The 114,430-nt window shown below is 66.4% G+C and carries 104 protein-coding genes, 2 tRNA genes and 1 pseudogene (1 of these 107 cut by a window edge); 63 read left to right on the top strand and 44 right to left on the bottom strand.

Annotation, left to right across the window (positions count from 1 at the left end):
- Both ACZYZE_RS00535 and ACZYZE_RS00530 read right to left on the bottom strand, forming a co-directional pair.
- On the bottom strand, positions 1–506 hold the 5' portion of the coding sequence (locus ACZYZE_RS00535; RefSeq protein ID WP_459318467.1) for an aminodeoxychorismate/anthranilate synthase component II. It extends 136 nt beyond the left edge of the window; 506 of the gene's 642 nt are visible here — the first part of the coding sequence; its start codon is at positions 504–506; the stop codon falls past the left edge of the window.
- A 170-nt stretch (positions 507–676) separates the two neighbouring features.
- Complete coding sequence (locus ACZYZE_RS00530; RefSeq protein WP_463905642.1) at positions 677–826, bottom strand: hypothetical protein; 150 nt, start codon at positions 824–826, stop codon at positions 677–679.
- A 186-nt stretch (positions 827–1,012) separates the two neighbouring features.
- Here ACZYZE_RS00530 and ACZYZE_RS00525 point away from each other — a divergent pair, with 186 nt between their 5' ends.
- Entirely contained in the window at positions 1,013–1,267 is a 255-nt protein-coding gene (locus tag ACZYZE_RS00525) for a cell division protein CrgA (protein ID WP_459318469.1), read from the top strand.
- A 122-nt stretch (positions 1,268–1,389) separates the two neighbouring features.
- The gene (locus tag ACZYZE_RS00520) at positions 1,390–1,995 is read left to right on the top strand and encodes a DNA-3-methyladenine glycosylase I (protein WP_463905640.1); all 606 of its coding nucleotides are present in this window, start codon (positions 1,390–1,392) and stop codon (positions 1,993–1,995) included.
- 1,077 nt (positions 1,996–3,072) lie between these two features.
- Here ACZYZE_RS00520 and ACZYZE_RS00515 read toward each other — a convergent pair.
- Complete coding sequence (locus ACZYZE_RS00515; protein WP_459318471.1) at positions 3,073–3,954, bottom strand: rhomboid family intramembrane serine protease; 882 nt, start codon at positions 3,952–3,954, stop codon at positions 3,073–3,075.
- A 9-nt stretch (positions 3,955–3,963) separates the two neighbouring features.
- Positions 3,964–4,509 carry a peptidylprolyl isomerase gene (locus tag ACZYZE_RS00510; RefSeq protein ID WP_459318472.1) on the bottom strand — a complete coding sequence of 182 codons (546 nt, stop codon included), beginning with the start codon at positions 4,507–4,509 and terminating at the stop codon, positions 3,964–3,966.
- Between the two features lie 155 nt (positions 4,510–4,664).
- On the opposite strand from ACZYZE_RS00510, the gene ACZYZE_RS00505 reads away from it, so the two are divergent.
- Positions 4,665–5,654, top strand: coding sequence for a hypothetical protein (locus ACZYZE_RS00505; RefSeq protein ID WP_459318473.1), 990 nt, complete (start codon positions 4,665–4,667; stop codon positions 5,652–5,654).
- A 222-nt stretch (positions 5,655–5,876) separates the two neighbouring features.
- Positions 5,877–6,752 carry a glycosyltransferase family 2 protein gene (locus ACZYZE_RS00500; RefSeq protein WP_463905638.1) on the top strand — a complete coding sequence of 292 codons (876 nt, stop codon included), beginning with the start codon at positions 5,877–5,879 and terminating at the stop codon, positions 6,750–6,752.
- Between the two features lie 2 nt (positions 6,753–6,754).
- Here the strand turns inward: ACZYZE_RS00500 and ACZYZE_RS00495 are convergent, their stop codons facing one another.
- The gene (locus ACZYZE_RS00495; RefSeq protein WP_459318475.1) at positions 6,755–7,669 is read right to left on the bottom strand and encodes a DMT family transporter; all 915 of its coding nucleotides are present in this window, start codon (positions 7,667–7,669) and stop codon (positions 6,755–6,757) included.
- A 115-nt stretch (positions 7,670–7,784) separates the two neighbouring features.
- Between ACZYZE_RS00495 and ACZYZE_RS00490 the strand changes: the two genes are divergently transcribed.
- Entirely contained in the window at positions 7,785–8,153 is a 369-nt protein-coding gene (locus ACZYZE_RS00490) for a cupin domain-containing protein (RefSeq protein ID WP_463905636.1), read from the top strand.
- A gap of 79 nt (positions 8,154–8,232) precedes the next feature.
- On the opposite strand, the gene ACZYZE_RS00485 is transcribed toward ACZYZE_RS00490, so the two are convergent.
- The 11 genes from ACZYZE_RS00485 to dnaA form a co-directional block, all read right to left on the bottom strand.
- Positions 8,233–8,308 (bottom strand) — tRNA-Ala (locus ACZYZE_RS00485).
- A 71-nt stretch (positions 8,309–8,379) separates the two neighbouring features.
- A complete protein-coding gene (locus ACZYZE_RS00480; protein ID WP_459318517.1) occupies positions 8,380–8,532 on the bottom strand; it encodes a DLW-39 family protein in 153 nt (50 codons plus the stop codon).
- 34 nt (positions 8,533–8,566) lie between these two features.
- Positions 8,567–8,640: transfer RNA gene (locus ACZYZE_RS00475), tRNA-Ile, on the bottom strand.
- A gap of 98 nt (positions 8,641–8,738) precedes the next feature.
- The gene (locus ACZYZE_RS00470; protein ID WP_459318477.1) at positions 8,739–9,353 is read right to left on the bottom strand and encodes a DUF3566 domain-containing protein; all 615 of its coding nucleotides are present in this window, start codon (positions 9,351–9,353) and stop codon (positions 8,739–8,741) included.
- Positions 9,350–12,061: a DNA gyrase subunit A gene (gyrA, locus tag ACZYZE_RS00465; RefSeq protein ID WP_459318478.1), complete on the bottom strand. Its 2,712-nt coding sequence runs from the start codon at positions 12,059–12,061 to the stop codon at positions 9,350–9,352. Before gyrA ends, ACZYZE_RS00470 begins: the two co-directional genes overlap by 4 nt.
- 60 nt (positions 12,062–12,121) lie before the next feature.
- A complete protein-coding gene (gene gyrB / locus ACZYZE_RS00460) occupies positions 12,122–14,212 on the bottom strand; it encodes a DNA topoisomerase (ATP-hydrolyzing) subunit B (protein WP_459318479.1) in 2,091 nt (696 codons plus the stop codon).
- A gap of 411 nt (positions 14,213–14,623) precedes the next feature.
- Entirely contained in the window at positions 14,624–15,187 is a 564-nt protein-coding gene (locus ACZYZE_RS00455; RefSeq protein ID WP_463905634.1) for a DciA family protein, read from the bottom strand.
- Positions 15,184–16,392: a DNA replication/repair protein RecF gene (recF, locus tag ACZYZE_RS00450; RefSeq protein ID WP_463905632.1), complete on the bottom strand. Its 1,209-nt coding sequence runs from the start codon at positions 16,390–16,392 to the stop codon at positions 15,184–15,186. Before recF ends, ACZYZE_RS00455 begins: the two co-directional genes overlap by 4 nt.
- Positions 16,393–16,418: 26 nt before the next feature.
- A complete protein-coding gene (gnd, locus tag ACZYZE_RS00445; protein ID WP_463905631.1) occupies positions 16,419–17,303 on the bottom strand; it encodes a phosphogluconate dehydrogenase (NAD(+)-dependent, decarboxylating) in 885 nt (294 codons plus the stop codon).
- Between the two features lie 102 nt (positions 17,304–17,405).
- Positions 17,406–18,530: a DNA polymerase III subunit beta gene (gene dnaN, locus ACZYZE_RS00440; RefSeq protein ID WP_459318483.1), complete on the bottom strand. Its 1,125-nt coding sequence runs from the start codon at positions 18,528–18,530 to the stop codon at positions 17,406–17,408.
- A 543-nt stretch (positions 18,531–19,073) separates the two neighbouring features.
- Entirely contained in the window at positions 19,074–20,495 is a 1,422-nt protein-coding gene (gene dnaA, locus ACZYZE_RS00435; protein ID WP_459318484.1) for a chromosomal replication initiator protein DnaA, read from the bottom strand.
- A 465-nt stretch (positions 20,496–20,960) separates the two neighbouring features.
- On the opposite strand from dnaA, the gene rpmH reads away from it, so the two are divergent.
- The 8 genes from rpmH to ACZYZE_RS00395 all read left to right on the top strand — a co-directional run bounded on the left by rpmH (position 20,961) and on the right by ACZYZE_RS00395 (position 26,678).
- Positions 20,961–21,098 (top strand): 50S ribosomal protein L34, encoded by a 138-nt coding sequence (gene rpmH / locus ACZYZE_RS00430; RefSeq protein ID WP_062008104.1) that lies wholly within the window; start codon positions 20,961–20,963, stop codon positions 21,096–21,098.
- 41 nt (positions 21,099–21,139) lie between these two features.
- Positions 21,140–21,550, top strand: coding sequence for a ribonuclease P protein component (gene rnpA / locus ACZYZE_RS00425; RefSeq protein ID WP_459318485.1), 411 nt, complete (start codon positions 21,140–21,142; stop codon positions 21,548–21,550).
- Positions 21,543–21,950, top strand: coding sequence for a membrane protein insertion efficiency factor YidD (gene yidD / locus ACZYZE_RS00420; RefSeq protein WP_459318486.1), 408 nt, complete (start codon positions 21,543–21,545; stop codon positions 21,948–21,950). The genes rnpA and yidD overlap by 8 nt, the downstream gene beginning before the upstream one ends.
- Positions 21,951–21,966: 16 nt before the next feature.
- A complete protein-coding gene (gene yidC, locus ACZYZE_RS00415; protein WP_459318487.1) occupies positions 21,967–22,947 on the top strand; it encodes a membrane protein insertase YidC in 981 nt (326 codons plus the stop codon).
- Positions 22,947–23,543, top strand: coding sequence for a Jag family protein (locus tag ACZYZE_RS00410; RefSeq protein ID WP_459318488.1), 597 nt, complete (start codon positions 22,947–22,949; stop codon positions 23,541–23,543). The genes yidC and ACZYZE_RS00410 overlap by 1 nt, the downstream gene beginning before the upstream one ends.
- A 17-nt stretch (positions 23,544–23,560) precedes the next feature.
- A complete protein-coding gene (gene rsmG, locus ACZYZE_RS00405; protein ID WP_463905629.1) occupies positions 23,561–24,211 on the top strand; it encodes a 16S rRNA (guanine(527)-N(7))-methyltransferase RsmG in 651 nt (216 codons plus the stop codon).
- 86 nt (positions 24,212–24,297) lie between these two features.
- Positions 24,298–25,365, top strand: coding sequence for a ParA family protein (locus ACZYZE_RS00400; protein ID WP_459318490.1), 1,068 nt, complete (start codon positions 24,298–24,300; stop codon positions 25,363–25,365).
- A 68-nt stretch (positions 25,366–25,433) separates the two neighbouring features.
- Positions 25,434–26,678 carry a ParB/RepB/Spo0J family partition protein gene (locus tag ACZYZE_RS00395; RefSeq protein ID WP_463905627.1) on the top strand — a complete coding sequence of 415 codons (1,245 nt, stop codon included), beginning with the start codon at positions 25,434–25,436 and terminating at the stop codon, positions 26,676–26,678.
- Between the two features lie 5,001 nt (positions 26,679–31,679).
- Here the strand turns inward: ACZYZE_RS00395 and trxA are convergent.
- From trxA to ACZYZE_RS00370, 5 genes are all read right to left on the bottom strand, one after another.
- Complete coding sequence (gene trxA, locus ACZYZE_RS00390) at positions 31,680–32,006, bottom strand: thioredoxin (RefSeq protein WP_459318492.1); 327 nt, start codon at positions 32,004–32,006, stop codon at positions 31,680–31,682.
- A gap of 36 nt (positions 32,007–32,042) precedes the next feature.
- Entirely contained in the window at positions 32,043–32,999 is a 957-nt protein-coding gene (gene trxB, locus ACZYZE_RS00385; protein ID WP_463905626.1) for a thioredoxin-disulfide reductase, read from the bottom strand.
- A gap of 177 nt (positions 33,000–33,176) precedes the next feature.
- Entirely contained in the window at positions 33,177–34,784 is a 1,608-nt protein-coding gene (locus ACZYZE_RS00380) for an ABC transporter substrate-binding protein (RefSeq protein WP_459318494.1), read from the bottom strand.
- A gap of 172 nt (positions 34,785–34,956) precedes the next feature.
- Complete coding sequence (murJ, locus tag ACZYZE_RS00375) at positions 34,957–37,002, bottom strand: murein biosynthesis integral membrane protein MurJ (protein ID WP_459318495.1); 2,046 nt, start codon at positions 37,000–37,002, stop codon at positions 34,957–34,959.
- A gap of 71 nt (positions 37,003–37,073) precedes the next feature.
- Positions 37,074–37,574: an NUDIX hydrolase gene (locus ACZYZE_RS00370; RefSeq protein WP_459318518.1), complete on the bottom strand. Its 501-nt coding sequence runs from the start codon at positions 37,572–37,574 to the stop codon at positions 37,074–37,076.
- Between the two features lie 219 nt (positions 37,575–37,793).
- On the opposite strand from ACZYZE_RS00370, the gene ACZYZE_RS00365 reads away from it, so the two are divergent.
- The 5 genes from ACZYZE_RS00365 to ACZYZE_RS00345 all read left to right on the top strand — a co-directional run bounded on the left by ACZYZE_RS00365 (position 37,794) and on the right by ACZYZE_RS00345 (position 43,748).
- Positions 37,794–39,260 (top strand): CCA tRNA nucleotidyltransferase, encoded by a 1,467-nt coding sequence (locus tag ACZYZE_RS00365; protein WP_463905624.1) that lies wholly within the window; start codon positions 37,794–37,796, stop codon positions 39,258–39,260.
- Complete coding sequence (locus tag ACZYZE_RS00360; RefSeq protein ID WP_463905622.1) at positions 39,261–39,845, top strand: histidine phosphatase family protein; 585 nt, start codon at positions 39,261–39,263, stop codon at positions 39,843–39,845.
- A gap of 710 nt (positions 39,846–40,555) precedes the next feature.
- On the top strand, positions 40,556–40,696 hold the full coding sequence (locus ACZYZE_RS00355) for a hypothetical protein (RefSeq protein WP_459318498.1): 141 nt from the start codon (positions 40,556–40,558) through the stop codon (positions 40,694–40,696).
- A 150-nt stretch (positions 40,697–40,846) separates the two neighbouring features.
- A complete protein-coding gene (locus tag ACZYZE_RS00350) occupies positions 40,847–42,316 on the top strand; it encodes a glycosyltransferase family 87 protein (RefSeq protein ID WP_463905619.1) in 1,470 nt (489 codons plus the stop codon).
- Positions 42,309–43,748: a phytoene desaturase family protein gene (locus ACZYZE_RS00345; RefSeq protein WP_459318500.1), complete on the top strand. Its 1,440-nt coding sequence runs from the start codon at positions 42,309–42,311 to the stop codon at positions 43,746–43,748. Before ACZYZE_RS00350 ends, ACZYZE_RS00345 begins: the two co-directional genes overlap by 8 nt.
- 13 nt (positions 43,749–43,761) lie before the next feature.
- On the opposite strand, the gene ACZYZE_RS00340 is transcribed toward ACZYZE_RS00345, so the two are convergent.
- Together ACZYZE_RS00340 and ACZYZE_RS00335 are read right to left on the bottom strand one after the other, a co-directional pair.
- Positions 43,762–44,463, bottom strand: coding sequence for an ABC transporter ATP-binding protein (locus tag ACZYZE_RS00340; protein WP_463905616.1), 702 nt, complete (start codon positions 44,461–44,463; stop codon positions 43,762–43,764).
- Positions 44,464–44,507: 44 nt separating this feature from the next.
- Positions 44,508–45,617 (bottom strand): ABC transporter permease, encoded by a 1,110-nt coding sequence (locus tag ACZYZE_RS00335; RefSeq protein WP_463905614.1) that lies wholly within the window; start codon positions 45,615–45,617, stop codon positions 44,508–44,510.
- A gap of 187 nt (positions 45,618–45,804) precedes the next feature.
- Here ACZYZE_RS00335 and ACZYZE_RS00330 point away from each other — a divergent pair, with 187 nt between their 5' ends.
- From ACZYZE_RS00330 to ACZYZE_RS00320, 3 genes are all read left to right on the top strand, one after another.
- On the top strand, positions 45,805–47,142 hold the full coding sequence (locus ACZYZE_RS00330; RefSeq protein WP_463905611.1) for a sensor histidine kinase: 1,338 nt from the start codon (positions 45,805–45,807) through the stop codon (positions 47,140–47,142).
- Positions 47,139–47,795, top strand: a complete 657-nt coding sequence (locus ACZYZE_RS00325) for a response regulator (RefSeq protein WP_459318504.1) — start codon at positions 47,139–47,141, stop codon at positions 47,793–47,795. Before ACZYZE_RS00330 ends, ACZYZE_RS00325 begins: the two co-directional genes overlap by 4 nt.
- Before the next feature lie 120 nt (positions 47,796–47,915).
- On the top strand, positions 47,916–49,907 hold the full coding sequence (locus ACZYZE_RS00320; RefSeq protein ID WP_463905608.1) for a penicillin-binding transpeptidase domain-containing protein: 1,992 nt from the start codon (positions 47,916–47,918) through the stop codon (positions 49,905–49,907).
- Positions 49,908–49,979: 72 nt separating this feature from the next.
- Here ACZYZE_RS00320 and ACZYZE_RS00315 read toward each other — a convergent pair whose 3' ends face one another.
- Positions 49,980–51,353 carry an aspartate aminotransferase family protein gene (locus ACZYZE_RS00315; RefSeq protein WP_459318506.1) on the bottom strand — a complete coding sequence of 458 codons (1,374 nt, stop codon included), beginning with the start codon at positions 51,351–51,353 and terminating at the stop codon, positions 49,980–49,982.
- 27 nt (positions 51,354–51,380) lie between these two features.
- Entirely contained in the window at positions 51,381–52,868 is a 1,488-nt protein-coding gene (locus tag ACZYZE_RS00310; protein WP_459318507.1) for a CoA-acylating methylmalonate-semialdehyde dehydrogenase, read from the bottom strand.
- A 111-nt stretch (positions 52,869–52,979) separates the two neighbouring features.
- Between ACZYZE_RS00310 and ACZYZE_RS00305 the strand changes: the two genes are divergently transcribed.
- From ACZYZE_RS00305 to ACZYZE_RS00280, 6 genes are all read left to right on the top strand, one after another.
- A complete protein-coding gene (locus tag ACZYZE_RS00305; protein WP_459318508.1) occupies positions 52,980–54,638 on the top strand; it encodes a PucR family transcriptional regulator in 1,659 nt (552 codons plus the stop codon).
- 46 nt (positions 54,639–54,684) lie between these two features.
- On the top strand, positions 54,685–55,602 hold the full coding sequence (locus ACZYZE_RS00300; RefSeq protein ID WP_463905605.1) for a LysR substrate-binding domain-containing protein: 918 nt from the start codon (positions 54,685–54,687) through the stop codon (positions 55,600–55,602).
- A gap of 380 nt (positions 55,603–55,982) precedes the next feature.
- Entirely contained in the window at positions 55,983–57,353 is a 1,371-nt protein-coding gene (locus ACZYZE_RS00295) for an MFS transporter (protein WP_459318510.1), read from the top strand.
- A gap of 47 nt (positions 57,354–57,400) precedes the next feature.
- The gene (locus tag ACZYZE_RS00290; protein WP_463905603.1) at positions 57,401–58,666 is read left to right on the top strand and encodes a M20 family metallo-hydrolase; all 1,266 of its coding nucleotides are present in this window, start codon (positions 57,401–57,403) and stop codon (positions 58,664–58,666) included.
- Positions 58,663–60,102, top strand: coding sequence for an amidase (locus tag ACZYZE_RS00285; protein ID WP_463905601.1), 1,440 nt, complete (start codon positions 58,663–58,665; stop codon positions 60,100–60,102). The genes ACZYZE_RS00290 and ACZYZE_RS00285 overlap by 4 nt, the downstream gene beginning before the upstream one ends.
- A gap of 61 nt (positions 60,103–60,163) precedes the next feature.
- A complete protein-coding gene (locus ACZYZE_RS00280; protein ID WP_463905599.1) occupies positions 60,164–61,846 on the top strand; it encodes an ABC-F family ATP-binding cassette domain-containing protein in 1,683 nt (560 codons plus the stop codon).
- An 86-nt stretch (positions 61,847–61,932) separates the two neighbouring features.
- On the opposite strand, the gene ACZYZE_RS00275 is transcribed toward ACZYZE_RS00280, so the two are convergent.
- Complete coding sequence (locus ACZYZE_RS00275; RefSeq protein ID WP_459319778.1) at positions 61,933–62,625, bottom strand: GntR family transcriptional regulator; 693 nt, start codon at positions 62,623–62,625, stop codon at positions 61,933–61,935.
- Between the two features lie 144 nt (positions 62,626–62,769).
- On the opposite strand from ACZYZE_RS00275, the gene ACZYZE_RS00270 reads away from it, so the two are divergent.
- The 4 genes from ACZYZE_RS00270 to ACZYZE_RS00255 all read left to right on the top strand — a co-directional run bounded on the left by ACZYZE_RS00270 (position 62,770) and on the right by ACZYZE_RS00255 (position 69,391).
- Positions 62,770–64,476, top strand: coding sequence for an L-lactate permease (locus ACZYZE_RS00270; RefSeq protein ID WP_463905596.1), 1,707 nt, complete (start codon positions 62,770–62,772; stop codon positions 64,474–64,476).
- The gene (locus tag ACZYZE_RS00265) at positions 64,476–67,301 is read left to right on the top strand and encodes an FAD-binding and (Fe-S)-binding domain-containing protein (RefSeq protein WP_463905594.1); all 2,826 of its coding nucleotides are present in this window, start codon (positions 64,476–64,478) and stop codon (positions 67,299–67,301) included. The genes ACZYZE_RS00270 and ACZYZE_RS00265 overlap by 1 nt, the downstream gene beginning before the upstream one ends.
- A 132-nt stretch (positions 67,302–67,433) precedes the next feature.
- Positions 67,434–68,207 (top strand): DeoR/GlpR family DNA-binding transcription regulator, encoded by a 774-nt coding sequence (locus ACZYZE_RS00260; RefSeq protein WP_459319781.1) that lies wholly within the window; start codon positions 67,434–67,436, stop codon positions 68,205–68,207.
- The gene (locus ACZYZE_RS00255; protein WP_463905592.1) at positions 68,204–69,391 is read left to right on the top strand and encodes an MFS transporter; all 1,188 of its coding nucleotides are present in this window, start codon (positions 68,204–68,206) and stop codon (positions 69,389–69,391) included. The genes ACZYZE_RS00260 and ACZYZE_RS00255 overlap by 4 nt, the downstream gene beginning before the upstream one ends.
- Here ACZYZE_RS00255 and ACZYZE_RS00250 read toward each other — a convergent pair.
- Complete coding sequence (locus ACZYZE_RS00250) at positions 69,324–70,040, bottom strand: phosphatase PAP2 family protein (RefSeq protein ID WP_463905590.1); 717 nt, start codon at positions 70,038–70,040, stop codon at positions 69,324–69,326. The two genes, ACZYZE_RS00255 and ACZYZE_RS00250, sit on opposite strands and share 68 nt — an antisense overlap.
- Before the next feature lie 81 nt (positions 70,041–70,121).
- Here ACZYZE_RS00250 and ACZYZE_RS00245 point away from each other — a divergent pair, with 81 nt between their 5' ends.
- The 8 genes from ACZYZE_RS00245 to ACZYZE_RS00210 all read left to right on the top strand — a co-directional run bounded on the left by ACZYZE_RS00245 (position 70,122) and on the right by ACZYZE_RS00210 (position 79,833).
- Complete coding sequence (locus ACZYZE_RS00245) at positions 70,122–71,672, top strand: bifunctional phosphatase PAP2/diacylglycerol kinase family protein (RefSeq protein ID WP_463905588.1); 1,551 nt, start codon at positions 70,122–70,124, stop codon at positions 71,670–71,672.
- Between the two features lie 76 nt (positions 71,673–71,748).
- Complete coding sequence (locus ACZYZE_RS00240) at positions 71,749–72,693, top strand: ABC transporter ATP-binding protein (protein WP_463905587.1); 945 nt, start codon at positions 71,749–71,751, stop codon at positions 72,691–72,693.
- A 3-nt stretch (positions 72,694–72,696) separates the two neighbouring features.
- On the top strand, positions 72,697–73,593 hold the full coding sequence (locus ACZYZE_RS00235) for an ABC transporter permease (RefSeq protein ID WP_459319786.1): 897 nt from the start codon (positions 72,697–72,699) through the stop codon (positions 73,591–73,593).
- A gap of 31 nt (positions 73,594–73,624) precedes the next feature.
- Complete coding sequence (locus ACZYZE_RS00230) at positions 73,625–74,959, top strand: sensor histidine kinase (RefSeq protein ID WP_463905584.1); 1,335 nt, start codon at positions 73,625–73,627, stop codon at positions 74,957–74,959.
- Entirely contained in the window at positions 74,956–75,681 is a 726-nt protein-coding gene (locus ACZYZE_RS00225; RefSeq protein WP_459319788.1) for a response regulator, read from the top strand. The genes ACZYZE_RS00230 and ACZYZE_RS00225 overlap by 4 nt, the downstream gene beginning before the upstream one ends.
- 222 nt (positions 75,682–75,903) lie before the next feature.
- Positions 75,904–77,343 (top strand): amino acid permease, encoded by a 1,440-nt coding sequence (locus tag ACZYZE_RS00220; RefSeq protein ID WP_463905582.1) that lies wholly within the window; start codon positions 75,904–75,906, stop codon positions 77,341–77,343.
- 251 nt (positions 77,344–77,594) lie between these two features.
- Entirely contained in the window at positions 77,595–78,500 is a 906-nt protein-coding gene (locus ACZYZE_RS00215) for an intradiol ring-cleavage dioxygenase (protein WP_463905580.1), read from the top strand.
- A gap of 22 nt (positions 78,501–78,522) precedes the next feature.
- Positions 78,523–79,833, top strand: coding sequence for a M18 family aminopeptidase (locus ACZYZE_RS00210; RefSeq protein WP_459319791.1), 1,311 nt, complete (start codon positions 78,523–78,525; stop codon positions 79,831–79,833).
- A 28-nt stretch (positions 79,834–79,861) separates the two neighbouring features.
- Here ACZYZE_RS00210 and ACZYZE_RS00205 read toward each other — a convergent pair whose 3' ends face one another.
- Positions 79,862–80,545 carry a DUF1345 domain-containing protein gene (locus ACZYZE_RS00205; protein WP_459319792.1) on the bottom strand — a complete coding sequence of 228 codons (684 nt, stop codon included), beginning with the start codon at positions 80,543–80,545 and terminating at the stop codon, positions 79,862–79,864.
- A 264-nt stretch (positions 80,546–80,809) separates the two neighbouring features.
- On the opposite strand from ACZYZE_RS00205, the gene rpsF reads away from it, so the two are divergent.
- The 4 genes from rpsF to rplI all read left to right on the top strand — a co-directional run bounded on the left by rpsF (position 80,810) and on the right by rplI (position 82,615).
- On the top strand, positions 80,810–81,115 hold the full coding sequence (rpsF, locus tag ACZYZE_RS00200; protein WP_069950073.1) for a 30S ribosomal protein S6: 306 nt from the start codon (positions 80,810–80,812) through the stop codon (positions 81,113–81,115).
- Positions 81,116–81,173: 58 nt separating this feature from the next.
- Positions 81,174–81,779 (top strand): single-stranded DNA-binding protein, encoded by a 606-nt coding sequence (locus ACZYZE_RS00195; protein WP_459319793.1) that lies wholly within the window; start codon positions 81,174–81,176, stop codon positions 81,777–81,779.
- 126 nt (positions 81,780–81,905) lie between these two features.
- A complete protein-coding gene (gene rpsR / locus ACZYZE_RS00190) occupies positions 81,906–82,145 on the top strand; it encodes a 30S ribosomal protein S18 (RefSeq protein ID WP_003800144.1) in 240 nt (79 codons plus the stop codon).
- A gap of 17 nt (positions 82,146–82,162) precedes the next feature.
- The gene (rplI, locus tag ACZYZE_RS00185) at positions 82,163–82,615 is read left to right on the top strand and encodes a 50S ribosomal protein L9 (RefSeq protein ID WP_459319794.1); all 453 of its coding nucleotides are present in this window, start codon (positions 82,163–82,165) and stop codon (positions 82,613–82,615) included.
- Between the two features lie 170 nt (positions 82,616–82,785).
- Here rplI and ACZYZE_RS00180 read toward each other — a convergent pair whose 3' ends face one another.
- The gene (locus ACZYZE_RS00180) at positions 82,786–83,220 is read right to left on the bottom strand and encodes a DUF1801 domain-containing protein (RefSeq protein ID WP_463905576.1); all 435 of its coding nucleotides are present in this window, start codon (positions 83,218–83,220) and stop codon (positions 82,786–82,788) included.
- Between the two features lie 151 nt (positions 83,221–83,371).
- Here ACZYZE_RS00180 and ACZYZE_RS00175 point away from each other — a divergent pair, with 151 nt between their 5' ends.
- Entirely contained in the window at positions 83,372–83,998 is a 627-nt protein-coding gene (locus ACZYZE_RS00175; protein ID WP_459319796.1) for an FMN reductase, read from the top strand.
- 173 nt (positions 83,999–84,171) lie between these two features.
- On the opposite strand, the gene ACZYZE_RS00170 is transcribed toward ACZYZE_RS00175, so the two are convergent.
- Both ACZYZE_RS00170 and ACZYZE_RS00165 read right to left on the bottom strand, forming a co-directional pair.
- On the bottom strand, positions 84,172–84,744 hold the full coding sequence (locus tag ACZYZE_RS00170) for a hypothetical protein (RefSeq protein ID WP_459319797.1): 573 nt from the start codon (positions 84,742–84,744) through the stop codon (positions 84,172–84,174).
- A 4-nt stretch (positions 84,745–84,748) separates the two neighbouring features.
- The gene (locus ACZYZE_RS00165) at positions 84,749–85,216 is read right to left on the bottom strand and encodes a hypothetical protein (protein ID WP_459319798.1); all 468 of its coding nucleotides are present in this window, start codon (positions 85,214–85,216) and stop codon (positions 84,749–84,751) included.
- A gap of 667 nt (positions 85,217–85,883) precedes the next feature.
- Here ACZYZE_RS00165 and dnaB point away from each other — a divergent pair.
- Positions 85,884–87,266, top strand: a complete 1,383-nt coding sequence (gene dnaB, locus ACZYZE_RS00160) for a replicative DNA helicase (protein ID WP_459319799.1) — start codon at positions 85,884–85,886, stop codon at positions 87,264–87,266.
- Positions 87,267–87,287: 21 nt separating this feature from the next.
- Here the strand turns inward: dnaB and ACZYZE_RS00155 are convergent, their stop codons facing one another.
- Both ACZYZE_RS00155 and ACZYZE_RS00150 read right to left on the bottom strand, forming a co-directional pair.
- Positions 87,288–88,262 (bottom strand): acyl-CoA thioesterase, encoded by a 975-nt coding sequence (locus tag ACZYZE_RS00155; protein WP_459319800.1) that lies wholly within the window; start codon positions 88,260–88,262, stop codon positions 87,288–87,290.
- Between the two features lie 162 nt (positions 88,263–88,424).
- Positions 88,425–88,859, bottom strand: coding sequence for a DoxX family protein (locus ACZYZE_RS00150; protein ID WP_459319801.1), 435 nt, complete (start codon positions 88,857–88,859; stop codon positions 88,425–88,427).
- A gap of 148 nt (positions 88,860–89,007) precedes the next feature.
- Here ACZYZE_RS00150 and ACZYZE_RS00145 point away from each other — a divergent pair, with 148 nt between their 5' ends.
- The 3 genes from ACZYZE_RS00145 (at position 89,008) to ACZYZE_RS00135 (ending at position 91,483) form a co-directional block, all read left to right on the top strand.
- Positions 89,008–90,363, top strand: coding sequence for an MATE family efflux transporter (locus ACZYZE_RS00145; RefSeq protein ID WP_459319802.1), 1,356 nt, complete (start codon positions 89,008–89,010; stop codon positions 90,361–90,363).
- Between the two features lie 72 nt (positions 90,364–90,435).
- A complete protein-coding gene (locus ACZYZE_RS00140; RefSeq protein ID WP_463905571.1) occupies positions 90,436–91,029 on the top strand; it encodes a hypothetical protein in 594 nt (197 codons plus the stop codon).
- Between the two features lie 85 nt (positions 91,030–91,114).
- Positions 91,115–91,483, top strand: coding sequence for a hypothetical protein (locus tag ACZYZE_RS00135; RefSeq protein WP_459319804.1), 369 nt, complete (start codon positions 91,115–91,117; stop codon positions 91,481–91,483).
- A gap of 60 nt (positions 91,484–91,543) precedes the next feature.
- Here the strand turns inward: ACZYZE_RS00135 and ACZYZE_RS00130 are convergent, their stop codons facing one another.
- A complete protein-coding gene (locus ACZYZE_RS00130; RefSeq protein ID WP_463905569.1) occupies positions 91,544–91,957 on the bottom strand; it encodes a hypothetical protein in 414 nt (137 codons plus the stop codon).
- A 288-nt stretch (positions 91,958–92,245) separates the two neighbouring features.
- Entirely contained in the window at positions 92,246–92,788 is a 543-nt protein-coding gene (locus tag ACZYZE_RS00125) for a CGNR zinc finger domain-containing protein (RefSeq protein ID WP_459319806.1), read from the bottom strand.
- Between the two features lie 177 nt (positions 92,789–92,965).
- Between ACZYZE_RS00125 and ACZYZE_RS00120 the strand changes: the two genes are divergently transcribed.
- A complete protein-coding gene (locus ACZYZE_RS00120; protein WP_463906149.1) occupies positions 92,966–93,931 on the top strand; it encodes an EamA family transporter in 966 nt (321 codons plus the stop codon).
- A gap of 77 nt (positions 93,932–94,008) precedes the next feature.
- Here ACZYZE_RS00120 and ACZYZE_RS00115 read toward each other — a convergent pair whose 3' ends face one another.
- The 7 genes and pseudogenes from ACZYZE_RS00115 to ACZYZE_RS00085 form a co-directional block, all read right to left on the bottom strand.
- Positions 94,009–94,272, bottom strand: a complete 264-nt coding sequence (locus tag ACZYZE_RS00115) for a hypothetical protein (RefSeq protein ID WP_459319714.1) — start codon at positions 94,270–94,272, stop codon at positions 94,009–94,011.
- Positions 94,273–94,501: 229 nt separating this feature from the next.
- Positions 94,502–96,829 (bottom strand): heavy metal translocating P-type ATPase, encoded by a 2,328-nt coding sequence (locus ACZYZE_RS00110; RefSeq protein ID WP_463905566.1) that lies wholly within the window; start codon positions 96,827–96,829, stop codon positions 94,502–94,504.
- Positions 96,830–96,881: 52 nt separating this feature from the next.
- Positions 96,882–97,112, bottom strand: coding sequence for a heavy-metal-associated domain-containing protein (locus ACZYZE_RS00105; RefSeq protein ID WP_459319818.1), 231 nt, complete (start codon positions 97,110–97,112; stop codon positions 96,882–96,884).
- Positions 97,113–97,179: 67 nt separating this feature from the next.
- On the bottom strand, positions 97,180–97,524 hold the full coding sequence (locus ACZYZE_RS00100; protein ID WP_459319808.1) for a metal-sensitive transcriptional regulator: 345 nt from the start codon (positions 97,522–97,524) through the stop codon (positions 97,180–97,182).
- Between the two features lie 307 nt (positions 97,525–97,831).
- On the bottom strand, positions 97,832–98,344 hold the full coding sequence (locus ACZYZE_RS00095) for a universal stress protein (protein WP_459319809.1): 513 nt from the start codon (positions 98,342–98,344) through the stop codon (positions 97,832–97,834).
- 61 nt (positions 98,345–98,405) lie between these two features.
- Positions 98,406–98,881 (bottom strand): annotated as a pseudogene (locus ACZYZE_RS00090) (arsenate-mycothiol transferase ArsC).
- Entirely contained in the window at positions 98,878–100,236 is a 1,359-nt protein-coding gene (locus ACZYZE_RS00085; protein WP_459319810.1) for an FAD-dependent oxidoreductase, read from the bottom strand. Before ACZYZE_RS00085 ends, ACZYZE_RS00090 begins: the two are co-directional and overlap by 4 nt.
- 92 nt (positions 100,237–100,328) lie before the next feature.
- Between ACZYZE_RS00085 and ACZYZE_RS00080 the strand changes: the two genes are divergently transcribed.
- From ACZYZE_RS00080 to ACZYZE_RS00065, 4 genes are all read left to right on the top strand, one after another.
- Positions 100,329–100,679, top strand: coding sequence for an ArsR/SmtB family transcription factor (locus ACZYZE_RS00080; protein WP_463905564.1), 351 nt, complete (start codon positions 100,329–100,331; stop codon positions 100,677–100,679).
- Positions 100,680–100,764: 85 nt separating this feature from the next.
- Entirely contained in the window at positions 100,765–100,965 is a 201-nt protein-coding gene (locus ACZYZE_RS00075) for a hypothetical protein (RefSeq protein WP_459319819.1), read from the top strand.
- A 73-nt stretch (positions 100,966–101,038) separates the two neighbouring features.
- The gene (locus ACZYZE_RS00070; RefSeq protein WP_459319812.1) at positions 101,039–102,190 is read left to right on the top strand and encodes a WD40/YVTN/BNR-like repeat-containing protein; all 1,152 of its coding nucleotides are present in this window, start codon (positions 101,039–101,041) and stop codon (positions 102,188–102,190) included.
- A gap of 8 nt (positions 102,191–102,198) precedes the next feature.
- Positions 102,199–102,486: a MoaD/ThiS family protein gene (locus ACZYZE_RS00065; protein WP_463905563.1), complete on the top strand. Its 288-nt coding sequence runs from the start codon at positions 102,199–102,201 to the stop codon at positions 102,484–102,486.
- A 5-nt stretch (positions 102,487–102,491) separates the two neighbouring features.
- Here the strand turns inward: ACZYZE_RS00065 and ACZYZE_RS00060 are convergent, their stop codons facing one another.
- Complete coding sequence (locus ACZYZE_RS00060) at positions 102,492–102,728, bottom strand: hypothetical protein (protein ID WP_459319820.1); 237 nt, start codon at positions 102,726–102,728, stop codon at positions 102,492–102,494.
- A 311-nt stretch (positions 102,729–103,039) separates the two neighbouring features.
- Here ACZYZE_RS00060 and ACZYZE_RS00055 point away from each other — a divergent pair, with 311 nt between their 5' ends.
- The gene (locus tag ACZYZE_RS00055) at positions 103,040–104,116 is read left to right on the top strand and encodes an ATP-dependent DNA ligase (protein ID WP_463905561.1); all 1,077 of its coding nucleotides are present in this window, start codon (positions 103,040–103,042) and stop codon (positions 104,114–104,116) included.
- Between the two features lie 156 nt (positions 104,117–104,272).
- Here the strand turns inward: ACZYZE_RS00055 and ACZYZE_RS00050 are convergent, their stop codons facing one another.
- On the bottom strand, positions 104,273–105,592 hold the full coding sequence (locus ACZYZE_RS00050) for an MFS transporter (protein WP_463905559.1): 1,320 nt from the start codon (positions 105,590–105,592) through the stop codon (positions 104,273–104,275).
- A gap of 352 nt (positions 105,593–105,944) precedes the next feature.
- On the opposite strand from ACZYZE_RS00050, the gene ACZYZE_RS00045 reads away from it, so the two are divergent.
- The 9 genes from ACZYZE_RS00045 to ACZYZE_RS00005 all read left to right on the top strand — a co-directional run.
- A complete protein-coding gene (locus ACZYZE_RS00045; RefSeq protein ID WP_459319956.1) occupies positions 105,945–106,685 on the top strand; it encodes an IclR family transcriptional regulator in 741 nt (246 codons plus the stop codon).
- Positions 106,686–106,824: 139 nt separating this feature from the next.
- A complete protein-coding gene (locus ACZYZE_RS00040) occupies positions 106,825–107,706 on the top strand; it encodes a shikimate dehydrogenase (RefSeq protein ID WP_463905556.1) in 882 nt (293 codons plus the stop codon).
- Positions 107,706–109,670, top strand: a complete 1,965-nt coding sequence (locus tag ACZYZE_RS00035; RefSeq protein WP_463905554.1) for a bifunctional sugar phosphate isomerase/epimerase/4-hydroxyphenylpyruvate dioxygenase family protein — start codon at positions 107,706–107,708, stop codon at positions 109,668–109,670. Before ACZYZE_RS00040 ends, ACZYZE_RS00035 begins: the two co-directional genes overlap by 1 nt.
- Before the next feature lie 53 nt (positions 109,671–109,723).
- Positions 109,724–110,632, top strand: coding sequence for a protocatechuate 3,4-dioxygenase subunit beta (gene pcaH / locus ACZYZE_RS00030; RefSeq protein ID WP_459319926.1), 909 nt, complete (start codon positions 109,724–109,726; stop codon positions 110,630–110,632).
- Positions 110,625–111,206 (top strand): protocatechuate 3,4-dioxygenase subunit alpha, encoded by a 582-nt coding sequence (gene pcaG, locus ACZYZE_RS00025; RefSeq protein ID WP_459319927.1) that lies wholly within the window; start codon positions 110,625–110,627, stop codon positions 111,204–111,206. The genes pcaH and pcaG overlap by 8 nt, the downstream gene beginning before the upstream one ends.
- Positions 111,203–112,756 (top strand): lyase family protein, encoded by a 1,554-nt coding sequence (locus ACZYZE_RS00020; protein WP_463905552.1) that lies wholly within the window; start codon positions 111,203–111,205, stop codon positions 112,754–112,756. Before pcaG ends, ACZYZE_RS00020 begins: the two co-directional genes overlap by 4 nt.
- Positions 112,749–113,567 (top strand): alpha/beta fold hydrolase, encoded by an 819-nt coding sequence (locus ACZYZE_RS00015; protein WP_459319929.1) that lies wholly within the window; start codon positions 112,749–112,751, stop codon positions 113,565–113,567. The genes ACZYZE_RS00020 and ACZYZE_RS00015 overlap by 8 nt, the downstream gene beginning before the upstream one ends.
- Positions 113,564–114,034 carry a 4-carboxymuconolactone decarboxylase gene (gene pcaC, locus ACZYZE_RS00010; RefSeq protein WP_459319930.1) on the top strand — a complete coding sequence of 157 codons (471 nt, stop codon included), beginning with the start codon at positions 113,564–113,566 and terminating at the stop codon, positions 114,032–114,034. Before ACZYZE_RS00015 ends, pcaC begins: the two co-directional genes overlap by 4 nt.
- On the top strand, positions 114,031–114,430 hold a 400-nt coding region (locus ACZYZE_RS00005), incomplete at its 3' end, for a thiolase family protein (RefSeq protein ID WP_463905550.1). The genes pcaC and ACZYZE_RS00005, both read left to right, overlap by 4 nt.

Raw genomic sequence — 114,430 nt, 5'->3', positions numbered from 1 at the left:
AGCGGTGCGGTGCGGTGTTGCAGCCCCATAACGACGCCGGTCCCGGTCTCGGCGGTGATCTCCAGGACCTCCGGAATGCTCTCCCGGACGGCCGCCAGGGAGTGGTAGCGGGTCGCCGTAAGGGGGGAGGGTAGGCCTGCGAAGACGCCGGTCCCGCGGTGTTCCACAAGCGAGGTCTTGCCGTGCATAAGCTCCGGGGCATGGGTGACGGTACCGCCGTAGGCCTCGGCCAGTGCCTGGTGCCCCAGGCACACGCCGAGCATCGGCTTGTCGTGGCTGCCGCACCACTTGATCAGTTCGATGCAAACCCCGGCCCCGGCGGGGTTTCCCGGGCCTGGCGAGATGAGAACGCCGTCGCGCGCCTCCGCCAGTTCCATCGCCTCGGCGAGGGTGACGTCATCGTTCCGGACGACGGTAGTCTCCGCGCCGAGCTCCTGGAGGTACCCCACCAGGGTGTACACGAAGCTGTCATAGTTGTCGACGACCAGAATCTTGGTTGTGCTCATGGGTGCCTTGCCGAACCAATCGTTGAATCAGTGAACTGGGTGAATTGTGCCATCCAGGGAAAAAGGAACTGAACCATCAATACCAGCACCCCGGCAGCCAGCACCAGCGCGGTGACGACGTGAAGCCACAAGGGCCTCGGAAGACGGCGGAACATCCACGCGTAAACGGCTTAGCCCGCCCCGAGGGCGCACCCCAGCTGCCACGCGATGAACAGCAGGAGGACCACGCCTGCGGTGATGAGCAGTTCAGCCAGGACACGGACGGCGCGGGAGAAAATGCCGGTGCCGCGGGCGGACCCGGCGGCGGATCTCTCCGGCAATTGCAGCACTCCGGCTTCTCTTCCTGGACGGTCGCGGCGGACACGGGCATGACCCGAACTACAGCTAGAATTGGCTGCGAGTAAGCATTCACCCTTGACCAAGAGCGTGTTGACCGCCGGCGTGTTACCTCCTTGCAGGATATCAAGCCGGGGTGCCGCTCCTGTTCCAGCCGTCTAGGAGGACCCGTGCCCGAGTCAAAGCCGCGTAAGAGGACTGCCCGCGCCACGCCGCAGACTTCGGCCGCGCAGGCCAACAAGCCCAACGCGGTCTGGTTCAAGCCGGTCATGTTCGGCCTGATGATCATTGGCCTGCTCTGGATCATCACCTTCTACATCAGCGAGGGTGTCTATCCGGTGCAGGCCTGGGGTGCAGGCAACATCATGGCTGGCTTCGGCATCGCCATCGTCGGCTTCCTGATGACCACCCGCTGGCGTTCCTGAACTGACCGCCGGCCAGTCCGGCGCCGCCGTCTCCCGGCCTGAGGATGCCCCCGTCCCCGTTGCAGCCTGAAAATGTGGCTGCCGCCGCAGAGCCCGTGTGGCAAATACTGGTGAGGAAGAGCATGGCTCCGGGCATCAACGGCACCGTGATCGGCGAGGACGGCCTGGCGCGTCCCGTGTGGGCGTCGGTCGACCCGATGCTGCGCGAGTACTACGACACAGAGTGGGGTCTTCCGGTCCGCGATGAACAGGGCCTGTATGAACGCATCAGCCTCGAGGCCTTCCAGGCAGGGCTGTCCTGGGCCACCATTCTCCGAAAAAGGCCGGCCTTCCGGACCGCGTTCCACGACTTCCACCCTGAGACGGTTGCGGCTTTCACCGAGGCCGACGTTGAACGCCTGCTGCTGGACGCCGGGATTGTCCGGAACCGGCTGAAGATCCGGGCGGCCATCACCAACGCCCAGGCAACGATTGCCCTGAGGAACGACGGCGGCCTGGTGGACTTCGTCTGGGCGTTCCAACCGGAAACCACACCCGAGCCGACAGCCCACGACCAGATCCCCACGACCTCGGCGGAATCCATTGCGCTGTCCAAGGCCCTCCGCACGCGGGGCTTCGCCTTCGTCGGACCCACCACCATGTACGCCCTGATGGAAGCCATCGGGATCGTCGACACCCATCTGCTCGACAGCCATCGGCGCGGCAGCTCCGGGGTCTGGACGCGCTGACCACCCTCGTTGTGGCTGTCCGGTGGCTGTGCACAACCCGGCACAAGTTATCCACAGCTGTTGAAAAGTCCGGCGGGGCCGGCAGCCCGGGAGGCCGCAGACCAGCACGCTGGGGCCGTCCCCAGACTAATCCCACGGCGAGGCCAGAGTGCCGTGTGAGTTATTAACACTGTGGATTGTCTGTGGACAAGCTACCCGGCCGGCCAGCGGAGCTGCGTCCGCCGGCCGGCGTCGATTTTTTCGGGCGGGCACCGGTGAAGGCCGGGACACCCGAGAGTTATCCACTTAACAACACAGCTGTACCCACAAGTTATCCACAGTTGGGGATAACGCCCCGCCCGGGGCGGTTCCTGACCCGTTCAGAGGCCCGGGGCAGGCAATGTGGGGCGGGATGGTTTGATCATCAAGTTATTAACACTGTGAATAACCCTGTTGAAATCAGATCACGACGAGGACAGGCCTGGACGGTACGGCCAGTCATTGCAACGATCTCCCCGCCACGGCTCGCGGTGGGCCATCCAGAGCGAGCACCGGACCAGGAGTTGTCCACTTAACCACAGGCCGCCCAGCCGGAGTTATCCACAATTGTGGACAGAGTCGGCAGTGTCGGTCGGAAATCGCCAGTTGTGGCCGTCAGATCCGGGAAGCCCAGATGAACTACACCCATGTAAGTTACCAACAGTGTGGATAACCCCTGTGGACAACTTTCGCGGTGTGTGCGGGCCCGCCAACCTGGGCCGGATTTGCAGTCATTCAGTGGATCCACGGCGCGAAACGGTCCACGACCCGGGGTGGCCAGGCGCAGCACGAACGACGGGACCCGCATGGGAACACGGCCGGAACGCTGCCGCCAGGCGGGCGGAGGGGCGGCCGGAGGGCACGCCACAGGCAGCCGGAACGCAGCAGGGAAGGCACGCGGCGCACGGCAGCCGGAACGTGGCCGGAGGGCAATGCGGCAGGCGACATGAGGGGTGAGGTCACGCGGGAGCTTGTGAAAAGCCCGCACACAGGACGCGTTGGGGCGGCTCAGGCAAGGCCCCGCGGCCTGTTTTAGCGGCGGGGCGTGCAAGGGCTGGCCTAGGCGATGGACATCCGGACCACGGTGGCGGCGATCAGCAGGGCGAAGACGAGCACGAGGCCGCCGGCCTGGAGCAGGCCCTGACGTTTGCCGCGGGGCGTATAGGCGATGACGGCAGCGCAGAGGGCTCCCGTGACCAGGCCACCCAGATGGGCCTGCCAGGCGATTTGGGGGACCATAAAACCGACCACGCCGTTGATGGCAATCAGGACCCACAACTGCCGTGTGTCACCGCCGCGGTGGCGCTGGACCACGAGCATGGCCCCGAAGAGGCCAAAGATGGCACCCGATGCTCCGACGACTCCGGTCAACGGCTGGCCGGGGATGTAGGCGGGCGTCAGCAGGAGGAAGCCTACCGACCCGCCAAGGGCGGAGAGCAGGTACACGGCCAGGAACCGGATGCGGCCCAGCAAGGGCTCCAGGGCCTGGCCGAAGATCCACAGCGTGTACATGTTCAGGACAATGTGCAGGATGAAGCCCTGGGAATGGAGGAAGGCAGAGGTCACCATGCGCCACGGCTCGAACACGCCGTACTCAGGAGTGGCATACACGGTGGCGAAGGCGAGGTTCCCGTAGATCACGTCGCCGGGCATCAGCCACTGGAGCGCGTAGAGCACGGCACACACCGCGATGATGCCGAAGGTGACCACGGGCCTGCCGGTGGCCACGGCCCCGCCGTAGACGGTCTTGACATCCGGCGTCGTACGTTTTGTTTCGTTGACACAGTCAACGCACTGGAATCCGACGGCGGCCGCCCGCTGGCAGTCGGGGCACGCAGGGCGCCCGCACCGCTGGCAGCGCACATAGGCGGGCCGGTCCGGGTGCCGGGGGCACACCGGGATTTGCGCGGACGGCTCTGCCGCCGGAATTCCGTAGCTCATGGGCTGGGCTTAGAGCTTTTCTATGTCAATGCTGTTGATGGTGACGTCCTCGACGGGACGGTCGCCCGTGCCGGTGCGGACGCCCTCGATGGCGTCGACGACCTTCTTGGAGTCCTCATCGGCAACCTCGCCAAAGATGCTGTGCTTGCCCTGCAGCCAGCCGGTGGGAATGGTGGTGATGAAGAACTGGGATCCGTTGGTGCCGCGGCCCATCTGGACGCCGGCGTTCGCCATGGCCAGCTTGTAGGGCTCGTTGAAGGTGAGCTCCGGATGGATCTCGTCGTCGAACTTGTAGCCGGGTCCGCCGACGCCGCGGCCCAGCGGATCGCCGGCCTGGACCATGAAGTCCTTGATGATGCGGTGGAAGATGGTGCCGTTGTACAGCGGTGTGCCCGTCTTGTCCTCGCCCGTTTCCGGGTGCGTCCAGGCCTTCTCTCCGGTGGCCAGTCCGACGAAGTTTTCGACGGTCTTGGGGGCGTGGTTACCGAAGAGGTTGACGACGATGTCGCCCTGGCTCGTGTGGATGGTTGCTTTTGCAGTTGCGATGGCAGTCATAGGCCCTATTCTTCCATGACGGGCCAATACACACAGGGGCGGACGGCCAGTTCCGCGCTGGGTGAAATCGGCCCCAAATCGGGCTGAAGAATAGCCGGTGAGGTCTGGGACACGTAGGCTAACTGCAGAACCGTCACATTAATCGGGAGGTAGTTGTGAAGAAAACGGACCGTATTGCCCGTGAGCTGGAGCAGTCAGTCAGCACTGGAGTAGAGAACGCCAAGGACTGGGCAGCCCCGAGGGTTGAAGCAGCAGTCAATTGGGCTGTTCCGCGTCTGCAGCATGGCCTGGATAGCGCTTCTCCCAAGATCCAGGAAGGCCTCAAGTCGGCGGCCCACAATCTGGCCGACGGCGTTGCCACGGTCACCCCCCGGATCCAGGACGGCCTGGCCCAGCTGGCGCCGAAGATCAACGACGCCGTCGACTCCGCCGCCCCGAGGCTCCACGAGGCCCTGGACAAGGCGACGCCGGTGATCGCCAACGCCCGCGACCGCGTCGTCGTCGAATACCTGCCCAGGCTCTCGGACCAGATCGGCCAGGCCTCCGACGCCGTGCACCGCACCCTGGAAGGCGCGCCGGCCCATGTGGATGCCGTGGCGCAGAAGCTCGTTGACTCAGGCGTCGTGCACAACATCCAGGAGCAGGCGCAGAACGCCGGCCAGCAGCTCAAGGTCGTAGCCAACAAGGCAAGCAAGGCCGTCGGCGGCGAGATCGCCAAACCGCAGAAGCCAAAGCACCGCGGACTGCTGATTTTCGGTGTCATCGCCGCTGCGGCTGCCGCCGGAGTTGCCGCCTGGAAGGCTTCCAAACCGATCGAGGACCCCTGGAAGACGCCGGCGCCGGTAACGCCCGCACCGGTCCCGGCCACCACTGTCAAAGAGGTCAAGGATTCCATCAGGGAAACCGCCGGCCAGGCAGGCACCGCGGCTGTAGCCGCGGCGGACAAGGCCTCCGACGTCACCGCTGATACCGCGGATTCTGTGTCCGACGCTGTCCACGATGCCGCAGACAAGGCCAAGCATGCCGCAGACGACGCCGTCGAGGATGCCAAGGCGGTCTCGGCCAAGGTTGCCACCGATGCGAAGACCGCCGTGCGGAACATTGCCGCCAGCCTCAACCACGACGCGGACAAGAACGGCAAGTAGCTGAGATTTCAGGCCGCCTTCGGGCCGCCGATGGGGGAGGGATTGCGCCGCCGGCGCGATCCCTCCCTTTCTTGTCGTGCCCTTTTCTTGTTGTGCCCTTTTTTGTCGTTCCCTTTTTTTGTCGTGCCCGCCCGATTCTTGTGGGATCCTTCCGAGGATCTTTCCCGGCTGAATGGCCGGGCTCCGGCGGTTGATTGTGGGGCAGGTGCTAAATTGAAGGGGATGTCACCCGAGAGATCCCCTGAGGATGCCCTACACCCTGCTGTGTTGCCGCCGGCCGTATCCATTGTCATCCCGGCGTACAACGAGGAAAGTGTCATCCGGCAGTGCCTGATCGCCGCCGTGTACCAGTCCGTTCCGGCGCACGAGATCATTGTGGTGGACAACATGTCCAAGGACCGCACCGCCGGGATCGTGCGGCAGATGCAGTTGGAATACCCGGAGAGTCCCATCATCCTGCTCAGCCAGGACAAGGACCAGGGCCTCATCCCCACCCGCAACTTCGGCCTCGACCGCGCCACCGGCGAGATCCTCGGCCGGATCGACGCTGATTCCGTGCTGGAGCCGGACTGGGTAGAACAGGTACAGAAGGCCTTCGCCGATGAGTCGGTCCACGCCGCAACCGGCCCGGTGGTCTACTACGACATGCCTATGCGCCGCTTTGGGCTCAAGGCCGACGACAAGATGCGGCAGCTGATGCTCAAGCTCGCCAAGCACCAGTATCATTTTCTCTTCGGGTCAAATATGGCCCTGCGCCGCTCAGCCTGGGAGATCATCCGCGGCGAGACGTGCCGGGATGAGAAGGATGAGATGCATGAGGACATTGATCTCTCCCTGCATCTGGCCGACCACGAGCTTCGGATCCAGTATTGGCCCCAGATGGTTTCCGGTATGTCCGCCAGGCGCCTCGAGGATTCGCCCCGCGACTACCGCTACTACGTGACGCGCTTCGACCGCACGTACAAGGCGCACAACGTCAAGAAAATGGCGCTAAAGGCCCCGATGGTCGTGTTCTTCTCCGTATACTTCCCGGCGAAGCTGCTGCGCGCCATCCACACGGTGAACACGGCCCAGCCCTCCCGACGCGGCGGCCAGTAGGCCTAGTCGGTTCCCAGCTCCGCGAGCCGGGCAGTATTGCGCTTCACCGATGGTGAACTGCGCTGCCCCATCACGACGACGGCGAGCCCCACCATGATCATCCCCAGCCCGGCGTAGGTTCCGGCCGGAAGCGTCTCGGACAGGAACGCGGCGGCCAGCAGTGCCGCGCCCGGAATCTCAAGCAGGATGATCATGGACACCAGCAGCGGACTCATCGTGGCGAGCAGGTGGTTAAAGGCTGTGTGGCCGATCAGCTGTGCGCAGACAGTGATGGCCAGGATACCAAGCCAGCCGGGGGCGTCGAACCCGGCCAGCGGCTGCTGGGAAAACAGCGCCAGCACCCCGACGACGGCGGCGCACATGCCGTAGCAGAGCGTCGTGTACACACCTGTGCTCATGGTCTGCCGGGCCTTCCCTCCCGCCAGTGTGTAGATTCCTGCCAGGGCCCCTCCTGCGACGGCGAGGAGGTCGCCCAGGAGCGCCCCGGGCGAGGTCCCCAAGTCGAACCCGGTGATGGCCCCAACGCCGCCGAAAGCGATGCCCAGGCCGGCCAGGACCGGCCAGCGGTGCTTGACGCCCCGGAACAGCTGGAAGATGGCGATCCAGCCGGACTGCAGGCAGACGAGGGCGGTGGCCGCGGCGACGGAAGTCAACTGCAGGGACGTGATGAAACAGGCGAAGTGCAGCGCCAGGGCGACGGCGGCAGCCAGGGACCAGCGGAACTCCCTGCCGGTGACGCGGCCGAACTTCCGCGGGTTGCGGACCAGCACCGGCGCGGCCATAACGGCCGATCCGATTGCGTTGCGCCAGAAGGCGATGGCAAGGGCGCTGACCGAGGTGGCGCCCAGGGTGGCGGCAATGAGGGGGCCGGAGGATGCCACGCCGAGCACTCCCAGGGCTGCTAGCAAGAAGTTCACGGTCCAACAGTAGTGGGACGGGAACGTGGCGGCGGACACCGCATACATCCTTGACCGTGGCAGGCGGGGGTGCCAGTCTTAAATCCGGTCTCACCCATCCACAAAGGAGATCATGATGGCGCCAATTGTCCGCAAAAGTCTGGATAAGCCGGAGGAAACCCGACCGGTCAAAGACGGGATGGGCCAGGTGGAGCTCGTCAATCTCGACGCTGGCGCTGTGGCACGTGCCACCTTCCTGCCAGGGTGGAAGTGGTCCCAGCATGTGAAGCCGATCGCGCAGACGGACAGCTGCATGGTTGCCCACAAGGGCTATACCGTCTCAGGCCGTCTCAAGGTTGTTATGGACGACGGGGAAGAGAGCGAATTCGGTCCTGGCGACTTCGGCGTCATCCCGCCGGGCCACGACGCGTGGGTCGTAGGGGACGAGCCCTACGTCTTCATCGATTGGCAGGGCATGGACGACTACGCCAGGCCCAAGGAATGAGGCCGGCCTGCTCAGCTTCCCCGGGTTGCTGGCATACAAAAAGCCCCGGACCGCGTTTCCGCGGTCCGGGGCTTTCCTATGGTGGAGGCACGGGGACTCGAACCCCGAACCCCCTGCTTGCAAAGCAGGTGCGCTACCAATTGCGCCATGCCCCCATAAGAAGCAACCCGACAATCATACCCTAGTTCGATGAGCTGCTTTCCAGCTCCCGTTCCGGGATTCCGGCTCAGTCAACCGTATCGGTCGACCTGCTCCAGACTGCCTTCCGGGCTTCGGATTCCTGTACTTTCCGGTAGAGCAGGATGCCTGCGATCGTAGCTGCAACAACCAGCAACTTCTTCACACGCACCCCCTTCTGGTTCGGGCGGACCTGAACCATCACTAATTCCCTACCTGAACCTGTACTGGTTCCGTGGGCGTACCAGGACTTGAACCTGGGACCTCTTCGTTATCAGCGAAGCGCTCTAACCGCCTGAGCTATACGCCCCGATGCCTCATCGGGCCGAGATACGACTTTACAGCACATCCCGGCCCGATCTCAAATCGAGGCATTTCCCCGCAGAAAATCGGGGAAAAGTGCGGGTTTTAGTCGTCCGTGAGCGTAACGCCGATGCCGCCGACGAGCGTGGCGGAGATGTTGTACAGCACGGCTGAGAGCATGGACAGGGCCGTCAGCAGGACAACGTTGATCACGGCGATGATGGTGGCAAAGGAGGCCACTTGTCCCAGCGAGGCGACCTTCTTCAGTTCGAAGCCGCCGCCTTCGGAACCCGCCAGGGTGCCCAGCAGGCTATCCACCTGGTCGAAGATGCCGGTCAGGTCCAGGACCGTCCAGAGCACGATTGCGGCGACGACGGTCACGATGCCCAGGGCAACGGAGAGCAGGAACGCCATCTTCAGCACGGACCAGGGGTCCACCTTGCTTACCAGCAGCCGCGCGCGGCGCACCTTGGCCTTGGGAGCCGGTTTGATGAGGCCTGTTGTGCTCTGTCCCGGACGCTGCCCGGGTGCCGCGGGACGGCCCTGGGCGGGGCGCTGCCCGGGTGCCGGCGGCCGCTGTCCCGGGTCGGCGGCTGCGCCGGACACGCCGGGGCGCTGCTGCGGCCGCGACGGCGCACTCACCCGCGGTGCGGATGCGGGCTGGCGCATTCCGCCGGGAACGCCGCTGTTCGGCTTGGGATATGAGTCGGAATTACTCACTCGTTACCTCCGGTGTTGTCTTCGTCCAGCTCGGCATTCCCCGATGACTCATCTGACGCCGGGGCCGGTGCTGATTCTGCCGCTGCGGACCCCTCGTGTGATCCGCTATCTTCAGCCAACGTTACGTCATCCGGCGCCGATGGCTGACTTTCGGCATCGCCGTCGTCGCCCGCTTCGTCCGTTTCGAGGCCGCGTTCGATGTTGCGCGCCACCTCAATAATGCGGTCGTTCTTGTCCGGCTTGGCAAAGATAACGCCCATGGTGTCGCGGCCCTTGGCGGGCACTCCGGCAACCGATGAACGCACAACCTTGCCGCCCTCCATGACCACCAGGACCTCGTCCTCTTCCTGGACTATCAAGGCACCGACGAGGTGTCCGCGTTCCTCCTGGTACTTGCCAACCTTGATTCCGAGCCCGCCGCGGCCCTGGAGGCGGTATTCCTCCACGGCGGTCCGCTTGGCGTAGCCACCCTCGGTGACGACGAAGACGAATGAACCGTCCTTCACGACGTCGGCCGCCAGCAGTTCGTCGTCCTCGCGGAACTTCATCCCGGTGACGCCCGAGGTTGCCCGGCCCATCGGCCGAAGGGCCTCATCCGTGGCGGTGAAGCGGATGGACTGGCCCATCCGTGACACCAGCATCAAGTCATCGGTTTCCGAGACCAGCTGGGCCGAGACGAGCTCGTCGCCGTCGCGCAGGTTGATCGCGATGACGCCGGCGGAACGGTTGGTGTCGTAGTCCTCCAGCCGGGTCTTCTTGACCAGGCCGCGCTTGGTCGCGAGCACGAGGTACGGCGAGTGCTGGTAATCGCGCAGGTCCAGCACCTGGGCAATGTGCTCATCGGGCTGGAATGCCAGCAGGTTGGCCACGTGCTGGCCCTTGGCATCACGGCCCGCTTCGGCGAGTTCGTACGCCTTCGCCCGGTAGACGCGGCCCAGATTCGTGAAGAACAGGAGCCAGTGGTGCGTCGTTGTGACGAAGAAATGCTCGACGACGTCGTCACCGCGCAACTGCGCGCCCTTGATGCCCTTGCCGCCGCGCTGCTGCGAACGGTAGTTGTCGCTGCGGGTGCGCTTGACGTAGCCGCCGCGCGTGATGGTGACGACCATTTCCTCTTCGGGGATCAGGTCCTCCATCGACATGTCACCGTCGAAGCCCAGCAGCACCTTGGTGCGGCGGTCGTCGCCGTGCTTGGCCACGATCTCGGCCAGCTCGGTGCTGATGATCTCGCGCTGGCGCTCCTCGGAGGCCAGGATCGAGTTGTACTCGGCGATCAGGGCCTCGAGTTCGGAGTGGCGGTCCTGGATCTTCTGGCGTTCCAGTGCCGCAAGCCGGCGAAGCTGCATGTCCAGGATGGCGCGGGCCTGGAGTTCATCGATGTCAAGGAGCTGCATCAGTCCGTCGCGGGCGGCCTCGGTGGTGTTGGAAGCCCGGATCAGGGCGATGACCTCATCCAGGGCGTCGAGGGCCTTGAGCAGGGCACGCAGGATGTGTGCTTCCTCCTCGGCCTTGCGCAGGCGGTAGCGCGTCCGGCGTGCAATGACATCCATCTGGTGGGTGACCCAGTGGCGGATGAAGGCATCCAGGCTCAGCGTCCGGGGCACCCCGTCGACGATCGCCAGCATGTTGGCGGCGAAGTTGTCCTGCAGCTGGGTGTGCTTGTAAAGGTTGTTCAGCACCACCTTGGCCACCGCGTCGCGCTTGAGCACAATCACGAGCCGCTGGCCGGTACGGCCCGAGGTTTCGTCGCGGAGGTCAGCGATCCCGGAGATTTTGCCGTCCTTGACCAGCTCGGCGATCTTGATCGCCAGGTTGTCGGGGTTCGCCTGATAGGGCAGCTCGGTGACCACGAGGCAGGTACGGCCCTGGAGTTCCTCGACGTTGACGACGGCCCGCATGGTGATGGAGCCGCGGCCCGTCCGGTAGGCATCTTCAATGCCCTTGTGGCCCAGGATGGTAGCGCCGGTCGGGAAGTCGGGGCCCTTGATGCGAACAATCAGCTCTTCGAGCAACTGCTCACGGCTGGCCGTGGGGTTCGCCAGGTACCACTGCACACCGTCGGCCACTTCGCGGAGGTTGTGCGGCGGGATGTTGGTTGCCATACCGACGGCGATACCCGAGGAACCGTTGACCAACAGGTTGGGGAACCGCGCCGGCAGGATGGTGGGTTCCTGGTTCTTGCCGTCATAGTTGTCCTGGAAATCGACGGTTTCCTCGTCGATGTCGCGGACCATTTCCATGGCAAGGTGGGCCATCTTGGTTTCGGTGTACCGCGGTGCTGCTGCGCCGTCGTTGCCGGGTGAGCCGAAGTTGCCCTGACCCAGCGCCAGCGGGTAGCGCATGGTCCAGTCCTGGATCAGGCGGACCAGCGCATCGTAGATGGCCGTGTCACCGTGGGGGTGGTACTGGCCCATGACCTCACCCACCACGCGGGCGCACTTATTGAAGGAGCGCTCCGGGCGGTAACCGCCGTCGAACATCGCGTACAGCACCCGACGGTGGACGGGCTTGAGGCCGTCGCGGACGTCCGGAAGGGCCCGACCCACGATCACGGCCATGGCGTAGTCCAGATAGGAGCGCTGCATTTCCGTCTGCAGGTCCACCTGTTCGACGCGGTCGGTCAGCACATCGGTGTCAAGAACTGTGCCTTCGAGCACGGCTTCGGGACCGGCGGATTGGGCCGGAACCTCGGGTGTTTCGTCACTCATAGTCTATATTTTCCGTTTCAGGTATATATCGGTTCAGGAATATTTAGCTCTTGGTGGTGGCTAGATATCGAGGAACCGAACGTCCTTGGCGTTCTGCTGAATGAAGTTACGGCGGGCTTCCACGTCCTCGCCCATCAGTGTGGAGAAGGTCTGGTCCGCCGCCAGGGCGTCGTCCATCGTGACCTGCAGCAGGGTTCGGTGATCCGGATCCATGGTGGTGTCCCAGAGCTCCGTGTAGTCCATTTCGCCGAGACCCTTGTAGCGCTGGATGCCGTTGTCCTTCGGAATGCGGCGTCCCGCGGCCTGGCCGGAAAGCAGCCGTGCGTCGCGCTGGCGGTCGCTGTACACGTAGTCGTGCGGGGCATTGGACCATTTGATCCGGTACAGCGGCGGCTGGGCGAGGTATACGTAGCCGTTCTCGATTAGCGGCCGCATGTAGCGGAACAGCAGCGTCATCAGCAGCGTGGTGATGTGCTGGCCGTCGACGTCGGCATCGGCCATCAGAACGATCTTGTGGTACCGCAGCTTGGCCAGATCGAAGTCTTCGCCGATGCCGGTACCGAAAGCGGTGATCATCGACTGGACCTCGGTGTTACCCAGGGCCTTGTCCAGCCGGGCGCGCTCCACATTCAGGATTTTGCCGCGCAGTGGCAGGATGGCCTGGGTCTCCGGGTTGCGGCCGCGCTTGGCGGAACCGCCGGCGGAGTCGCCCTCCACGAGGTAGACCTCGCACCTGGCAGGATCCTTTGAGGAGCAGTCCGAGAGCTTGCCGGGCATACCGAAGGATTCCAGCGGGCTCTTGCGGCGCGCGTTGTCGCGCGCCTTGCGGGCGGCCATCCGTGCCTGGGCCGCGGAAATGGCCTTGCGGATCACGTCACGGGCCGGGCCGGGATTGCGTTCCAGCCAGTCGCCGAGTCCGTCGGTGACGACGCGCTGGACGAAGCCCTTGACCTCGGAGTTGCCGAGCTTGGTTTTGGTCTGGCCTTCAAACTGCGGCTCGGCCAGCTTGACCGAGATAACGGCCGTCAGGCCTTCGCGGATGTCGTCCCCCGTGAGGTTGTCGTCCTTTTCCTTGATGATGCTCTTCTCCCGCGCATAGCGGTTGATAAGCGAGGTCATCGCGGCGCGGAAACCCTCTTCGTGGGTTCCACCCTCGTGGGTGTTGATGGTGTTGGCGTAGGTGTGGACGCTCTCGGAGTAGGCATTGGTCCACTGCATCGCCATTTCCAGGGCGATGTGGCGCTCGGTGTCCTCGGTTTCGAAAGCGATGACGTCCTCGTGGACCACATCGACCTTCTTGCCGGAGTTCAGGTGCTTCACATAGTCCAGCAGCCCGTTGTCGTACTGGTAGACCACGGTGTGGAACTCGGCGGGGACTTCCCCGTCGGTGGGAACGGTGTCCAGATCCAGGTCCGCGTCCTCGGACGGTTCCTCCGGGGCGCGGCGCTCATCCGTCAGGGTGATGCGCAGGCCCTTGTTCAGGAAGGCCATCTGCTGGAAACGGGCGCGCAGCGTTTCGAAATCAAATTCCGTGCTCTCGAAAATGCTCTCATCCGGGTAAAAAGTCTGGGTGGTGCCGGTCTCGTCGGTTTCCTCGCCCTTGGTCAGTCCGCCCTGGGGCTTGCCGCCGTCGGCGAAGGACATCCCCCAGACGTGGCCCTGGCGCCGGACCACGGTGTCGACGCGGCTGGACAGCGCGTTGACCACGGAAATACCCACGCCGTGCAGGCCGCCGGAAACGGCGTAGCCGCCGCCGCCGAACTTCCCGCCCGCGTGCAGGATGGTCATAACGACTTCCACGGTGGGCTTGTGCTCGGTCGGGTGCATGTCAACCGGGATGCCGCGGCCGTTGTCGACCACTGTGACGCCGCCGTCGGCGCGCAGCACGATTTCGATGTGTGTGCAGTAGCCGGCCAGCGCCTCATCGACCGAGTTGTCCACCACTTCGTATACGAGGTGGTGCAGGCCGCGGGGCCCGGTGGAACCGATATACATGCCCGGCCGTTTACGGACAGCTTCGAGTCCCTCGAGAACCGTGATGTCGCTCGCGCCGTAGCCATGACGTGTATCGGCCTCCGCCGGCGCGTCTGCCGTCACCGCGTCTGCCGCTAGGGGTTCCACTGCCGGGATGTCTGCATTGTCGTTAGCCACAGGCGCTGTCGACTCCTCTGTATTCGTTGAAGGCCGGCCGAAGCCGCTCCCCGGGGGGAAGGGCTCCGGCCAACAGGCACGTCACTGATGACACCGGCTGTTCCGCTCGAGGAGTCGTCTGCCGCACGCGGGTATTGCGTCGGAAACGGACTCAGTCAACGTTTCACCGGCGCCCAGTTATCTGCCGCAATTCTACCGTGTGAGAGAGTCGAATCCCGCATTGTAGGGCATCAAACGGCAAGGAAAGTGCCGCTGGGAGGCCGTAGGCTCTGCCTGCAAGGCTCCAGGGGTCCCATCCTAGGGTGCCTATACGGCCCCGGGTCGCCAAAGCGCCCTACACGCCGTTTGCGGATTTTTCAAGAGTTTTGCAAGGAGTGCTTCACATCCGGGACCTTGCGGACACCACCCAGGTTATCCGTACGTGTCCCGGGGGCCGCGTCCGTTGACCGTTCGGGCACCCTTCCGCCAGCTCGGCGCCGCTGGTCCCAGCACCTGGATCTTCGTTACGACGCCGTCGCCGAGTTCCGTCCGGAATTTCTCCAGCAGGCTGAAGCTGAGCAGGCGCAGTTGGGTGGCCCAGGCGGTGGAATCGCACCGCACATGCAGGGTGGTGTCGGTGAAACTCTCCGGGGTGCAGTGGGCGGAAATCTCCGGACCGACCAGGGTGGCCCACTCCGCCATGACCGAGCCGACCGCGACGGGTGAGGTCCAGCCGCGCTCGGCCACGAGACGGCCGACGACTTTCCCAAGTCCCAGCGGGTCACGGCCCGTCCCGTGGAATTGACCGAATCCCCGGGTTCCCGTTGAACCGCGGCCGGGTTTCTGCGGGCTGGAACCGGGGCGCGGCGGGGATTTACGCCGGATCTCGCCGCGGGCCGCGGCGGCGTCGCGCATTCTGTTCAGCGCCGACTGGGCAGCGTCGATGTCGTCCGGATCCCTGCCAGGCTGCAGCCCCCCGTCGGTATCCTTATTCATCGAGCTTCCGGCTCATCGATTCCTCCCGGGATTACCGTCACCCGCCGTCCGGCCAGTTCCGCCGGGATATCGTCCTCGACGGCGGCGGTCACCAGCACCTGCTCGGCGCCGGAGACTATTGCCGCCAGTTTACGCCGCCGCTGGACATCGAGTTCGGCAAAAACGTCGTCCAGGATCAGGATCGGCGCCGATCCGCCGGTGCGGGCGTCGTCCAGCATCACGTAGTACGAGGCAAGTCGCAGGGACAGGCAGATGGACCAGGTCTCGCCGTGTGAGGCGTAGCCCTTGGCCGGTGCCGTCCCCAGCACGAGTTCGAGTTCATCGCGGTGCGGTCCCACCAGCGAAATCCCCCGTTCCACTTCCTTGCGGCGTGACGCCGCGAAGGCATGGACGTAGCGGTCCGTGAGTTCGTCGACGGAGAGCCGGCGGAGATCCTCCTGCCCGGCCGGTTCGGCGGCGGCGGTCCCGAAAGCGGCCGGGGCGCCGTCGTCGTCGTCCATCACATTCTGCAGCGTGGACCGGTAGACGGCACCGGCTTCCTTGGATCCGTCGGTGAGCTGCGCATACGCACTTTTCAGGTGCGGCCGGAGCCGTTCGACCAGTTCAAGCCGGGCATGCAGCAGCTCCGCACCGGCCCGGGCCATGTGCTGGTCCCACACATCAAGGGTGGCCTCGTGGCCCGCAGTGAACTTGCCTGCCCTGGCCGATTTGAGCAGCGCATTGCGCTGTTTCAGCACGCGGTCGTAGTCGACGCGGGTCGCGACATGCCGCGGAATGAGGCTGACCAGGAGTTCATCCAGGAAACGCCGGCGATTGGAGGGATCGCCCTTCACCAGCGCCAGGTCTTCCGGCGCAAACAGCACCGTCTGGCAGATTCCGAGGATGTCCCGGGCCCGGACCGGGTTACTGCGGTTGATCCGGGCGCGGTTGGCGCGGGCGCTGTTGATTTCGAGTTCGAGCGTGGTGGACTGGTCGCCGCGGACCAGTTTAGCGCGGATCATGGCCCGTTCGGTGCCGAAGCGCAGCAGCGGCGCATCCGAACTGACCCGGTGGGAGCTGAGCGTCGCGAGGTAGCCCACCGCTTCCATCAGGTTGGTCTTACCAATGCCGTTGGATCCCACCAGGACCGTCACCCCGGGCGCCAGGCTGAGGTCCACCTGGGCATAGCTGCGGAAGTCTGTGAGTGAGAGTTGTTCTAGGTACACGCCGGGTTCAGGATTTCCGGGCTGGACTATTTGGCCGGACGGGTGGCATGTCCGCCGAACTGGTGGCGCAGCGCGGAGACCATCTTCATGGCCGGCGAGTTGTCTTCGCGGGAGGAAAAGCGGGCATACAAGGCGGCAGTGATGGCCGGTGCGGGAACCGCGTTGGCGATCGCTTCCTCCACCGTCCAGCGCCCTTCGCCTGAATCCTCGACGTAGTCGTCGATGGATTCCAGGCCGGGATCCTCGTCGAGGGCCTTGACCATGAGGTCCAGCAGCCAGGACCGGACAACCGTTCCTTTTTGCCATGCACGGAAGGTCCCGGGCAGATCGGTGACGATGTCCTTCGCGGCCAGGAGCTCGTAGCCTTCGGCATAGGACTGCATCAGTCCGTATTCGATCCCGTTGTGGACCATCTTGGCGTAGTGGCCGGCGCCGATTCCGCCGACATGGACGAAGCTGTCGGCGCGGTCGCCGTCGGGCCGGAGCACATCGAAGACGGGCAGGGCACGCTCGATGTCCGAGGCGTCGCCGCCGGCCATCAGACCGTAGCCGTTCTTGAGGCCCCAGACGCCGCCGGAGACGCCGCAGTCCGCGAACCGGATGCCGTGTTCGGCCAGGGCCGCTCCGTGTTTCTGGTCCTCGGTGAAGCGGGAGTTGCCGCCGTCAATGACCAGGTCGCCGGCGTCGAGCTTCTCGCCGAGTTCGGTGATCACGGCGTCGGTGATGTCACCGGAGGGAACCATGACCCAAATCAGGCGGGGCGCCGGGACGGCGGCGATCAGTTCGGCCAGGCTCCCGACGTCGGTGACGTCCGGGTTGCGGTCAAAGCCGGTGACGTCGATTCCACCCTTGCGCAGCCGTTCGCGCATGTTGAAACCCATTTTTCCAAGGCCGATCAGTCCGATGTGCACGGTATGAACTCTCTTCTGCGCTGGGGGTGTCTGGGTGGACCGCCACCCAACTAACTCGCAGCAGGGGTCGTTTTGAGGCTTCAAAACGGCCCCAACTGCCAGCTAGTTGGGCAGCCGTACCGGCATAACGAGGTAGCGGTAGTCGCCCTGGTCTTCGCCATCGGCATCGTGCTGGGCCGTGATCATGGCCGGTTTGGGGGCCGATGTGAACGAGAAGCGCACGAACTTGGTTTCGATGACACTCAGGCCTTCGATCAGGTAGTGCGGGTTGAAGGCGACGGTGATGTCCTCGCCGGTGAGCTGGGCTTCGAGCTCTTCCGAGGCCTGGGCATCCTCACCGGTTCCGGCGTCGAGGTGCAGTTGGCCCTGCGTGAACGCGAGCCGGACCGGGGTATTGCGTTCGGCGACGAGCGAGACACGGCGCACAGCTTCGACGAGTTCCGAGGTCTGCACGGTCGCATGGATTGGGGTGGAATCCGGGAACAGCGAGCGGATCTTCGGGTAGTCGCCGTCGACCAGGAGCGATGTTGTGGTGCGGCCGCCGCTTTCGAAACCGATAAGGCGGCTGTCGTCATCGGCGAGGGCAAGGTGGATGTCGCCGCTGCTGCCGAGTGTCTTCGCTACCTCGTTCAGGGTTTTGGCCTTGACCAGGGCGCTGGTGGAAACTCCCGGGGTGACGGGTTTCCAGGGCAATTCGCGCATGGCCAGACGGTAGCGGTCCGTTGCCAGCAGCGTGATGAGATCGTCCTCGATCTCCATCCGAACACCGGTGAGGATGGGAAGAGTGTCGTCCTTGCTGGCAGCAATGATCACCTGTGACACGGCCTGGGCGAAGGAATCGCCCGGAACGGTGCCGCTGATCGGGGGAAGCGCCGGTAACGGCGGGTATTCGGCTTCCGGCATGGTGGCGAGGTGGAAGCTGCTTCGGCGGCAGGTCAGGGTGACTTTGTTGCCATCGGTCTCAACCTCGACGGGTGCGGACGGCAGGCTGCGGCAGATGTCTGCCAGCAGGCGGCCGGAAACCAGGATGGTGCCCTCCGTGGTGATATCAGCGGCGATTTCGAGCCTCGCGGAGGTCTCGTAGTCGAAGCTCGAGAGGCTGACGGTGCCCGCTTCAGCCTTGAGCAGCAGGCCTGAAAGTACGGGGACTGGCGGCCGCGGAGACAACGACCGGGCGGTCCATGTCACGGCTTCTGCCAGGACGTCCCGTTCGACTCTGAACTTCACGGAAGGGTGCCACCTTTCATTGCTGCTGTCATCGCGAAAAAACCGGCCCAACTGGCGCTGGGAATCACAAAAGATGTCCAGGACGGACACACTGCAGACAGCTTAGCCGCAAGAAGTGTGTTTCTCCCATCCTCGGGCTAACCCCGGGGTTGCATCCGCGTGGTTCATCCGGTTCATCCCCGTCCGTCGTCCCGTCGGGTTTTGGTCGGGGACCGGGACGGGCCTGGGCCGGTCTGGGCGGTCGGATCGAAGTTGTTATTTGAGGGAATTTCATTTCTTAGGGATTAGTAGTGTTAATAACTGCTGTGGATACTGTGGATAACCCTGTTTGGCGGTGCAGATCCGGGGTTAAGCCCTGTTCATGGACTGTGGGTGGAGAAGGTTTTAAACAGGGTGTGGATGGGGATAACATTTTTGGCCCCGGCCTTGATCCACAGGCGGCTTAAGGGTTTTAAGCCCATTAAGCGCGGTTGTCCCCTTAACTATCCACAGGGTTGTCCACAGGTGCCTGTTAATAAGGGACAGACTGCGCGGCGGGACGGCTCAGGAATTGCGCTGTTGTTGCTTGATTCGGTTGGTCAGCTCGGTCACCTGGTTGTAGATGACCCGGCGCTCGGCCATCAGCTCACGAATCTTGCGGTCAGCGTGGATTACCGTCGTGTGGTCGCGGCCGCCGAGTTCCTGCCCGATCTTGGGAAGCGACATATCCGTGAGCTCGCGGCACAGGTACATGGCGATCTGGCGTGCGGTCACCAGGGTCCGGGTGCGGGACTTGCTGCAGAGCTCTTCCATGCTGAGCTTGAAGTAGTCGGCCGTCTGGGTGAGGATCTGCGCGGAGGTGATCTCCTGGGCGCCGTCATCGGTGATGAGGTCCTTGAGTACCATTTCGGCCAGGGCCACGTCCACCGGCTGGCGGTTCAGGCTTGCGAAAGCGGTCACGCGGATCAGGGCGCCCTCGAGTTCGCGGATATTGCTGGAAATCTTCGAAGCGATGTATTCCAGCGCGTCATCCGGGGCGGAGAGTCCTTCGCTGAGAGCCTTCTTCCGGAGGATCGCGATCCGGGTTTCCAGTTCCGGCGGCTGGATGTCCGTCAGCAGACCCCACTCGAAGCGGGACTTCATCCGGTCCTCGAAGCCGGCGAGCAGCTTGGGAGGCTGGTCTGAGGTGATGACGACCTGCTTGTTGTTGTTGTGCAGGGCGTTGAAGGTGTGGAAGAACTCCTCCAGCGTGCGGTCCTTGCCGGCCAGGAACTGGATGTCATCGATCAGCAGGACGTCGACGTTGCGGTAGGTCGTCTTGAAGCTGGTGCCCTCATCGTCACGGATGGAGTTGATGAAGTCGTTGGTGAATTCCTCGGAATTCACGTAGCGGACGCGGATTCCGCTGTAGAGACGGCGGGCGTAGTGGCCGATCGCATGCAGCAGGTGTGTCTTGCCGAGCCCGGAGTCACCATAGATGAACAGCGGGTTATAGGCCTTTGCCGGTGCTTCGGCCACGGCGACGGCGGCCGCGTGCGCAAACCGGTTGGAGGAACCGATCACGAAAGTGTCGAAGACATACTTCGGATTGAGGCGGCCGAATTCGTGGGATGTGCTCGGCAGCATGGGCTGCGGCTTCAGTTCCACGGTGGGATCGGCGACGCGGGAAAGCTCGACGGCGGGTTCAGGCTCGGTGTGCAGCGGCACCAGATCGGTGTCGACGTCGATGGCGCAGCGGATTTCGTCGGAGAAGACGTTCCGGAGGGCATCGTCGAGAGCTTCCTTGACCTGGGTCTGCAGGACCTCACGGGTGAGCTCGTTCGGCACGGCTACCAGGAGGGTGGATCCGATGAGTCCCTGTGCCTGGGCGAGGATGACGAAGCCGCGCTGCCGCGGGGTCACACGGTGGTCGTTCTCCAGCAGGCTCACGACCCGTCGCCAGGAACTTCCGACAGTGTTGGCTTGGTTGGCTTCGTCTACTGTCATCAATCAGTTCCTCAAACTTGCTTGCCTGCATTATCTGCAGCCACAGGGCCCGAACCAGTGTGCTGGCGCCGGCTTAATCCACAGGGTTATGCACAGTCCGTGGATATTTGGCTACTGGGACACTCTAGGGGATGAAAAACCTAGAAGATAGCTAGGGTCAGTCCTGTGGATAATCACACCGTTGTAGTTCGAAATCGGGGCCTGTGAGCCACTTCATCCACAGGCTGTGGAGGGAGTTAGCCACAACTGGGGAAAGGTTGTGAAGTGTCCCTCAGTTTGACTCGGGAGGCCCAAAAGCCCTAACGTTGTGAAGTCCTTAGTGTCAGCTTTTCGCCCTCATCAGAATCTCTCCCCGACGCCCCGCGTCTTGTGAGTCGAGGGAAGCGGCACATACAAAACTTAGCGTCGACCAGTTCTTCCCCTTGATCGGGTGGGCGCACCTTTGATCCCACTGGAGTAACTAACGTGAGCAAGCGGACTTTTCAGCCGAATAACCGCCGTCGAGCCAAGAAGCACGGCTTCCGCCTTCGTATGCGTACCCGTGCCGGCCGTGCCATCCTGGCAGCCCGTCGTGGCAAGGGCCGCATCGAGCTGTCGGCCTAAATAACTGACTCGTCGGTCCACCTCCCTGTGCGAGTTGAACGGTGCTAGCCACCCGTAACCGTCTGAGGACTTCAACCGATTTTTCCACAACTGTACGTTCCGGTGTCCGCAATGGACGCCGGAACGTAGTGTTATATACGGCGGCTCTCGCTGCCGATGAACCAAGCCGGATCGGATTCATCGTTTCCAAGAGTGTCGGGAACGCTGTGGTCAGGAACCTCGTTAAGAGGAGACTGAGAGAAGCCGGTGCCTTGTCGTTGCAGAAATACGGCAGCGGGTTCGCGATCGTGGTACGGGCTTTGCCCGCCGCGGCGGGTGCCAGCTGGGACCAGCTGCTCTCGGACTATGACGCCGCCTTGGATACCACGATGAAACGGCTGGGCAGCCGCCTTCCACAGGCTGCTTCTTTAGTTTCTGACGAGACAACACAGGAAGGGACACCGCGTGCGTAACTCAACAGCCGCCGTCGTCCCGGTACCTAAATCTGCGCTGGAATCCGCAGCAGCCTGGCTGGGCCGGGCAATCTGGAACCTGCCCCGCAATATCCTCATTCTGCTCCTGCTGGCGTACCGCAAGGTGATCTCACCGCTGTACGGGCAGGTTTGCCGCTTCTTCCCCAGCTGTTCGGCCTACGCCCTCGAGGCGATCACCGTCCACGGCGCCGTGAAGGGAAGCTGGCTCGCGGGCCGGCGCCTGCTGCGCTGCCATCCCTGGAATGCCGGCGGAGTGGACCATGTTCCCGCCGGTCATCGCGAATGGCCCGAAAACCGCACCCCCACAATTGTTGTGCTGAACAATCCGGACAAGTACCTGGCTGCTCGGTCTGATGGAGAAGGCCGCAATGCGGCCTAACGAATAGGGATATCGTATGGACTTCTTTGAAACAATCATGTTTCCGTTCAAGTGGCTTGTGTCCGCCATCATGGTGGTCTTCCACGATGGCCTGAGCGCCATCGGCATGCCTGCTGCCAATGGCTGGACATGGACGCTGTCCATCATCGGGCTCGTGCTGGTGATCCGCGCCGCCCTGATTCCCGTGTTCGTCAAGCAGATCAAGGCCCAGCGCGGCATGCAGTTGCTGCAGCCTGATCTGAAGAAGCTTCAGGACAAGTACAAGGGCAAGACCGACCAGCTGTCCCGCCAGGCCATGGCGCAGGAACAGATGGGGATGTACAAGAAGCACGGCACCAACCCGTTCTCGGCCTGCCTGCCCATGCTGATCCAGATGCCGTTCTTCTTTGCCCTCTTCACAGTCTTGTCCGGCATTACTTCGGCGGCCGCCGGCGGCAAGAGCATCGGGGCGATGAGCCACGAGCAAGTGGTTCAGTTCGATGAGTCAAGCATCTTCGGCGCCCCGCTTTCGGCTACCCTGCTGCACGGCACGCCGGAGGGCGGCAATGTGGTTGCGGTGTGGATCCTCTCGATCACGATGATCCTGGCCATGACGGCTTCGCAGTTCATCACGCAGAAGCAGATCATGGCCAAGAACATGTCCGAAGAGGCCATGGCCAGCCCGTTCATGAAGCAGCAGAAGATGATGCTCTACATCCTGCCGCTCGTGTTCGGCGTGGGCGGCATCAACTTCCCCATCGGTGTCCTCATCTACTGGACCACCACAAACCTCTGGACCATGGCGCAGCAGTTCTTCGTGATCCGCCGGATGCCGACGCCGGGATCCCCCGCCGCGAAGGCCCTGGCCGAGCGCCGTGCCGCCAAGGGCCTGCCGGCGCTGCCCCTGACGGGTGCCAAGAAGGCCGACGCCGAGGCAGCCGAAGCTGCCGCCGCTGCCGCAGTGGCGGCCAGGAGCCAGCGCGTCCAGCCACAACGTAAAAACAGGAAGAGGAAGTAATGTCCGCCGAGAGCACCGAACAGACAGTTTCCGCCGACGTCGCCGACGACGAGACGTTGGACTCAGCCCAGATCGCTGACCAGGATTCCGATCTGGACGCCGACGGCAACCCGGAGAAGGGTGTTAACGCCAGCCGCCTGGAAGAAGAAGGCGACGTCGCCGCAGACTACCTCGAGGAACTGCTGGACATCGCCGATATCGACGGCGACATTGACATCGAGGTCCGAAGCGGCCGCACCTACATCTCGATCGTTGCCGAGGAAGAATCGGCCGGTCTCGAGAGCCTGGTGGGCAGGGACGGCGAAGTCCTGGAAGCCTTGCAAGAACTGACGCGCCTTGCCGTGCTGTCCGCGACGGAAAGCCGTTCCCGCCTCGTGCTGGACATCAACGGCTACCGCTCCGTGCGCGCCGGTGAGTTGCAGAAGGTCGCGGAAGACGCGGTCGCCTCGGTCAAGGATTCCGGCGACGCCGTCGCCCTTGCCCCGATGAGCGCCTATGAGCGGAAGATTGTGCACGACGCCGTCGCCGATCTGGGACTCGTCAGTGAGTCCGAGGGCGAAGGCGCCGACCGCCACATCGTCGTGTCCGCAGACTGACGCCGCCGGATAGTTTGATGGTTGAGATTACTGCAGCTGAACTGCAGGCAGCACAGAAGATCTTCGGCGACCGCCTGGACCTCGCCCAGCGCTATGTGGAGCACCTGGCCATGTCCGGCACCGAACGCGGCCTCATCGGCCCCCGTGAGGTGCCCAGGCTGTGGAGCCGTCACGTGCTGAACTGCGCCGTCATCGAGAGCCAGATTCCCCATGGTAGCCATGTGGCCGACGTCGGCAGCGGCGCCGGATTGCCTGGCCTGTGCCTCGCTATTGCCCGCCCGGATCTTGAACTGACCCTGATTGAACCGCTTGAGCGGCGCGTCATCTGGCTCCAGGAAGTCGTGGATGACCTCGGCCTGGACAATGTGACAATCATGCGCACCCGCGCTGAACTCGCTGTAGGGATGGTGGACGCAGACGTCGTCACGGCGCGAGCCGTGTCCGCGCTGTCCAATCTCGCCGGCCTGACCATCCCGCTGCTGGCCGGCAAGGGTGTAGTAGTTGCCATCAAGGGCCGCAGCGCCGGCGAAGAAATCGAAAAAGCTGCCAAGGTGATCCGTAAGCTTGGCGGCAAAGAAACTTCCGTTGTACTGGTGGGCGAGGACCTCCTTGAAGAACCCACAACCGTTGTCCGAATCGTTGTGAATAAGCCTCAAAAGATTGCCTAGCACGAGCCCGGCGCCCTCGGACTCGAAGGCTAAGAGGTTAGGCTAGTAACCGGCAGTAAACGCCGAATGAGAGTGAGTGTGTCACAGTGACCAGTAGCGAAGCCTCCACACAGCGGATTCCCCCGTTTGTGTCCCTGGGGTCCGCACGGGCCTTTGTTGCACCCGCAGTCGCTCACGATTACTCCGCAAATCACACGGCTTCGGTTGCTAAGAGCACCGGTATGGCAAGCGTTTCACGTGAAACAACCGTGGCGTCCGGTCGCAACGTAATGGACTCCATCGATGACTCCAGCCCGATTGCCCGGGAACTAGCCCACGAGAACAAACGCCGCGAACGCCTCCTGGGGCGCGATCTACCGAAGCCCGAGAAGACCAGGATCTTCACGGTCTCGAACCAGAAGGGTGGCGTGGGCAAAACAACCACCACGGTCAACATTGCCGCCGCTCTGGCCGCCGCCGGCCTCAAAGTGCTGGTCATCGACATTGATCCCCAGGGAAATGCCTCTACGGCGCTGGGAATCGAACACCACGCCGACGTCGACAGCATCTACGACGTTCTGATCAACGATTTTCCGTTGCGGGACGTCGTGGCGCCGTGTCCGGACATCGACAATCTGATTTGTGCCCCCGCCACCATCCACCTTGCCGGCGCAGAAATTGAGCTTGTCAGCCTTGTAGCCCGCGAACAGCGGTTGCGGCGGGCGATCGATGTCTATTCCAAGGATCGGGCCAGGAACGGAGAGGAGCGGCTGGACTATATCTTCATCGATTGTCCCCCGAGCCTGGGCCTGCTGACGGTCAATGCCTTCTGTGCCGCCAACGAGGTGCTCATTCCGATCCAGTGCGAGTACTACGCGCTTGAGGGCCTGAGTCAGCTGTTGAAGAATATCGAGATGATACAGAAGCATTTGAATGCGGATTTGGTGGTGTCGACCATCCTGCTGACGATGTACGACGGCCGCACCAACCTCGCCGCCCAGGTGGCCGCCGAAGTTCGAGAACACTTCCCGGACCAGGTCCTTGGTGCGGTGGTTCCCCGCTCCGTGCGTATCTCCGAGGCACCGAGCTACCAGCAGACCGTGATGACGTACGATCCCTCTTCCAGCGGGGCCCTGTCCTATCTGGAAGCCGCAGCCGAAATCGCGGAACGTTAGAATCTTTTCGAGAAGTGCACTAGCTAGAGTCCGGTGACCCGCGGCTCTTCCAATGGAGGGATTTATCCATGAGCGAAAAGCGACGCGGCCTCGGCCGTGGACTTGGGGCACTCATTCCAAGTTCCGCCTCTGCCTCCGGTAACGGTTCAGCGCCGTCGCGTCCCGTGGATCTCTTCTTTCCCGAAGCGAGGAAGCGGACTTCTGCCGCAGACGCGCCGGTAGCAGACGACTTAGTCACCGATACTTCACGTGAGGACACTGAAACGCCGCAGGCATCACCCTCGCAGTCCGGCGCTGGTTCCGAAGCAGCCGGGACTGCGACCATTGATGCCTCGATAGACGGGGCCAGAAAGGTGCGGGCCCGCAAGACTGCCGCAGCCAGTGCCGCGCCGGAGAAGACAGCCAACGGGGCTGAGTCCGCTGCCGCCGCCTCGAAATCCGGAAAGGCCGGGTCCAAGGCAGAGGAGGAGGACGCCGGCGTTGAACTGGTTGAGGTTCCGGGCGTCCGTTTCGCCGAGATCCCGGTTACGGACATCCACCCGAACCGCAAACAGCCGCGTTCTGTCTTCGATGAGGATGACATGGCAGAGCTTATTAACTCGGTGCGGGAAATTGGGGTCCTCCAGCCAATTGTTGTCCGTACTTCAACCGAAAAGGGTGGGGAACCTTACGAACTCGTCATGGGCGAGCGTCGGTGGAGGGCGGTACAGGCCGCAGGCCTTGAAACTATCCCCGCAATTGTTCGTGATACCACCGATGATGACCTGCTCCGCGACGCTTTGTTGGAGAACCTGCACCGCAGCCAGCTGAATCCATTGGAAGAGGCCGCCGCCTACCAGCAGCTGCTGGAAGACTTCGGAACAACGCACGAACAGCTGGCCGACCGGATTGGACGCTCCCGTCCCCAGGTCTCCAATACGCTGCGACTGCTAAAGCTACCCCCGCTGGTGCAGCGCCGGGTGGCCGCAAGTGTCATCTCGGCCGGCCACGCCCGCGCACTCCTGGCCCTTCCAGACGCTGCGGCAATGGAACGCCTGGCACAGAAGATCGTTGCTGAAGGAATGTCGGTACGTGCAACCGAAGAGGCCGTGACGCTCTACCAGAGCCCTGCTTCGCCGACCAAGAACAACATTCCCCGCCCGGGCGCGCGCCATGAACGCTTGGACTACCTGGCATCGTCGCTTTCTGATCGCCTCGATACCAATGTCAAGATCTCCCTGGGCGCGCGAAAAGGGCGCGTCAGCATTGAATTTGCCAGCGTAGAAGATCTCAACCGCATTATGGATGTCCTGACGCCCGGTGCGTCCGGCTAGCAGAAATTGCATTTCCCAATGGGGCCTGTTTCACGTGAAACAGGCCCCATTGCTATGTGTTGAGAGATCCCGGCGATTTCCTAAGGCTGGCGGTCCAGGTCCTGGTGTTCCGGGGCGCTGCCGGATGGATTGCGTCCTTGGCGGCGGCAGTCGGTGGGGCCGTCAATCCCTCAATTCCCTGCGGCGCTCCTGCCGGCGGGGCCGTGGCTGCGAGGGACCGTTCATCCGTTTTGGTGTGTTGGATCCGACCCCTACGGAGGACAAGTGCGCGCGCTGAGGATCGTGAGATAGGTCCTCGTCAGGTCTTGTTCATCGGGACAGCGTTCCGCGCCTGGGCTTCCTTCCATTCGCAGTGATCCGGATGCGGGCGGCGCAGTTGCGGACGCTTCGATGACCGGTCTCCGTCTATTCCTTGAGCAGCTCCCGAGTTGTTGTCGAGAAGAATGCTGTGGATGGGAGGGATTGCCTGTTTCACGTGAAACAGTATGTCTCGGCTCCTCGTGGTCTTGGCCCTGGGTGAATCAGTCCCACCGCGCCTCATACGACGCGCACTTCGGGGATATCTGTGGGTGGGATCGTATGCCTCACAGCCCCGAGTGGCGGGAATGTGAGCCCCAAATCGTAACAGGGCCACCGACCACAATGGAACGTGACCAGACTTGGGTGATTGTGCAGAGATATATCATCTGTATTAGACCGGCAGGGACTCGAAAGGTGAACGTCAGGATTGTGGGAGCCGCACACGGCTTGCCGGACCGGGCGCTGGAACCTGACCGGCCAGGGAGTTGCCTGCGGACAACGGGAGTGATGAGCGATTGACGCCATTGAATCCGGGTTCGGATGCCGCCGACAACTACTACTGCGATACATGGACATCAACAGCCACACAGGCGGCACCTGCGGATTGCGGAAGGCGGTCCCGCCAAGACATTGCAGTACACATCCAGTGGCCCCATTTTCAAAGGGCGTTGCACGGCCAGGCTTCGCGTGGCGTTGACGGAGGCCATAGACTGCTGCACGTTCGGACGTCGCGGAGGCGCGGGTTGGCAAAGCAGGACTGCCCTGAACGGCGCTCCCCCGCGGGCCGGCTTGATACAGGAATCCGGCCGAAGAGCCAGAAGACCCGATTGGACCTTGTGGATGTCCGCCTGAATCGTCCGCGGACGTAAGTTGTCCTTGGCCTTGGCAGCCATTGAGTAGATTGCTTGTTTCACGTGAAACATCGGGGGCTTGGTTTGGGGGCAGCAGTTGTGGGCTACTGCGCTGGGGCGGCGAGGACACAGCTTCGAGCGATCATCGGGGAGTGGAAGGACTACGCTCCCGGTACGTGGCCCCATCGGCGGGTGTCGGGACTTCGGGACGGCCTTCGCACCAGCGGGCGGCCAGGAGAGCTGAGATGCCCTTCGCGGCTTCCTGGATCCTGCTAGGCCAGTGTGCCACTGATGGCGGCAGTTCTACCGCTCCCAGGCCTCCTAACGGCGCGACAGCCGTCGGGAGGGGGCGGGACGGCGAATGCGTAAGGGGTACCGGGATGGAGCAGGTCCTTGAGCTCAGGAACAGTTCTCCGTGTCGGTGTCTGCGTGACCGACTCCTCCGTCGGGCCGCGGTGGTGGAAGCCCCAGGGTGGCAGTCCTTGGAGTGCTAATGGTACCCAGTGTGCCTCCGTGAGTGCGGCCGGCCGGCTCTCAGCTGCTTCAGACGTTTCAGCCCTTCCACTGAGGGTGCTGACGGGGCGCAATGGAGGCGAGCAACCGGCCCCCCATCAGGGCATGATGACACCATCTGCCCATCGGCATAGAGGCGGACCCAGCCCACTCCAGGGGAACAGCCGTCATACTCGGTGATTCACGTGTCCCGCGGCATTCCTTCCACCCATACGCGGAGCTGTTGACCAGCCGGCGAGGCCACTGAGTGGGGGCGCCCATTCCTTCGATCCACCGCGGCAGCCACAGAGTACTAGTGCCGGAATGCCCACTAAGCGTGGCGATTCTCCGCCGTTGCCGCTGCCGCCGCTGCTGGTGATGGTGACGTTGAATGAAGGAGGGCCAGCGCTAGGTGAGAGTCGGGCTGCGGTTTGATCACGGGACTGCCACGCACCAGCATCGATGGTTCCGGCGCCCCTGAACGGGACTAGCAATTTCAGCGTCATCGGTCTCGCGCGTAGCGCAGCCATTCCGGTCGCGGGTATCCCCCGGCATCGATGGTCGCATTGCTCGTGGGGTAGGCACTCTGTCCGGCCCGGCGCCGACCTACCCCGGCCTGGTCGCAGCAGGCGATCTGTGTGACCCTGGAACGCATCTGACGGGCTCGCGTACTTTCCGCACAGTGGCGGGTACTCGGTGGATAGACCGGTGGATATAGCTGTGGATAACTTTGTGGATGAGTTCCAGTTCCGTCGGAAGCCTGAGGCGTGGCCCGGAGGTGTTGGGCTGGTCAGGAGGTCTCGCCTCCCGAACAGCGACCAGGTCAGCTTTGTCCTGTTTCACGTGAAACATTCAGTCCGGTGTTGGCGTGAACCGATTCACACCCGGCTGTGCCTACTAAATCCCCCGTTGCTGGTTAATATTCGGTGAAGTTGGGAACCTTCGTGATCAAAAGTGTGGGTGGAGTGTTGGCCGAATACAGCTTCGACGCCGCCTTTCTCAGGCCGAGTGTGTACGGTTGGCGGGTCGGGCCCGGTGTGTGACCTTCCCGAACGCACAGCCTCCGGAGGCGTCGGCTGTGAGAAATGCCTCAATGCCTGTGGATAACACTGTGAATATCTTCTGTGGACAAGTCTGTGGAAAGCTGGCGTTTTCCCGTCCAGGAATCTGGCGGGGATGACCGGTGCAGGGCCACGGACCCGCGCAGGAGGTCCTGGATGATTGATGCGGACATGGTACTTTTCCGTCCCTGTACAACTCCTTGCACCATTTCCCGTTGCCCCTCTTCGCGAATGAGGTCGTCACGAGAAATAGTCGGCTCTTCAATGCGCCAGCCCCGGACTCAGTCCATCCTGCTGTCGAGTGTCAAGAGCTGCCCTCACAGAACTGCACTCTGAAGCATTGAAGAGTCCGTCGGGGCCGCATAAGGAGAGGCCGCATGGCAAGGCGAGCCGGACGCGTTCAAAGGGGATAGATGCTTCAGAGGAGCCGGCGGAAAGTGCCCGGCCTAGCCGCGTTTGCGTGGGGCCCCAATCCAAGACCGTGCGTGGTGGGTGGATCTCCAGGGTCTTGGCGTATGTGGTGCCGGTGCCGCGAGTTCGAAGTCCACACGACTCCCCAGAAGTCTGGAGGGACAGGCTTCGGGCATGGACGCGGGTAGACACGGGAGGGGCACAACGCGGGTGTGACCGGGTGTGGAGAATCTATTGCTGGCGCGGCTCCTGGGCTGCTGAGGGGCCGGGTATGGTCAGCGCACTTGCTGGTTGCGGAAGCTTCGTCTTGCGGACTCGAGGCCGCCATGGCGTGCACCCCTGTGTTGCTGTCTGAACAGTGGGGACATCTTCCCCGGGTGCAGGGGAAGTGGCTTCGTGTCCCGTGGAGAAGATCATGTGAGGGCGCCTAGTGGGCATTTAGGGCTAAGTGACGCACAGGGGCGTCTGGAAGTGATGACTGGGCCGCAGACGAATGTTTCACGTGAAACCAGGAGCGCCGCCAGACAGGCCTCACTATCGTCTGGAGTGCTGAGGTGGGCTCCCCCGCGGTGCGGCGGCCGTTGCGTTGCAGTTCTTCTCCGCACGGAGGGCGAAAATGCAGCCGAGACTGTCTGTGTTCCCGGTCCCGGATGAACTGCATGGTGTGGGCGGAGGATGAGTTGGCTGTGCCAGTGGCAGCCCCAACCCCATTTTCTGAGAGTCGAGTTTCGGATATGACGGGACGCTGGAGGGGTCTGTTGGGTCGGTCATTCCGGGCCGACGACAGTACCGGTTGCCTCAATGTTCCACGTGAAACGGCTTCCCGAGCGCAGGCACACCAGAACTGTGCGCACGGAGAGGACGTTTCACGTGAAACATTCAATTCTTGCCGGACGAGTGCAATTTTTCGCCGATCGACACTTGTCCGGCAATTGTCGTCGGTCGACGATCGGGATTGGCCGATTCCCGGTACGCCCAGGGCCAGATGTTTCACGTGAAACCACAGGGACTAGTCCTTTGGTCCGCCGCGGCCGCGTAATCCATGCCTGCTGGCTGCCCTTCCCGGATATGTAGCGATCCACGGTTCCTTCTCCTCAAGACGCACGACGGCGTAGTGGTCCAGCGGGAGGGGTCGGGATGCCCTCTGAATGAAGCGATTCCGCAGCAACTGCGCGACAGGACGCCAGTACGGTGGCTACCTCAGCGAGAGGGCTACCCCCACAAGACTGCTGTGCCGCCATGCCGCCACAGCCCTGGCGGCTGGACCGCGCAAGGGCGGTCGCCACGGTTTGTGGTGGAGATGTCTCCGGGGAAAGCAAGCGTTCCCTTGCGCGGTACACTGACACGGGGAGCTGCCAGCAAGTTCGAGTCGTTTCACGTGAAACATCCTGCCACCGGAAGAGCCATCATGCGGTGAGTGACCAGCGCCAGTTTGGTCCGATTGCTGAATGACGCCCGCCGCAGGGGCGACGCAGTTTCACGTGAAACATTCACTCCACCCCAAGCGCCACAGGATACGCTGCTGCAAGCGTCACCTTGCGGAAAGTGACCAGCGTCAGTTTGGTCCGATTGCTGAATGACGCGCGCCGCAGCGCTCCCGCAGTGGTGACATAGTTTCACGTGAAACATGCCGGCGGCTGACGGGACCAAAACGGTCCCCCAAGCGGCTAACTCCGGGTAGGCCCTAGCTCACCCATTGCACACAGGCCCATCAGGAAATCCGCCGCTAGAAAATCAACCTTCAGCAGCTGCAGAGAAGATCACAGTCCAGCCCCGGGACACCCTTGCCCTGGGTCCACCAGCTGAGGGACCGCACAAAAAGGTGGCCCCGCTTCCAGGAAGTGGGGCCACCTTGGTGGTCTGTGCAGGGCACAGTCGGGACGGAATTAGGACAGGACGTCCGCGAATTCCTTCTCGAAGAACTGCTTCGGACGGGCGCCAATGACAGTCCCCGTCACTTCGCCACCCTGGAACAGGTAGACGGCCGGGATGGAGGTGATGCCGTATTCGGCGGCGATGGCCGGGTTGTCGTCTACATTCACCTTGACGACGTCCACCTTCTCGCTGTACTCCACCGAGATTTCGTCGAGGATCGGTCCGAGCTTACGGCACGGGCCGCACCATTCGGCCCAGAAGTCCACAATGACCGGCTTCTCGGAGGCCAGCACATCGGTGCTGAAGCTAGCGTCTGTTACGTCTTTTGCGTTGCTCATAACCTTGTCTCTCTTCGGTTGGTTGCTGCGCGCCGTTTAGGCGTGGAAGTCTGCGAGGTAGTGCTCGACGTCGAGGGCGGCCACACAGCCGGATCCCGAGGCCGTGATGGCCTGGCGGTACGTCGGATCGATGACGTCGCCGGCGGCAAAGACGCCCTTGACGGTGGTCCTGGATGTGCGGCCCTCGACGGCGATGGTGCCCTCGGGGGTCAGGTCCAGCTTGCCCTTGACGAGATCGGTGCGGGGATCGTTGCCGATCGCCACGAACACACCGGTGACGGCCAGGTCGGACCCGGTGCCGTCCAAGAGGTTTGTCAACCGCAGTCCGCTGACTTTGTCCTGCCCGAGGATGTCCTCGACGCCGGTGTTCCAGATGAAGCTGATCTTCTCGTGGGCTTGGGCGCGGTCAGCCATGATCTTGGAGGCCCGCAGCGTATCCCTGCGGTGCACCACAGTGACGGACTTCGCGAATTTGGTGAGGAACAGTGCCTCCTCCATCGCGGAGTCGCCGCCACCGATAACGGCGATGTCCTGGTCTTTGAAAAAGAAACCGTCGCAGGTTGCACACCAGCTGACGCCGTGACCGGAGAGGCGTTTCTCGTTGGCCAGGCCAAGCTCGCGGTAGGCCGAACCCGTGGAAAGAATGATGGAGCGGGCCCGGAAGGTCTCCCCCGTGCCGATGGTAACGGTTTTGATGTCGCCGGCGAGGTCCAGATCGGTGACGTCCTCGAACTGGATTTCAGTGCCGAATCGGGCAGCCTGTTTCTCGAAGTTCTCCATCAGGTCCGGGCCCATGATGCCGTCCGGAAATCCCGGGTAGTTCTCGACGTCGGTGGTGTTCATCAGCTCGCCGCCGGCAGTCACGGATCCGGCCAGCAAGAGCGGCTTGAGGTTGGCGCGCGCCGTGTACACCGCGGCTGTGTAGCCGGCGGGGCCGGAGCCGACGATGATGACATCACGTACTTCGGACGCGGTGTTTTCTGCGTTGCTCACTGAACGGTGAACCTCTTCCTTTGTCGATGCGCCCGCCTGGGTGGCCGGCCACATGGCACAACTACTACTTGGTGCTGAATATTCCGGTGGGACAGGTGGCCACACCGGGACACCGCGGCGAAAGTTACCGCCCGGGCCGCACAGCCCGGCCGGAGCAATGGCCGGGTGGCAGGTGCGCTACTGGACCTTGATCTCTGCCAGGCGGAGGCCGAATCCGTAGCGCGTCTTCGGTGATGTCAGTTTGGGAAGGGTCTTGATGGAGACGATCACGTACTGCGCCGTGACGGGTTCCTGCAGGGGCATCGTGAGATCGGGGGACGTGAAGCTGTTGCTGCCCAGCTGCTTGGCTCCGTCAAGGGAGGGCCGGTCGTTGGTGAACACGCTGATGCTTCCGCCGGATGCTCCCAGCTGGCTCAGTGTGACGGAGGAGACTTTGGAGGGGCTCTTAAGCTTGATGACCAGCGGAACTTCGGGGGCGAGGCCGCCCCAGTTGTCCGTGGCGAATTCCATATCCGACCAGTAGCTGGCGCCGTTTCCGTCGAATGTCTTGACGAGGTCGCCGTCGTACGTCCCCGCAAAGTCGAAATTCCCCAGGCGGGTGACGCCTTCGATGGCGGGCGGGCCGGCCGCCGGCGCGGAGCTGGCAGTTCCGGTAGGTTCCGCCGAGGTCGAACCGGGCGCACTGGTGGACGTGTTGCCGCCCGCTGTGGACTGGGGGCTGCTCTTGAAGAGGCTGCCCAGATTGGTCACAGCAAGGATCAGGCCGACCACCAGCACTGCCGCCAGCAGGCCGCCCACGAGCCAGCGCATGGAGCGGGGTTCGCGCGGCGGCTCCTCGTCCTTCTCGTAGTAGTCATTGTCGGCCGCAGATTCGTTGTTCCGGGCGGAGGCGGGGAAGAACCCTGGTGTACGGTCCGCGGAGGCATGGCCGGGGCCGGCTGCTCCAGAGTAGGCTGCTACGTGGCCCTGGCGGGACGTGCCCTGATCCTCTGGACCGGCATAGTCGTAGTCGTTGTCCGACCATAGGGACACCTTGGGCGTCTCTGCCGGAGCCGGCGGGGTGGAATTGGCGCCGCGGTCCCCGGCACCGCCAGAGGCGGCACCGGCCTGGACCGGCTGGGGTGCCGTTACGTGCGGAGCAGCCTCCTGCGGCGCCGTCTCCGGAGACCTGGAGGCGCTTGCGGCCGCAGCCCCGGCCGCAAGCCCCGCGGCGCCTGCCGCACCGGCAGCAGCTCCAGGACCGGCACCTGCCGGGGCGGACGGTGCCGCAGCCGGACGCGAGGGGGTGCCGGACGGGGACGCCGGTGCGGCGCCCGTCTCCGCGCCCGGGGACGGGTTCGGTCCGTAGTTGATGAACCCGGCGTCGACTTCCTCGTCGTCATAGATACCGTCGTAGGTCTCTGGTTCCTTGGAACGCGCCTGCCCAAAGATCTCGCTGCCCAGGGTGTCCGTGAAAAACGGCTCCACATAGGGCGGGTTGGCGGAGACCACGAGGTCCAGCAGATCAGCCGCCGAGGCGTGGTTGGTAATCAGGTATGTTGTGGAGTCGCTGACACCGAGGTCGAGGATTTGTACATTCCCGGGACGCTCGCCCGTGGCCACCTCTCGGGCGCTCTGCGCCACTTGATCGGCGTTGTCCGGGCCGGCCACAAGGATGCTGACAGCACGGTTCAGCACTTGGTCCACACCGTCCAGCACCAGATCCTGGTCATGCGAGGTCAGTACGGTGGCAGTGACCTTGTAACGGCCACCTAGTACTGATCCGACATCGATCGGGTGGGACACAGGTTCCTCCTAGACTGTCCGGGAGCTGCCGAGCTGATCACTTCATCAGTGACCTAGGGTCCCCCGGTAAAGCCGGTCGACCTTAGGTCTGCAACTCCCCTTGTTAGTATTCGATCGTAGCCGATACAGTGTCCCGGCCGCGGAAGCACGGCGCTGTGACACCGGGCAGACGCTATTTTTTCTTCTTCCGGCCAAACGGGAAGTAAGGATTGTGTCCCGCCGGGCCCTGGTAAGTCCGGCGCCCCGGCAACGGAACATCGCCGCGTCCCAGACCGCCCTGCGCCGTGCTGGGTACGTCCTCAGCGGGCAGGTAGCCGCCTTCGGGCCCGGTCCGTCGGGGCCGTTCGTCCTCTTCGCCCAGATCGGGGCCGGCGCGGAAGGACGCGGCATCAAATTCGCCCGAAATTCTCGGAATGAGCCCGGTATCAACGGAGACTGTGGCGCGTTCGGGCGCAGCGCGTGCCGCAACGGCACCGTCCGGACTGCCCTCGGCGCCGGGCGCCGCTGCCGAACGGCGGAGCCGGCCCAGCAGCGGCTGCAGCAGATCCCGGAGTTCGGTGACGCGGAAGAGTTTCAGCAGTAAGAGGTAGACGGCCAGCATGACCGGCCCGACGACGGCGATGGTCACCAGGGCTGCGATGCGGCTGCTCCAGGCGAACCCTGCCGGGTCGTAGCTGCCCAGCAGCCACAATGCCCCGGCCCCCGCGAGGGCCGACCCAAGGGCGGCGTAGCCCATGCGGATGTAGGAGTTGGCGATCCGCGGACCATCCAGATGGCCCAGGAGCCGGCGCAGGAAGATCGCGCTGACGATGACCGAGAGGATGTTGCCGCCGGTATAAAGGGTGGCGATGGCAAAGATGATCTGGTCGAACGGCAGGAACTGGATCAGGAACGCGGCCACGACATTGACCAGGGCCAGCACCAACTGGATGAAGAACGGTGTCCGGGCGTCCTCGTTCGCGTAGAACACGCGGGACATCATGAAGTTGGCGCTCATAAACGGGGTGCTGAGGGCCAGGATGGTGAGCGTCTGGGCGAGCATGGCGCCGTCCTGCCGATCCCCGCCGGAGAAGAACATGCCCAGCGGTCCGGCCAGCGCGAACAGCGCCAGCGCGCCGAATACCGTGGCCACGGCCATGGTCCTCAGGCCGCTCGACAGCGCATTCCGCAGTTCGTTGTGGTTCCCGTCCTGCGAGGCCCGGGTCATCCGGTTGAACAGCACGGTTGCCAGCGACAGGGCAATGATGGAATGCGGCAGCAGATACAGCTGGCTCGCGACCTCCAGCACGGCGTTGCCCGGCAGCGTGTCCGCCGCAGGGTCGCCCGCCCGCTCGAGCCGGAGACGCTCGGCCCCGGGAACCGTGGCGATGCGCATAACGTACAGGAAGGCGAGCTGCCCGACGGCGGCGGTGGCCAGCGTCCACACGCTCAGCCTGGCAGCCTGACCCAGGCCGACGCCGCGCCAGCCGAAGCGCGGCCGCAGGCCCAGCCGCAGCCGGAACACCGGGATCAGCAGGATGGCGGTCTGGGCGATCACGCCAATGGTGGAGAAACCGGCCACGAGAAACGTCTGGGTGGAACCCCAGTTATCGAGGGTGTGGGGATTGGTCACGTTGGCGCCCATGATGCCGATGAACATTCCCAGTCCGGCGATCGCGACGATGTTGTTCAGGATCGGCGCCCACATCGCCGGGCCGAAGGCGCCGTGGGCGTTCAGGACCTGGGTCAGCAGCGCATAGAGGCCGTAGAAGAAGATCTGCGGCAGGCACCAGAATGCGAAGGACACGGCCAGCGATTTCTGCTGCGGGGAGTAACCCTGCGTGGTCAGCTCGATGACCCAGGGTGCCAGCAGGGTTACCAGCAGGGTCAGGGTGAGCAGCACCAACACAGCCAGCGTCAGCAGCCGGCTGATGTAGTCCGCTCCTCGGTCCGGCGCTTTGCTTGCCTTGATGATTTGGGGAACGAGGACGGCATTGAAGACGCCGCCGGCCACCAGCAGGAAGATCAGGTTCGGCAGGTTGTTCGCGTTGATGAACGTGTCAGTGACGGTGGAGCCGAGGCCAAGGGCGGCGCCCAGCATCCAGGTCTTGCCGAAGCCGAGGAAACGCGACACCAGCGTTCCTGCGGCCATGATGGCGCTGGAACGCGCTTCTCCTGATTGGACAGCCTTGGAATCGGCGGGGCCGGAGTGCGCTGGGGTGGGTTTGGCAGATGACATCGTCTTCATCGTCTCACCCGGGCACGGCATAAGCTGCTATCCACGGCCGATTGCAGCCGCTTCCCCGCCCGTCAGCGGTTTTCGGGGAGCACTTCCTTAGCCAGATCCGCGATGCGGCGTTCGTTCGGGAAGGAGAGCTTGCGGGCCAGTTCATGGATGGGAACCCAGGCGACGTCCACGGCTTCCTGGTCGGGATCGTTTTCGATCGTCAGTTCCCCGCCCGTGGCCTGCAGCAGGTAGTGGTGGACGGTCTTGTGGACGCGGTGGCCGCTGACGGTGAACCAGTAGTCGATGCTTCCAAGCGGCGCGAGGATCTTGCCTTCGATGCCGGTTTCCTCCGCGATTTCACGCACGGCGGCTTCCTCGTTGCTTTCCTGGCCTTCCGGATGGCCCTTCGGCAGGCACCATTCCAGCCGTCCGCCGCGGTTAAGGCGGGCGATGATCGCAACCCGCAGTTCGGCGTCGGACGTGTCCACCACGACGCCGCCGGCGGAGATTTCCTCGACGGTCGGCAGGGAGGCCTGTCCCGGGTGCTGCACGGGCGCGACATTGCCACCGATTGCCGATGGCAACGGTGGGTTTGTCCTCCTGCCGGGAGCGCTCGGTACGGGATGGGCCATGATGTCCACTCTAACGACACTTGTCCTTACTTGATGACCTAAACATGACAGGAAAGTGGACGGCCGGGAAAGTCGATTGCCTCCGCCGCCGCCGCGATCGGCACCAACGGCGGGCCGCCGGGAAGGATCCGGTGTGGTGCTGGCGCTCTTTTCTGACAAGCTTAAGAAACTATGGCGCATGCACATCACAAGACTGACCCGCACACTGTCGAATTCCAGGTAGACCCGGTGGTCCTGGAGCTCGGACAGCGGTTCGTCGACGCCGGCCATGAGCTCTCGCTGGTGGGCGGTCCCGTGCGTGACCTCTTTCTGGGCAGGGTGTCCCCCGACCTGGACTTCACCACCGACGCCACCCCCGGCCAGACTGTTGCGCTGATCAAGAAGTGGGCGGACAACTACTGGGAGATCGGGCGCGCTTTCGGCACCATCGGGATGCGCAAGGCAGGTTTTCAGATCGAAATCACCACCTACCGTGCTGAGGCGTACGACCCCGATTCCCGCAAACCGGTAGTCGCGTTCGGCCACTCACTAACGGATGACCTGCAGCGGCGGGACTTCACCATCAACGCCATGGCGCTTCGCCTGCCGGCGCTGGAGCTCGTGGACCCGTTCGGTGGCGTCCGCGACCTGAAGGCCTCCGTCCTTGCCACCCCGGGGGCCCCCGAGGTGTCCTTCTCCGATGACCCGCTGCGTATGATGCGGGCCGCCCGCTTCGCCGCCCAGCTCGGGGTGACCGTGAATGAGGACGTCCGTGCGGCCATGACCCGGATGGCCGAACGGATCACCATGATCTCCGCGGAGCGGGTGCGCGAGGAACTGGTCAAGCTCATTTGCGCAACCCATCCCCGCGCGGGAGTGGATTTGCTCGTGGAGACCGGTCTGGCCGAGTTCGTGCTGCCCGAGGTGTCCGCGCTGCGCCTGGAATCGGACGAGCACCACCGGCACAAGGACGTCTACCAGCACTCACTCCAGGTTATGGAGCAGGCCGCCGCCCTGGAGACTGGCGTGGACGGCCCCGTGCCGGGCCCGGACTTCGTGCTGCGGTTCGCTGCCCTGATGCACGACGTCGGCAAGCCCGCGACCCGCCGCTTCGAACCGGGCGGCGCCGTAAGCTTCCGGCACCACGACATGGTGGGTGCAAAGCTGACGACGAAGCGCATGAAGGCACTCCGCTTCGACAACGACACGATCAAGGCCGTGGCCCAGCTGGTGGAGCAACACATGCGCTTCTACGGCTACGGGGATGCGGGCTGGAGCGATTCCGCCGTCCGCCGCTACGTCACCGACGCGGGTCCGCTCCTGGACCGGCTGCACCGTCTTACCCGCTCCGATGTCACCACGCGGAACCAGCGCAAGGCCGAGCGGCTCTCTTTCGCGTACGACGACCTTGAGGCACGGATCGCGGCACTTCGCCGGCAGGAATCCCTGGAAGCGGTCCGCCCGGACCTCGACGGCGGCCGGATCATGGCGCTGTTGGGGCTCAAGCCCGGCCCTGTTGTCGGCCGTGCTTACAAGTTCCTGCTGGAAGAACGGATGGAGCACGGCCCGCTGGATCCCGACGTGGCCGAGTCCAAGCTGCAGGCATGGTGGGCGTCCCAGCCGGAATCCGCCGTCGAACTCACTACCGAGGAGTCTTAAGTGATTGCACCTTCCAACGGCCCCCGTCCGCAGCTGTGGATCCTGCGGCACGGCGAAACCGAATGGTCAAAAAGCGGCCAGTACACCGGCCTCACCGATCTTCCGCTGACCGTGGAGGGCGAGCAGCAGTCCGTGGAGGCCCGCAAGGTGCTCGACGCCGTCGACTTCGATCTGGTGCTGACCTCTCCGCTGCGGCGGGCACGGCGGACAGCGGAACTCGCCGGGTATCCGGGCGCCGAACCGGAGCCGCTGGCGGTCGAGTGGGACTACGGCGAGTACGAGGGGATCAGCTCGGACCTCATCCGCAAAGACAACCCGGAATACCTGATCTGGACCCACGGCGTGCCCAACGGCGAGTCGCTCGACGATGTCGCGGCGCGGGCGGACAAGATCGTGGCCCGCGTGTTGGAATCCGGGTTGGATAATGTGCTGATCGTGGCGCACGGACACTTCGCCAGGATCCTGACCGCCCGGTGGCTCGGGCTTGATGCCCACGATGGCCGGCACTTCGTCCTGGGGACCGCGAAAGTCTGCACGCTGGGCTGGGATAAGAAGACGCCGGCCGTGGTCCGTTGGGGCCTATAAATACGGTTGAGAAAAAACTTTAGGAAAGTTTATGAATGCGGTAGTCAAGCGCTGCATTCATAGTGTATTTTTATTTCTGACCCCAGAGCGATTTGCCGGGGTCACGGCGCGCGTCGCCCGGCCACTCAGCCGGAGCCACGGCAGAACAGAAAAGGAGGTTGGGAAATGATTACTTTGACTAGCGGATGGATGTACACCCTCACCGCAACCCCGGCCTCTGCTGCTGAACCGCGCCCAAATTTCGGACCGACTGCCTCCTGACCCTTCCGCTCCCGGCCTAGCGCCTTTGACCTAGAAACCGGAGCCAGGGCGGTAGCGGGACTTCTCGTGGAGTCCTTGGCAGCGGACTGACGAGGCGGAACCACGCGGTTGCGCAGCATCCCCATAATTCGGAACCCAGCTTCTTGTTGGGGTTTGCGGCGCTCCTGCGTCCAGGGGCCAGCCTTTCGCATTGCGAAATCAATTAATTAGCGCCGGGCAATTCTATGCCCAATTCGGGCCGTTTCGTCCTTAAATAGCGGGGCCCTAATTGTCATGCCCAATTTCTTTTCCATTCCCGCAGCAGTACCCATGAAAGGTCCACCGTGACTATTGCCAGCAGCCGCCCGGCCAGGAGCTCCCCAACGCAGCCGCCCGGCCCGGGCAGCCGTTCTCCACATAGCCGTTTTACAAGCCGGCGTTCCATTGGCCACCGGCAGGAGGTGACAACCATGATGCAGAAACTCCAGGCGGTCCTGCGCTTCAGCCGCAGGCCTGCCCCGCGGCACACGACGCTCTTCAACGGACAACTCCTCGACCAGAAGCGGGAGGACGTATACGTCGCAATGCACCAGTACGGCCTCATCCGCTGAAGGAGGACCTGATGTCCCCCAACGGAACTGATCCGCAAGGAGCCCACGCGGCCACGCGTGCGCTCCCCCGTTTAGCCGTTCCGGTACACATCGGGCTGCGGGCGCACGGCGCAGCACGTCCGCCCGCAGCCGCCCGGTAAGCTCTAGGGCATGCAGGAGACAAAGCCGCCGGAGCACCGCAAACGTGCCCGCCTGGTCATCCCGAGCCGCAGCGACCCGCTGCTGAGGAATTTCACGGAACTCATCGGCGGACCCATGGGCCACCGTTCGGCACCGGGCATCGTCTCCCCCGGATTATTCACCGTGGAACGCGTCCTGATTCTGCTCACCGTCCTGGCAGCCCTCGCCGGGCTCCTCCTCAAGTCCTACTGCCGAAGCAACGGCTGGGAAACGCCCGGCCAGTTCTATGCCACCTGCTACTCGGATTTCCCCGAGCTGTTCAGGAACCGGGGACTCGGCGACGGTGCGTTCCCCTTCGTGACGGAGGGGACCTTCTTCGAATACCCCGTGCTGATGGGGTACATCGCCGGCGCCACCGCGCTGCTGGTACCCGGCGAGGGGGTCACGGACGCACGCATCCTCGGCTATTTCGACGTCAACGCGACCTTGATCGCCGCCGTCTGGATCGTCACTGTGCTGGCCACGGCCCGGATGACGCGCCGCCGGCCCTGGGACGCCGCCATGGTGGCGGTGGCCCCCGGCATAGTCCTGGCCGGCACCGTCAACTGGGACATGTGGGCGGTCGCGCTGCTGGCCGTTGGTATGTACTTCTTCTCCCGGAACAAGCTTGCGCTGGCCGGGATCTTCATCGGCCTGGGCACGGCAACCAAGCTCTACCCCCTGCTGATCCTCGGTGCGGTGCTGCTTCTGGCCCTCCGCACGGGACGCATCCGTGCCTTCCTGGTCACCGCCGGAGCGGCCGCAGCCACCTGGCTTGCCGTGAACCTGCCAGTGGCGGCCCTCGACCCGGCCGGCTGGAAGTACTTCTACCAGTTCACCGAGGAACGCCCCGCCGGCTACAGCTCGCCCTGGTTTGCCTATAACCTCGTGGCCGGCCGCCTCGGCTGGGTTCCGCTGCAGGCCGAAGCGATCAACACCCTCGCCCTGAACCTCTTCCTCGTGGCCTGCATCCTGATCGGCGTGCTGGCCCTCACGGCAGCACGGCGCCCCAGGCTCGCCCAGCTGGTCTTCCTGATCGTCGCGGCCTTCATCCTCACGAACAAGGTGTACTCACCGCAGTTCGTCATCTGGCTCATTCCGCTGCTGGCCCTCGCCCGGCCCAGGTGGCGGGACTTCCTGATCTGGCAGACCTTCGAGGCGCTGCACTGGACCGCCGTCTGGATGTACCTCGGACAGGTGACCAGCGGCGGTGCCACGCAGCACAACATCGACATGCCCTACTACGTCCTGGCCGTCGTCTTCCACATGCTGGCCACCGCCTACCTGATGGCACGCGTGGCCTGGGACATCTGGGACCCACGCTACGACGTGATCCGCCGGCACGACAAGGACGATCCCCATGGCGGCCCCTTCGACCGCGCACCTGACTGGCTGCGGGTGGACCCGGTGCGCCCCTCGGCGTCCCTGGTGCCCTGGCGCAAGGCGCCGGCGGATGCCTGACGTCGCCGTCGTCGGATCGGGACCGAATGGACTCGCCGCGGCGGTGGCGATGGCCCGGGCCGGGCTCAAGGTGCACGTCTACGAGGCGGCCAGCACCCCCGGGGGCGGCCTGCGGACTTCGGAGCTGATGGAACCCGGCCACTTCCACGACGTCTGTTCCGCGGTGCATCCGATGGCTCTCGCCTCGCCCTTCTTCCGTCAGTTCGAGCTGTCCCGCCGGATCCGCCTGGCCGTGCCCGAGGTGTCCTATGGTTCCCCGCTCGACGGCGGACGCGCCGCCGTAGCGTACCGGTCGCTGGAGCGCACGGCCGCCGGGCTGGGGCGCGACGGCGCCGCGTATCACCGGCTGATGGCCCCGCTGGTGCAGCGCGTGGAGGGCATCGCGGAGCTCACGCTCAACCAGCTCTTGCGGCTGCCGCGAGACCCGGGTGCGGCTGCCGTCTTCGGGCTCCGGACCCTGGAACAAGGCTCCCGGATGTGGGGGGCGAGGTTCCGGGAGGAACTGGCGCCCGCCCTGCTCGCCGGGGCCGCGGCGCACACTGTCGCCAGGCTGCCCTCGCTGACGGCGGCCGGGGCCGGACTCATGCTGGGCGCGCTGGGACATGCCGGCGGCTGGCCGATCCCTGAGGGAGGATCGGCGGCGATCGCCCGGGCCATGGTGGCGGACATCGAAGCCCACGGCGGGGTAGTGGAAACAGGGGCGCGGATCGGATCGCTGGCCGAGCTGCCTCCGGTCCGGGCCACCCTGCTGGATGTGGCCCCGCCCGGGCTGCTCCGGCTCGCGGACGGTCGGCTCCCCGCGCGCTACCGCCGGGCACTGGAATCATTCCGCTTCGGGAACGCCGCCTGCAAAGTCGATTTCATCCTGTCCGGACCGGTTCCGTGGGCCGCGCAGGGTCTCGCCGACGCCGGGACCGTCCATGTGGGCGGGACGCGGGCGGAGACGGCTGAAGCGGAGGGCCTCGTGGCCGCCGGCCGACACCCCGGGCGGCCCTACGTCCTGGTTTCCCAACCATCGCGTTTCGACGCGGGGCGGGCCCCGGCCGGACGCCACATCGTGTGGAGCTACTGCCACGTTCCGGCCGGTTCCACGGTGGATATGGGCGAGGCCGTCATAGCCCAGCTGGAGCGCTTCGCACCCGGCTTCCGGGACCTTGTGGTCCGCTACCAGGTGACGACGGCGGCCCGCCTGGCCGACTACAACGAGAACTACGTCGGCGGCGACTTCAGCGCCGGCCTGATGGACCTCCGCGGACTGCTCCGGCGGCCGGTGCTGAGTCCCGTGCCATGGCGGACGCCGCTGCCCGGCGTGTATCTGGCCTCCTCATCCACGCCTCCGGGACCCGGAGTGACCGGCATGCCCGGCCTCCACGCCGCGAGATATGCCTTGAAAGACATATTCGGCCTGCGTGTCCCCGCCCTGGGAATCTGACCCGCAGAGCCGGTCAGGCCACGGCCGGGCTCAGCGGCTGAACGGAGGAGAGCCGGCCGTCACGCATGCTCGCCACGGCATCGGTCAGTGGGACGAATCCGGTGTCGTGTGTGACCATCACGGTCGCCACCCGGAACTCATCCGTGACCCGGCGCAGCAGCCGCACGATCGCCTCGCTGCGTTCGTGGTCCAGTGCCGCCGTGGGCTCGTCCACCAGCAGCACCGAAGGCCTGCCCATGAGCGCACGCGCGATGTTGACCCGCTGGCGCTGGCCTCCGGACAACTGGTGGGGCCGTTTGTCCACGGCCATCCCCAGGCCGACGAGTTCCAGAAGGGCGGTGGCGTGCGCGGCCGCCTGCCGGGCCGGCTTTCCGCGGAGATGGTCGCTGATGACGAGCTGTTCCCGTGCGGTCAGGGAGGGCAGGAGATTCGGCTGCTGGAAGACGACACCGATCTTTTCCCGGCGCAGCGAGGTGCGGTCCGCATCGGAGAGCCCGCCGGCGTCGGTTCCGTCGATGAGGAGCAGCCCCGCAGTGGGTCTGACAAGGGTTGCGGCGACGGCCAGCAGGGAAGATTTTCCGGAACCCGAGGGACCTACGAGGGACAGGAACTCCCCCGGACTGACCCTGAGGTTGACCCCGTCGAGAGCCTTGAGGGTGCCGTCTCCGTCGCGGTACTCGAGCGTGACGTCGACCAGGTTGAGTGCGGTTTTCATTGTGTATACCTTCCAGGGAATGTTTAGGGGAGTGGCCGGACGGCCTAGTTGCCGCCGAGGGCAAGGAGCGGATCAACCCGCGTGATGCTGCGTACTGCCAGGGCCGCCCCGGCCAGTCCCAGCAGCACGATGCCGGCGATCGGCAGGAGCGTGGTCTGCGGGGTCACGAGGAACGGCGCTGCCTGTGCGGCAAGGAATCCGCCGAGCGCTCCCATGCCTCCGCCTGCCGCGGCACCGGCGAGCAGCACGAATACGGCCTGGATCATGGCGTCCCGGAGGATATAGCCGGAGGAACCGCCCAGGGCTTTCAGTACGGCAATGTCACGGGTCCGCTGCACGGTCCAGACCGTCAGGAAGGCCACGATCACAAGCGCAGAGATGCCATAGAGGAACACCTGCATGAGGATCAGGGAACCGTTCTCGCTCTTATAGGAGCCGAGGCCCTGGAATGATCCCTCACGGCTGGCACTGACTGTCCCGGCCGCCGTATTGGCACCGTCGACGTCGACCGTCGCGCCGGCGTCGAAGCTGACGGCGATGACCGTTGCGGCGGCGTCGCTGCCGGTGATGTGGGCCAGCTTCCGCCAGTCGCCCAGGGTGGTCCAGATAACGCCGGTGTGGGAGTACCACTGGTCCGGAACGATGGCGGAGACGGTCAGTTCGGAGCCGCCCACGGCGGTCTGGCTGCCGACGGAGAGGTCGAGGTCCCTGGCCAGGCTTGCACCGACCGCGACGGTTCCCTCGGTGAGCGGTGCCGGCGCGATTCCGGCGGTGCCGCTGCCGGTTCCCTCGGTTCCGAAGACGGCTACGTTGGCGGTGCCGGCAGGGACACCGCCTGCGCCCAACGACTGGAGCCGGCCCTGGCTGATGCCCAGCAGCTCGGCGCCGGCGACGCCGTCGCGGGCGGCCCAGCCGGCCGCCTGGCCCCGGGTGACCTCGGATTCGGTAAACGATGCCGTGGCGCTGCTTCCGGCCGGGGCGCCGAAGACGATCTGTTCCGCGGGGAGTGCGGCGATGGCCGACGTCGACTGGTTGCCCAGGCCGGCCGTGAGCCCGGAGAGGAGGACGAGCAGCAGGGTGATGAGGGCGACTACCGCGCCCATCAGAAAAAAGCGTCCTTTGGCGAAGCGGATGTCGCGGAGAGCGAGAAACATGGGGGTCCTTTTCGAGGGGTTTGTTGCCTTGCCTCAAGCCTCTCGCTGCCGGCCGGATCCGGCATCGGACGGGCGGTTGAGGCTCCGCAGCGGAAGGGATGGTCCGCCGGTCAACCAAAAGGTTGATAGTCGCTGTGGGGCGCCGTTTTTCGCCGGAACGGCCCCTGCCCGGCGCTACGCTGAAGCTATGGACGGCAAAACTGGGAGTGTGGACGCAGCGGCTACCGGGGGGTCCGTTGAACCTACCGGAGCCTCCGTGATCCTGCGGGTCCTTCGGGTGAGCCTCCACGTGGGCTTCGCGGTGCTGCTCCTCGTGGCGCTGGTCCGGCTGCTCGGCGCCGGACTTGGGGGAGTGGAGTGGCTGACGCTGGGCCTCGCCCTGGTTCTGGCCGCCGTCTATCTGCTCGGGACGGTGCTGGAGAAGAGCCACTTCACGGATCCGTCGCGCTTCGATCCGCGGCCGTATTCACTGTGGTGGCTGACTGCGGTTTGTCTCCTCTGGCTGCTGCTGATCTGGGCCAGCGCCGACTTCGTCTGGCTGGCCTTTCCGCTCTTCTTCCTGCAGCTGCACGTCCTGCCGCGGCGGCTGGCACTGCCGGCCATTGCCCTCAGCACGGTCCTGCTGATCATTGCGCTGTGGTTCCACAACCGGGGAGCGGACGGGAACGCCCTGCAGCTGCCGATGGTGCTGGGACCGGCGTTCGGGGCGGCGTTCGCCGTCGTCACCGGGTTCGCGTACCGGGCGCTGTACCTTGAGGCGGAAAACCAGCGGCTCGCCGCCGAAGAGCTGCGCCGGACCCGCGCGGAACTCGCCCAGAGCCAGCACGACGCCGGAACCCTCGCCGAGCGGTCCCGGCTGGCCCGCGAAATCCACGACACCCTCGCCCAGGGGTTCGCCAGCATTCTGCTGATGGGCCGCTCGGCCGAGAAGGCCCTGGAGAACGGCGACACCGTGACGGCCCGGGACCGGCTCCGTACCGTCCGGGAGACCGCCTCCGCCAATCTGGCCGAGGCCCGCAGCTTCGTCCGCGGGCTGCAGTCCCCCGCCCTGGCGGAAACCTCCCTCGTGAACAGCCTCCGCCGGCTCTGCGCAAAGACCGAAACCGAGGCCGCCGCCCGCGGCGCCGGGATCCGCTGCCGCTTCGACCTTGAGGGGACTCCCGTGCAACTCCCCCACCCGTACCAGGCCACCCTGCTCCGCGCGGCGCAGGCAAGTCTCGCGAACGTGTGGGTCCACGCTGGCGCGAACACCGCCGTCGTGACCCTGTCCTTCCTGGGCAGCGAAGTGGCCATGGACATTTACGACGACGGCGCCGGCTTCGATCCGGCCGCTCCCCGGGACCCGGCCGGGCGCACGGACGGCTCCGGCTACGGATTAACGTCCCTGCGCGAGCGGGTGGCCGCACTGTCCGGCAGCCTGGAAATCGAGTCCGCACCCGGTGAAGGAACCGTGGTGGCCATCCGGCTGCCGCTCGAGGCCGGGGCGGCCGCCGCCCGGCCATGCGCGGGCGAGGAAGAACCATGAACGACATCCGCGTGCTGCTCGTCGACGACCACCCCGTGGTGCGGGCCGGGCTGAGGGCCATGCTGGGCGATTTCGCGGGCATCACGGTGGCCGCGGAAGCCGCCGACGGCGGTGCAGCGCTGGCCGCGCTGAGCAGGCTCCGCAGCCTGGGCGAGCCGGTCGACGTCGTGCTGATGGACCTCCAGATGGGCGCGGGGATGGACGGGGTCACGGCAACCGGCAAGATCAGGGCCGGCCAGGCGGGGCAGCCGGCGCCGCCGGTGCTGATCCTCACCACCTTCGACTCCGACGCCGACATCCTCGCCGCGGTGGAGGCCGGCGCGAGCGGCTACATGCTCAAGGACGCGCCGCCGGAGCAGATCCGCCAGGCGGTGCTCGCCGCGGCAGCAGGGCAGACGGCGCTGGCCCCCGAGGTGGCCGCGCGGCTGATGGGCAGGATCCGGAATCCCGAACCCGTGCTCTCCGGCCGGGAAATCCAGCTGCTGGAACTGCTCGCCACCGGCCTGGGCAACCGGGCCATCGCCAAACAGTTGTTCATTTCCGAGGCAACGGTCAAGACGCACCTGGTGCATATTTACGGCAAGCTCGGCGTGGACAACCGCACGGCGGCCATCGCGGTGGCGGCCCAGCGCAGGATCATCCGGCGATTCTGAGCCGGGTCCGGTCCGTTTCCACTGCGCTCCTTCCCGGTTGCCCGCGCCGGGACGGCCCGCCGGCCCGGGCAGGCATCGTGTGACTCGAGCAATGCCGGCCGCCAGGTGCATAATAGCGCGGTGGGGAACTCATCGAAACTTTCAATTGTCCTTGTCGGTCTCATTCTCGGCGCCTCGCTGGCGGGCTGCGACGACGGCCGCACCGGCGCGCGGGATGCCGCCAAGCAGCTTGCGTCCGCCGTGGCCGCGCTCGACGTAGGCTCCGTTGTCTTCGACGGCAAGGATTCCGCGGCGGCCAACGGCCAGCTCAACGCGGTGTTCAAGGCCCTGGCACCGGACAAGCCGTCGGTGGAGGCGGGTGAGCCGACGCTGCAGCAGGACACCGCAACGGTGCCGCTGAACTACAGTTGGAATGTGGGCCCGGAAGAGTGGAAATACACGGTGTCCGCGCAGCTGAAGAAGTCCGGCGACAAATGGCTCACCGTCTGGAATCCGGCCATGCTGGTGCCCGGGCTGGCGGACGGGGACATTCTCAGCCTGTCGGCGGAGTCGCCGCAACGGGCTGCCATCCTCGGCGCCGGGGACGTCCCGCTGGTCACGTACCGGCCGGTGGTCAACGTCGGAATCGACAAGCCGCAGCTCGCCGGGGCCGACGCCGCGGAGCCGGCCACTAAGCTCGCCCAGCTGGTGGGAATCGACCCGGCCGCCTATGCGCAGCAGGTGAAGGCATCCGGACCGGAGGCGTTTGTACCGGCCATCACCCTGCGGGCGGACGGCCGCACCATCACCGACGCGCAGCTTGCGGCGATTCCCGGCGCCCGGGCCATCCCTGATTCGCTTCCGCTGGCCCCCACCCGCACCTTCGCGCGGGCCCTGCTGGGCACTGCCGCCGCAGCCAGTGCGGAGCAGATCCAAAAGTCCGACGGAGCGCTGAAACCCGGAGACACCACCGGCACCGGCGGACTCCAGCAGCAATATGATGCCCAGCTGCGTGGCACCGACTCCACCGTGATCCGGGCCCAGAAAGCGGGGCTCACCGCCGAAGAGCTGAGGGCGACTCCGGATCCGCGCAGGATCCTGTTCCAGGTCCAGGGGAAGCCGGGGACCCCGCTGCAGACCACCCTGGACCTGAACCTCCAGCAGCTCGCCGAGGACATCCTCGGGAAGGTCGGCCCGGCATCGGCGATCGTGGCGCTCCGCCCGTCCACGGGCGCCGTCCTCGCCGCGGCCTCCGGTCCCGGCAGTAACGGCTACGACACCGCCATGCTGGGCCAGTACGCCCCCGGCTCGATCTTCAAGATCGTGGACTCGCTGGCCATGCTCCGCAACGGCATGACCCCGGACTCCCAGGTTGAATGCCCCGCGAGCCTCACCGTGGACGGCCGGACCTTCAAAAACGCCGAGGGCTACCCCGCCGCCTCGCTGGGTTCCGTGAGCCTGCGCGATGCCTTCGCCCACTCCTGCAACACCGCCTTCATCAACGCCCGGGGCGGCGTCAGCCAGGCGCAGCTGGAAAGCGCCGCCACATCACTGGGTGTCGCCGTCGAGGCCCCTGCGTTGGGTGCAGGCGCGTTCCTGGGCTCCGTCCCCGGCGAAGCGGAAGGCACCGAACATGCCGCCTCCATGATCGGCCAGGGAAAGGTGCTGGTGTCCCCGCTGTCCGCCGCCGTCATGGCCGGTTCGGTCGCCAAGGGCGCCCCCGTCGCGCCACTGCTGGTGCTGAATCCGAATGCTGGAACCCCCGGCCCGGCAGCCGCGACGACGCCGTCCCCAACCGCGACCGCGGGTGTCGCCGCGCCGGCGGTGTCCCCTGAGCCCCCGGCGAAGATCTCCGGCACCCCGGTAACTGCAGCGGAGGCCGCCGCCCTGGCGGACATGATGCGCGCCGTGGTGACCTCGGGCCATACCGGTTTCCTGGCCTCCGTTCCGGGCGCACCCGTGGGCGCCAAGACCGGCACGGCCGAATTCGGCAAGGACAACCCGCCCAAGACCCACGCCTGGATCGTGGCCGTGCACGGAGACCTCGCCGTCGCCGTGTTCGTGGAGGACGGCGGCCTCGGCGCCACCACCTCCGGGCCGCTGCTCAAGGAGTTCCTGACCGCCGCCGGCTGACCCCTTTGGCGGACGCTCCCTCCCCTGGGGTGAGGGAGCGTCCGCCTAGGGGTTGCGAGGTGGGGGAGCGTCTCAGGCGGCGAAACCGTCCGCGATGTCCAGGACCTCGTCGAGAATGGCGAGTCCGGCCCGGGTGTCCTGCACGCTGGTGTTGCAGGGCGGGACCACATGGATGCGGTTGAAGTTGGCGAACGGCAACAGGCCGCGGGACTTGCAGGCCGCCACGAGCTGGTTCATTTCCGGACTCGAGCTGCCGTACGGAGCCAACGGCTCGCGCGTCGCGCGATCCTTGACCAGCTCGATGGCCCAGAAAACACCCGTGCCGCGCACTTCGCCGACCGAGCGGTGGTTTTCGGCAAAGCCGGCGAGGGCCGGGCCGATCACGGTCTCGCCGAGGAACGCCGCGTGTTCCACGATCTGCTCGTCCGCCATGGCGTTGATGGTGGCGACCGCGGCTGCTGTCGCGAGCGGATGGCCGGAGTACGTCAGGCCGCCCGGGTAGACCCGCTTCCCGAAAGTTGCCGCGATCTCGGGGCTGATGGCAACACCGCCCAGCGGCACGTAGCCGGAATTCACGCCCTTGGCGAAGGTCAGCAGGTCCGGGACAACGTCGAAGTGCTCCACGGCGAACCACTTTCCGGTCCGGCCGAAGCCCGCCATCACCTCGTCGGCGATGAGCACGATGCCGTGCCGGGTGCACAGGTCACGGACGCCCTGCAGGTAGCCCGGCGGGGGCATATAGATCCCGGCGGTCCCGGGAATCGATTCCAGGATCAGTGCCGCGATGGTGGACGGGCCTTCGAAGCTGATCAGCTGCTCCAGGTGCTCGAGCGCCCGCTGGCTTTCCTCCTCCTGCGTCGTGGAGTGGAAGGCCGTGCGGTACAGGTACGGGGGGAAGAAACGGACGGCACCGGCGCTGCCGTTGTCGCTGGCCCAGCGGCGCGGGTCGCCTGTGAGGTTGACGGCCAGCTGCGTCCCGCCATGGTAGGAGCGGTAGGCCGAGAGGACCTTGTGCCGTCCGGTGTGCAGCCGCGCCATGCGGACGGCGTGCTCGTTGGCGTCGGCGCCGCCGTTGGTGAAGAAGATCTTGTCCAGCTCACCCGGTGTGCGTTCGGCAATCAGGCGAGCGGCCTCCGAACGGGCGTCGTTGACGTAGCTCGGTGCGATGGTGCAGAGCTTGGCGGCCTGGGCCGCGATGGCGGAAACGACGACGGGGTGCTGGTGGCCGATGTTCGTGTTGACCAGCTGGGAGGAGAAGTCGAGGTACTTGTTGCCGTCGCCGTCCCAGACGTGCGATCCCTCGGCCGCCGTGATGACCATCGGATCAAGGAGGTCCTGGGCGGACCAGGAGTGGAAGACGTGCTTGCGGTCCAGCTCGTAGGCGCGGCGGGCGCCGTCGGAGGCCCCCTGCTGCGGCAGTGCTTCGTTTTCAAGGGTGGAAGTCATGTCGGCTGCCTTTCGGATGCGTGCGGCTCAGGCGTTCTGCGGGAAGCCGAGGTTGATGCCGCCATGGCTAGGATCCAGCCAGCGGGAGGTGACGGCTTTGCCGCGGGTGAAGAAACCGACGCCCTCGGTGCCGTGGGCGTGGGTATCCCCGAACAGCGAGTTCTTCCAGCCGCCGAACGAATAGTAGGCCATGGGAACCGGCACCGGGACGTTGATGCCCACCATGCCAACCTCCACTTCGTTCTCAAAGCGCCGGGCCGCACCGCCGTCGTTGGTGAAGATCGCGGTGCCGTTGCCGTAGGGGTTGGCGTTGATCATCGCGAGTGCCTCGTCGTAGCTGTCCACCCGGAGGACGGAGAGGACGGGGCCGAAGATCTCATCGGTGTAGATGGACATGTCCGTGGTGACGTGGTCGAAGAGTGTGGGGCCAACGAAGAAGCCGTCGCCTTCCGCATCCGGGGCGATGGATCGGCCGTCGACGACGAGGCCGGCACCGGCCGCTTCGCCGGCGTCGATGTAGCCTGCGACCTTGTCCCGGTGCGCGGCGGTGACAAGCGGACCCATGTCGCAGCCGCGCAGGCCGTCGCCGGTGCGCAGCGTTGCAGCCCGCTGGGCGATTTTGGCCACCAGCTCATCGCCGATGCCGCCGACGGCGAGCAGTGCCGAAATGGCCATGCATCGTTCGCCGGCGGAGCCGAAGCCTGCGTTGATAGCGGCGTCGGCGGCGAGGTCGAGGTCGGCGTCGGGCAGGACGATCATGTGGTTCTTGGCTCCGCCGAGGGCCTGGACCCGCTTGCCGTTGGCCGTGGCCGTCTGGAACACGTATTTGGCGATCGGTGTGGAGCCGACGAAGGAGACGGCCTTGATGTCCGGGTGGGTCAGGAGGGCGTCGACGGCCACCTTGTCGCCGTGCAGGACGTTGAAGACACCGTCCGGCAGTCCGGCTTCCTTCCAGAGTTCCGCCATCCAGTTGACCGCCGTCGGATCCTTTTCGCTCGGCTTGATCACCACGGTGTTGCCGGCGGCGATGGCGAGGGGGAAGAACCACATGGGCACCATGGCGGGGAAATTGAACGGGCTGATGATTGCGACCGGGCCGAGCGCCTGCCGGATCGAGTGGACGTCGACGCTGGTGGACGCGTTCTCGGTGTAGCTGCCCTTGAGCAGGTGCGGGATGCCGCAGGCGAATTCCACGACCTCCTGCCCGCGGGTCACTTCGCCGAGTGCATCGTCGAGGACCTTGCCGTGCTCGGAGGTGATGATTGCGGCGAGCTCGCCTTTGCGGGCATTGAGCAGCTCGCGGAAGGCGAACAGGACCTGGGTCCGGCGGGCAATGGAGGTGTCACGCCAGGCGGGGAACGCGGCCTTGGCGGCGGCGATGGCAGCGTGGGCCTCTTCCCTGGTCGCCAGTGCAACTTCGCCGGTCACCTTGCCTGTGGCCGGGTTGGTGACGGCCGCCGTCCGGCCGCCGGCCGGGACGTAGCTTCCGTTGATCCAGTGCTCGATGGTGTTCAAGGATTCTCCTTATGCGTTACTCGGGTGCGTTGCATCCAGTGTTTCCGCCGCAGGCCGACGCCATAAGGGGCCATGTGTAAAGAATTTCGGCACGGGGTTTACACTTTGTAAATGCTGCCCACCGTCCGCTCGATCCTTGACCTGCCCGTGCTCCGCGAGGCGGCTCCGCTCCTGCTCGGCGGCACCGGCGCGCTGGACAACCCGGTGCGCTGGGTCCATGTGAGCGAAGTGCTCGATCTTTCCGGACTGCTGTCCGGCGGGGAGCTGGTGCTCACCACGGGCCTGGAGCTGGAAAAGGAACCCGGCCTGACGGCGTCGTTCATCAGATCCCTCGAGCAGGCGGGAGCTTCCGGCCTGCTGGTGGAACTCATCGGAAACCGGAAGCTCGGCCTGGACGCCCTGCGGACGGCCGCGCTGGGCACGGCCCTGCCCGTGATCGTGGTGGAACAGCGGGTGCGGTTCGTGCAGATCACTGAGATCGTGCACCGGATGATCGTTGCCGAACAGCTGGAACGGGTGGAACGCGCCCGTGACGTCCACGAGGCCTTCACGGTGCTGAGCCTGGAAAGCGCGGGGACGCAGCAGGTCGTGGAGCAGGCGTCCGCCATGATCGGTGCGCCCGTTGTCCTGGAGGACCTCTCCCACCTTGTGCTGGCGTACTCGGCCCGGCAGCTCCAAACAACCGAGCTGCTCAACGACTGGGAGCGGCGGTCGCGCACCACGCGGTCACCTTCCGGGACGTCCCGGACCGGCCCCGAGGACTGGCTCCAGACGCCGGTCGGCGTGCGGGGCAACCTCTGGGGCAGGCTGGTGGTTCCGGTGCCGCTTGACGACGACGAGGCGGCGGCCATGGTGCTGGAACGCGCTGCGCAAACACTGGCTATCAACCGGCTGGCGGAACGGGACCGGCGCGAGCTGAGCCACCAGGCGCAAGCCGGGCTCCTCAATGCCCTGCGCCAGCCCCGGGGCCTGGGAGAGGACGAGGCGCAGGCCAGGGCCGCTGCCTTGGGGCTCAGGCGGGCGCCGTACTACGTGCCGCTAGTGTTCCGGAGCCACGCAACAGCCGGGGATCCCTCGCGGCAGGCGGCGTCGGGTGAGGATCCGCTGGCCGGGCAGCAGGAAGAGCGCGCGCTGCTGGACCAGCTCTCGCGGGCGCTCAAATCCGTTTCGGGCAGCGCCCTGACCGCGAGTATCCGGTCCGGCTCGGTCGGCATGATCCTGGCCATCCCCGCGAAGCAACTCGAGGATCCGACGCTGCAGCGCCTCGCCGACGCCCTCAAGAGCACCGGCGCACCTGCCGGGCAGCCCGGCAGGCAGACGGAAGTGGAGTGGAGCATCGGCGTCGGTCACCTCCGGGGTTCCCTGCTGGAAGCGGCCGCGGGCATCGATGAGGCCTCCCACGTCGCCGAAACAGCCGCGACCCTGCGGGAAGGCCGGAAATCGTTCTACCGGGCCACCGACGTCCGCCTCCGGGGTCTGCTGGCCCTGCTCCGAAAGGACCCGCGCGTCCAGCAGTTCGTGGAATCCGAGCTCGAGGGCGTCCTGGCGGCCGACGCCCGGGGCGGGGGAGGGTACGTGGAGCTGCTCGGCCAGTACCTTGACTCGGGAGGCAACAAGGCGGCCCTGGCCAGGGACGGCTTCCTCAGCCGGCCGACGCTGTATGCGCGGCTGGCCCGGCTGGAAGAAGTCCTTGGCGTGGATCTTGGCGACGCAGAGTCGCGGACCTCGCTGCACGTCGCCCTCCTGTTGCATCGGCTCCGGGCCCTGTGACCGAGGGGATTGCGGCCGGGCCCCGGCAGGATGCGAACATTGACGAATGGCGAAGCCCTTCACACTGACCCAGCTGCGGTATTTTTCGGTGGTGGCGGAGCTCGAAAACATGACGGCGGCGGCCGGGCGGTTGCTGGTGACCCAGTCCACCCTGTCCACGGCGATGGCCCAGCTTGAAGCCAGCCTGTCCACCCAGCTGTTCGTGCGGCTCAGGACACGCGGCCTGCGGCTGACCCCCTCCGGCAGGCAACTGGCCCAGGACATCAAGGTCCTTCTGGAACACGCAGATTCCCTGTATGAATCGGCGCGGGGGCTGGCGACCAGCCTGGTGGGCGAGCTCAAGGTGGGCGTCTTTTCCCCGTTGGCGCCGTTCCGGCTGCCGGCAATCCTGCAGACCTTCGAAGTCCAGCATCCGGGTGTGGAGGTATCTTTCCTCGAAGCTGATCTGGCGAGCCTGCAGGCTGCTCTTCTCGAGGGGCAGTGTGATGTGGCGCTGATGTACGACCTCGGCCTTGGCCGGGGATTCACGCGCACGGTGCTTGAGCGGGTTCCGCCGCATGTACTGGTCCATGCTGAACACCCGGCGGCGTCACGGCCCGAGCGGAGCATCGCGCTGAGGGATCTCGAAGGCGAGCCCTCCGTGGTGCTGGATCTCCCGCACAGCCGGGAATACTATGAGCAGCTGTACGCAATCGCCGGAGTGGTGCCCAACGTCCGGCACCGCTTTGCCGGCTATGAAACGGTCCGCTCGTTTGTCGCGAAAGGGCACGGCTACGCCATGCTGAACCAACGGCTGCACAGCGACCTGACGTATTCCGGCGGGAGGGTGGTGGCCCTGACCCTGACGGACGATTTCCCGCCGATCGAGGTGATGCTGGTCCGGCCGGAGGGTGTGCAACCCACCCGCAGGGCCCTCGCTTTTGAGGAGACGTGCATCCGCCTCTACGGGGCTGGCCGGCACTAGCGTCGGGTCCTCCGGGGCTCACCGGGTACCGTGGACGGAAGAATCCCGGGCATTTTGGTATCGATAAAAACGATCGGTTCCGCAAAAACTATCAATTGGACAGATGTGAACCTGATCACACACAGTTGGTGAAGTGCGGCGGTGACGGCGAGAGCCGAGAGGCAATATCCCGCGCAATGACAGCCCTTCGCCGCGTCCCGACGCGCAAAAACCATGTTGATCAAAGGAGATTCAATGGTTCCGAATCACGCCCAAAGTGTCCGGGGCATGTCCGGTCAGTGGTATGCCGGCAACATTGCGGCAACATCAGCAGAATTCATTTCCCAGGCCCGTAACACGGCAAGGGACATCGGAAACACGGCGCCTCTAGCGTGGCTGTCATGACCACCAACGACCTCAAGGACCAACCGGAGTCCGCTTCCGAGACCACCCTGCCCGCCCCCGCCGTGGACAAAGATGCTTCCCCGTCCGGACCCCTCGGCATCACCAAGATGCAGAAGCGGGTCCTGGCAGGCGGCAGCATCGGCCAGTTCATCGAGTTCTACGACTTCACCCTCTACGGCCTCACCGCCGTCATCTTCGCGCAGATGTTTTTCCCCGGCAGCAACCCCGTCACGGCGATGCTGGCCACCTTCGCCACCTTCGGCGTCGCCTTCGTCGTGCGCCCCATCGGCGGACTGTTCTTCGGTGCACTCGGTGACCGGATCGGCCGGCGCAAGGTCCTGACCATCACGCTAATCGCCATCGGCGGTGCGACCGCGCTCATGGGGCTGCTCCCGACGTACGGCCAGATCGGTGCCTGGGCACCGGTGCTGCTTGTCCTTTGCCGACTCATCCAGGGCTTCTCGGCCGGCGGCGAATCCGTGGGGGCGCCGTCGTTCGTGTTCGAGCACGCCCCCGTCAGCCGTCGAGGGTTCTGGCTCAACATCACCATCGCGGCCACCGCGCTGCCCTCGGTGGTCGCCGGCACCATGATCCTGATCCTGAGCCAGTCCATGTCCAACGAATCCTTCATGGCGTGGGGCTGGCGCCTGCCGTTCCTGCTGGCCCTCCCGCTCGCCCTCTTCGGCGTCTGGATCCGCAGCAAGACGGTGGAAAGCGACGCGTTCAATGAGGCCAAAGCGGCCCGGCCCAAGGAATTCAGTCCGGTCCGGGAGGCCTTCCGCGAAAACCGGCTCCGCATGGTGCAGGTCATCTTCGTTATGGGCCTCACCGCCATGGGCTTCTACTTCCTCTCGGCATACTTCGTGTCCTACGTCCAGACCACCGGCCACCTGAGCCGCGAGCAGTCACTCCTGGCCAACGCCGCAGCCCTGGCCCTCTACGCCGTTTTGCTTCCCATCGGCGGCCGGCTCAGTGACCGCTTTGGCCGCAAGCCGATGCTCATTGCAGGTTCGGCCGCCCTTGCCCTCTTCTCCGTGCCGAGCTTCATGCTCGTGACAAGCGGCAGCCTTCCCCTCGCGCTGCTGGGTCAGGCGCTCTTCGTCGTCGCCCTGTGCATCTACGGCGGCGGCTGCTACACCTTCTTCGTTGAAATCTTCTCCACCAAGACCCGCTTCACGTCGGCGGCGATCAGCTACAACGGCGCCTACGCACTGTTCGGCGGCACTGCACCGTTTATCGGCACGGCCCTTGTCGGCGGCACCGGAGTGCCGCACGCCCCCGGGTTCTACATGGCCGCCGCCGCCGTCGTTGTGCTCCTCCTGGTGCTGTTCACCAAGGTTCCGGAGACGCGCGGCCGCATGGGCTGAGCCGGCCGCCCTCTTCCTCTTTTCCGCTAAGTACCAAAGGACTCCCCATGAACTCAGCAGCTTTCCTCAACGACTTCCACCATGTGGCCACCATCGGTGCCACCGCCAACGACGGCGTCGACCGCCAGGCCGCCACCGCGGAGGACGCGCACACCCGCGACTGGTTTGCCGCCTGGGTGCGCGACGCCGGCTGGGAACTGCGGGTGGATGGAATCGGCAACATGTTCGGGCTCCTCGAGTGGGCGCCGGGAGCACCGTATGTGCTGATCGGCTCGCACCTGGACAGCCAGCCGCTGGGCGGGCGTTTCGACGGCGCCTACGGTGTCATCGCCGCGCTGCATGCGGCGCGGCGGCTGGACGCCGAGGTTGCGGAGCGCGGCTCTGCGCCCCGGTTCAACCTGGCGGTGGTGAACTGGTTCAACGAGGAGGGCGGCCGGTTCGCACCGAGCATCATGGGCAGTTCGGTGTTTGCGGGACTCCTGCAGCGGGAACAGATGCTCGATGTGGCGGATCTTAAGGGCACTACGGTCCGCGAGGCGCTGGACGGCATCGGTTACCTCGGCACGGCCGAGGGCCCCGAGGTCGCAGGCTACGCGGAAATCCATATCGAGCAGGGCCGGATCCTGGAGCGGGAAGAGATCGCCATTGGCCTGGTGGACAGCAGTTGGTACACCCAGAAGCTGGACATTGAGGTGTTGGGCGAACAGTCGCATACCGGGGCGACGGCCATGGCCGACCGGCACGACGCCCTGGTGGCGGCGTCCAAGATCATTCTCATGGTGCACGATGTCACGAAGGACTTCGCGGACGAGGCCCTGGTTTCGTCGGTGGGGCAGTTGACCCTGGAGCCGAACTCGCCGATCGTGGTGGCGCGCAGGGTGCACCTCGTGGCGGACCTCCGCTCCGGCGACCCGGACATCGTCAAGGCGGCGCGCGCCAAGCTCATCGGGGACATCGACGTGCTGGCGCGTGAGCACGACATCAAGGTCAACGTGAAGGACTTCGACATCCGCCCGATCCGCCGATTCCCCGAAGAAGGCCTGGAACTGGCGGACAAAGTCGCGGCTGACCTGGGCCTCTCCTCCCGCCGGATCCAGACCATGGCCGGCCATGACTCCGTTGCCATGAACACCGTGGCGCCGTCAGTCATGCTGTTCATCCCCAGCGTGGACGGCGTATCGCACTGCGAACGCGAATTCACCACCGACGCCGACATGGTCACCGGGGTGGACATGCTCACCGGTGTGGCCCGGGAGCTCGTAGCCGGTGCCCTGGCCGACGCTCCTTCCCTGCCGGCAGCGGCCCTGGCATGACGGAGCTGCACTACCTCGACGCAGCCTCGGCGCTGCGGCTCTTCCGCTCGCGGGAGCTCTCGCCCGTTGAGCTCCTGGACGCGGTGATCGCCCGGACTGAGGACGTCAACGGGGGCATCAACGCCTTTACCGAAACCCTGTTTGAGGAAGCGATGCCGGCTGCCCGGCAGGCAGCTGCCAGTTATGCCCGCGGCCGGGACCTGACACCCCTCCTGGGGCTTCCGGTCGCCGCGAAGGAGAAGCACGGGCTCAAGGGGCGGACCCTTTCGCAGGGACTCGTGGCCCGCAAGGGCGATCTGGCACAGGAGGACCATCCCGTGATCGACCGGATCCGGCGTGCCGGCGGAATTATCCACGCGCGGACCACCACGCCGGAATACAGCTGCGCCACGGTGACCCACAGCCCGCTGTGGGGTGTCACGCGCAACCCCTGGAACCGGCAGTATTCCCCGGGCGGCTCCTCAGGGGGGTCGGCGGCGGCGCTGGCCGCCGGGCTGGCGCCGCTCGCCACGGCCTCCGACATCGCCGGCTCCACCAGGCTGCCGGCGTCGTTCACCGGAACTGTCGGCTACAAGGCACCTTACGGAAGGATTCCGGGCCAGGCGCCGCTCTCCGCGGACCACTACCGCGGGGACGGCCCGATGGCGCGGACAGTGGCGGACGCTGCCCTGCTGGCGAACGTGATGGCGGGCCGGCATCCGGGCGACCACACGTCGCTCGCCGGGAGTCAGGCGCTGTCCGTCCGGCCGGGTGCCGACGCCGCCTCGTCGGTTGCCGGCCTGCGGATCGCGCTGTGCATCCGGCTGGGGAACTATCCCGTGGCCGCGGATGTGGAGGCCAATACGCGCGCCGTGGCCTCCGCCCTCCGTGCTGCCGGAGCGGTGGTGGAGGAGATCGAACTGCCCTGGACCACCGAGGACATCGGCCGGACGATGTTCACCCATTTTGGTTACCTCTTGGGCCCGGCCATGGAGGACGAGACCGAAGGCTCAACGGAACTCCTGGCCGGGTACACCCGGCAGTTCATGGCGGACGCAGGCAAGGCCGCCGCGGAGAACCGCTACATCGACGGCATCCGGGCGGAAACCCGCATCCAGGCCGAGCTTTCCGCTGCGATGTCCGGCTTCGACGCCCTGGTCTGCCCCGCCTCCGCGGTGGCCGCGCTGGAGGCGGACGGCATGTACCTTGACGGGATCGATGCCGGCGGCGTTCGGCTCGAGCACTACTGGCAGGGCCACATGACGGCACCGTTCAACATCAACAACCGGTGCCCGGTCCTGGCGGTGCCGAGCGGCATGGCCGACTGCGGGATCCCCACGGGTGTGCAAATCGTGGGCCATCCCTTCGATGACGCGACGGTCTTTACAGTCGGTGCTGCCGTCGAGGCGGTACGGCCGTGGGCGGCACGCCGGCCGGATCTTCTGGCGATGAGCTAGCGGCCGGGCCGGCCGTACCGCCGCCCGCGGCCGGGCTGCCGGGCCGTGGGAGGATGGAAACGTGGCTCACATTGACATTTCCAGCATCGACTACTTCCTTTCCGACGGCACCCAGCTCCTCAACGGCGTGAGCTTCAAGGTCCCGGACGGCACCAAAACAGCGCTGATCGGACCCAACGGAACCGGCAAGACGACGCTCTTCCGGATCATCTCCGGCGACCTCATCGCGGACGAAGGCGTGATCGGCCGCTCCGGCAACATGGGCATCATGCGCCAGTTCGTCGGCCAGGTCCGGGATGATTCCACCGTCCGTGACCTGCTGGTCTCGGCCGCGCCGCCGGCGCTGGCCGCCGCCGCCCGCACGGTGGATGAGGCCGAGCTGGCCATGATGGAGCACGACGACGAGCCCACCCAGATGGCCTATGCCCAGGCGATCGTGGACTGGGGAGACGCCGGCGGCTACGACGTCGAGACCGTCTGGGACGAGGTCTGCATGGCCGCGCTGGGCCTGCCCTTCGACCGCGCGCAGCACCGCCCGGCGTCGAGCCTTTCCGGCGGCGAGCAGAAGCGGCTGGTGCTCGAGGCGCTCTTCGCGGGCCCCGACGAGCTGCTGCTCCTCGATGAGCCGGACAACTACCTCGACGTGCCCGGCAAACGCTGGCTCGAGGCCAAGCTCAACGAGTCGAAGAAGACCGTGTTTTTCATCAGCCACGACCGCGAACTGCTCAACAACGCAGCGGGCCGCATCGTCACCCTCGAACCTGGTATTAACGGAGCCGGCGCCTGGGTGCACGGCGGCGGCTTCGGCTCCTACGTGGAGGCCCGCGCGGACCGCAATGCCCGCTTCGAGGAGCTCCGCAAGCGCTGGGACGAGGAGCATCTGAAGCTCAAGGAACTCGTCAACATGTACAAGAACAAGGCCGCGTTCCGCTCGGACATGGCCAACCGGTACCACGCGGCGCAGACGCGGCTCGCGATGTTCCTGGAAGCCGGACCGCCCGAGGCCCTGCCGATCGAGCAGAATGTGCAGATGCGGCTCAAGGGCGGCCGGACCGCCAAGCGCGCCGTCGTGGCCGAAAAGCTGGAACTGACCGGCCTGATGAAGCCGTTCTCCACCGAGGTCTGGTTCGGCGACCGCGTCGGCGTGCTGGGTTCGAACGGCTCCGGCAAAAGCCACTTCCTGCGCCTGCTCGCCACCGGCGGCACCGACCCGGAGCGCGAGCACCTGCCGGTGTCCGACGTCGACATCGCCGAGGTCCCGCATGAGGGCACCGTGAAACTCGGCGCCCGCATCCGGCCCGGATTCTTCGCCCAGACCCACGTCCGCCCGGACCTGCTCGGAAAGACCCTGCTGGAGATCCTGCACCGGGGCGACGAGCACCGCTCCGGGATGGGCCGGGAAGCTGCGGCCGGGGCGCTGGACGGCTACGGACTGGCAACGCAGTCGGAACAGAAGTACGAATCCCTCTCCGGCGGCCAGCAGGCCCGGTTCCAGATCCTGCTGCTGCAGCTCTCGGGCGCCACCCTGCTGCTGCTCGACGAGCCCACCGACAACCTGGACCTGCACTCCGCCGAGGCACTGGAACGGGCGATCGACCACTTCGAGGGCACCGTCCTGGCCGTGACCCATGACCGCTGGTTCGCCCGGACCTTCGACCGTTTCCTGGTCTTCGGATCCGACGGCCGGGTCTACGAGTCCGCCGAGCCGGTCTGGGATGAGAAGCGCGTCGAGCGGGCCCGCTGACCCACAGCAACGCGGGGTCACTTAGCGCCCATCCCGACGGGGATTATGGGCGCTAAGTGACCCCGCGTTGCGTTGCGGCGGACACACTACTCCGGCAGCAGCCCGGACGGTTGTTCGGCTTCGGGGCCGGCGGTTCCTCCCATGGCGGCGACCAGCCGTTCCCGGGCGCGCCCCAGATGTTCGTCGAGCAGCACGGCGGCAGCCTCGCCCTGGCCGCCCCCGATCAGTTCGAGGATCCGCTGGTGTTCGGCCTGGATCAGTGCGGTGTCCAGGAGGTGCAGGGACTGGATCCGGACCATACACAGCCGCACCTCGCCCACGAGCGAGCGGTACATCCGGCTGATGCGTTCGTTGCCGACGGCGTCGATCAGGCTGGTGTGGAACCGCATGTCCGGTTCGACGACGTCGAGCGGGGCGCCGGTCTGCACCGCCGCGATGTCGCGGTTGGCCTGCACGGCAGCTTCCGGCACGTCCCTGGTGCGTGCGAGCCGGCGGAGCACTTCGCTTTCCATGTATGCGCGGGCGAGATAGATGTCCCGGACGGAGTCCGGGCCGAGTTCGACCACCCGGGCGGTCTTGTGGGTCCCCCGGTCCAGCAGCCCCTCGGCGACAAGCTTCTCGATCGAGGCCTTCGCCGTTGGCCGCGCCACGTCGTACGAGGAGGCGACCTCTGACTCCGTCAGGGCGTCCCCCGATCCAAGCTCACCGGCAAAGATCCGGTTCCGCAAATCCGAGGCGACCGCGTCCACGATCGAGACTGCTGTAATTCGGCCGGTCACCGGAGCTCCATTCCCGCCAAGAATTTCTTGATTCACTCCCAATCTTGCCAGACAAGATAACAAGCCTCTCTTGACGATCATGTGTACTTGTAAGACAATCGAAGGGCGCCACGGAGTTGTGACGCCTAACACATCTGGAGACTCATGTTTCAGCAGATTCTCGACCCAATTGCCGGGTCCCTAGTGATTTCAGCCCTTTGCGCGGCGCTTCCCCTCGTCCTGCTGTTCGTCCTTTTGGGCGTCTTCAAGGTCAAGGCCCCCAGGGCGGCCCTCGCCAGCCTGGCCCTCTCCCTCGTCCTGGCCACCGTCGGCTGGAAGATGCCGGTGAACCAGGCCTTGAGCGCCACCGCGGCGGGCATCTTCTACGGACTGTTCCCGATCCTGTGGATTCTTGTCAACGCGCTGTGGATCTACCGGATCACCGTGGCCACCCCATGGTTCGAAGTGCTGGGACGCACCATCCGTTCCATCTCGAACGACCTGAGAATCCTGTCCATCCTGATCGCCTTTTGCTTCGGCGCCCTGCTGGAATCCCTGGCCGGATTCGGCGCCCCGGTGGCGATTTCTGCCGCCATGCTGATGGCGGCCGGCATGAAACCGCTGAAGTCCGCCATCGTCTCGCTGCTGGCCAACACCGCTCCCGTGGCCTTCGGCGCGATGGCCGCGCCCATCATCGCCCTGAACGGTGTTACGGGCCTGCCGCTGCATGATCTGTCGTCCATGGCTGGACGACAGACGCCGTTTATCGCCCTGATCGTTCCGCTGCTCCTGGTGTTCATCGTTGACGGCCGGCGCGGTGTGAAGCAGACCTGGCCCGTGGCGCTGGTGGCGGGCGTCGCCTTCGGCGCGGCCCAGTTTGTTACGTCCAACTTCTTCGCCGTGGAACTCACCGATGTTGTCGCCGCCGTCGTCACGGTGGCCGCCGTGCTGCTGATGCTGAAGGTCTGGCAGCCGAAGGAAACCATCGGGATGGACGGTACCGCGGAGGTCGCCCGGGAAGCTGCGCGCGCCGCCGTCGCCGTTACGACCGGAAGCCCGCGCGACGGCGGTTCCGCCGCACCAGCCGCCGGGTCCGGCGCCGCGGTGCCGGCCGATAACTCCCGGCCGGAGCCCCGACAGATCTGGATGGCGATCGCCCCGTACCTGATTATCATCGCGGTGTTCTCGGTGGCCCAGCTCCCGTTCGTCAAGACCTGGCTTGGTCAGGTCGGCAGCGTGACGTTCGCCTGGCCCGGCCTGGACATCACCGATTCGGCCGGCAAACCGGTCGCGGCGACCAAGTTCAAGCTCGACCACCTCAAGGCGACCGGGACCCTGCTGTTTTTCTCCGGGCTGATCACCATGGCGCTGTACAAAGTCACTGCCTCACAGGGCCTGCGCATCTACCGGGACACCCTGGTCCAGCTGCGCTGGACGATCGTCACCGTTACCGCCGTCCTGGGCCTGTCCTTCGTGATGAACCTCTCCGGCCAGACCACCACCCTGGGCTTCGCGCTGGCCTCCGCGGGCGGCTTCTTCGCCATCCTCTCGCCGCTGATCGGATGGATCGGCGTCGCCCTTACCGGCTCCGACACGTCCTCCAACTCCCTGTTCGGCCAGATGCAGGCCACGGCGGCGGCGCAGACCGGCCTTTCGCCGGTGCTGATGGCGGCCGCCAACTCCTCCGCCGGCGTGATGGGCAAGATGCTGTCGCTGCAGAACCTGGCCGTGGCCGCCGCCGCCGTGGGCCTGGACGGCGCAGAGGGAACCCTGTTCCGCAAACTGATCGGCTGGAGCCTGGGGCTGCTGGCGCTCATCACCGTGCTGATCTTCCTGCAGTCCACCCCCGTGCTCGGCTGGATGGTCCCCTGATGGCTCCCCTGGACCTGGCAGGCCTCCGCGCCGCGGTGCAGGACCCTGCCCAGGTGAAGACCCGGGCGATAGACCTGCACGCAAACGCCCATGACGCCTCGCACTTCCTGCTGATCCCGCAGGCCGTCGTCACAGCCGGGAGTGCCGCTGAGGTCGGCGCGCTGCTGCGGGCCAGCGCGGCCCAAGGCGTGCCGTTGACCTTCCGGTCCGGCGGGACAAGCCTCAGCGGGCAGGCGGTCACGGACGGTGTGCTGGTGGACGTCCGCCGCAATTTCAGGGACATTGAAGTGCTCGACGACGGCGCGCGGGTCCGCGTCCAGCCCGGCGTCACTGTGCGGGCGCTCAATGCGAGGCTGGCCCGCTACGGCCGGAAATTCGGGCCCGATCCGGCCAGCGAGGCGGCGTGCACCATCGGCGGGGTGGTCGCCAACAACTCCTCCGGCATGAACTGCGGCACCGTGGACAACACCTACCGCACCCTGGAGTCGCTGACCGTGGTGCTGCCCTCGGGCACGGTGATCGACACCGGGGCGGCCGACGCCGACCAGAAGCTCCGTGCCCTCGAGCCGGAACTCTACGAAGGCCTCGCCGGGCTGGCCGCGCGGGTCAGGGGCAATGCGGACTCCGTGCACAGGATCCGGCAGCAGTTCGCCATGAAGAACACCATGGGCTACGGCCTGAACTCCCTGCTGGACTTCCGCACCCCGGTGGACATCATGGCCCACCTGATCGTCGGCAGCGAAGGCACCCTCGGTTTCGTGGCCGAGGCGGTCTTCCGCACCATTCCCCGCCTTCCGCACGCAGCCACGGGCCTGCTGGTATTCCCGGACCTCGAGGCCGCCAACGCGGCGCTGCCCGTCCTCGTCGGGACGGGGGCCGCCACTGTTGAGCTGATGGACGCGTTGTCGCTGAAGGTGGGCCAGACGCTCAAGGGAACGCCCGCCGTCGTGCAGGACCTGGCGGTACGGGACCATGCCGCCCTGCTCGTGGAGTACTCCGCCGAAAGCCCCGGGCAGATGGCCGAGCTCCAGGGCCGCGGCGAGGGAATCCTTCCCGGGCTTGGACTCTCCGCCCCAACCCGGTTCACCGGCGATGCCCGGGAACGCGCCCAGCTCTGGCAGCTCCGCAAGGGCCTCTACGCCTCGGTCGCCGGGGCGCGGCCTCGGGGCACCACGGCCTTGCTGGAAGACATTGTGGTCCCGGTCCCCGTGCTGGGGCGCACGTGCCGGGAACTGATCCGGCTCTTCGACAAATACAGCTACAGCAACAGCGTGATCTTCGGCCATGCCAAGGACGGGAACGTCCACTTTATGCTCACCGACGGATTCGCCACCGCCGCCGAACTGGACCGCTACAGCGCCTTCACCGAGGACATGGTGGAGCTGGTCCTGGCCGAGGGCGGATCGCTGAAGGCCGAGCACGGGACGGGGCGCGTCATGGCCCCGTACGTCCGCCGCCAGTACGGCGATGAACTCTACGACGTCATGCGCACCATCAAGCGGCTCTTCGACCCTGCCGCCATGCTCAACCCGGGTGTGCTGATGGACGAGGACCCGCTGGCGCACCTGCGGCACATCAAGACGGCGCCACCCGTGGCGGAGGAAGTGGACCGCTGTGTTTCCTGCGGCTACTGCGAGCCGGTGTGCCCCAGCAAGGACATCACCCTCACGCCGCGGCAGCGGATCGTCACCCTGCGCGCCATCGAATCCGCGCGGCTGGCCGGGGACACGGCGCTGGTCAGGGAGCTGGAAAAAGACTACGAATACGAGTCCGTCGACACGTGCGCCGTGGACGGCATGTGCCAGACCGCCTGTCCGGTGGACATCAATACCGGATCGCTCGTGAAGCGCCTCCGGAAGGCCGACGCCGGTCCGCTTGCCAATGGTGCCTGGAACGCTGCCGCCAGGCATTGGGAAGGCGTCACCCGCGGCGCCTCCCTGGCGCTGACGGTGGTCGACAAGCTCCCGGCCGCCGTCGTTGCCCCGCCGAACAAGGCCGCGCGGGCAGTGCTCGGGACGGACGCCGTGCCGCTGTATTCCGCCGAACTGCCCGGCGGCGGTTCCGTGCGGAAGCGTCCGACGCCGTCGGGTCGGGTTGACGCTGTCTACTTTCCGGCCTGCGTGGGCACCATGTTCGGGCCGGCCGGGGCGGGGTCTGGAGGCGAAGGCCGCGGCGTCCAGTACAGCTTCGAGCAGCTCTGTGCCAGGGCCGGGCTCACCCTCCTCGTGCCGGTGGGCATTGACGGTTTGTGCTGCGGGACGCCCTGGTCCTCCAAGGGCATGGCCGCCGGGGAGAAGACGATGCGGGAGAAGACCCTGGCAGCACTCCGGGGGGCAACCCGGGACGGCGAGCTTCCCATCGTCTGTGACGCATCCTCCTGCACCGAGGGCCTGCGCCAGGCCGTGGAATCGGACGCACCCGCGGCCGGGCAGCGTGCCCTGCGCATGGTGGACGCCGTGGACTTCGCCGCGGACAACATCCTGCCCCGGCTCCCGGACCACGGGAAACTGGAGTTACTCGCCCTCCACCCCACCTGCTCCTCCACCCGGATGGGCCTCAACGACGCCCTCGGGGCAGTGGCCGGCGCCGTGGCCGAGCGGGTCGAGATCCCCGAGAACTGGGGCTGCTGCGCGTTTGCCGGCGACAGGGGCCTGCTGCACCCCGAACTGACAGCCTCGGCAACCGCCAAACAGGCCGCGGAGGTGGCCGGCATGGGCGCCGCCGCCCACGCCTCGTGCAACCGGACCTGCGAACTGGGCATGACCCGGGCCACGGGAGTCCCGTACCGCCACGTGCTCGAGTTGCTGGAGGAAGTCACCCGGTAAGCCAGGCAACGCGGGGTCACTTCGCGCCCATTCCCGTGGGGATCATGGGCGCGAAGTGACCCCGCGTTGCTACTGGCGATCCAGACGTGCGCAAAGAATGATTAAATGCGCAGAAGCCGTTAGCATTTGACCATGAGTACTGATGAGCGGCACCGCCTGATCGGCGAACTTCTCCGCAGCCGGGAGCACATGACGGTGGACGAACTGATGGCTGCCTGCGGCGCCTCGGGTGCAACTATCCGGCGCGACCTTGACGTCCTGGCACTGCACGGCGTCCTGCGAAGGGTCCACGGCGGGGCCGTGAGCCTTCTGCTGCGTGGAGAGAACCCTGAGTACGGGCAGCGCGAGCTGGAGGACCATGCCGTCAAGGTGCGGATTGCTGCCGGGGTTGCGGCGATGCTCAAGGACCGGGGGCACCTCTGGCTGGACAGTGGTACCACCGCTACGGAGATCGCACGCCGGCTGCGGCAGCGCGAGATGACGATCATGCCGATGTCTCTGCGGGCCGTCAGCGTCCTGACCGCAGCTGACGCCCCGGCCGGACGCCGCCCGGAGCTGCTGCTGCCCGGCGGGAGCCTGATCCCCGGCGAGTTGTCATTCCGCGGACCGATGGCGGAAGCCAATATCCGCTCGCTCCGCTTCGACACGGCCGTGGTCACGCCCTGCGCCATGAACCTTCGGGACGGGCTGCTGGCCCACGACCTCGACGACGCCGCCGTGAAACGTGCCGGACTGGAGTCCGCGGCGAGGGTGATCGTCGCCTGCTCCGGATCCAAATGGAGCGCCAGTGCCGTGGCGCTTGTCGCGGCCCTGGATGCCGTGGATGCCGTGGTTACGGACAAGGCCCTCAGCCCGGAAGAACTTGCCCTACTCGCCCAACACTCGGTGGAAGCAGTGATCGTATGACCAGAACCGCAACCGGCCCGCAACTCAAGGCCGCGGCCGCAGCCACCTTCCTGATTTTCGGGATCAACGGGCTTGTGTTCGCCAGTTGGGCCGCCCGCATCCCGGCGGTTACCGACATCCTGCACATCACGTCCGGCCAGATGGGAACACTGCTGCTGTGTGTGGCGGCCGGTTCGCTGATCGCCCTGCCGTCGGCAGGGCTCGTGGTGGGCAGGATCGGGACGGCCAACACCGTCCGCGCCGCCGGACTCGTGGCGGCGGCGGCCGGCGTGGGCGTCGCCCTGTCCCTTCTGGCCGAGTCTGTGCCCGGGACGGCCATCGCGCTGTTTTTCTTCGGCATCGGCATCGGACTGTGGGACGTGTCGCAGAATATCGAGGGGGCCGACGTCGAGCACAAACTCGGGCGCACCATCATGCCCCAGTTCCACGCCGCGTTCAGCGGTGGCGCCTTCCTTGGCGCGCTGATCGGCGCGGGCCTGTCCAGTGTCGGCGTCGGGCTGCCGGCACACCTGCTCGTGATTTCCGCCGTCGTAGCCGTGCTGACCACGCTTGCGCCGCGCTACTTCCTGCCGCACCTTGCAGCACCCGTCCCGCCGGCCGGGGAAGCGAAGACGGCGAATGGCCCCTCGGCCTGGCGCGACGCGCGCACCCTGCTGATCGGGGTGGTGGTCCTGGGCGCCACCCTGACAGAAGGCGCCGGAAACGACTGGATCGCCAAGGCATCGGTGGACGGGCTGGGCGCCTCCCAGTCCACGGGCGCGCTGCTGTTCGCCGCCTTCGTCCTGGCGATGACCGCCATGCGCTTCTTTGGCGGCCGGGCGATCGACGCATACGGCCGCGTGGCCGTGCTCCGCGCCAGCATGGCCGCGGCCGCCGCAGGGCTCGCGCTCTTCGTACTCGCCGGCAACATCTGGCTGGCCACGGCCGGTGCGGTGCTTTGGGGGGTGGGAGCCGCCCTTGCCTTCCCGGTCGGTATGTCCGCCGCGGCGGACGACCCCAAGCACGCCGCCGCCCGGGTGTCGGTGGTCTCGACGGTCGGCTACATCGCGTTCCTGGCCGGGCCGCCGCTGCTGGGATACCTTGGCGACGTGACCGGAATCCGGCCGGCCCTGCTGGTTATCGGAGTTCCGATTCTTGGTGCGCTTCTGCTCGCCGGCGCCGCGAAGCCCTTGCGCGCCAGGTAAGCAGCCGCCGCGCGTCTCCATTCTCCTGAATGCATATGTTCTGGTAGAACAACCACAGCACCAGCACCACGGGCACAGCCAGGCACACGCTGCCCACGGTATCGGTCAGCCAGTGGGCGGACAGGTAGGTGCGGCTGACCATCATAACGAGCACCCCGGCGGCGGCGAACACCCAGACCCAGGCCCGGCCCACCAGGATCGCCAGAACCAGCACAAAGGCCGTTGTGGTCGCCACATGGCCCGAAGGAAAGGATCCGGTGTCGGTCAATACGATCGTGTTGGCCGGCCGTTCCCGGAGGATGCCCGCCTTCAGGATCTGGGTCAGGATCAGGACCACGACGCCGGCCGCGGCGCCGAAGATCGCCGTCTGCGGACGTCTCCTCAGCAGCAGCGCCATGACGAGCAGCCCGTGGAGCACCAGCACCCCCCGGTAGCCGGCCAGGTTGAGGAAGGCGTTGATGCCGTCCCAGAACGGACTGCGCAGGGACGCCATCCAGCCGGCCCAGGCCTCATCTAGACTCTGGAACGGCGGATGTGCGACGTCGGCCAGCAGGAGTCCGGCGAGAACCACGCCGAATGTGAGCAGTACGGTGCTGACCGCGGTTACGCGGCCCGCCGGCAACCGCTGAGGATCCAGCACTCGGGTCATCGCCTCATCCTAACGGGCGGCGGCGGCATCCTGCCGGCATCATGCCGGCACCAGAGCAGCGTCCGGCAGTAAGGTGGTCGGATGCGAAGCATGCTGGGGAAAGCGCCGGGACGGCTGGAGACGCTCGACCGGAAACTGGTGCGGGCCGTGTCCGCGCTCCCGGGCGGACGCCATGACGAGTTCTTCCGGCAGTTGTCCGCGGCGGCGACCAACGGAAAACTCTGGTTTGGCATTGCCGGCATCATGGCGATGTTCCCCGGAAAAACACGGCGCGCAGCCCTCCACGGACTCCTTGCGCAGGGCCTGGCCTCGGGCGTCACCAACCTTGGGTTCAAGACCCTGCTCCCCCGGGCGCGTCCGCTCCCGGAGCACCTTCCCGCCTTCCGGTTCGTCCACCCGCAGCCCACGAGTTCCTCGATGCCGTCGGGCCACTCCGCCTCGGCCGCGGCGTTCGCCCTGGGCGTCGGACTCGTGCGCCCGGGCCTGGGCGCCGCACTGGCCCCGATCGCGGCCGGTGTGGCCTACTCCCGGGTGCATACGGGAGCCCACTGGCCCTCCGACGTGCTGTTCGGCTCGGCGATCGGGGCCGGATCAGCGCTGCTGACGCGGAAGTGGTGGCCCGTCCGGCCGCCCTTCCCGGAAACCCGGCGAACCGCCGTGAAGGCGGCACAACTGCCCGGCGGGCTGGGCCTCGGCATCGCCGTCAACACCCTCGGCGGCTCCTACGCCGAGGAGACTGCGGCCGCCCTCCGGAAAGTATTCCCAAAGGCGTATATAAAGGAGATCGGCCACGACGAGGACATCGCCGCAGAGATCGCCGCCGTGGCCACCCGCCCGGGCACCCTGGCCCTGGGCGTGTGGGGCGGCGACGGGACGGTCGGCACGGCGGCTGCGGCCGCCGTCGAACGCTCCCTCCCGCTGCTGGTGCTGCCGGGCGGAACGCTCAACCATTTCGCCCGGGACGCCGGAACTCCCACCCTCGAGGCCGCCGCCGGCGCCGCCTCCCGCGGCGAGGCGGCCCTGGCCGACACCGGACACGTCATGGTGGAGCGAGGGCATCCCGGCAGCCCCGAGCAGGTGGAACTGACCATGCTCAACACCGCCAGCATCGGCCTCTACCCAAACCTGGTCCGCCGGCGGGAACTCCTCCAGCCCGCGCTGGGCAAGCCGCTGGCCGGCGTCGTGGCCATGCTCCGCACCTTCGCCGCCGGAACCCCCACCACCCTGGAGGTGGACGGCGTCCGGCACAAAGTCTGGATCCTGTACATCGGCCGCGGGCGCTACTACCCGCGCGACCACGCCCCCCTGGTCCGCCCCGTCCTGGACGACGGCGTCTTCGACCTGCGGATGATCACGGCCGACGAATCGTTCGCCCGGCTGCGCCTGCTCTGGTCCGTGCTGACCGGCACGGTGGCCACCTCCCGGATTACACACCTGACCGAAGCCACCCGGATCCGGGTGGAACCGGGGGACTCGACCATGGTCCTGGCGGTTGACGGCGAGGTCATGCCGGGGGTGCGCGCCGCCGAGTTCGCGGTGAACCCGGGCGCCCTGAGCTACTACTCCCCGCTCCCCGGGGGCACACCGGTCATCCCTAAGGACTACCCTGACTCGACCCTGAATCATCCCTGAGAACGGCGAAAACCGCCCGTCGGCTCGGTAGCGTGGTGGGTACACAACCCCCACCGCTACGCAAAGGAACGCTTCCATGATCGAAGCACGAGGCCTGACCAAGGTTTACGGCGACAAGACCGCCGTTGCCGGCGTCAACTTCACCGTCGAAGCCGGCCGGGTCACCGGCTTCCTGGGCCCCAACGGAGCCGGCAAATCCACCACCATGCGCATGATCATGGGACTGGACCGTCCGACGTCGGGCACCGTCACCGTCAATGGTGCCGCGTTCGCCCGGCACGCCGCGCCGCTGCGCGACGTCGGTGCCCTGCTGGACGCCAAGGCCGTCCACACCAGCCGCTCGGCCTACAACCACCTGCTGGCGATGGCCGCCACGCACAGCATCCCCAAGAAGCGCGTGCATGACGTCATCGAGATGACAGGCCTGGCCGAGGTGGCCAAGAAGAAGGTCGGCGGCTTCTCGCTCGGCATGGGCCAGCGGCTGGGAATCGCCGCAGCCCTGTTGGGTGACCCGCAGACCATCATCCTCGACGAGCCCGTCAACGGCCTCGACCCGGAAGGCGTCGTCTGGGTCCGCAACCTCGTCAAGTACCTGGCCTCGGAGGGACGCACCGTGTTCCTCTCCAGCCACCTCATGAGCGAAATGGCAGTCACCGCCGACCACCTGATCGTGATCGGCCGCGGCCGCATCATCGCCGACGCCCCGATCCAGGACATCATCAACGGCAAGGGCCAGAGCCGCACCCGCGTCCGCACCGACCAGCCGGACCAGCTGATGCATCTGCTGGCCGGCACCGGCGTCTCGGTGGAGCTGCAGGATAACGAGCTCCTGGAGGTCAAGGGCCTCGATCCGCGCCAGATTGCCCGCGCGGCCTTCGACAGCCACATCATGATCTACGAACTCACCCCGCTTCAGGCCAGCCTCGAGGAGGCCTACATGGAACTGACCAAGGATGAGGTCGAATACCACTCGCTGATCACCACGGGCGCCGCTGCTCCCGTCCAGTCCGGAGGCAACTAAGCCATGAGTTCAACCACCCTCGAACCCATCCCGTCCCGCCGGGGCGCACACTCCGGCGCCGAGACCGCGCTCTCCGGCAACGGCACCAGCACCGGCCCGGGCCCCGGCTTCTTCCGGGTCCTGAATTCCGAGTTCATCAAGTTCCGCACCCTGCTGTCCACCCTGATCCTGCTCGGTTCCACCGTGCTTGTTGTAGTGGGCTTCGGCGCACTCTCCGCCTGGGGAACCGGGCAGTTCGCCGAGGCCGCGGCGACAGACCCGCAGGCGGCTGCCGCGTTCGCCGCCCAGGGCGGGGACCTCGCCGTCGGCGTCCCCACCTCCGGCATCGCCTTCGCCCAGCTGATCCTTGGCTCGCTCGGGGTGCTGCTGATGAGCTCGGAGTTCACCACGGGCATGGCCCGTTCCACGTTCGCGGCAGTGCCCAAGCGGACGCCCGCGTTCGTTGCCAAGCTGCTGGTGGTTATGGTGACTGCGTTCGTTGTCACCGTGGTCTCCGTATACCTGGCCGGCCTGGTATCGCTGCCGATCCTGGACAACTACAACCTCAAGCTGGACCTCGCCAGCTCCCAGTCGGTCAAAATGCTGCTGGTCAACAGCGTCTACGTCGCAGCCGTCGCCGCAATCGGCATGGCGCTGGGTGCCCTGATCCGCAACTCCGCAGGCGGCATCATGAGCCTGGTCGGACTGTTCTTCGTGGCACCGATCGCCTTCCAGCTCATTCCGGGCGACTTCTTCGTCGAGGCCCGGAAGTACCTGCCCGGAAACACGGTGGAGCCGATGACGGCCGTGCAGCACGCCGCGGACACCCTGGAAGCCTGGCAGGCAGCCCTGGTGCTGGGCGCCTGGGTGGTCATCCCGGTGGTCCTCGCCGGTGTCCTGTTGAAGCAGCGCGACGTCTAGGCCCGCCGGGCCCACCGTCTAGGCTCAGAGCATGATCGATGCAGTACCAGTGAAGGACGCGGCAGCCGGCCAGGCTGACGCGTCCTTCGCCGAAATCACCGCCCGACGGCGGGGCCGGCTACGGCGCTATCTGTTCCAGCACCCGCGGGTCATGGACGCCGTCGTGGTGTTCGTCTACGTCCTCCTGGTCACCCCCACCGCGGTGGAATCGGTGAACGACGGCGCCTGGCCGGCCGCCGCGCTGCTGGTGGCGGTTGCCACCGCCCTGCTCGTCCGCCGGAGCCACCCAATCCCGGTGGTGGCGGCAGTGGCAGTGCTGGAAGTGGCCGTCACCCTGCTCCACCCCTGGGGCTCCAACGTCTCCGCGGGACTCTGGTTCTCGCTGTATGCCGTGGCCGTGGTCCGCACGCGGCGCTTCGCCCTTGTCACCCTGGCGCTGGCCACGGCACCGCTGGCGCTGTTGTACTTCCTCACGGCCGTGGGCCCGCTGGACGGCCGGCTGCCGGACAGGGCCGTCAGTACCCCGGAGAACTTCCAGCTCGTCACGAGCATCGCGGCCGGCATCAGCATCACCCTCTCCAACGTCATCGCCACCGGCATCGGCATCTCGGTCCGGCAGCGGCGTGAGCACGAGCATGAGATCGCCGCCTGGGCCGCGCGGGCGGCGCAGCTTGGCTCGGTCAACGAGCGCAACCGGATCGCCCGGGAAATGCACGACGTTGTGGCGCATTCACTCACGGTCATGATCAGCCTCTCCGACGGTGCCGCCGTTGTGGTCAGGAAAGATCCGAAGCGGGCCGCCGAAGTCCTCGGTGAACTGTCCCGCACGGGGCGCACGGCGCTGGCGGACATGCGGCGTGTGCTCGGGGTGCTGCGCGACGAGTCCGACGCTGGACATGCGCCACGGGAACCCCTGGTGGCCGGCGACAACCTGGCCAAGCTGTTCGAGGGATTCCGCACCGCGGGCCTGCCGCTGCACTACACACACACGGGCCAGGCACTGCCGGACGACGCGGCGTTCCAGCTGACTGTCTACCGGATTGTGCAGGAATCGCTGACCAATGTGCTGCGCTACGGCCGATCGCTGGGCCGGGTCGACGTGACGATTTCCCGGGACGGCGACACCGTCACCATAGACGTGGCCGACGACGGCAAGGGGGCCGTGGACGCCGGCGGCTTCGGCCCCGCGGCGGCGGGGACGCTGGACCCCCAGGGGCCCCCGTGGCGGCTGGGGGCCGGCCAGGGCCTTCCCGGGATGAGGGAGCGCGCCCGCATCTACGCCGGCACCGTGGAGGCCGGGCGTAGGATCGACGGCGGCTGGCGCGTGCACGCCGTCCTGAACTGCAACGGCAAGGGGAAGCAATGAGCGAGACCGCACCGATCCGCGTCCTGCTGGTGGATGACCAGCCGCTCCTGAGGATGGGGTTCCGTCTGATCCTGGAGGGGGAGGATGATCTGTGCATTGTGGGCGAGGCTTCCGACGGCGCCGAAGCAGTGCGCCGTGTCCGGGCGCTCACTCCTGACGTCGTGCTGATGGACGTGCGGATGCCGGTCCTGGACGGGATCGAGGCGACGCGGGCCATCACCACCGCCGGTTCGTCCGCCAAAATCATCATCCTGACCACCTTCGACCTGGACGAATACGCCTTCGCCGGGCTCCAGGCCGGGGCCTCGGCCTTCCTGCTCAAGGACGTGGCCCCGGCCGAACTGATCAGCGCCGTCCGGGTGGTGGCGAGTGGCGACGCCGTCGTGGCCCCGCGCGTGACGCGCCGGCTGCTGGAAACCTATGTCCGGGGAGTCCGCTCGGGTGCTGGGGGCGCTGGCGGCCCGTCGAACCCGGGCCAGACGGCCCGGGCGGTCAAAGACCCGCTGCTCGATGACCTCACCCCGCGAGAGACCGAGATGCTCGGGGCGATGGCCGAAGGGCTCTCAAACGCCGAGATTGCACACCGGTACTTCCTCTCCGAAGCCACCGTCAAAACGCATGTGCGGAGGATCCTCGCGAAGCTCCACCTGCGCGACCGGGTCCAGGCCGTGGTGTACGCCTACGAAACAGGCCTCGTGGTGCCAAGCAACCCGGATTACTGAATCAGTGGTTTCCGGCACATGTCAAAATTGCCTCTGAGGCAACTTCTTTTGCCTCCTGCTCCGTCTTTCTGGAGTACCGCCCTGCCTTCCCGCACGTCATTTGTGGGACTGCACAGGACGGAGGGCGGCCGGCCCGGTCTAGGGTGAAACGTCAATGTGGCCCGCCACACAGCACATTCCGCTGAAACCGGACCCAAACAATTCACGAAGGACGGCGCTTCCATGCACGCTGACCAACAGCTTTCGAAATCCCTGAAACCCAGGCACCTGTCCATGATCGCCATCGCCGGCGTGATCGGGGCCGGCCTGTTTGTCGGCTCCGGTGTCGCCATCCAGCAGGCCGGCCCCGGCATCCTGGTGGCCTACATGGCGGCGGGGCTCGTAGTCATCCTGGTGATGCGCATGCTCGGCGAAATGGCCGCGGCCAATCCGGAAACCGGATCCTTCTCGACCTATGCGGACAAGGCACTCGGACGCTGGGCCGGCTTCAGCATCGGCTGGCTGTACGCCTGGTTCTGGATCATCGTGCTGGGCATCGAGGCCACGGCCGGCGCCGCTATCATGCATCGCTGGGTGCCGGGCATCGACCAGTGGGTCTGGGCGCTGCTCCTGATGGTGCTGCTGACCCTCACCAACCTCGGCTCCGTGAAGTCCTTCGGCGAGTTTGAGTTCTGGTTCGCCTCGATCAAGGTCGCGGCCATCGTGCTGTTCCTGCTCTTCGGCGTCGCCGCGATCCTGGGCCTCATCCCCGGGGTCCCCGCCCCGGGACTGGACAATCTGGTCGGCAACGGCGGCTTTATGCCCAACGGCCCCGGCGCCGTGCTGGCGGGCATCCTGGTGGTCGTGTTCTCCTTCTTTGGTGCCGAAATCGCGACCATCGCCGCCGGTGAGTCCGAGAATCCCGTCGACGCCGTCAAGAAGGCCGTGAAGTCCACCGTCTGGCGCATCCTTGTTTTCTACATCGGCTCCATCGCCGTTGTGGTTACCCTGCTGCCGTGGAACTCCGCCTCCGTGGCCAAGAGCCCCTACGTCGCCGTGATCGAACTGTTCGGCATCCCCGGCGCCGGCACCATCATGGACATCGTTGTGCTGACCTCCGTGCTGTCGTGCCTGAACTCCGGCCTCTACACCGCCAGCCGGATGCTCTTCTCGCTTTCCCGCCGCGGCGACGCACCGCGCTCCTGGATGCGGATCTCCAAACGCGGAGTCCCCGCCGCCGCTGTGCTGTCCTCCACCGTCGTCGGCTTCATTACTGTCGGCCTGAACTACCTCGCTCCCGACACGGTCTTCCTGTTCCTCGTCAACACCTCGGGAGCCATCGCCCTGTTCGTGTGGCTCGTGATCGCCGGCTCGCAGCTGATCCTGCGCCGCCGGATGGGCGCCGCGGCCAAGGACCTCCAGCTGAAGATGTGGCTGTTCCCGTACCTGACCTGGGTGGCCATCATCAGCATCGTCGCCCTGCTGATCGGCATGGTGATCCTGGAATCGACACGCGAATCGCTCGTGCTTTCGCTCGCCCTGGCCGCCGCTGTGGTCGGGATCGGGCTGTGGCGCTACCGCACGCACGGCGGAAAGTCCCGGATGCACTCTCCGGACGACGCCCCGGCCACGGCCGAGGAACGGCCCGAGACCGCCACGGTGGGTGCCCCCCCGGCGTCGTAGACCTCCTCCCCACCGGACATGCCCAGCGCTGGCGCCCAGGGGTGGACATAATGCCACTATGTCCACTCGCCGCTGCCGGGGGAGGGCATGTCCGGGAAGGACGGGGGGACATGTCCAGTCCTGCGGTGAAAGGGAGGGCATGTCCGGGGAGGGGCGGGTTCGTTCGGCTGTCAGCCTGCTCCGCCTCAAGGCACAGCGCGCTCACAGTAACGCCCTAGTCACGGCATAGCGTGCCGGGGTTCCATGGAGCCATGAACACTTCAGAACAGGCCCCGCACCAGCCGCATCCCAACCATGACCGCGGCCTGGAATTCGACCTTTCCACGCTGCTGAGCCGCCGCTCGCTGGGCATGTTCTTCGGGGCAGGGACGGCGGCCGCGGCCCTCGCGGCCTGCACGTCGGGCGGCTCCGCCGGATCCGGAAGCACGACGTCGGCCCCAACAGCTGTGACGCCGGCCGCCCCCGGAAGCGCCGCCGCCGCCACGACGCCGTCTGCCTCGCCCACGCTTACCCGCGCGATCGCAGAGTGCGGCGTCGAGATTCCGAAGGAAACCGCGGGACCGTTTCCGGGCGATGGCTCCAACGGCCCCAATGCGCTGGCGGCCTCCGGCGTGGTCCGGCAGGACATCACCTCCAGCTTTGGGACTTCCTCCACCGCGGCCGGCGGCGTCCCGCTGGCTGTCACACTGACACTGCTGGACAACGCGAACGGCTGCGCACCGCTTGCCGGCGCCGCTGTCTACGCCTGGCACTGCGACAAGGACGGCAGGTACTCCATGTACGACTCGGGCCTCAAAAACGAGAACTACCTCCGCGGCGTCCAGGAGGCCGACGCCAACGGGCAGGTCACCTTCAAGACCATCTTCCCCGGGGCCTACAGCGGGCGCTGGCCGCACATCCACTTCGAAGTGTTCGAATCCATGAGCAATGCCACGGCGGCCGGACAGGTCCTGGCCGTGTCCCAGATCGCGCTGACCGAGGCGGCCTGCAAAGATGTCTACGCCTCCGCGGGCTATGAATCCAGTGCGAAGAACTTCCCGCGGACCACGTTGAAATCGGACAACGTCTTTGGCAACGACGGCGGGATCTACCAGCTCGCCACGATGGCCGGATCGGCGTCCGGGGGCTACACGGCCGGGCTCAACGTCACCGTGTAGGCACGGCACTAGACTCGGTGCCATGCCTTCACACTCCACTGCCGCAGCCCACATCCAGGACCTCGGCGCCTACGTCACCGCCTCGCCGTCGAGCTTCCATGCCGTGCACGAGGCCGCGCGCCGGCTGGATGCGGCGGGCTTCACCGGCCTGGACGAGCTCCAGCCGTGGGACGGCGCCTCCGGGACAGGGAAGTTCTATGTGATCCGCGACGGCGCCCTTATCGCCTGGGTGACGCCGGAGACGGCAGGCCCCACCACGGGCTTCAACATCCTGGGCGCGCATACGGATTCGCCGTCCTTCAAGCTCAAGCCCAGGCCCACCACCGGTAAGTTCGGCTGGCTGCAGGCCGGCGTCGAGGTCTACGGCGGCCCGCTGCTCAACTCCTGGCTGGACCGTGAACTCCAGCTGGCCGGCCGCCTCGTGATGCTGGACGGCACGCAGCACCTCACCGCCACCGGGCCGCTGCTGCGCTTCCCGCAGTTGGCCATCCACCTGGACCGCGCCGTGAACGAGGGCCTGGCCCTGGACAAGCAGCAGCACATGAACCCCGTCTACGGCCTCGGCGATCCCGCCGGGGAAGACCTGCTGGCACTGCTCGCCGGCCGGGTCACGGGAGCAAACGTCAACCCGGCGCAGATCGGCGGCTACGACGTCGTCATCGCGGACACCCAGCCTCCCGCCGTCTTCGGGGCCAAGGGCGAGTTCTTCGCCTCCGGCCGGCTGGACAACCTCTCGGCGACGCACGCCGGACTCACGGCGCTGATCGCCCACGGTTCGGGCCCGCTGCCGGGAGGTGCCCCGATCGCCGTGCTCGCGGCCTTCGACCACGAGGAAATCGGCTCTGCCTCCCGCTCGGGCGCCAGCGGCCCCATCCTCGAGGATGTACTGGTCCGCATCTCCGACGGTCTTGGCGCCACGGTGAGCCAGCGGCGGCAGTCTTTCGCGGCGTCATTCTGTGTCTCCGCCGACGCCGGCCACGCCGTGCATCCCAACTATGCCGAGCGGCACGACCCGGCAAACCGGCCGGCGCTGAACGGCGGGCCGCTGCTGAAGATCAACGCCAACCAGCGCTACGCCACGGACGCCGCGGGAGCCGCACTCTGGGCCCGCCTGTGCACCGACGCGGGTATCCCGTACCAGGAGTTCGTCTCCAGCAATGTGATGCCGTGCGGCTCCACGATCGGCCCGCTGACCGCCACCCGGCTGGGTATCCGGACGGTCGACGTCGGGGTGCCGCTGCTCTCGATGCACTCCGCGCGCGAGCTCTGCGGCGTCGAGGACCCGCACCGGCTCGCGAAGGTGACCGAGCAGTTCTTCGGGACGGAGGCTTAGGCCTTCGGGCCAGGCCAGGCCGGCCGGACTAGAAGGCGAGCCCGATGACGAGGTTGAGGGTGGCGGCCAGGATGATTGTCCCGAAAAGGTAGGACAGCAGGCTGTGCTTGAGGGCTTCGGCGCGGATGCCGTGGTTCTGCAGGGCCGTGTCTGAAACCTGGTACGTCATGCCAAGGCTCGTAGCCAGGTAGGCGAAGTCGGTGTACTGCGGCGGCCGGCTCTGATTGAAGTCGATGCCGCCCACCCCGGAGCCGGCCTTCCGGCCCGTGCTGTAATACAGCTCCGCGTAGCGCAGGGTGAAGAGCGTCTGGACCAGCATCCAGGAGAGTGCCACCGAGACCAGCGCGAGCAGGCCTCCGCCGAGCCGGGACACGGCGTCGGTGTTGTTGTGGGAGTCCACGACGACCGCTGCCACCGCCGCCAGGCTGGCCACGTTCGCGGCAAGGATGAGTAGATCCGTGGTGCTCCGGGCCGGATCCTCGGCCGTGGCGTGGGATTGTGTTTCAGCAGGATCCAGCCGCCCGATAACCAGCCAGACCCAGGCCGTGTAGGTGAGTGAAGCCCCGCACCAGCCGATCGCCGGGGCCTGCACCCAGCGGCCGGCCAGCCCGGCCGCCGCCGCGGCCAACAGCCCGCCCAGCAGCATGATGGCGAAACGCAGCCGGCTCCTCCGGGTGCGCACGGTACGTCGGGACCGGGAGCCTGTGTTCATTCCTTGATCATGGCATGCCGCCGGCATCCACCCGGCCGGGGCGGTTATCCACAGGGAGGCCGGCGGCGCTGCAAGGATCCGCCGGCGGCGCTTACGCTGGGCAGGTGTGGAATCGCGGAATCCGGACCCGATGCACTAAGCTATTGAAGTCTGTGCTACGCCCTGCCCCCGTTCTTGGGGGTGATGCGGGCACATGGCACCGCAAATGAACCTCCTGTTACGGAAATGCCGTAACCGCTTAGCCCAAAGGAGGTGGGTTCACATATGCGTCCTTACGAATTGATGGTAATCATCGACCCCGAGGTCGAAGAGCGTACCGTTGAGCCAACGCTTCAGAAGTTCCTGAATGTCATCACCACCGATGGTGGAACCATCGAAAAGGTTGACATCTGGGGCCGTCGTCGCCTGGCTTACGAAATCCAGAAGAAGACTGAAGGTATCTACGCCGTGGTGAACTTCACCGCCGAGCCGGCTACCGCCAAGGAACTTGACCGCCAGCTGAGTCTCAATGAGACCATCATGCGCACCAAGATCACCCGCCCCGAAGTACAGAAGGTTGTTGCTGAGTAATATCAGCTCCCAATTTTCACTCTTCGATCCCCCGCAGAAACGAACAAGGAGGCAGTAGATGGCAGGCGAAACCACTATTACGGTCATCGGTAATCTCACCAATGACCCCGAACTGAGGTTCACACCGTCAGGTTCGGCAGTAGCGAATTTCACCATCGCTTCTACGCCCCGCACCTTCGATCGCCAGTCCAATGAGTGGAAGGACGGGGAAACCCTGTTCCTCCGCGCGTCGGTATGGCGTGAAGCAGCCGAAAACGTCGCCGAATCCCTGACCAAGGGCATGCGCGTGATCGTTTCCGGCCGCCTGAAGAGCCGTTCCTACGAGACAAAAGAAGGCGAGAAGCGCACCGTTATGGAGCTCGAGGTCGATGAAATCGGCCCGAGCCTGCGCTACGCCAACGCCAAGGTCAACCGCACCCAGCGCTCAGGCGGTGGGGGTGCCGGCAACGGTGCCCAGGGTGGCTTCGGCGGCGGCAATAGTGGCGGTGGCTTCGGCGGCGGCAATAGTGGCGGCGGCTCTGGTGGAAACCAGGGCGGCAACTCCGGCGGAACCTGGGGCGGCAACCAGCCAGCGGCAACGCAGGATGACCCTTGGGCTACGCCCGGTGTCAGCAATGCAGGCGGCGGCTGGGGCAACGGCCCTGATTCCGAACCTCCCTTCTAAACAACATTTAAGGTTCGACGCCGGAACACGCCGGGACGCCGCAAGGCGGACGGTTGCAGACCGACGTCGGATCACCACCATCCCGTGGATCAATATCCACGGGCTCCATCGAATAGGAGCTCCACGATGGCTAAGGCTGAACTCCGTAAGCCCAAACCAAAGTCCAACCCCTTGAAGGCCGCTGACATCACTGTCATCGACTACAAGGACGTAGCATTGCTGCGCAAGTTCATCTCCGACCGCGGAAAGATCCGCGCCCGTCGCGTCACCGGCGTCACGGTGCAGGAACAGCGCAAGATCGCCCAGGCAATCAAGAACGCCCGCGAAGTTGCTCTGCTGCCTTACTCCGGCGCTGGCCGCGGCTAAGGAAGGGATTAACTAACATGGCAAAGCTCATTCTGACCCACGAAGTAACCGGTCTCGGTGCTGCAGGCGATATTGTCGAGGTCAAGGACGGTTACGCACGTAACTACCTGCTGCCCCGCAACTTCGCCCTGACCTGGTCCAAGGGTGGCGAGAAGCAGGTTGAGTCCATCAAGGCTGCCCGCGTTGCCCGCGAGCACGCTTCCCTGGAAGACGCTCAGAAGCAGGCCGCTGCACTCTCTGCCAAGCCGGTCAAGCTCGTCGTCAAGGCTGGCGAGACCGGACGCCTGTTCGGCACCGTCAAGCAGGCCGACGTGGCTGATGCTGTTGAGGCCGCTGGCCTTGGCCGCATCGACAAGCGCAAGGTTGAACTGCCGACGCACATCAAGTCGGTGGGTTCCTACCAGGCCAACGTCCGTCTGCACGACGATGTTGCCGCTGTGATCGAACTCGACGTAGTCGCAGGCAAGTAGCCCATACCGGCTGCGCAGTCCTGAACTGCTGGAAGGCCCCCGCCTTCGGATTCCTCTTGGGAACCGGACGCGGGGGCCTTCTGCTTTTAACCAACGCGGGGTCACTTCGCGCCCAAGGAGCAGGGCATTTTGGGCGCGAAGTGACCCCGCGTTGCTTTCAGGGGGTGGGCCTAGTCCCGGTGGAGGACCGTGGTCACATGCCGGTAGCCGTGGCGGATCAACTCGATCAGCACCGCCCCGTCAACGTCGTCGAGCTTGGTAACGTAAAGGCAGCCGGCGCCCGTCCTGTGCTTCCCCAGCCGTGCCAGCAACTCCTCCGACTCGGGGCCGTAGGTGAGGCCGTAGAGCGACAGGCTGGCCTTCCGTGGCGAGAAGCCCACCGCGGGAGCGTCCCCTTCGCGCCCTGTCTCGTATTTGTAGTGGTAACGGCCGAACCCCACAATCGTCGGACCCCACATCGCGGCCGGCTGGCCCGTGACTTCTGCCATCAGCGCCAGCAGCCGGAGCCCGTCCCGTCGCCGGACAGGATTTTCGACGGCGGCCAGGAAACCGCCCACTGACGCGCTGGTTGCTGTGGTCTTGTTCTCGGTCTTGTTTTCAGCCATGAGGGCAGTCTGGCAGAACGGCGGATCCCTGTCAGCGTCTTCGGGGCGTCATCAGTGCCCAGGGAATAAACGGACCGGCACACCGCTTTTACGGGTAGATGCAAACGCATGTAATAGTCCCGCTGACCTTGACGCGATCCAGGAGCACCCTTTGGAAAACCGACGTATCACCGTTCTCACCGCCGGACTCGGCGTCCCGTCGTCGAGCCGCCTGCTGGCAGACCAGATGGCTGCCTCGGCGGAACACCAGCTTGCGGCGGCCGGCTACGCAGCCACGGTAGAGGTGGTGGAACTGCGGGACCTAGCCGTAGACATCGCTAACAACTTCGTGACCGGCTACGCGGCCCCGCGGCTGGCCGAAGTGATCGCCGGCGTCGGCGCTTCCGACGGCCTCATCGCCGTCAGCCCCGTCTTCAGCGCCTCCTACAGCGGGCTGTTCAAGTCCTTCATCGACGTTCTCGACCCCAAATCCCTTGAGGGCAAGGCCGTCCTGCTCGGGGCCACCGCCGGCACGGACCGGCACCAGATGGTGCTGGACTTTGCGATGCGGCCTCTGTTCACCTACCTGCGCACCCGGATTGCTGCCACCGCGGTGTTTGCCGGCCCCCAGGACTGGGGAAACAGCGACGGCGGCGGTTCTCCGCTCTCTTCACGGATTGACCGGGCGGCGGCGGACTTCGTCGGATTGCTGCAGGTCTCGCAGCCGCAACAGAAGTCGGCAGTCCCGGAGTCACTGCCGTTCGAGCAGTTACTCGCCGGGATCTCGGGGCGGCGGTAGCAACTCCCGCCGCCGCTGCGGCCCCGCCGACGACGCGCCGGCCGCGACCAGCCGCGCAATGACGACCGCCGCCGCCCTAAAAAGAAAGAAGGCTGGCTCGGCGAAGTGTTCGACTTCTAGCCCGGTTGGGAGCGGCCGGGGCGTTTCGTCGTCCAGCCGCTGCGGTCCCGTCCTTAATCGTCCAGCAGGGCGATGAACTCCCGGGCCTGTTTGAGTGAGATCTCCGAGTGCCGGGTAAGGGCCATGGCGGCCGCCTCGGTGTCGCCGCTCCTGGCCAGCGTGCGGATCCTGCCGTAGATCTCGTCGTTGAGCATGTTGCTGCTGACCTCGCGGGTGACATCGCCTTTGCTTGCGATTGCGCGGTAGCGATACGCGAAGCGCTGCGGGGCATCGTCCTCGTCATCGCTGGGCGCCTGCGCGGGGGCCTCCGGACGAAAGGGTTGCGGATGGGCCGCCAGCGCCCCGACGGCGTCGCGGGAGGCCCGCAGGCCGTCGCCGGTGGCCTCAAGGTAGAGCTTTATCGCGGCCATGGCCTGCCCCTGCGCGATCAGCGCGTACAGGCGGCGGTGCTGCTCCTGATTGAGCTTAACCGCGGCCGCACGGGCAAGCTCCAAGGGGTCGCGGCCCGGCTGTGGCTGCGGTTCCGGCCGGTACTGGGCACCGCGGCGGCCAAGGGCCCGCACGGCCAGTAGCACTCCGGCGCCGACGAGCGCCAGGATCAGGACGGGGATAATCAGGGATTCCATGGAACTAAAGCCGATCTACATATTTCTTGGCGGTCAAAAGATCTGAATGCGTTGCCTGGCGCAACAGCTTGATGGCCTGGATCTTCTTGCCGCTCCGGGCCAACGACTGAAGCTGCAGGGAAAACTGAGGGTTGAGTTGGCCGCCGGGCAGGACCGGACCCTGATAGCCGGGCTGTCCCACGGCCGGGGCGACGCCGGTTTGGGCGCGCAGCGCTGCCCTGGCATGATCGGCCTGCTGTGATTGCTGCTGCTCGTTCTGGCTGGGGCGGGTGGCGGCGTCCACCCGAGCCCGCGCGGCGGTGGCGGCCTGTACCTGCGCCGCGTAGTGGGCCTGGGAGCGGACGGCCAAGTCCTGCTGATAGCGCTCGGCGTCGGACAGGCCGAAATCGCGGGGCTTGAGGGCCGTGGCGAACGCCCAGAGGACTGCCGCCAGGATGAGGGCAGGCAGTATGACTAGCAATACATCGCCCATGTGTAGAGCTTATGCCAGATCCCAGTTATCCACAGCATATTCGGACCGGCGCATACAGCGCGCCGTCCGGTGCCGTCAATTCGGAGCATTCCGGTGAGGTCCATCACAGAATGTGAATATTTGACCCCGAATATGGCTTCGTCTTCCGTCGTGTATCCCCAGCCACAGCCCACAAGCTGTGGATGAAGCTTTGCCAAAATTGTTTTGTTTCCACAAGGCAAAACCACTGTTTTCGCAGGTCAAGAGCATATTCTGGGGCCAACTATTTTTCTATCCACAGCTGTTCCCACAGGCTGTGCACAAGCTGGGACCAGTAGTACACACGTTATCCACAGGGGTGCGGCCGGGTCGGGTTGGTGCCTGCCCGATCGGGGGCTACCGTAGCTGGAGATCGAGCTTTGGATGGGGACGAGCCGGGATAGCTGCACGATGCCAGCTTTCCAGCTCACCGGCAGCCACCGGATCCGCACCAGAATCCTGGGCTGTGGAAAACCCACAGCACAGGGCGCCAGACAAATTGTCGGAGCCCGCTGATAGGACTAAACCAGCCGGTATCCGCCGGTAGGACGCCTCCCGGCACTCAAGGGGCACCTGGCACTAAGGCGCATGGCTCACGCGTCGCCCGCGAACGGACATCCGCCGCGGCACACAATGGAGGACGGCAGTTTTGTCAGTTACGCATCTTGACTCAGTCGAGGGCACGCGGGGATCCGAAGGCAGCCGTAAGCCGCCGCAGGACATACCCGCGGAGCAGTCCGTCCTGGGCGGCATGATGCTGTCCAAGGACGCCATTGCCGACGTCGTCGAAATCCTGCGTGGCCAGGACTTCTACCGCCCGGCCCACGAGACGATCTACGAGGCCATCATCGACCTCTACGGCCGCGGCGAACCCGCCGACGCCGTCACCGTCTCGGATGAACTGACCAAGCGGGGCGAGATCAACCGCATCGGCGGCCCCGCCTACCTGCACGAGCTGATCCAGACCGTCCCGACCGCTGCGAACGCCGGCTACTACGCGGAAATCGTCGGCGAGCGGGCAGTGCTGCGCCGCCTCGTCAACGCCGGCACCAAGATCGTCCAGCTCGGCTACGGCGCCGACGGCGAAGTCGAGGACCTGGTCAACCAGGCGCAGGCCGAGATCTATGCCGTGGCCGAGCGCCGCACCGCAGAGGACTACGTTGTCCTCAAGGACGTCATGGAATCCACGGTCGACGAGATCGAGGCCTCCGGCCACCGCGGCGAGGGACTGACGGGCGTACCCACCGGCTTCTACGAACTGGATGAGCTGACCCACGGCCTGCACCCGGGGCAGATGATTGTCATCGCCGCCCGCCCGGCCGTCGGTAAGTCCACCTTCGCGCTGGACTTCGCACGCTCCGCCGCCATCAAAAACAACCTCGCCACTGTCTTGTTCTCCCTGGAAATGGGCCGGAACGAGATCGCCATGCGCCTGCTGTCCGCCGAGGCCACCATCGGCCTTCAGGACCTCCGCAAGGGCACCATCAAGGACGAGCAGTGGTCCAAGATCGCCACCACCATGGGCCGGATGAACGATGCCCCGCTGTTCATCGATGACAGCCCCAACATGTCGCTGATGGAAATCCGCGCCAAGTGCCGGCGCCTCAAGCAGCAGCATGACCTCAAACTCGTGATCCTCGACTACCTACAGCTCATGAGCTCGGGCAAGAAGGTGGAATCGCGCCAGCAGGAAGTCTCCGAGTTCTCCCGTGCGCTAAAGCTGCTCGCCAAGGAACTGCAGGTTCCCGTGATTGCGCTCTCGCAGCTGAACCGTGGCTCCGAGCAGCGCCAGGACAAGCGCCCAATGGTCTCTGACCTGCGTGAATCCGGTTCCATCGAGCAGGACGCGGACATGGTCATCCTGCTGCACCGCGAAGACGTCTATGACAAGGAATCGCCCCGCGCGGGCGAGGCGGACATCCTGATCGCCAAGCACCGTAACGGTCCTACGAAAGACATTGTGGTGGCGTTCCAAGGCCACTACTCGCGGTTTGCTAACATGGCGGCCGATGCCGGAGGCGGCGGCTTCTAGTCGCCGGCCAGCGGCGCGCCGCTACTGGCCACCCGCCGGCAGCAGGTGGTTGGGCAGCCTGTTTCCGGGGGCCCTTCCGCGGATCTCCAGCAGCTCGCGGGCATGGGCATGCAGCCGTTTGTCCTCCCCGGATACCGGAAGCCATTGCGGGATCGGCACCGAGGTGCCGTGCTCGTCGCGGGCCACCATGACCGTCAGGCAGTAGGTTGTGAGGTGCAGTTCGCGTCCCTTGGGATCCCCCGAGCGGACATGGACCGCGATGTGCATACCCTTGGTGCCCGTGTAGACCAGCCGGGCCTCCACCTCCACCACGTCGCCGATCAGCAAGGGCCGGTAGAACCGGACCCCGCCGGAGAAGACGGCCACCGTGTCCATCCCGCAGTAGCGCGAGGCGCAGACGTAGGCCGCTTCGTCGATCCATTTCATGACGATGCCGCCGTGCACCTTGCCGCCCCAGTTCACATCCGTGGGGGCTGCCACAAAGCGGAGTATCACGTTCTCGGCGGTGCCCGCTTCGGTATATTCCTGTCCGCTCATGGCCTGGACGATGTCCTCGCGGACCTTGATCCGGGCCAGTGCATGGTCTCGTTGTTCGACTTCTTCCCGCGTCGTCGGTTCAAACTGCGGCACCGGAGTGGGTTTGCCGTCCTCGCCGACGGCCACAAAGATCACCATGCACTGGCTGCGCATCGTAGCCGGGCCGCCCTTGGGGTCGCCCGAGGAGACCAAGGTGCGGATGTGCATCGAGGACCGTCCCGTGTAGACGATCGTGGCCTCGACTTCCACCATGTCCCCGCTGTTGACCGGGTGCGAGAAATGGATGTTGCCCACATAGGCCGTCACGCAATAGGACTTCGCCCAGCCGACGGCGGCGGCGTAGGCGGCCTTGTCCACCCACTCGAGCACGGTGCCGGCGTCGACCGAACCGCTGTGGCCAACGTCGGTGGGCGCCGCAAGGAAGCGCAGGGTCACGGTATTGGCGGCAGTCTCACTCATGCAAGTGAGTGTACTAATGGGCCGCGGAAGCGTCGCGGGCCCCCGACACAAACGCCGCCCGGGTCGCAATAACTGCCTTGGGACGCCACCCAGGGCAGGACGGCGGGCGGCCACCTGGAGGTGACCGCCCGCCGTCGTGCGCCGCCTGACGCGGAGGATTCCTTAGGCCAGGACGCTGAGCCTGGACCCGGTGCGGCCGAAGAGGGCCTTGTCCACTGAGAACCTGCCGGCGCCGACGAGGGCCACGGCCAGGGCGGTTGCGGCCAGGATCAGCACCAGTTCGTAGCCTCCCGTTGCGGCAAATATTCCCGCCGAGGCATGGACCAGGAACAGGGCGCCGAGCATGTCCGCGGCGAGGAGGACCGCGAACACGCGGGTGAGCACGCCGAGGATCAGTGCGACGCCGCCGACAAGTTCCAGCGTGGCGATGACCGGGGCGGCGAGGTTGGCGGCCGGAACTCCCATCTGCGCAAAGGCGGCCTGGGTGCCCGCAATGGTGAACTCGGCGAATTTCTGCCAGCCGTGGGCGGCGAAAAGGAATCCGGTCACGATGCGCAGGATAGTAAGGGCCGAGGTGGTGAGCGCGGGCTGGTTCATGGGAATGCCGTTCTGTCGTGGGGCGCGCGGCGGAGTGCAGACCGCCGCAGACTTAGTTGAAGATTCAACTTATAGTGTTCCGGTGCCTAGTTGAAAAGTCAACTAATGCGAAGATGTACGACGCCGACGGTGCCGCTAGGGTGGTTCCGTGCCAGCCCCGTCAACAACTCCCGCGACGCTGCCGTCCCCTGCAGGCCGGCGGCGGGAGATCCTGCGCCTTGCGGTTCCGGCGTTCGGCGCCCTGATCGCCGAACCGCTGTTCCTGCTCGCGGATTCGGCGATCGTCGGCCACCTCGGCGTGGCCCAACTCGCCGGCGTCGGTCTGGCCTCCGCGGTGCTGCACACGGCGGTGGGACTCATGGTCTTCCTCGCCTACACCACCACTCCGGCCGTGGCGCGGGCGATCGGCAACGGCCAGCTGCCCCAGGCCCTCGCAGCCGGGCGCGACGGCGTCTGGCTGGCCCTGCTGCTCGGGCTCGTCCTCGCCGCGGCCGGCTTCTTTGCCGCCGAACCGCTCCTGGACCTGATGGGGGCCCGGGACGAGGTGCGGACCTTTGCGGTGGACTACCTGCGCTGGTCCCTGCCGGGACTCGTCGCGATGCTGCTGATCTTCGCGGGCACCGGGGTTCTGCGCGGCCTGCAGGACACGCGGACCCCGCTAGTGGTTGCCGCCGCCGGCTTCACCCTGAACATTGTGCTGAACCTCGTCCTGGTATACGGGCTGCAGCTCTCCGTCACCGGCTCCGCGATCGGCACCAGCATCGCCCAGTGGGCCATGGCCCTGGTCTACGTGCTGATGGTCCGGAGCAACGCCCGGAGCCACGGCGTCTCGCTGCTGCCGGACTGGCGTGGCGTCCGGGCCTTGACCAGGGTGGGCTCCTGGTTGATGCTGCGTACGCTGAGCCTGCGCATAGGGATCCTCGCCACCGTCGTTGTGGTCACGGCCCAGGGGCCCGTCAACCTGGCTGCCCACCAGCTCGCGATGACCGTCTTCACGCTCCTGGCGTTCGCCCTGGACGCCCTGGCCATTGCGGCGCAGGCATTGATCGGCAAGGAACTCGGTGCGGCCCGCCCGGCCGCGGCACGCGGACTCACCGGCACCATGATCCGCTGGGGCATCGCATTCGGTGCCGTCACGGGCGTCCTGCTGGCCGCCGCCGCGCCCTGGATCGGACTGCTGTTCACCCCGGACACGGACGTCCAGGCGGCGCTGACGCTCGCACTGTGGGCGCTTGCCGCCGGCCAGCCGATCGCCGGCTATGTCTTCGTCCTCGACGGCGTCCTGATCGGGGCGGGGGACGCGAAGTACCTGGCGATTGCCGGCGTCGTGAATCTGGCCGTCTATCTGCCGCTCCTGCTGGCAGTCCGATCCTCCGGGGTGGGCGGCGGCGCCGGGCTGCTCTGGCTGTGGGCAGCCTTCTCCCTTGGCTACATGCTGGCGCGGGCGCTGACGCTTGGCCTCCGGGCGCGGACGGACCGGTGGATGGTACTCGGCGCGCACTGAGCCCGACGGCTCCCCTGGCCAGCGGTCCAAATCCCGGCGCGGAGCGGATCGGCTTCGCACTAAACTGGACGGGTGACTCTTCCCGCAACCCCTGACGCATCCATTGCCCTGCCCGCCGCTGCAGACCTCTGGAAGCCCGTGCTCAGCCGGGCCGCCGTCGCGCTCGGCTTCGGCGCGCTGACAGTGTTCTGGGCGGCCCCCTCCGCCGCCGGCATGGGCTGGGCCGGCGGGCTCTATCTGCTGGCCACCGGATTGGTGCTGATCTCGAGCATCAGGAAGACCGGCATCCCCGGCACCTCCCGCTCGGGCAAGATCCTCTCGGCCGCGGGTGCTGTGCTGATCGGAACCGGTGCGGCGGTTGCCCTGATCCCTTCCAATCTCGTCTTCGGCACCATTGCGGCGCTGGGCCTTGGCCTGGCGGCTACCGCGGAGCTGTCCCTCGGTATGAGTCTCCGGGGCCGGTCCGTGCTGGCGCGCGACTGGATCGCCTCCGGGGTGATCGGTTTGGGCACAGCGCTCCTGCTGCCATTTTTCATCGATCTGGGCCCGCACGCCCTGCTCGGCGTCGCCGGCGGCGGTGCCATTATCAGCGGAGTGCTGTGGACGCTGGCGGGGCTGACCCTGCGGCACGATGCGCGGGGCGATTCCGCGGAGGCCGTAAACTAGTACCAACAGGTTCTACCTTGCGTAGAACGATTGCGCTATCAAAACTGCCACGCCTTCCGGGCGTCGGCGGCAGGAGGAAAGCACCTTGGGACAGCAGAAATCTGGAGAACCGCGCAGCCTGCGGACCTCGGTCAAGGGACCGCTCATGTTCTCCGCGTTCTGGGCTGTGCTGGCCTTCGTTGCCACCCTTATTTTCGCCTCCGGCGGCAGTGCCAAAACCCCCCGCTTTGATCTGGCCTTCACAGCAGGGGGTATCGCCTTCATCGTGATTCTGGTGGTGCTTGCCATGCTTTCGATGGGCCACAAGCCCAACGCCGAACATCTGGGCAAGGGATCCGGCGTGAACCTGAGCTCCAGGAGCGCCGGCCATGGCGGCCACTCGGCGCAGCCCGGATCAGGAGCCGGCCCGGCCGACACCAGCCGCGACGAGGCGCCACGCGACGACCTCCGCTAACTCCGCGGACGCCGCCGCCACTGACTTACCGCGGCCGGGGTCGTCGGCGGGACGAGGTTCCTACTTGGACCAGGAAATCGGGTTCTTCAGGTAGGGGTTGTCGCCGTACTTGGCGTAGGTGAACCGGGAGTCTTCATATTCGACGCCCTTCACTTCGTCGCCCGTGGGAGCCAGGAACACCTGGCAGGACACCATGCTGCTGCCCGTCGCCAGGCTCAGCGAATCACCGGCACCCGTCGTTGCGAAGCGTGTGCTGTTGCACTGGTCGAAGGCGCCGAAGACAATGAGTGACGGGGCGTCGGAACCGTCCGTGAGCCGGGCAGTGACTTTGGGTTCGCTGATGCTGACGGCGGCCTTCCTGATGCTGTCCATCCGGTGCGTGACCGAGGCGTAGGACGGGGTCTGGCCCGCGTACTTGGCCGGGTCCTCGAACCGGAGCGGCCGGAGCCGTTGTGCCCTGGGCGGCGCTGGCACTCGAACTTGCGCTGGCCAACGGCGAGGCTGCCTCCGGTGTGCCGCTGGCAGCGGGTGAGGCTCCGCCCCCGCCACAGTCCATCAGTCCAACTGCCAAAATTCCGGTGAGCCCCAGTGCTGCCTTGACTTTTTTGGAGCTGTGGACGCTGTGCCAGGTGAAGGTGTATCCCTAGATTGGGTTTCGCCGGCCTGATGGCTGCGCGAAGTATTCCAATCTACGGGGAAATTCACCCTGGTCTGTCCGTAATGCTCAGCAGTCCACGGTTGTGACGCTGCCCCGGCGGCGGCTCAGGATGCGGCCTTGCGTGCCCGGTAGGCGGCCACATGCGCACGGTTCGCACAGTTGCCGGTATCGCAATAGCGTTTCGAGCGGTTCCGGCTGAGATCCAGCACTACCGCATCGCAGTCCTCCGCCCCGCACACCAGCATGCGGTCCATTTCCTTGCTGCGGATCACGTCGACCAGGGCCATGGCTGCCTCGGTGCTCATCCGGTCCGCGAGCGGCGCCTCAGGGGTGGTGGCGTGCAGATGCCAGTCCCATTCATCGTGTCGCACCAACTGGGGGAGGGCCCGGGCGTCCCGCAGGAGCCGGTTCGCGGTGTCGACGACGGCGCCTTCATCGGCGAGCCAGAGCCTGGCCAGTTCAGCCCGGAGGCGGTGCACACTGGCCAGTTCGGCCGCGTCCCGGGTCCGGGAGCCGGTGAAGCCCTCGGCCTTGAGGAAGCGGTCGAGGTCCGCCGTCGTGGCGAGCAGTTCGTCGCCGTTGGCCGCGCTGTTGATGAGGTTGACCACGGACCGCAGGGCAACTTCCGTGTCAGGGGCAAAAACCATCTTGACTCCTTACGTTGCTGACGGGTAATGTCATGACCATACCGCTACATTACTCCTGACAGGAGGCACTTCGTGTCTGCCGCACGCCGTCCCGCCGAAGCACCGGCCAAGAACCTTGCCGGAAACCGTACCGCCCCAAAGTCCGGCGCCGACAAGCCAGATGCGGCATCAGGATTCATGGCCTCGGGCCTCGGCGTTGCCCTGTTCTCTTCCGCCGTCTTCGGCCTGTCCGGTTCGTTCGCCAAGGCGCTGCTGGAAACCGGCTGGACTCCCGGCGCCGCGGTCACGGCCCGCCTGACCGGCGCGGCACTGATCCTGGCGATCCCGGCCATTCCGTCGCTGCGCGGCCGCTGGCACCAGCTCAAGGACAACTGGCTCACGATCCTGCTCTTCGGCCTGATCGGCGTCGCTGCCTGCCAGCTGTTCTACTTCAACGCCGTGTCCAGGCTCTCGGTCGGCGTCGCACTGCTACTGGAATATCTTGCCCCGGTCATCATCGTGCTGTGGCTGTGGGCCGCCAGCCGGAAACGGCCGCGGCCGCTGACCATCGCCGGAACCCTGCTGTCCCTGGGCGGCCTGGTCCTGGTCCTGGACCTCACCGGGGCGGTCAAGATCGACTTCATCGGCGTGCTGTGGGGGATCGCGGCGGCCGTCTGCCTGGCCATCTACTTCTTCATCACCGCCAAGGAAAACGACACCCTCCCGCCGATCGTCCTGGCCTCCGGCGGCCTTATGACCGGTGCCGTTGTGATGTGGCTTGCTGCGGCGAGCGGCCTGCTGCCAATGGCGTTCAGCACCGCCGACACGCGCCTTGGCCCCTGGGTCACGCCCTGGTGGGTGGCCTTGGGCGGACTCGTGGTGCTGGCCACCGTGCTGGCCTACGTTTCCGGCATTATGGCCGCGCGGGCTCTCGGCTCCAAGGTGGCGTCGTTTGTGTCCCTGACCGAGGTCCTGTTCGCGGTCATCTGGGCCTGGCTGCTGCTCGGCGAACTGCCCGGCCCCATCCAGCTCCTGGGCGGTCTCCTTATTGTCGGAGGGGTGGTGCTGGTTCGGGTGGACGAGCTGCGGACCCCGGGGCCGGGCGGTGCCGTCCTGTTGACGCCGGAATTGAACCACGCGAACGACGTCGAGCCCGTTCCGTAGCCGGCTTAAACGCGTCTGGCCCGGACGCTTCGTGCATCCGGGCCAGGCAGCAAACGGGGTCTGTGCTGCGCGCCTGGCTAGCGCGAAGCGCTTTCCTGCTCGGACGCGTTGCGGCTGGCCTGCTTGCCGGCCTCCTGCAGCGCCTGCGAAACCTTCGCCAGCGACGCGACGTGCTGGCCGTTCCACTCGCTGCGGAACTTGTCCGCGTCCGGGCCCTTCCAGTCGGTGCCCTCGAGCACCTTGGTCAGCAGCGACTTCTGCTTGTCGATCTCCGACGAACCAGCCTGCAGCTTCGTCCCAAGAGTCTTGAGCTGAGCAATGTCTGCACCCCAAATAGCCATACGAAAATCTCCTCAGTAATAGAAAACGGACCCGATCCGGGCCGGCGTCCCCCAAACGGCCCCCGGCTGTTCCGGAAGATCCAGTGCCTAGAACCTATCGCGCCCGGCAAGAAACTGTCGATGGGCACCGCTCCCCATCCACCCGCCGTCGAACCCAACTAACTCGCAGCAGGGGCCGTTCTGGGCGCCCAAAACGGCCCCTGCTGCGAGCCACTTGGGAACGGAGCGGCTACTTTCCGAAGCTGCGCAGCCGGAGGGAGTTGGCCACCACCAGCACGGAACTGGCGGCCATCGCGGCGCCGGCGATCATCGGATTGAGCAGGCCCAGGGCAGCCACCGGGATTCCGACGGCGTTGTAGAAGAAGGCCCAGAAGAGGTTGGTCTTGATGGTCGCGAGGGTCCGGCGGGAGAGCTCGATGGCCTGGGCCACCTGCCCGAGTTCGTTGCCCATCACCGTGAGGTCGGCAGCCTCGATCGCGACGTCGGTGCCCGAGCCCATTGCGATGCCCAGGTCCGCCTGCGCCAGTGCTGCGGCGTCGTTGACGCCGTCGCCGGCCATGGCCACGGTGGCGCCGGCGGCCTGCAGCTTCCGGACGGCGTCGACCTTGCCCTCCGGCAGTACGCCCGCGAAGACGTCCCCGGGACTGATGCCGACTGCGTCGGCCACCTGGGCGGCCACCGCGGCATTGTCCCCGGTCAGCAGGATCGGCCGGAGCCCGAGTTCCCGGAACCGGGCGATCGCGGCGGCCGAGCCGGGTTTGAGCGTGTCCCGCAGGCTGACGATGCCGGCCGGTTCCCCGTCCACTGCGAGCCAGATTGCGGTGGCGCCGGATTCCTCGGCCCGCCGGAGCCCATCCAGCAGACCGGGAGCTAGGGCGATTCCGTTCATCTGCAGCCAGCCGGTCCGGCCGGCAGTCACGAGCCGGCCCTCAACGGTGCCCTGGACCCCGCCGCCCGGGGCGGAGCGGAAGCCGGCGACGGCGGGAAGCCGGCCGGCGTCGTGCGGACCGGATTCTGCGGAGAGCGCCGCCGCGGCTATGGCGCGGGCTATGGGATGCTCGGAAGCGGCCTCCACGGCACCGGCAAGGCGCAGGATCTCGGATTCACCGAAGGAACCGAACGCCTCGGTGCCGTCCACCGCGAGGTGCCCGGTGGTCACGGTGCCGGTCTTGTCGAGCAGGATGGTGTCGACCATCCGGGTATCCTCGAGGACCTGCGGGCCCTTGATCAGAATGCCGAGCTGGGCACCCCGGCCGGTCCCGGTGAGGAGACCCACCGGGGTGGCGAGGCCCAGGGCACAGGGGCACGCGATGACCAGGACGGCGACGGCGGCCGTGAACGCCGTGCGGAGCTCGGCGTCGCTGATGGCAGGGCCTGCCGCGAGCAGCCAGGCGCCGAAGGTGAGGGCGGCGATGATGAGGACCACCGGGACGAAGACGGCGCTGATGCGGTCCGCGAGGCGTGCGATCGGCGCTTTGCCGGTCTGCGCCTGGGAGACCAGCCGGCCCATCTGGGCCAGGGTCGTTTCGGAACCGACGCGGGTGGCGCGGACCAGAAGCCGCCCGGAGGTGTTGATGGTGGCACCCGTGACAGGGCTGTCCGGGCCGACTTCCACGGGCACCGATTCCCCCGTCACGAGGGAGGCATCGACGGCGGAGGAACCCTCGACGACGACGCCGTCCGTGGCGATCTTCTCGCCGGGGCGGACCACGATCACATCGCCCACCGTCAGCTGCCCGGCCGGGACCATATATTCATTGCCGTCCCGGAGCACCGTGGCATCCTTGGCGCCCAGGTCCAGCAGGGCCCTGAGGGCATCGCCTGCTTTCTGCTTGGCGTTGGCCTCCAGATAGCGTCCCAGCAGCAGGAAGGTGGTGACGACGGCGGCGACCTCGAAGTAGAGCCCGCCGGAGCCCATCCCCTCCATACTGTCCATCCCCTGCGGGTGGTCGGTCATCCGCGGGTCCTCGAGGAGCTGCCAGGCGGAGAAGGCGTACGCGGCGGTCACGCCGATGGAGACGAGCGTGTCCATGGTGGAGGCGAAGTGCCGTGCGTTCACGGCCGCAGCCCGGTGGAACGGCCAAGCCGCCCAGCTGATCACCGGCAAGGCGAGGGCGCCCGCCACCCAGGCCCAGTTGGCGAACTGGAAGGCCGGGAGCATCGAAATCAGGACGACAGGCACCGTGAGCGCCGCAGCGACGATCAGGCGCGGGCGGAGCTTGGTCGCCGGGTTGGTCGCCGTGTGGTCACCCTCGCCGGGGATTCCGCCTGACGTCTTGACGGCGCCGGGCTCTACAGGAAGGCTTGGATGCCTGGGAGTGCGGATCGTGGCTTTGTAGCCGGCCGCGGCCACCGTGGCCGTGATCTGCTCGTCCGTGATGTCCACGGGGACGGTGACGTGGGCCGACTCGAGGGGCAGGTTGACCGAGGCTTGGACGCCATCGAGCTTTCCGAGCTTGCGTTCGACCCGGCTGACGCAGGAGGCGCAGGTCATGCCCTCGATGTCGAGTTCGATCACCCGGCTTCCGGGCTGGTCCAGCAGTTGTTCATTACTCACGGTGTTCCCTGTCCTGTGGCATGCCTGGCGACGGTCGGTGGCGGGGTGGTGCTCAGGCTTCGTTGGCCACCACCATGTAGCCCGCTTCGGCAACGGCTTCGCCGATCTCGGAGGGGGACAGCGCCCCGGTGGAGGAGATGGTGACGGTGGAGATGCCGCCGGAGTTGAGGTCCACGTCGACCTTCTCGACGCCGGCGAGGGACTCGAGCTCTTCGCTGACAGAGGACACGCAGTGGCCGCAGGTCATGCCGGAAACGCTGACGGAAGTGGAAACGGTGCCCATGGTTTGCTCCTTGGTGGTGGGCTCCCGGTGGTTCGGCAGCCCGATCGTGTGGTGAGTGGTGTTGCCGCTACCGCAGCAGGCGCCCGATTGCATCGGTGGCCTCCTTGACCTTGAAGTCGATGGCTTCCGCCCGGAGCCCGGGATCAGGCTCGGACGCCGCACCGACGACGCAGTGACCGATGTGTTCTTCCACCAGCCCCAGGCTCACGGCGTGCAGGGCCTTCGTGACGGCGGCGACCTGGGTGAGGATGTCGATGCAGTACTTGTCCTCGTCGATCATCCGGGCGATGCCGCGCACCTGGCCCTCAATCCGTTTGAGCCGCCGCAAGTACGCCTCCTTGTTGGAGGTGTAACCGTGCTGCTGGCGCTCCGCCTCTGCCGGTGCCATGACAGGGATCTCAGACTCGTTCATGACCCCAAGCTATACCCCCTAGGGGTATGGCACAAGCGGAGGGCGTGTTCCCGGGCCGTGGTTGGGGAAACTGTCCGGACGTTAAAGAGCTCCGGAGTGCGTTATTGGGGGATACGCACTCCGGAGCAGCCATTTGGGTAGGCCCTCTATCGACCTACGACATCGATCCTACTCGCCGGTAGTGAAGGAAAGCCAGCACCCCGAATAAGTACTTTCGCTTTATTTTTGCACCGTATTTTTGCCCAATTCACCACCCCGAACGGAAGCTCACCGGGGCGGGGTCAAAAGGCAGGACCACGCCGCGCGGTCACGTGCCCCGGCCTGTCCGGTGGTGGACCGCAGCCCGGACCGGAACGATCAGGACCGGATGATCCTGGTGGTGGCTGAGCCACGCGGCCACCGAGCCGTTGAGGGCGGCGCTGATCCGGTGTCCGAGGCCCGGTTCGGGAGTTCCTACGATGATCATCGCAGCCCCGGTGTCCGCGGCCAGCCTGCCCAGTGCCCGGGCCGGATCGCCGGCGAGGGTCCGGAGGGCCCAGTTGATCCCAAGGCCGTCGCAGACCGCCCCGATGGCGGACCGCAGCTCCTGCGTCGCTGCTTTGATTTCGGCGTTGTCCGTTTCCGGGTGCAGGGAAAGCCGGTGCGCGGACCGGGCCGGATCCCATTCCACGAGGTAGCTCGCCTCGTCCACGTACGCGCAGATCAGCGGTGCTGCAAGATGGGCGGCCAGTGCCGCGGCCGTTTGCAGCACCTGGGGGCTCTGTCCCGGAAGCACGCCGACGACGAGGGGCGGCGGGCCGCTGATACTCTCTGCAGGCATATTCAATTGTTGACCCGGTTCACCGGCTTGAATAGGGCCTTACTTCCTTGGCTGCCGCGGCTCAGTACGTCGATGTGCCGGGGGCGGCGGACTCCGGGGCGGTGAGTTCGGTGAAGAGGACCCCGACGCGGGCCCTGATGTCGTCCCGCACCAGCCGCATGCGCTCCATGCCGTTGATGCCGCGCAGCGACGGTTCATCCGTCTCCCAGACCTCGATGCGGCCGCGGCCGTGCCGTTCGAGATTCGCCTCGGTACCCAGGATGACGACGGCATCCGCGGTATCCAGCACCGCGTCGGTCACCGGTTTGGGGTGTTCGTCTCCGAGCTCGTGCCGAGCTCGGCAAGCGAGGCAACCGCCTCGGCGTTCAGCGCGCTTCCGGGCTTGGTGCCCGCCGAGTGGACGTCCACTGCCCCCGCGGCCAGCTGCCTCATCAGGGCGGCGGCGAGCTGGGATTTGCCGCCGTTTTTGCTGCAGACAAACAGGACACTGGGTTTTCTGGCCGGGGTGCCGGCGAGGTGTGCTTCGGAGCTGTTCATGCGTTCGTGCGGAAGCCCACGAGCACGGGTTCGGGGGCCGCACAGCACCCGCCGGACGTCTCGACAATGATGTGGGCGGCGGCCGGGACCTCGCAGCTGGTGCCGGCGTCGGAGGAACAGACGCCAGTCTCCGGAAGTTGGAGTTGGACCGTATCAGCGGCCTCGTGGTCCCCGGCCAGGGCGGCAGTGACGGAACGGACCTGTTCGTAACCGGTGGCGAGCAGGAACGTGGGTGCCCTGCCGTAGGACTTCATGCCGACAATGTAGAAGTCTTTTTCAGGATGGGCCAGCAGCGCCGCGCCGTGCGGGGCGACGGTGCCGCAGGAGTGGAATTCGGGGTCGATCAGCGGGCCGAGTTCCCGCGGCGCCTCCACCGCGGGGTCCAGTTCCAGTCGGAGTTCGCGAAGAATGTCCAGATCCGGACGGAAGCCGGTGGCGGGAACGACGACGTCGGCCGCCACGGTGCGTCCGTCGGCGGAGGCGAGAGTGACCCCGGCCGCGGACGACGGCGTGAGGGCCGCGATCCCGAAGCCGGTGTGCAGCTCCACGGTGCCGGCCCCGACCAGGCGGCGCAGCCGGCTGCCGAGCTGGCCGCGCGCGGGCAGGCCGTCAGCGTCGCCGCCGCCGTAGACCGTGGCGGCCGAAGCGCCCCGCACGGCCCAGACGATTTTCGTGTCCGGCTCCTGCTGCGCCAGGTCCGCGAGGTTGATCAGGGTGTTGGCGGCCGAGTGGCCCGCGCCGACGACGAGGACGCGGCGGCCGGCGAAGGCCGGACGGTCACGGTCCAGGACGTCCGGCAGCGGCGAGGAAATCCGCCCGGCCGCGGCCGCCTCACCTGCCGCGGGCAGTCCGGAGCTGCCCAGCGGGTTGCGACCGGCCCAAGTCCCGGACGCGTCAATCACGGCGGCCGCCTCGTAGTCGCGGAGCCGGCCGTCGGCGTGTTCCACCCGGACCAGGAAGGGGGTCGTGTCCCGGTTCCGGGAGTGGGTCTTGTCCATCCCGAGGCGGGTCACGGCCACCACTCGGGCTCCGGTGTGCAGCCTGGCGGCGATCGCCGGAACCGCGGCCAGGGGCGTGAGGTACCCGTCGATCAGCTCGCCGCCGGTAGGCAGGGCCGTGGGCCGCGGAGCTTCCCAGCCGGTCTCGGCGAGCAGCCGCACGGCAGCGGCGTCGAGGTTGAACCGCCACGGGGAGAACAGCCGGATGTGGCGCCACTGGTCGATTGCGGCGCCCGCCGTCGGGCCGGCCTCAAGGATCAGCGGTTCGAGGCCGCGCTCAAGCAGGTGGGCGGCCGCGGCGAGGCCGACGGGGCCCGCCCCGATGACAGCAACGGGAAGAGTCGTGTTCACATCCATGGTGTCCCCAGTCCGGTAAATTGATACTTATCGATATAGCCCAGTATTGTCCGCTATATCGACGCCTGTCAATATGAGTGCATAATGGACGTATGACGGCACTCCAGATTGTTGAGTCAACTGCCGCAGAGGCGTGCTGCACCCCGTCGGGCACCCCGATGCTTGGCAACGAAGAGGCGCAGGGAAAGGCCCAGCTCTTCAAGGCCCTCGCCGACCCGAACCGACTGCGCCTGCTGTCCATTGTCAAGGGGGCCGACGGCGGCGAGGCCTGTGTCTGCGACCTCACCGAGCCGCTTGACCTCGGCCAGCCCACGGTCTCCCATCACCTGAAGATCCTCGTCGACGCCGGCCTGCTGAACCGCGAGAAGCGGGGCACCTGGGCCTACTACTCACTTGTGCCCGGCGCACTGGAGCGGACCGCCGAGGTTCTGACCGGGCTGTGATGCTCCGGATCCGGCGTGGGCATCGACTCTTGAACCTGCGCCTGCCCCGGCCTAACGTTGGAGAACGAAGGAAAGGGTGACCGCGGTGGAAATCTTCATGTGGTGGCTGGATCTGGATCTGGCAAGCAAGGAGTGGCTGCGGGAAAACCTGCGCGCCGCCGAACTTCCCCTGCCGGTTCTGCAGGGCATTGCGGAGGCCGGCGGCCCCCACCCGGACAATGTGGCCGGGGTCCTGACCGACGCCGACTGGGACTTCATCGAGACGCAGTCCGAATTCGTGGACTGATCACGCCGGCAGGCCAACAAGCAGGCGAACAGGATGCAAGAAACCATTGCGGCCTTCGGGCCGGGGTGGTTGCATGGGGGTCATGGCTACCGCAGAGAGTTACGTCCTGGCGATCGGAACCAAGAAGGGGCTATGGCTGGCAACCAGCCCGGACCGCAAGGACTGGTCCCTGTCCGGACCGCATTTCTTGATGAGCGAAATCCCCAGCATCGGCATCGACACCCGCGGCGGCCGGATCCGGATCCTGGTCGGCGTCCGGTCCGAGCACTGGGGCCCCACGGTCTTCCACTCCGATGACCTGGGCGGAACGTGGACTGAGCCCGAGGAGGGCGCCATCCGCTTCCCCGAGGGCACCGATGCCGCCCTGGAGCGCGTCTGGCAGATCCATCCCGATACCGAATCCCGACCGGGCGTGGTCTGGGCCGGCTGCGAGCCGATCTCGGTCTGGAAATCGACCGACGGCGGCGAACATTTCGAGCTCAACCGCGGCCTCTGGGACCACCCGCACCGCTCCGAGTGGGGTGCCGGCTACGGCGGCGCCGCGGCGCACTCGATCATCGTCGACCCCTCCGGCGAGAAGGTGCACGTGGCCATGAGTACCGGCGGGGTCTACCGCTCGCTCGACGGCGGCACTTCCTGGGAGCCCCGCAACAGGGGGATCTCCGCCTACTTCATGCCCGATCCGAATCCGGAATTCGGCCAGTGCGTCCACAAAATCGCGGCCGACGCCGCCGTCGACGGCCGCCTCTATGCGCAAAACCACCACGGCGTGTATCGCAGCGATGACGACGCCGAGCACTGGGAATCGATCGCGGCGGGGCTGCCCGCGGACTTCGGCTTCGTGATGCTGACACACCCGCGCCGGGCGGGTACGGCCTGGGTGATCCCGCTCAAAGCCGACGGCGAACGTATCCCGCCGGACGGCAAACTGGCGGTCCACCGGACCGATGATGCCGGCGGGACATGGAAGCGGCTGGACGACGGACTGCCGGGTTCCGAGTTCAATTCCGTGCTCCGCGACGCCGCTTGTGTTGATGCCGCGGATCCGGCCGGTGTGTACTTCGGAACGCGCGGCGGAAGCGTCTACGCCAGTGCCGATGAAGGCGAACACTTCACCGAGATCGCTTCGCACCTGCCGGACGTCCTGTGCGTCCGCGCCGCGGCCGTGTCGTCCGCGTCCGCCCCGGTGCCGGGCGCCGTGCCCGGCGTCGCCATGAACGCCTGAGCGCCTCCATGACTGATATCTCTGTGTTGCTGCCCAGCGTGCTCCAGCCGCTCGCCGGCGGGCAGCCCATGCTGACTGCGCCCGCCGGCGGGGCGGTGACGGTGGAGAGCGTGCTGGACTCGGTGACCGGGGGTTACCCGGCGTTGTCGAGGCGGCTGCGGGACGAGACCGGGGCGGTCCGGCGCTACGTGAATATATACGTCAACGGGAATGAAATCCGCCGGCTCCAGGGGCTCGCCACCGAAGTGGTGCCGGGCCAGGAGATCCTGATCATCCAGTCGGTCGCCGGGGGCTGACAGCGTCAGGCCACGCGCCAGAGGGTGCACTCGTCAGTGTTGATGGCCTTGCGCAGCCCGGACCGCCGGTCCATGATCCAGACGACGCCGATTCCGGGCGCGGTTTCCTGGACACTGCCGCGGCGGATCACAACGTCGTCGTAGTTGGGGCCGACCTTCAGGCGGGCCTCGATCTCGTCGCCGCGGTGCAGCTGGTCCAGGGCTCGGACACGGGTTACATGGGCATTGGCTTCCTTCAACATGGCGGGGCCTCCCGGACTGGAGCTGGTGCCTGCTTTTGCCGGCACTTCCAGTGTCCGGTGCCAATGTTGCCGCAGCGTTTCGGCCCGGTAAGCGGCGGGTAAGGTTTGCGCGCCCGCGCCGATGCGCCCGTCTACGCGCGTGCCCTGCCGGCGCCCCCACCGCTCCTGCCCGGTTCCTTCCCACAGGCCGCCGGAAACGCCCGGCATGTCCGGCGAACGTGCCGGGTTTCCGGCAGGCAACCGGGCGGGAGCGCTGGGCCTGTGCCCGGCGCCCACTGGCGGGCGGCGGGGTGGGCAGCCACAATGGGCCTATGCGACTGCCGCTGATGCCCCCGATCGCACCGATGCTGGCGAAGGCCGTGGGTGCCCTGCCCGAGGGAGCGGTGCTGTTCGAGCCGAAGTGGGACGGCTTCCGGGCCATCATCTTCCGGGACGGAGGAGACGTGGAGATCGGCAGCCGCAACGGCAAACCCCTTACCCGCTACTTCCCGGAACTTGTCGAGGCCCTGAAATCGAACCTCCCGCCGCGCTGTGTGCTCGACGGCGAGATCATCCTGCTCGGCACCTCGGGGGACCGGCTCGACTTCGACGCGCTGCAGCAACGGATCCACCCCGCCGCGAGCCGGGTCCGGATGCTGGCGGAACAGACCCCGGCGAGGTTTGTGGCGTTCGATCTGCTGGCCCTCGACGACGAGGACCTCACCGGGCGTCCCTTCGCCGAGCGGCGGGCCGTGCTGAAGCGGGTGCTCGCCGGCAGTGCCGCACCGGTCCACCTGACGGCAGCGACCGAGGACCGGGAAACGGCCGGGCAGTGGTTCCGCCAGTTTGAAGGGGCAGGCCTGGACGGGATCGTGGCCAAACCGCTGGACGGGCCGTACCAGCCGGACAAACGCGCGATGTTCAAGATCAAGCACGAACGCACTGCCGACTGCGTTCTCGCCGGGTACCGCGTCCACACGTCCGGGCCGGACAGGATCGGCTCTCTGCTGCTGGGGCTCTACGACGACGTCGGCGTACTCGTCAATGTGGGGGTCGTAGGTGCCTTCCCTCTGCAGCGGCGCAAGGAACTCTTCGAGGAACTCCAGCCGCTCGTGACCGGCTTCGAGGGGCACCCCTGGGCGGGGGCCCGGCAGGAGGAGGGCGGGCGGACGCCGCGCAATGCCGAGGGCAGCCGGTGGAGCGGTGGCAAGGACCTCTCGTTCACCCCGCTCCGGCCGGAACGCGTCGTCGAAGTGAAATACGACCATATGGAAGGAAAGCGGTTCCGCCACACCACGCAGTTCGTGCGGTGGCGGCCGGACCGGGATCCGCTCTCCTGCAATTACGGACAGCTCGAGGACCCGGTCAGCTACGATCTGGCCGCAGTGCTGGGAGCCGGCGGGGACTGACCCGGAGGTTGCGGCCAGGTCCGGACGCCCGACGCTCCCGCCCAGTTGCCTTTCCGCGGCCCGCACGGGACACGGAAAAGCCCGGCGTGTCCTGTGGACACACCGGGCTTCCGGTGGTGCGGCCCGAAGTAACCGGGAAGGAGCGGAGCGGCCGGGTTACTTCAGGCCCAGCTCCTTGGTGGGAATCTTGAAGGATTCCTTGGCGGTCATGGCCGAGACGGCCGAGATGAGGCAGATGACGGCGGTGAAGATGCTGATCTGGACCCAGCCGCCGGGCTTGATGCCGCCCATGGCTGCGACGATCGCCGGGGCGAAACCTGCCATCAGGAAGCCGAGCTGGGTGCCGATGGCCAGGCCGGAGAAGCGGACCCTGGTTCTGAACATTTCGGCGTAGAAGGCGGGCCAGACCGCGTTGGAGGCTGCGTAGCCGAAGGAGAAGAAGCCGATTGCGGCGAGGAACATCAGCGGGACGCTGCCGGACTCGAGGCTGAGCAGGAACACCGGCGTCAGGACGGCGCTGGCAAGGGCGCCGTAGATGAAGACCGGCTTGCGGCCGATCCGGTCCGCGAGCCTGCCGAAGAGCGGCTGGGTTCCGAGTGCGACGACGTTGGCTCCGACGACGAGCCAGAGAGTGGTGGTGCCGTCCACGCCGGCGACGTTCTTGGCGTAGGCGATGGCCAGGGTGCCGAACACGGTGGAGACGGCGGCGATGAACGCGCAGGCGACGACGCGGAGGACATCGCGCCAGTGGTCCTTGAGCAGGTCCGCGACGGGGAGCTTGGAGATCTGGGCGGTCTTCTGGGCTTCCTCAAAGGCCGGCGGCTCGTGCAGGGTGCGGCGGATGAAGAACGCAACAAGCACGACGACGGCGCTGAGCCAGAACGGGATTCGCCAGCCGATGCCGTACTTGATCTCGTCCGGGAGGGCCAGGACGGGGATGAAGACGAGTGCTGCAAGGATCTGGCCGCCCTGGGTGCCGGTGAGTGTCCAGGAGGTGAAGAAGGCGCGGCGGTTGTCCGGTGCGTGCTCCAGGGTCATGGAGGACGCGCCGGCCTGCTCGCCGGCGGCGGAGAGTCCCTGGCAGAGGCGCGCCAGCACCAGCAGGGCCGGAGCCCACCAGCCGATGGTGTTGAAGTCGGGCAGGCAGCCGATCACGAAGGTGGAGGCGCCCATCAGCAGGAGCGTGAACATCAGGACCTTCCGGCGGCCCACCCGGTCACCGAAGTGGCCCAGGATGACGGCGCCGATCGGCCGGGCGACGTAGGCGAAGCCGAAGGTCGCGAAGGACATGATCGCCGCGTTGGCGCCGGCGTCGGGGAAGAAGACCGTGGGGAAGATCAGCGCGGCGGCGGATCCGAAGATAAAGAAGTCGTAGTACTCGACGGCGCTGCCCAGGAAGCTGGCGAGGGCTGCCTTCTTCGGCGTCCCCGCCGGTGCGTCAGTGCCCGGCGTCGTAGACGGGAGTGTCTGGCTCATGGTGTTCCTTATGTGTGACGACATTGTCGCGGATGGATCAGGAAGGTCTCAGCCGCCGCTGGCTTTAAGTGTGCGGCAGCAGAAGGTTCGTGGAAAGACCCGGACGAGTAGCCACATGGTGGGAGCTACTTGTGCGATGTAGCAATCATGACTGTGAGGGCGGTCACTTGTCAACAAAAATAATCACTATCTAGAAATAGCTCTCACCATGTGAGAGCATTGAGCCATGAGTGTGAATCAAGACACAGAACTGGCCGGGAATGCCGCCATCGGGGCAACCCCCAACGGTGATGGTGCAAACGCTGACACCAAGGCCGGTGCAAAAGCCGCCAGGGAGGACTCCCGGACGGATATGGTCGGCAAGGCCCTGGGGCTGCTGGTCCTGCTCGGCGACGAGCCGAGGGGTGCCAGTGCCGCCGAGTTGTCCCGGCGGGCGGAGCTGCCCTTCAGTACCACCTACCGCCTGCTGGGTTCCCTCACCCGCGACGGCTTCGTGGACTACGAGCCGGACGGGCGCCGCTATCACCTGGGCCTGCGGATCTTCCAGCTCGGGCAGCGCGTGTCCAACCATCACGGATTCGCCGGCACCGCCCTGCCCGTCCTGAGGCGCGTCACGGAGGAGACGGGGGAGGCCACCATCCTCTCCGTGCGCGACGGACATCACCACCTCACCGTCAACAAGGTGGACGGGCCCCAGACCTTCCGCGTCACGAGCGACCCGGGACACCTGGGTGCCCTGCACACCACCTCCGTTGGCAAGGCGCTCGTGGCCTTCGCCGACGACGCCACCCGCAGCCAGCTCGTCGAAGAACTCGCGCTGGAGCCTTTGACCGAATTTTCTATCACCGACCGGGGTGCCTTTCGGGCTGAGATCGAGCTGGTCCGCAAGCGTGGCTACGCCGTCATGGACGAGGAAAACGAGTTGGGCATGCGGGCGGTTGCCGTCCCGGTGTTCAATTCCCAGGGCCACGCCTTCGCCGCGCTGGCCACGGCAGTCCCGGTCTTCAGGATGAGCGTGGAGGCCCTCGTGGCCCTGGTTCCGCTGCTCCAGGCGGCGGCGGCAGAGCTGTCCGCGCGGCTGCCCCAGCAATGAGTGCTCATACGGTGTTCGCTAGTAGAACAAAAGTGCATCATGTGAACAATTGCGGTAAGGTAATCCCCAACACCCGGCCCGCGGCCGGCGCCAACGGCGTCCCCGCCCGCCGAGTGCCGTTGTCAAAGGAGCTAAACGGATGAGCAATCGAGCAGAGTCCTATCTCGTGGGCCTGATAGGCGATGGCGTGATGCCGTCCCTCACGCCCCTGATGCACGAGCGCGAAGGCGATGTGCAGGGCCTCCGGTACCTCTACCGCCCCATCGACCTCACCGAACTGGGACTTCCCGGCCAGAGCGTCGGCGAACTCCTGGCCGGCGCCTACCGCCTGGGCTTCAACGGGCTGAATATCACCCACCCGTGCAAGCAGCTGGTCCTGGACTACCTGGACGAGGTCACGCCGGACGCCCGGCGCCTCGGTGCGGTCAACACGGTGACCATCCGGGACGGCCGCTTCATCGGCCATAACACCGATTTCTCGGGGTTCGCCGCAGCCCTGGCCACGGGCCTGCCGGGAGCGAAGCTGAACCGGGTGGTGCAGCTGGGCGCCGGGGGTGCCGGGTCCGCTGTCGCCTACGCCCTACTCACCGCCGGCGTCCGCGAACTGGACCTTGTGGACACCGATCCCGCCCGCTGCGCGGCCCGCGCCGCCGAACTTGCCGGTTTCTTCCCGGACCAGCTGGTCACCGCACGGACGACGGCTGAGCTGCCGCACCTGATGCCGCTGGCCGACGGCCTGGTGCACTGCACCCCGGTGGGCATGGCCGCCCACCCCGGCGTACCGCTGGACATGTCCCTTGTGGCACCCCGGCACTGGGTCGCGGACATTGTGTACCGGCCGATCGAGACCGAACTGGTCCGCGAGGCCCGGGCCAAGGGTTGCGAGGTGCTCGACGGCGGCCGGATGGCCGTGGGACAGGCCGCCGACGCCTTCCGCATCTTCACCGGCCGCGAGGCCGACGCGGACCGGATGCGGGCGCACTTCCTGGCACTGGTCGCCGCGGAAGAGATGGCAGCCTGATGCGCACCGGAATCGCCACCGTCTGCCTCTCCGGCACCCTGCGGGAAAAGATGCAGGCCTGCGCCACCGCCGGCTTCGACGGAATTGAAATTTTCGAACAGGACCTCGTCACGTCCCCGCTGAGCCCGGAGGACGTCCGCACCATGGCCGCGGACCTGGGCCTGAGCCTGGATCTGTACCAGCCGTTCCGCGACTTCGACAGCGTGCCCGGGGAACTGCTTGCCGCCAACCTGCGCCGGGCGGAGGCCAAGTTCCGGCTGATGTCCCGCCTCGGTATGGACACCATCCTGGTTTGCTCCAACGTTGCCACCGCCAGCATTGACGACGACGGACTCCGGGCCGAACAGCTGACCGCCCTCGCCGCCCTCGCCCAGGACCACGGCGTCAAGGTGGCCTACGAAGCGCTGGCCTGGGGAAAGTACGTCAACGACTACGAGCACGCCCACCGGCTCGTGGAAACGGTGGACCACCCCAACCTGGGCACCTGCCTGGACTCGTTCCACATCCTCTCCCGCGACTGGGACACCGCCCCGATCGAATCCTTCAACCCGGCGAAGATCTTCTTCGTCCAGGTGGCCGATGCGCCCAAGCTGTCCATGGACGTGCTGTCCTGGAGCCGGCACTACCGGGTCTTTCCGGGCGAAGGGCAGTTCGAACTCGCCAAGTTCCTCGGCCACGTGGTCCGGGCCGGCTACACCGGCCCGGTGTCCCTTGAGGTCTTCAACGACGTCTTCCGCCAGTCCGACGTCGAACGCACCGCCGTGGATGCGATGCGGTCGCTGATCTGGCTCGAGGAGCAGAGCGCCCAGTGGCTTGACGCGTCGCCGGCCGCCGAAAACGGCGCCGGCGGCGCCGGTACGCGCGGTGCCGGCCGCCGCCGGTACCCGATGGAACTGGCCACACTCCCGCAGGTGGCCGAGCCGGCCGGCTTCAACTTCGCCGAGGTCAGGGCCGCCGACCCCGCCGGCCTGGAAACCCTGCTGGGCCAGTTGGGGTTCGCGTTCAACGGGCGCCACCGGACCAAGAATGTGCAATTGTGGACCATGGGCCACGCCCGCGTGATCATCAACGAGGACTCCGCCCAGGAATCCCGCGACACCCAGGCCGCCTTGGCACCCGCCATTTCCGGCCTGGGCTTCGACGTCGATTCCCCCGTGATTGCCGCGGCCCGGGCCCAGCAGCTCAAAGCCCCGGCCGTGCCGCGCAAGAGCCAGGCCGACGAGGAAATTTTCCAGGGCTTCGCCGCCCCGGACTCCACCGAAATCTTCCTGTGCCAGGGCAGCCCCGACGGAACTGCCGCGTGGACCCGCGAATTCGGCGAGGGAATGGCAACCCCGGCTGCCGGCCGGGCAGCGGAGCAGAATGCCGTGATCGACCACGTCAACCTGGCCCAACCCTGGCAGCACTTCGACGAAGCCGTCCTGTTCTATACCAGCGCACTGGCACTGGCACCGCAGCCGTACGCGGAAGTCGCCAGCCCCACCGGGCTGGTCCGGTCCCAGGTGATGCTCACCCGCGACCGCGGCGTCCGCCTGGTGCTGAACCTGGCCCCGCTGATCCAGCGCGAAGGCGCCGCCACCGGCACGGATGGTACGTCCTGCGCCGGCCGGCGCAGGACGTACCAGGAACACATCGCCTTCGCGGTGGACGACCTCGTAGCGACGGCCCGCGCCGCGAAGGCCCGGGGCCTTGATTTTCTGCGGATCCCGGCGAACTACTACGAGGACCTCGACGCGCGGTTCGGCTTGGACCCTGCCTTCCTGGCCACTCTCCGGGAGCTTAACCTGCTCTACGACCGCGACGCCGACGGCGAGTTCCTGCACTTCTACACCGCCACGGACGGCAGCGTGTTCTTCGAGATGGTGGAGCGCCGCGGATCCTACGACGGCTACGGGGCGCCCAACGCCCCGGTGCGCCACGCCGTCCAGTACGACCACCTGCACCAGTTGAACCCCACCCCCTGAGCCCCACCCCTGACCGCCCCAGCAACACCAACACCCAACGAAAGGAGGCTGCTGTGCCTGAAGAATTTAACCTTGAGATCTTCAATGCCGACCCGATCACCGAAGACGTGTCCGACGAAGCCGCGGAGGCCGCACCGAAGACGTATGCCAGTGCTGTCCCTGCCCTGGACGCCGCCGCAGAGTCGCAGGCGGACCTCAGCGCCGAGATGAGGGCCATCGGCGAGGCCTACGCGCAGGCCCTCAGGAACGGTGGCCCGGCGGAGATCCAGCCGCGGCTGGACTATGCGCCGTACCGCAGCAGCGTCCTGCGCCACCCCACCAAGGACCTGCACCACGCCGACCCGGAAACCATCGAGCTCCACTCTCCGGCGTTCGGGCACATGGACGTGCACGCGCTCGAAGCGGACCTCACCATCGCGCACAACGGTGAACCGCTGGGCGAACGCATCGTCGTCTCGGGCCGTGTGCTCGACGGCGACGGACGTCCCGTCGCCGGCCAGCTGGTGGAGATCTGGCAGGCGAACTCCGCCGGCCGCTACATCCACAAACGGGACCAGCACCCGGCACCGCTGGACCCCAACTTCACCGGGGTCGGCCGCTGCATCACCGGCGCCGACGGGTCCTACAGCTTCACCACCATCAAGCCCGGCGCCTACCCGTGGAAGAACCACCTCAACGCCTGGCGCCCGGCCCACATCCACTTCTCCCTGTTCGGGCAGGAATTCACCCAGCGGATCGTCACCCAGATGTATTTCCCCGGTGACCAGCTCTTCCCGCTGGACCCGATCTACCGGTCGATCGTGGACCAGGACGCCCGCGACCGGCTCGTGGCCACCTACAACCACGAGCAGACCAGGCCCGAGTGGGCCCTGGCATACAACTGGGACATCGTCCTGACCGGGTCCAAGCGGACCTGGACCGAGAACGAAGCCCTGGGCGCGGAAGGCGACGACCATGAGTAGACTCACCCCGACACCCGGCCAGACGGTGGGCCCGTTCTACGGCTACGCGCTGCCCTACACCAAGGACCGCGAACTGCTGGCGCCCGGCTCCGCAGGCTCCGTCCGGCTCCAGGGCACCGTGTACGACGGCGCCGGCCACCCGATCCCGGACGCGATCCTGGAAATCTGGCAGGCCGACGCCGAGGGCAAGGTTCCGCACCAGACCGGATCCCTGGTCCGCGACGGCTACACCTTCACCGGCTTCGGCCGCAGCGCTGTGGGCAACACCGGCGTTTTCACCTTCACCACGGTCAACCCCGGCCCCACCGGGGAAGGCGCCGCGCCGTTCATCGCCGTCGCGGTCTTCGCCCGCGGCCTGATGAACCGGCTCTTCACCCGGATCTACCTCCCCGAGAACGAGGAGGCCCTGGCCGCGGATCCGCTGCTGTCCTCCCTGGATCCGGAACGCCGCAAGACGCTGATCGCACGCCGCGACCCCGACGGCGGGCTGAGCTGGGACATCCGGCTTCAGGGCGAGGGCGAGACCGTGTTCCTTGATTTTGACGGCGACGGCCTCGAAGGTTCCTCGAAATGACCTCCCTCGGCACCGATGGCGACGCACGCCTGCAGGGTGATTTTGGCCTCCTGAGTCCCGTGTCGGCGTCGCCCCTCGTGGCGGCGCTGACCGGTGACCGGGCCATCCTTGCCGCCATTCTCCGGGTCGAGGCCGCCTGGACCGCGGTCCTGGAAGGCGCGTCCCTTGCGCCCGCCGGCTCCGCCGCGGTGGTCGCCGCGGCCGCCGAGGTGGGCCGCTATGACGTCGCGGACATTGCCGTGCGCGCCCAGTGCGGCGCCAATCCGGTGATCCCGCTGCTGGCGGATCTCCGCGGCCAGGTCGAGGCCCTTGACACGGCGGGAATCGGTGCCGCGAAGGCCGTGCACGCCTCGCTGACCAGCCAGGATGTCCTCGACACCGCCCTTATGCTGCTGTCCCGGGATGCGGTCCGCGGGCTGCTCACCGAGCTGAAGGCAACGACGGCGGCCCTGGCCGCCCTTGCCGAACAGCATGCGGACACCCTGTGCGTGGGCCGCAGCCTCACCCAGCACTCCCTGCCGTTCAGCTTCGGGCTGAAGGCGGCCCAATGGTTCCACGGACTTGCCGCCGCCGCGCGCCGGCTCGAGGCCCTCGACTTCCCGGTGCAGACCGGGGGAGCGGCCGGAACCCTCGCGGCCGGCACCGTATTAACGGCCGCCGCGGGGTTGAGCGCAGGAAGGCCCCTCAGCCCCTTTGATCTCTCCGACCGGCTGGCCGCAGAACTCGGCCTCGCAGCGGTCCCGGCGCCCTGGCATACGAACCGGCTGGCGGTGACATCCCTCGGCGACGCCCTGGCCGCTGTGACCGACGCGGCGGGCAAGATCGCCTCCGACGTGCTGTTCCTGGGCCGCCCGGAGGTCGCCGAGCTTGCCGAACCCCGCGCCGCCGGCCGGGGCGGGTCCTCGGCGATGCCGCAGAAGCAGAACCCGGTGCTGTCCGTGCTGGTCCGCAGCGCTGCCCTGCAGGCACCCGGCCAGGCGGCCCAGCTGCACGTGGCCGCCGCCAACTTCAACGATGAACGCCCGGACGGCGCCTGGCACAGCGAATGGCCGGCCCTCCGCCAGCTCCTGCGCCTCGGCCTCGGCGCTGCCGTGCAGCTCCGCGAACTCGCCGAAGGCCTGCAGGTCTTCCCCGCGGCCATGCGGCGCAACCTGGAACTGTCCGGGCCACTGCTGCTCAGCGAAGCCGTTACCGCCGCCGTCGCACCGCTCCTTGTTGGAAAGTACGGCGTTGGAATCAACGGTGCCGGCGGCAAACAGCGGCTGCAGTCCGTCGTGGACCAGACACTCCAGGTCCCGGCCGCGGACCTGGCCGCCACCTACCGGCGGCTGCTCCGCGCGGCTGTCCCGACGGAGCTGCTCTCCGATACCCGGCTGGAGGAACTGCTCGATCCGGCCAACTACCTGGGCCAGGCCGCCGAAATCTCCCGCCGCATCCTCGCGTCCTACCCGGACTACAGCGCCAGCGTCAGTGTCACCGACACAAGAACTGTCGCCGGAGCCCACGCCCCGACACCGACCCCCGACCTGAACGGAGCCTCCCATGGCTAGACCAACCGTCAAGGCAGTCCTGCTCTCGCCCCAGCGACCACTGGGGGACAAACCCCTCCTCGTGGTGGGCCCGTCCCTGGGCACGTCCACCCTGCTATGGAGCCAGGCCGGAGCCCTGCTCGGGAGCGACGTCGACGTCGTCGCCTGGGACCTGCCGGGCCACGGCATCTCCCCGGCCGCGACGGAGACGTTCACCGTCGCCGAACTGGCCGACGCCGTCGTCGAACTGGTCGATTCGATCGCCCCCGGAACACGGTTCCACTACGCCGGTGTATCCCTCGGCGGTGCCACCGGGCTGCAGCTGGGCATCAAACACGGCGAACGCCTCAAGAGCCTGTCCGTACAGTGCACCGGCGCCAAGCTCGGCACCCCCGAAGCCTGGCTGGAACGCGCGGAAACCGTCCGCACCCAGGGAACTCCCGTGATGATCCAGGGCTCCGCGCAGCGCTGGTTCGGCCCCGGCTTCATGGAGCGCCAACCGGAACTCAGCGGGCGGCTCCTGCACAGCCTGCGCGACGCGGACCGGTTCAGCTACGCCTTCTGCTGCGAAGCCCTCGCCGGCTTCGACGTCCGGGCCGGACTCGGCGGGATCAGCGTCCCCACCCAGGCCGTCGCGGGCGCCCTGGACACCGTTGCCCCGCCGTCCTTCGCCGCGGCGATCGTCGAAGGGATCACGGCCGGCGGCGGCACCGCGAATGCCGTGACGCTGGAGGGCGTGGCGCACCTGGCCCCGTTTGAGGCACCCGGTCACGTCGCGGGGCTGCTGCGGAGCCTCATCACCTGGACCGAGTCCGGCGGGGCAGCCGGGTGAACGGCCCGGAACGGGACGGCCCCGAGCGGACCGGCCTGGAACGGCATGGAGCAGTCCAGCCGGACGCCACCAGCCAGGACATCTACGACGGCGGCATGGTGGTCCGCCGCGAAGTGCTCGGCGCCGCGCACGTGGACCGCGCCAACGCCAACAAGGACTCCTTCACCGAGGACTTCCAGGACATGATCACCCGGATCGCCTGGGGCGGCATCTGGACCCGGCCGGGCCTGAGCCGGCAGATGCGCTCCGCGGTCACCATCACCGCGATGGTGGCCCACGGGCACTGGGAAGAACTGGCCATGCACCTCCGCGCCGCCATCACTAACGGCTTGAGCAGGGACGAGATCAAGGAAATCCTGCTGCAGACCGCCATCTACTGCGGGGTCCCCGCCGCTAACACCGCCTTCAAGACCGCCCAGCAGGTGTTCCAGTCAATGGACGACGCAGAAATGGACAAAGCACCATGAACCAGGCCTACCTCTATGACGCCGTGCGGACGCCGTTCGGCAAGTTCGGCGGCGGACTCGCCGACGTCCGCCCGGACGACCTCGCCGCCCACGTGATCCGCGAAGCCGTCAAGCGCGCCCCGAAGCTCGACGTCGAGCGCATCGACGAGGTGGTCTTTGGCAACGCCAACGGCGCCGGCGAGGAAAACCGCAACATCGCCCGAATGGGCACCCTCCTGGCCGGGCTCCCGGTGTCCATCCCCGGCACCACCGTCAACCGGCTCTGCGGCTCCTCCCTGGACGCCGCGATCATCGCGTCCCGGCAGATCAACACCGGCGACGCCGAGCTCATGCTGGTCGGCGGCGCCGAATCCATGTCCCGCGCTCCCTGGGTGCTGCCCAAGACGGAGAAGCCCT

It is taken from the genome of Pseudarthrobacter woesei, assembly GCF_055412745.1.
The sequence above is the reverse complement of the archived record's forward strand: the minus strand, read 5'-3'. Positions and strand labels throughout refer to the sequence as shown.

Excerpts from the sequence above, each read along its gene's own strand:
- ACZYZE_RS00015 (WP_459319929.1), top strand. The coding sequence starts at position 112,749 with ATGGCTAGACCAACCGTCAAGGCAGTCCTGCTCTCGCCCCAGCGACCA.
- ACZYZE_RS00315 (WP_459318506.1), bottom strand. The coding sequence starts at position 51,353 with ATGACTTCCACCCTTGAAAACGAAGCACTGCCGCAGCAGGGGGCCTCC.
- ACZYZE_RS00055 (WP_463905561.1), top strand. The coding sequence starts at position 103,040 with ATGCGACTGCCGCTGATGCCCCCGATCGCACCGATGCTGGCGAAGGCC.
- ACZYZE_RS00215 (WP_463905580.1), top strand. The coding sequence starts at position 77,595 with ATGAACACTTCAGAACAGGCCCCGCACCAGCCGCATCCCAACCATGAC.
- rsmG (WP_463905629.1), top strand. The coding sequence starts at position 23,561 with ATGGTTGAGATTACTGCAGCTGAACTGCAGGCAGCACAGAAGATCTTC.
- ACZYZE_RS00120 (WP_463906149.1), top strand. The coding sequence starts at position 92,966 with ATGGCCTCGGGCCTCGGCGTTGCCCTGTTCTCTTCCGCCGTCTTCGGC.
- pcaG (WP_459319927.1), top strand. The coding sequence starts at position 110,625 with ATGAGTAGACTCACCCCGACACCCGGCCAGACGGTGGGCCCGTTCTAC.
- ACZYZE_RS00225 (WP_459319788.1), top strand. The coding sequence starts at position 74,956 with ATGAGCGAGACCGCACCGATCCGCGTCCTGCTGGTGGATGACCAGCCG.
- gyrA (WP_459318478.1), bottom strand. The coding sequence starts at position 12,061 with ATGAGTGACGAAACACCCGAGGTTCCGGCCCAATCCGCCGGTCCCGAA.
- ACZYZE_RS00500 (WP_463905638.1), top strand. The coding sequence starts at position 5,877 with ATGTCACCCGAGAGATCCCCTGAGGATGCCCTACACCCTGCTGTGTTG.
- ACZYZE_RS00220 (WP_463905582.1), top strand. The coding sequence starts at position 75,904 with ATGCACGCTGACCAACAGCTTTCGAAATCCCTGAAACCCAGGCACCTG.
- ACZYZE_RS00210 (WP_459319791.1), top strand. The coding sequence starts at position 78,523 with ATGCCTTCACACTCCACTGCCGCAGCCCACATCCAGGACCTCGGCGCC.
- ACZYZE_RS00290 (WP_463905603.1), top strand. The coding sequence starts at position 57,401 with ATGAACTCAGCAGCTTTCCTCAACGACTTCCACCATGTGGCCACCATC.
- ACZYZE_RS00170 (WP_459319797.1), bottom strand. The coding sequence starts at position 84,744 with ATGGAATCCCTGATTATCCCCGTCCTGATCCTGGCGCTCGTCGGCGCC.
- ACZYZE_RS00020 (WP_463905552.1), top strand. The coding sequence starts at position 111,203 with ATGACCTCCCTCGGCACCGATGGCGACGCACGCCTGCAGGGTGATTTT.
- ACZYZE_RS00250 (WP_463905590.1), bottom strand. The coding sequence starts at position 70,040 with ATGACCCGAGTGCTGGATCCTCAGCGGTTGCCGGCGGGCCGCGTAACC.
- ACZYZE_RS00300 (WP_463905605.1), top strand. The coding sequence starts at position 54,685 with ATGGCGAAGCCCTTCACACTGACCCAGCTGCGGTATTTTTCGGTGGTG.
- ACZYZE_RS00180 (WP_463905576.1), bottom strand. The coding sequence starts at position 83,220 with ATGGCTGAAAACAAGACCGAGAACAAGACCACAGCAACCAGCGCGTCA.
- ACZYZE_RS00070 (WP_459319812.1), top strand. The coding sequence starts at position 101,039 with ATGGGGGTCATGGCTACCGCAGAGAGTTACGTCCTGGCGATCGGAACC.
- ACZYZE_RS00125 (WP_459319806.1), bottom strand. The coding sequence starts at position 92,788 with ATGGTTTTTGCCCCTGACACGGAAGTTGCCCTGCGGTCCGTGGTCAAC.
- ACZYZE_RS00240 (WP_463905587.1), top strand. The coding sequence starts at position 71,749 with ATGATCGAAGCACGAGGCCTGACCAAGGTTTACGGCGACAAGACCGCC.
- dnaA (WP_459318484.1), bottom strand. The coding sequence starts at position 20,495 with ATGACAGTAGACGAAGCCAACCAAGCCAACACTGTCGGAAGTTCCTGG.
- ACZYZE_RS00115 (WP_459319714.1), bottom strand. The coding sequence starts at position 94,272 with ATGGCTATTTGGGGTGCAGACATTGCTCAGCTCAAGACTCTTGGGACG.
- murJ (WP_459318495.1), bottom strand. The coding sequence starts at position 37,002 with ATGTCATCTGCCAAACCCACCCCAGCGCACTCCGGCCCCGCCGATTCC.
- ACZYZE_RS00265 (WP_463905594.1), top strand. The coding sequence starts at position 64,476 with ATGGCTCCCCTGGACCTGGCAGGCCTCCGCGCCGCGGTGCAGGACCCT.
- ACZYZE_RS00340 (WP_463905616.1), bottom strand. The coding sequence starts at position 44,463 with ATGAAAACCGCACTCAACCTGGTCGACGTCACGCTCGAGTACCGCGAC.
- trxA (WP_459318492.1), bottom strand. The coding sequence starts at position 32,006 with ATGAGCAACGCAAAAGACGTAACAGACGCTAGCTTCAGCACCGATGTG.
- ACZYZE_RS00510 (WP_459318472.1), bottom strand. The coding sequence starts at position 4,509 with ATGACTGCCATCGCAACTGCAAAAGCAACCATCCACACGAGCCAGGGC.
- ACZYZE_RS00105 (WP_459319818.1), bottom strand. The coding sequence starts at position 97,112 with ATGGGCACCGTTTCCACTTCCGTCAGCGTTTCCGGCATGACCTGCGGC.
- ACZYZE_RS00080 (WP_463905564.1), top strand. The coding sequence starts at position 100,329 with ATGACGGCACTCCAGATTGTTGAGTCAACTGCCGCAGAGGCGTGCTGC.
- ACZYZE_RS00345 (WP_459318500.1), top strand. The coding sequence starts at position 42,309 with ATGCCTGACGTCGCCGTCGTCGGATCGGGACCGAATGGACTCGCCGCG.
- ACZYZE_RS00040 (WP_463905556.1), top strand. The coding sequence starts at position 106,825 with ATGAGCAATCGAGCAGAGTCCTATCTCGTGGGCCTGATAGGCGATGGC.
- ACZYZE_RS00395 (WP_463905627.1), top strand. The coding sequence starts at position 25,434 with ATGAGCGAAAAGCGACGCGGCCTCGGCCGTGGACTTGGGGCACTCATT.
- ACZYZE_RS00410 (WP_459318488.1), top strand. The coding sequence starts at position 22,947 with ATGTCCGCCGAGAGCACCGAACAGACAGTTTCCGCCGACGTCGCCGAC.
- ACZYZE_RS00245 (WP_463905588.1), top strand. The coding sequence starts at position 70,122 with ATGCGAAGCATGCTGGGGAAAGCGCCGGGACGGCTGGAGACGCTCGAC.
- ACZYZE_RS00520 (WP_463905640.1), top strand. The coding sequence starts at position 1,390 with ATGGCTCCGGGCATCAACGGCACCGTGATCGGCGAGGACGGCCTGGCG.
- ACZYZE_RS00050 (WP_463905559.1), bottom strand. The coding sequence starts at position 105,592 with ATGAGCCAGACACTCCCGTCTACGACGCCGGGCACTGACGCACCGGCG.
- ACZYZE_RS00235 (WP_459319786.1), top strand. The coding sequence starts at position 72,697 with ATGAGTTCAACCACCCTCGAACCCATCCCGTCCCGCCGGGGCGCACAC.
- ACZYZE_RS00350 (WP_463905619.1), top strand. The coding sequence starts at position 40,847 with ATGCAGGAGACAAAGCCGCCGGAGCACCGCAAACGTGCCCGCCTGGTC.
- ACZYZE_RS00035 (WP_463905554.1), top strand. The coding sequence starts at position 107,706 with ATGCGCACCGGAATCGCCACCGTCTGCCTCTCCGGCACCCTGCGGGAA.
- ACZYZE_RS00095 (WP_459319809.1), bottom strand. The coding sequence starts at position 98,344 with ATGCCTGCAGAGAGTATCAGCGGCCCGCCGCCCCTCGTCGTCGGCGTG.
- ACZYZE_RS00165 (WP_459319798.1), bottom strand. The coding sequence starts at position 85,216 with ATGGGCGATGTATTGCTAGTCATACTGCCTGCCCTCATCCTGGCGGCA.
- rpsF (WP_069950073.1), top strand. The coding sequence starts at position 80,810 with ATGCGTCCTTACGAATTGATGGTAATCATCGACCCCGAGGTCGAAGAG.
- ACZYZE_RS00305 (WP_459318508.1), top strand. The coding sequence starts at position 52,980 with ATGCTGCCCACCGTCCGCTCGATCCTTGACCTGCCCGTGCTCCGCGAG.
- ACZYZE_RS00155 (WP_459319800.1), bottom strand. The coding sequence starts at position 88,262 with ATGAGTGAGACTGCCGCCAATACCGTGACCCTGCGCTTCCTTGCGGCG.
- ACZYZE_RS00150 (WP_459319801.1), bottom strand. The coding sequence starts at position 88,859 with ATGAACCAGCCCGCGCTCACCACCTCGGCCCTTACTATCCTGCGCATC.
- ACZYZE_RS00295 (WP_459318510.1), top strand. The coding sequence starts at position 55,983 with ATGACCACCAACGACCTCAAGGACCAACCGGAGTCCGCTTCCGAGACC.
- ACZYZE_RS00270 (WP_463905596.1), top strand. The coding sequence starts at position 62,770 with ATGTTTCAGCAGATTCTCGACCCAATTGCCGGGTCCCTAGTGATTTCA.
- yidC (WP_459318487.1), top strand. The coding sequence starts at position 21,967 with ATGGACTTCTTTGAAACAATCATGTTTCCGTTCAAGTGGCTTGTGTCC.
- ACZYZE_RS00195 (WP_459319793.1), top strand. The coding sequence starts at position 81,174 with ATGGCAGGCGAAACCACTATTACGGTCATCGGTAATCTCACCAATGAC.
- ACZYZE_RS00060 (WP_459319820.1), bottom strand. The coding sequence starts at position 102,728 with ATGTTGAAGGAAGCCAATGCCCATGTAACCCGTGTCCGAGCCCTGGAC.
- ACZYZE_RS00230 (WP_463905584.1), top strand. The coding sequence starts at position 73,625 with ATGATCGATGCAGTACCAGTGAAGGACGCGGCAGCCGGCCAGGCTGAC.
- rplI (WP_459319794.1), top strand. The coding sequence starts at position 82,163 with ATGGCAAAGCTCATTCTGACCCACGAAGTAACCGGTCTCGGTGCTGCA.
- ACZYZE_RS00515 (WP_459318471.1), bottom strand. The coding sequence starts at position 3,954 with ATGAGCTACGGAATTCCGGCGGCAGAGCCGTCCGCGCAAATCCCGGTG.
- ACZYZE_RS00065 (WP_463905563.1), top strand. The coding sequence starts at position 102,199 with ATGACTGATATCTCTGTGTTGCTGCCCAGCGTGCTCCAGCCGCTCGCC.
- ACZYZE_RS00355 (WP_459318498.1), top strand. The coding sequence starts at position 40,556 with ATGATGCAGAAACTCCAGGCGGTCCTGCGCTTCAGCCGCAGGCCTGCC.
- ACZYZE_RS00490 (WP_463905636.1), top strand. The coding sequence starts at position 7,785 with ATGGCGCCAATTGTCCGCAAAAGTCTGGATAAGCCGGAGGAAACCCGA.
- ACZYZE_RS00260 (WP_459319781.1), top strand. The coding sequence starts at position 67,434 with ATGAGTACTGATGAGCGGCACCGCCTGATCGGCGAACTTCTCCGCAGC.
- ACZYZE_RS00455 (WP_463905634.1), bottom strand. The coding sequence starts at position 15,187 with ATGAATAAGGATACCGACGGGGGGCTGCAGCCTGGCAGGGATCCGGAC.
- ACZYZE_RS00325 (WP_459318504.1), top strand. The coding sequence starts at position 47,139 with ATGAACGACATCCGCGTGCTGCTCGTCGACGACCACCCCGTGGTGCGG.
- ACZYZE_RS00335 (WP_463905614.1), bottom strand. The coding sequence starts at position 45,617 with ATGTTTCTCGCTCTCCGCGACATCCGCTTCGCCAAAGGACGCTTTTTT.
- ACZYZE_RS00255 (WP_463905592.1), top strand. The coding sequence starts at position 68,204 with ATGACCAGAACCGCAACCGGCCCGCAACTCAAGGCCGCGGCCGCAGCC.
- ACZYZE_RS00205 (WP_459319792.1), bottom strand. The coding sequence starts at position 80,545 with ATGAACACAGGCTCCCGGTCCCGACGTACCGTGCGCACCCGGAGGAGC.
- ACZYZE_RS00285 (WP_463905601.1), top strand. The coding sequence starts at position 58,663 with ATGACGGAGCTGCACTACCTCGACGCAGCCTCGGCGCTGCGGCTCTTC.
- ACZYZE_RS00480 (WP_459318517.1), bottom strand. The coding sequence starts at position 8,532 with ATGGTTCAGGTCCGCCCGAACCAGAAGGGGGTGCGTGTGAAGAAGTTG.
- ACZYZE_RS00085 (WP_459319810.1), bottom strand. The coding sequence starts at position 100,236 with ATGGATGTGAACACGACTCTTCCCGTTGCTGTCATCGGGGCGGGCCCC.
- ACZYZE_RS00100 (WP_459319808.1), bottom strand. The coding sequence starts at position 97,524 with ATGAACGAGTCTGAGATCCCTGTCATGGCACCGGCAGAGGCGGAGCGC.
- ACZYZE_RS00365 (WP_463905624.1), top strand. The coding sequence starts at position 37,794 with ATGGCGCATGCACATCACAAGACTGACCCGCACACTGTCGAATTCCAG.
- ACZYZE_RS00330 (WP_463905611.1), top strand. The coding sequence starts at position 45,805 with ATGGACGGCAAAACTGGGAGTGTGGACGCAGCGGCTACCGGGGGGTCC.
- ACZYZE_RS00045 (WP_459319956.1), top strand. The coding sequence starts at position 105,945 with ATGGTCGGCAAGGCCCTGGGGCTGCTGGTCCTGCTCGGCGACGAGCCG.
- rpsR (WP_003800144.1), top strand. The coding sequence starts at position 81,906 with ATGGCTAAGGCTGAACTCCGTAAGCCCAAACCAAAGTCCAACCCCTTG.